Annotated in this window: 117 protein-coding genes, 2 tRNA genes and 1 pseudogene (2 of these 120 cut by a window edge); 55 read left to right on the top strand and 65 right to left on the bottom strand. The window is 65.0% G+C overall.

The features are described from left to right. The 11 genes from J0X25_RS27020 to J0X25_RS26970 form a co-directional block, all read left to right on the top strand. Nucleotides 1–221, top strand: the end of a protein-coding gene (locus tag J0X25_RS27020) for an argininosuccinate synthase (RefSeq protein WP_207290633.1). The gene continues 1069 nt to the left of window position 1, outside the view; the window shows 221 of its 1290 coding nt (coding positions 1070–1290); its start codon lies beyond the left edge, outside the window; its stop codon occupies nt 219–221. Nucleotides 222–223: 2 nt separating this feature from the next. Then, on the top strand, nt 224–1786 hold the full coding sequence (argH, locus tag J0X25_RS27015; protein WP_207290632.1) for an argininosuccinate lyase: 1563 nt from the start codon (nt 224–226) through the stop codon (nt 1784–1786). 249 nt (nt 1787–2035) lie between these two features. Then, on the top strand, nt 2036–2200 hold the full coding sequence (gene lysW / locus J0X25_RS27010; RefSeq protein WP_005554620.1) for a lysine biosynthesis protein LysW: 165 nt from the start codon (nt 2036–2038) through the stop codon (nt 2198–2200). Next, nucleotides 2197–3081, top strand: coding sequence for a lysine biosynthesis protein LysX (gene lysX / locus J0X25_RS27005; RefSeq protein ID WP_207290631.1), 885 nt, complete (start codon nt 2197–2199; stop codon nt 3079–3081). Before lysW ends, lysX begins: the two co-directional genes overlap by 4 nt. Further along, the gene (gene argC, locus J0X25_RS27000; RefSeq protein ID WP_207290630.1) at nt 3081–4157 is read left to right on the top strand and encodes an N-acetyl-gamma-glutamyl-phosphate reductase; all 1077 of its coding nucleotides are present in this window, start codon (nt 3081–3083) and stop codon (nt 4155–4157) included. Before lysX ends, argC begins: the two co-directional genes overlap by 1 nt. Before the next feature lie 57 nt (nt 4158–4214). Further along, nucleotides 4215–5087: an acetylglutamate/acetylaminoadipate kinase gene (locus J0X25_RS26995; RefSeq protein ID WP_207290629.1), complete on the top strand. Its 873-nt coding sequence runs from the start codon at nt 4215–4217 to the stop codon at nt 5085–5087. Beyond that, nucleotides 5084–6238, top strand: coding sequence for an aspartate aminotransferase family protein (locus J0X25_RS26990; RefSeq protein WP_207290628.1), 1155 nt, complete (start codon nt 5084–5086; stop codon nt 6236–6238). Before J0X25_RS26995 ends, J0X25_RS26990 begins: the two co-directional genes overlap by 4 nt. Beyond that, nucleotides 6235–7347: a [LysW]-lysine hydrolase gene (locus tag J0X25_RS26985; RefSeq protein ID WP_207290627.1), complete on the top strand. Its 1113-nt coding sequence runs from the start codon at nt 6235–6237 to the stop codon at nt 7345–7347. Before J0X25_RS26990 ends, J0X25_RS26985 begins: the two co-directional genes overlap by 4 nt. Then, a complete protein-coding gene (gene argF, locus J0X25_RS26980) occupies nt 7344–8258 on the top strand; it encodes an ornithine carbamoyltransferase (RefSeq protein WP_207290626.1) in 915 nt (304 codons plus the stop codon). Before J0X25_RS26985 ends, argF begins: the two co-directional genes overlap by 4 nt. 599 nt (nt 8259–8857) lie before the next feature. Next, entirely contained in the window at nt 8858–10117 is a 1260-nt protein-coding gene (thrC, locus tag J0X25_RS26975; RefSeq protein ID WP_207290625.1) for a threonine synthase, read from the top strand. 216 nt (nt 10118–10333) lie between these two features. Then, complete coding sequence (locus J0X25_RS26970; protein WP_207290624.1) at nt 10334–11230, top strand: transcription initiation factor IIB; 897 nt, start codon at nt 10334–10336, stop codon at nt 11228–11230. A 68-nt stretch (nt 11231–11298) separates the two neighbouring features. Here the strand turns inward: J0X25_RS26970 and J0X25_RS26965 are convergent, their stop codons facing one another. Both J0X25_RS26965 and J0X25_RS26960 read right to left on the bottom strand, forming a co-directional pair. Beyond that, nucleotides 11299–13401: a minichromosome maintenance protein MCM gene (locus J0X25_RS26965; RefSeq protein WP_207290623.1), complete on the bottom strand. Its 2103-nt coding sequence runs from the start codon at nt 13399–13401 to the stop codon at nt 11299–11301. A gap of 354 nt (nt 13402–13755) precedes the next feature. Further along, a complete protein-coding gene (locus J0X25_RS26960; protein ID WP_207290622.1) occupies nt 13756–14406 on the bottom strand; it encodes a DUF502 domain-containing protein in 651 nt (216 codons plus the stop codon). Nucleotides 14407–14708: 302 nt separating this feature from the next. Between J0X25_RS26960 and J0X25_RS26955 the strand changes: the two genes are divergently transcribed. Together J0X25_RS26955 and J0X25_RS26950 are read left to right on the top strand one after the other, a co-directional pair. After that, a complete protein-coding gene (locus J0X25_RS26955; protein ID WP_207290621.1) occupies nt 14709–15155 on the top strand; it encodes a hypothetical protein in 447 nt (148 codons plus the stop codon). A gap of 108 nt (nt 15156–15263) precedes the next feature. Continuing rightward, a complete protein-coding gene (locus J0X25_RS26950; RefSeq protein WP_207290620.1) occupies nt 15264–15470 on the top strand; it encodes a hypothetical protein in 207 nt (68 codons plus the stop codon). Between the two features lie 308 nt (nt 15471–15778). On the opposite strand, the gene J0X25_RS26945 is transcribed toward J0X25_RS26950, so the two are convergent. Then, entirely contained in the window at nt 15779–16801 is a 1023-nt protein-coding gene (locus J0X25_RS26945) for a tyrosine-type recombinase/integrase (RefSeq protein WP_225896749.1), read from the bottom strand. A 43-nt stretch (nt 16802–16844) separates the two neighbouring features. Then, the gene (locus J0X25_RS26940) at nt 16845–17003 is read right to left on the bottom strand and encodes a hypothetical protein (RefSeq protein ID WP_207290619.1); all 159 of its coding nucleotides are present in this window, start codon (nt 17001–17003) and stop codon (nt 16845–16847) included. Between the two features lie 629 nt (nt 17004–17632). Here J0X25_RS26940 and J0X25_RS26935 point away from each other — a divergent pair. Together J0X25_RS26935 and J0X25_RS26930 are read left to right on the top strand one after the other, a co-directional pair. Then, nucleotides 17633–17872, top strand: a complete 240-nt coding sequence (locus J0X25_RS26935) for a MarR family transcriptional regulator (protein ID WP_207290618.1) — start codon at nt 17633–17635, stop codon at nt 17870–17872. 107 nt (nt 17873–17979) lie between these two features. Next, nucleotides 17980–18846, top strand: coding sequence for a hypothetical protein (locus tag J0X25_RS26930; RefSeq protein WP_207290617.1), 867 nt, complete (start codon nt 17980–17982; stop codon nt 18844–18846). Between the two features lie 25 nt (nt 18847–18871). Here the strand turns inward: J0X25_RS26930 and J0X25_RS26925 are convergent, their stop codons facing one another. After that, on the bottom strand, nt 18872–19132 hold the full coding sequence (locus J0X25_RS26925) for a DUF7386 family protein (RefSeq protein WP_207290616.1): 261 nt from the start codon (nt 19130–19132) through the stop codon (nt 18872–18874). Nucleotides 19133–19376: 244 nt separating this feature from the next. Continuing rightward, nucleotides 19377–19562 carry a DUF8053 family protein gene (locus J0X25_RS26920; protein WP_207290615.1) on the bottom strand — a complete coding sequence of 62 codons (186 nt, stop codon included), beginning with the start codon at nt 19560–19562 and terminating at the stop codon, nt 19377–19379. Between the two features lie 110 nt (nt 19563–19672). On the opposite strand from J0X25_RS26920, the gene J0X25_RS26915 reads away from it, so the two are divergent. The 9 genes from J0X25_RS26915 to J0X25_RS26875 all read left to right on the top strand — a co-directional run bounded on the left by J0X25_RS26915 (nt 19673) and on the right by J0X25_RS26875 (nt 26954). Then, nucleotides 19673–20104, top strand: coding sequence for a DUF8023 family protein (locus tag J0X25_RS26915; protein WP_207290614.1), 432 nt, complete (start codon nt 19673–19675; stop codon nt 20102–20104). Nucleotides 20105–20122: 18 nt separating this feature from the next. Next, nucleotides 20123–20644, top strand: coding sequence for a PGF-CTERM sorting domain-containing protein (locus J0X25_RS26910; protein WP_207290613.1), 522 nt, complete (start codon nt 20123–20125; stop codon nt 20642–20644). Then, nucleotides 20644–22476 (top strand): Env/VP5 family phage fusion protein, encoded by a 1833-nt coding sequence (locus J0X25_RS26905; RefSeq protein ID WP_226777000.1) that lies wholly within the window; start codon nt 20644–20646, stop codon nt 22474–22476. The genes J0X25_RS26910 and J0X25_RS26905 overlap by 1 nt, the downstream gene beginning before the upstream one ends. 2 nt (nt 22477–22478) lie before the next feature. Continuing rightward, on the top strand, nt 22479–23069 hold the full coding sequence (locus J0X25_RS26900; protein WP_207290611.1) for a DUF8063 family protein: 591 nt from the start codon (nt 22479–22481) through the stop codon (nt 23067–23069). Continuing rightward, nucleotides 23066–23881: a hypothetical protein gene (locus J0X25_RS26895; RefSeq protein ID WP_207290610.1), complete on the top strand. Its 816-nt coding sequence runs from the start codon at nt 23066–23068 to the stop codon at nt 23879–23881. The genes J0X25_RS26900 and J0X25_RS26895 overlap by 4 nt, the downstream gene beginning before the upstream one ends. Nucleotides 23882–24005: 124 nt before the next feature. Next, nucleotides 24006–24386 (top strand): hypothetical protein, encoded by a 381-nt coding sequence (locus tag J0X25_RS26890; protein ID WP_207290609.1) that lies wholly within the window; start codon nt 24006–24008, stop codon nt 24384–24386. After that, a complete protein-coding gene (locus J0X25_RS26885; protein WP_207290608.1) occupies nt 24383–25558 on the top strand; it encodes a hypothetical protein in 1176 nt (391 codons plus the stop codon). The genes J0X25_RS26890 and J0X25_RS26885 overlap by 4 nt, the downstream gene beginning before the upstream one ends. Nucleotides 25559–25793: 235 nt before the next feature. Then, nucleotides 25794–26177 (top strand): PD-(D/E)XK family putative nuclease, encoded by a 384-nt coding sequence (locus tag J0X25_RS26880; RefSeq protein ID WP_207290607.1) that lies wholly within the window; start codon nt 25794–25796, stop codon nt 26175–26177. Between the two features lie 87 nt (nt 26178–26264). Next, nucleotides 26265–26954, top strand: coding sequence for a hypothetical protein (locus J0X25_RS26875; RefSeq protein ID WP_207290606.1), 690 nt, complete (start codon nt 26265–26267; stop codon nt 26952–26954). A gap of 625 nt (nt 26955–27579) precedes the next feature. On the opposite strand, the gene J0X25_RS26870 is transcribed toward J0X25_RS26875, so the two are convergent. From J0X25_RS26870 to J0X25_RS26825, 10 genes are all read right to left on the bottom strand, one after another. Further along, nucleotides 27580–27834 carry a DUF8156 family protein gene (locus tag J0X25_RS26870; RefSeq protein WP_207290605.1) on the bottom strand — a complete coding sequence of 85 codons (255 nt, stop codon included), beginning with the start codon at nt 27832–27834 and terminating at the stop codon, nt 27580–27582. 372 nt (nt 27835–28206) lie between these two features. Continuing rightward, nucleotides 28207–29601 carry a hypothetical protein gene (locus tag J0X25_RS26865; protein WP_207290604.1) on the bottom strand — a complete coding sequence of 465 codons (1395 nt, stop codon included), beginning with the start codon at nt 29599–29601 and terminating at the stop codon, nt 28207–28209. A gap of 5 nt (nt 29602–29606) precedes the next feature. Continuing rightward, the gene (locus tag J0X25_RS26860) at nt 29607–30902 is read right to left on the bottom strand and encodes a hypothetical protein (protein WP_207290603.1); all 1296 of its coding nucleotides are present in this window, start codon (nt 30900–30902) and stop codon (nt 29607–29609) included. A 301-nt stretch (nt 30903–31203) separates the two neighbouring features. Continuing rightward, on the bottom strand, nt 31204–32823 hold the full coding sequence (locus J0X25_RS26855; RefSeq protein WP_207290602.1) for a DUF7845 domain-containing protein: 1620 nt from the start codon (nt 32821–32823) through the stop codon (nt 31204–31206). Further along, complete coding sequence (locus J0X25_RS26850; RefSeq protein ID WP_207290601.1) at nt 32820–33347, bottom strand: DUF488 family protein, N3 subclade; 528 nt, start codon at nt 33345–33347, stop codon at nt 32820–32822. The genes J0X25_RS26855 and J0X25_RS26850 overlap by 4 nt, the downstream gene beginning before the upstream one ends. Next, nucleotides 33344–33796 (bottom strand): PD-(D/E)XK family putative nuclease, encoded by a 453-nt coding sequence (locus J0X25_RS26845; RefSeq protein ID WP_207290600.1) that lies wholly within the window; start codon nt 33794–33796, stop codon nt 33344–33346. Before J0X25_RS26845 ends, J0X25_RS26850 begins: the two co-directional genes overlap by 4 nt. After that, the gene (locus J0X25_RS26840) at nt 33793–34125 is read right to left on the bottom strand and encodes a hypothetical protein (RefSeq protein WP_226776999.1); all 333 of its coding nucleotides are present in this window, start codon (nt 34123–34125) and stop codon (nt 33793–33795) included. Before J0X25_RS26840 ends, J0X25_RS26845 begins: the two co-directional genes overlap by 4 nt. After that, a complete protein-coding gene (locus J0X25_RS26835; protein ID WP_207290599.1) occupies nt 34118–34705 on the bottom strand; it encodes a J domain-containing protein in 588 nt (195 codons plus the stop codon). The genes J0X25_RS26840 and J0X25_RS26835 overlap by 8 nt, the downstream gene beginning before the upstream one ends. Next, nucleotides 34698–34940, bottom strand: a complete 243-nt coding sequence (locus tag J0X25_RS26830; RefSeq protein ID WP_225896747.1) for a DUF7563 family protein — start codon at nt 34938–34940, stop codon at nt 34698–34700. Before J0X25_RS26830 ends, J0X25_RS26835 begins: the two co-directional genes overlap by 8 nt. A 79-nt stretch (nt 34941–35019) precedes the next feature. Continuing rightward, a tRNA-Pro gene (locus J0X25_RS26825) sits at nt 35020–35092 on the bottom strand. Between the two features lie 84 nt (nt 35093–35176). Between J0X25_RS26825 and J0X25_RS26820 the strand changes: the two genes are divergently transcribed. Continuing rightward, nucleotides 35177–35431 carry a hypothetical protein gene (locus J0X25_RS26820; protein ID WP_207290598.1) on the top strand — a complete coding sequence of 85 codons (255 nt, stop codon included), beginning with the start codon at nt 35177–35179 and terminating at the stop codon, nt 35429–35431. A 41-nt stretch (nt 35432–35472) separates the two neighbouring features. On the opposite strand, the gene J0X25_RS26815 is transcribed toward J0X25_RS26820, so the two are convergent. From J0X25_RS26815 to J0X25_RS26780, 8 genes are all read right to left on the bottom strand, one after another. Next, complete coding sequence (locus J0X25_RS26815; RefSeq protein ID WP_207290597.1) at nt 35473–36168, bottom strand: DUF7504 family protein; 696 nt, start codon at nt 36166–36168, stop codon at nt 35473–35475. Between the two features lie 155 nt (nt 36169–36323). Then, nucleotides 36324–38393 (bottom strand): DEAD/DEAH box helicase, encoded by a 2070-nt coding sequence (locus tag J0X25_RS26810; RefSeq protein WP_207290596.1) that lies wholly within the window; start codon nt 38391–38393, stop codon nt 36324–36326. A gap of 152 nt (nt 38394–38545) precedes the next feature. Further along, nucleotides 38546–39643 carry an ABC transporter substrate-binding protein gene (locus J0X25_RS26805; RefSeq protein ID WP_207290595.1) on the bottom strand — a complete coding sequence of 366 codons (1098 nt, stop codon included), beginning with the start codon at nt 39641–39643 and terminating at the stop codon, nt 38546–38548. A gap of 188 nt (nt 39644–39831) precedes the next feature. After that, complete coding sequence (locus J0X25_RS26800; protein ID WP_207290594.1) at nt 39832–40680, bottom strand: ABC transporter ATP-binding protein; 849 nt, start codon at nt 40678–40680, stop codon at nt 39832–39834. Continuing rightward, the gene (locus J0X25_RS26795) at nt 40680–41789 is read right to left on the bottom strand and encodes a FecCD family ABC transporter permease (protein ID WP_207290593.1); all 1110 of its coding nucleotides are present in this window, start codon (nt 41787–41789) and stop codon (nt 40680–40682) included. The genes J0X25_RS26800 and J0X25_RS26795 overlap by 1 nt, the downstream gene beginning before the upstream one ends. Nucleotides 41790–41981: 192 nt before the next feature. Continuing rightward, nucleotides 41982–42347, bottom strand: a complete 366-nt coding sequence (locus J0X25_RS26790; RefSeq protein WP_207290592.1) for a cupin domain-containing protein — start codon at nt 42345–42347, stop codon at nt 41982–41984. A gap of 353 nt (nt 42348–42700) precedes the next feature. Then, nucleotides 42701–42895 (bottom strand): cold-shock protein, encoded by a 195-nt coding sequence (locus J0X25_RS26785; protein WP_007259363.1) that lies wholly within the window; start codon nt 42893–42895, stop codon nt 42701–42703. A gap of 112 nt (nt 42896–43007) precedes the next feature. Next, a complete protein-coding gene (locus tag J0X25_RS26780) occupies nt 43008–43226 on the bottom strand; it encodes a hypothetical protein (protein WP_207290591.1) in 219 nt (72 codons plus the stop codon). Between the two features lie 209 nt (nt 43227–43435). On the opposite strand from J0X25_RS26780, the gene J0X25_RS26775 reads away from it, so the two are divergent. The 4 genes and pseudogenes from J0X25_RS26775 (at nt 43436) to J0X25_RS26760 (ending at nt 48906) form a co-directional block, all read left to right on the top strand. Beyond that, nucleotides 43436–43900 carry an Lrp/AsnC family transcriptional regulator gene (locus J0X25_RS26775; protein ID WP_207290590.1) on the top strand — a complete coding sequence of 155 codons (465 nt, stop codon included), beginning with the start codon at nt 43436–43438 and terminating at the stop codon, nt 43898–43900. A gap of 349 nt (nt 43901–44249) precedes the next feature. Continuing rightward, nucleotides 44250–45743, top strand: a complete 1494-nt coding sequence (locus tag J0X25_RS26770; protein ID WP_207290589.1) for a proton-conducting transporter transmembrane domain-containing protein — start codon at nt 44250–44252, stop codon at nt 45741–45743. Then, nucleotides 45733–48254: pseudogene (locus J0X25_RS26765) on the top strand (DUF2309 domain-containing protein). The gene J0X25_RS26770 and the pseudogene J0X25_RS26765 overlap by 11 nt, the downstream one beginning before the upstream one ends. A 178-nt stretch (nt 48255–48432) precedes the next feature. Further along, on the top strand, nt 48433–48906 hold the full coding sequence (locus J0X25_RS26760; RefSeq protein ID WP_207290588.1) for a response regulator: 474 nt from the start codon (nt 48433–48435) through the stop codon (nt 48904–48906). Between the two features lie 75 nt (nt 48907–48981). Here the strand turns inward: J0X25_RS26760 and J0X25_RS26755 are convergent, their stop codons facing one another. Next, nucleotides 48982–49683, bottom strand: a complete 702-nt coding sequence (locus J0X25_RS26755; RefSeq protein ID WP_207290587.1) for a carbonic anhydrase — start codon at nt 49681–49683, stop codon at nt 48982–48984. Nucleotides 49684–49894: 211 nt separating this feature from the next. Here J0X25_RS26755 and hemH point away from each other — a divergent pair, with 211 nt between their 5' ends. Further along, nucleotides 49895–50941, top strand: coding sequence for a ferrochelatase (hemH, locus tag J0X25_RS26750; RefSeq protein ID WP_207290586.1), 1047 nt, complete (start codon nt 49895–49897; stop codon nt 50939–50941). Then, a complete protein-coding gene (gene hemG / locus J0X25_RS26745; RefSeq protein WP_207290585.1) occupies nt 50938–52209 on the top strand; it encodes a protoporphyrinogen oxidase in 1272 nt (423 codons plus the stop codon). The genes hemH and hemG overlap by 4 nt, the downstream gene beginning before the upstream one ends. Nucleotides 52210–52218: 9 nt before the next feature. Here the strand turns inward: hemG and hemE are convergent, their stop codons facing one another. Then, nucleotides 52219–53232 (bottom strand): uroporphyrinogen decarboxylase, encoded by a 1014-nt coding sequence (hemE, locus tag J0X25_RS26740; RefSeq protein ID WP_207290584.1) that lies wholly within the window; start codon nt 53230–53232, stop codon nt 52219–52221. 171 nt (nt 53233–53403) lie between these two features. On the opposite strand from hemE, the gene J0X25_RS26735 reads away from it, so the two are divergent. Beyond that, nucleotides 53404–54420 (top strand): NADP-dependent oxidoreductase, encoded by a 1017-nt coding sequence (locus tag J0X25_RS26735; protein WP_207290583.1) that lies wholly within the window; start codon nt 53404–53406, stop codon nt 54418–54420. A 39-nt stretch (nt 54421–54459) separates the two neighbouring features. Here the strand turns inward: J0X25_RS26735 and J0X25_RS26730 are convergent, their stop codons facing one another. The 4 genes from J0X25_RS26730 to J0X25_RS26715 form a co-directional block, all read right to left on the bottom strand. Then, complete coding sequence (locus J0X25_RS26730; RefSeq protein WP_207290582.1) at nt 54460–54957, bottom strand: zinc ribbon domain-containing protein; 498 nt, start codon at nt 54955–54957, stop codon at nt 54460–54462. A 59-nt stretch (nt 54958–55016) separates the two neighbouring features. Further along, on the bottom strand, nt 55017–55820 hold the full coding sequence (locus J0X25_RS26725) for an ABC transporter permease (protein WP_207290581.1): 804 nt from the start codon (nt 55818–55820) through the stop codon (nt 55017–55019). Then, nucleotides 55820–56878: an ABC transporter ATP-binding protein gene (locus J0X25_RS26720; protein WP_207290580.1), complete on the bottom strand. Its 1059-nt coding sequence runs from the start codon at nt 56876–56878 to the stop codon at nt 55820–55822. The genes J0X25_RS26725 and J0X25_RS26720 overlap by 1 nt, the downstream gene beginning before the upstream one ends. Nucleotides 56879–56992: 114 nt before the next feature. Continuing rightward, nucleotides 56993–58192, bottom strand: a complete 1200-nt coding sequence (locus tag J0X25_RS26715) for a CBS domain-containing protein (RefSeq protein WP_207290579.1) — start codon at nt 58190–58192, stop codon at nt 56993–56995. Between the two features lie 550 nt (nt 58193–58742). Here J0X25_RS26715 and J0X25_RS26710 point away from each other — a divergent pair. From J0X25_RS26710 to J0X25_RS26700, 3 genes are all read left to right on the top strand, one after another. Continuing rightward, nucleotides 58743–58973 (top strand): MarR family transcriptional regulator, encoded by a 231-nt coding sequence (locus J0X25_RS26710; RefSeq protein ID WP_207290578.1) that lies wholly within the window; start codon nt 58743–58745, stop codon nt 58971–58973. 212 nt (nt 58974–59185) lie between these two features. Next, nucleotides 59186–59716 carry a 50S ribosomal protein L16 gene (locus J0X25_RS26705; RefSeq protein WP_207290577.1) on the top strand — a complete coding sequence of 177 codons (531 nt, stop codon included), beginning with the start codon at nt 59186–59188 and terminating at the stop codon, nt 59714–59716. A gap of 274 nt (nt 59717–59990) precedes the next feature. After that, a complete protein-coding gene (locus tag J0X25_RS26700) occupies nt 59991–60866 on the top strand; it encodes an ATP-grasp domain-containing protein (protein ID WP_207290576.1) in 876 nt (291 codons plus the stop codon). A gap of 27 nt (nt 60867–60893) precedes the next feature. On the opposite strand, the gene J0X25_RS26695 is transcribed toward J0X25_RS26700, so the two are convergent. From J0X25_RS26695 to J0X25_RS26685, 3 genes are all read right to left on the bottom strand, one after another. After that, on the bottom strand, nt 60894–61295 hold the full coding sequence (locus tag J0X25_RS26695) for an Hsp20/alpha crystallin family protein (RefSeq protein ID WP_207290575.1): 402 nt from the start codon (nt 61293–61295) through the stop codon (nt 60894–60896). Nucleotides 61296–61405: 110 nt separating this feature from the next. After that, the gene (locus J0X25_RS26690; protein WP_207290574.1) at nt 61406–62419 is read right to left on the bottom strand and encodes a type II glyceraldehyde-3-phosphate dehydrogenase; all 1014 of its coding nucleotides are present in this window, start codon (nt 62417–62419) and stop codon (nt 61406–61408) included. Between the two features lie 89 nt (nt 62420–62508). Continuing rightward, nucleotides 62509–63816 (bottom strand): DUF7125 family protein, encoded by a 1308-nt coding sequence (locus tag J0X25_RS26685; RefSeq protein WP_207290573.1) that lies wholly within the window; start codon nt 63814–63816, stop codon nt 62509–62511. Between the two features lie 456 nt (nt 63817–64272). On the opposite strand from J0X25_RS26685, the gene J0X25_RS39795 reads away from it, so the two are divergent. Beyond that, the gene (locus J0X25_RS39795) at nt 64273–64398 is read left to right on the top strand and encodes a DUF7859 family protein (protein ID WP_284145198.1); all 126 of its coding nucleotides are present in this window, start codon (nt 64273–64275) and stop codon (nt 64396–64398) included. Nucleotides 64399–64417: 19 nt separating this feature from the next. Here J0X25_RS39795 and J0X25_RS26680 read toward each other — a convergent pair whose 3' ends face one another. Both J0X25_RS26680 and J0X25_RS26675 read right to left on the bottom strand, forming a co-directional pair. Further along, the gene (locus tag J0X25_RS26680; protein WP_207290572.1) at nt 64418–65440 is read right to left on the bottom strand and encodes a threonine aldolase family protein; all 1023 of its coding nucleotides are present in this window, start codon (nt 65438–65440) and stop codon (nt 64418–64420) included. 72 nt (nt 65441–65512) lie between these two features. Further along, complete coding sequence (locus J0X25_RS26675; protein ID WP_207290571.1) at nt 65513–65662, bottom strand: hypothetical protein; 150 nt, start codon at nt 65660–65662, stop codon at nt 65513–65515. Here J0X25_RS26675 and J0X25_RS26670 point away from each other — a divergent pair. Then, nucleotides 65661–66755 (top strand): aminopeptidase, encoded by a 1095-nt coding sequence (locus J0X25_RS26670; RefSeq protein ID WP_207290570.1) that lies wholly within the window; start codon nt 65661–65663, stop codon nt 66753–66755. The two genes, J0X25_RS26675 and J0X25_RS26670, sit on opposite strands and share 2 nt — an antisense overlap. Nucleotides 66756–66807: 52 nt before the next feature. Beyond that, on the top strand, nt 66808–67224 hold the full coding sequence (locus tag J0X25_RS26665; protein WP_207290569.1) for a universal stress protein: 417 nt from the start codon (nt 66808–66810) through the stop codon (nt 67222–67224). 81 nt (nt 67225–67305) lie between these two features. Here J0X25_RS26665 and J0X25_RS26660 read toward each other — a convergent pair whose 3' ends face one another. From J0X25_RS26660 to J0X25_RS26645, 4 genes are all read right to left on the bottom strand, one after another. Next, on the bottom strand, nt 67306–67830 hold the full coding sequence (locus J0X25_RS26660; RefSeq protein WP_207290568.1) for a twin-arginine translocation signal domain-containing protein: 525 nt from the start codon (nt 67828–67830) through the stop codon (nt 67306–67308). A 65-nt stretch (nt 67831–67895) separates the two neighbouring features. Next, a complete protein-coding gene (locus J0X25_RS26655; protein WP_207290567.1) occupies nt 67896–68564 on the bottom strand; it encodes an alpha/beta hydrolase in 669 nt (222 codons plus the stop codon). Continuing rightward, nucleotides 68564–69181 carry a VOC family protein gene (locus J0X25_RS26650; protein WP_207290566.1) on the bottom strand — a complete coding sequence of 206 codons (618 nt, stop codon included), beginning with the start codon at nt 69179–69181 and terminating at the stop codon, nt 68564–68566. The genes J0X25_RS26655 and J0X25_RS26650 overlap by 1 nt, the downstream gene beginning before the upstream one ends. A gap of 6 nt (nt 69182–69187) precedes the next feature. Then, complete coding sequence (locus J0X25_RS26645; RefSeq protein WP_207290565.1) at nt 69188–69907, bottom strand: FAD-dependent oxidoreductase; 720 nt, start codon at nt 69905–69907, stop codon at nt 69188–69190. A gap of 372 nt (nt 69908–70279) precedes the next feature. On the opposite strand from J0X25_RS26645, the gene J0X25_RS26640 reads away from it, so the two are divergent. Next, entirely contained in the window at nt 70280–71365 is a 1086-nt protein-coding gene (locus J0X25_RS26640; protein WP_207290564.1) for a glutamate-cysteine ligase family protein, read from the top strand. 315 nt (nt 71366–71680) lie between these two features. Here the strand turns inward: J0X25_RS26640 and J0X25_RS26635 are convergent, their stop codons facing one another. Further along, the gene (locus tag J0X25_RS26635) at nt 71681–72910 is read right to left on the bottom strand and encodes a C45 family autoproteolytic acyltransferase/hydrolase (protein WP_207290563.1); all 1230 of its coding nucleotides are present in this window, start codon (nt 72908–72910) and stop codon (nt 71681–71683) included. A 514-nt stretch (nt 72911–73424) separates the two neighbouring features. Further along, nucleotides 73425–73499, bottom strand: a tRNA-Arg gene (locus J0X25_RS26630). A gap of 133 nt (nt 73500–73632) precedes the next feature. On the opposite strand from J0X25_RS26630, the gene J0X25_RS26625 reads away from it, so the two are divergent. From J0X25_RS26625 to J0X25_RS26615, 3 genes are all read left to right on the top strand, one after another. Next, entirely contained in the window at nt 73633–74259 is a 627-nt protein-coding gene (locus J0X25_RS26625; protein ID WP_207290562.1) for an AAA family ATPase, read from the top strand. Continuing rightward, nucleotides 74256–74669, top strand: coding sequence for an RNA-binding domain-containing protein (locus J0X25_RS26620; RefSeq protein WP_207290561.1), 414 nt, complete (start codon nt 74256–74258; stop codon nt 74667–74669). Before J0X25_RS26625 ends, J0X25_RS26620 begins: the two co-directional genes overlap by 4 nt. A 643-nt stretch (nt 74670–75312) precedes the next feature. Further along, complete coding sequence (locus J0X25_RS26615) at nt 75313–76263, top strand: CBS domain-containing protein (protein ID WP_207290560.1); 951 nt, start codon at nt 75313–75315, stop codon at nt 76261–76263. A gap of 54 nt (nt 76264–76317) precedes the next feature. Here J0X25_RS26615 and J0X25_RS26610 read toward each other — a convergent pair whose 3' ends face one another. Together J0X25_RS26610 and J0X25_RS26605 are read right to left on the bottom strand one after the other, a co-directional pair. Continuing rightward, nucleotides 76318–77277: a hypothetical protein gene (locus tag J0X25_RS26610; protein ID WP_207290559.1), complete on the bottom strand. Its 960-nt coding sequence runs from the start codon at nt 77275–77277 to the stop codon at nt 76318–76320. 149 nt (nt 77278–77426) lie between these two features. Then, entirely contained in the window at nt 77427–78821 is a 1395-nt protein-coding gene (locus J0X25_RS26605; protein WP_207290558.1) for a signal recognition particle protein Srp54, read from the bottom strand. 290 nt (nt 78822–79111) lie between these two features. Here J0X25_RS26605 and J0X25_RS26600 point away from each other — a divergent pair, with 290 nt between their 5' ends. From J0X25_RS26600 to J0X25_RS26585, 4 genes are all read left to right on the top strand, one after another. Then, complete coding sequence (locus J0X25_RS26600; RefSeq protein WP_207290557.1) at nt 79112–79339, top strand: type II toxin-antitoxin system HicB family antitoxin; 228 nt, start codon at nt 79112–79114, stop codon at nt 79337–79339. Between the two features lie 87 nt (nt 79340–79426). Further along, nucleotides 79427–80548 carry a YihY/virulence factor BrkB family protein gene (locus J0X25_RS26595; protein WP_207290556.1) on the top strand — a complete coding sequence of 374 codons (1122 nt, stop codon included), beginning with the start codon at nt 79427–79429 and terminating at the stop codon, nt 80546–80548. Between the two features lie 95 nt (nt 80549–80643). Then, nucleotides 80644–82074, top strand: a complete 1431-nt coding sequence (locus J0X25_RS26590) for a dihydrolipoyl dehydrogenase (RefSeq protein ID WP_207290555.1) — start codon at nt 80644–80646, stop codon at nt 82072–82074. A 32-nt stretch (nt 82075–82106) separates the two neighbouring features. Beyond that, the gene (locus J0X25_RS26585) at nt 82107–83672 is read left to right on the top strand and encodes a sensor histidine kinase (RefSeq protein WP_207290554.1); all 1566 of its coding nucleotides are present in this window, start codon (nt 82107–82109) and stop codon (nt 83670–83672) included. Between the two features lie 67 nt (nt 83673–83739). On the opposite strand, the gene asnB is transcribed toward J0X25_RS26585, so the two are convergent. Together asnB and J0X25_RS26575 are read right to left on the bottom strand one after the other, a co-directional pair. Further along, nucleotides 83740–85608 carry an asparagine synthase (glutamine-hydrolyzing) gene (gene asnB / locus J0X25_RS26580; RefSeq protein ID WP_207290553.1) on the bottom strand — a complete coding sequence of 623 codons (1869 nt, stop codon included), beginning with the start codon at nt 85606–85608 and terminating at the stop codon, nt 83740–83742. A 333-nt stretch (nt 85609–85941) separates the two neighbouring features. Further along, nucleotides 85942–86748, bottom strand: a complete 807-nt coding sequence (locus J0X25_RS26575) for a sulfurtransferase (protein ID WP_207290552.1) — start codon at nt 86746–86748, stop codon at nt 85942–85944. Nucleotides 86749–87029: 281 nt separating this feature from the next. Here J0X25_RS26575 and J0X25_RS26570 point away from each other — a divergent pair, with 281 nt between their 5' ends. Continuing rightward, a complete protein-coding gene (locus J0X25_RS26570) occupies nt 87030–87893 on the top strand; it encodes a sulfurtransferase (RefSeq protein WP_207290551.1) in 864 nt (287 codons plus the stop codon). A gap of 175 nt (nt 87894–88068) precedes the next feature. Here J0X25_RS26570 and J0X25_RS26565 read toward each other — a convergent pair whose 3' ends face one another. Further along, entirely contained in the window at nt 88069–88512 is a 444-nt protein-coding gene (locus J0X25_RS26565; protein ID WP_207290550.1) for a DUF2391 domain-containing protein, read from the bottom strand. A 277-nt stretch (nt 88513–88789) separates the two neighbouring features. Beyond that, nucleotides 88790–89983, bottom strand: a complete 1194-nt coding sequence (locus tag J0X25_RS26560) for a polysaccharide deacetylase family protein (RefSeq protein WP_207290549.1) — start codon at nt 89981–89983, stop codon at nt 88790–88792. A gap of 167 nt (nt 89984–90150) precedes the next feature. Between J0X25_RS26560 and J0X25_RS26555 the strand changes: the two genes are divergently transcribed. Continuing rightward, nucleotides 90151–90786 carry a rubrerythrin family protein gene (locus tag J0X25_RS26555; protein ID WP_207290548.1) on the top strand — a complete coding sequence of 212 codons (636 nt, stop codon included), beginning with the start codon at nt 90151–90153 and terminating at the stop codon, nt 90784–90786. A gap of 26 nt (nt 90787–90812) precedes the next feature. Here J0X25_RS26555 and J0X25_RS26550 read toward each other — a convergent pair whose 3' ends face one another. From J0X25_RS26550 to thiE, 3 genes are all read right to left on the bottom strand, one after another. Then, on the bottom strand, nt 90813–91085 hold the full coding sequence (locus J0X25_RS26550) for a DUF7553 family protein (protein WP_207290547.1): 273 nt from the start codon (nt 91083–91085) through the stop codon (nt 90813–90815). 118 nt (nt 91086–91203) lie between these two features. Continuing rightward, nucleotides 91204–92034, bottom strand: a complete 831-nt coding sequence (thiM, locus tag J0X25_RS26545; protein ID WP_207290546.1) for a hydroxyethylthiazole kinase — start codon at nt 92032–92034, stop codon at nt 91204–91206. Continuing rightward, on the bottom strand, nt 92031–92696 hold the full coding sequence (gene thiE, locus J0X25_RS26540; RefSeq protein WP_207290545.1) for a thiamine phosphate synthase: 666 nt from the start codon (nt 92694–92696) through the stop codon (nt 92031–92033). The genes thiM and thiE overlap by 4 nt, the downstream gene beginning before the upstream one ends. Nucleotides 92697–92840: 144 nt before the next feature. Between thiE and J0X25_RS26535 the strand changes: the two genes are divergently transcribed. Next, nucleotides 92841–93530 carry a haloacid dehalogenase type II gene (locus tag J0X25_RS26535; RefSeq protein WP_207290544.1) on the top strand — a complete coding sequence of 230 codons (690 nt, stop codon included), beginning with the start codon at nt 92841–92843 and terminating at the stop codon, nt 93528–93530. Nucleotides 93531–93571: 41 nt separating this feature from the next. On the opposite strand, the gene J0X25_RS26530 is transcribed toward J0X25_RS26535, so the two are convergent. Continuing rightward, complete coding sequence (locus J0X25_RS26530; protein WP_207290543.1) at nt 93572–94186, bottom strand: GNAT family N-acetyltransferase; 615 nt, start codon at nt 94184–94186, stop codon at nt 93572–93574. Nucleotides 94187–94596: 410 nt separating this feature from the next. On the opposite strand from J0X25_RS26530, the gene J0X25_RS26525 reads away from it, so the two are divergent. After that, nucleotides 94597–95556 carry an AEC family transporter gene (locus J0X25_RS26525; protein WP_207290542.1) on the top strand — a complete coding sequence of 320 codons (960 nt, stop codon included), beginning with the start codon at nt 94597–94599 and terminating at the stop codon, nt 95554–95556. 41 nt (nt 95557–95597) lie between these two features. On the opposite strand, the gene J0X25_RS26520 is transcribed toward J0X25_RS26525, so the two are convergent. After that, nucleotides 95598–96311, bottom strand: a complete 714-nt coding sequence (locus J0X25_RS26520; RefSeq protein WP_207290541.1) for a phosphatase PAP2 family protein — start codon at nt 96309–96311, stop codon at nt 95598–95600. 162 nt (nt 96312–96473) lie between these two features. On the opposite strand from J0X25_RS26520, the gene J0X25_RS26515 reads away from it, so the two are divergent. Continuing rightward, the gene (locus J0X25_RS26515) at nt 96474–96911 is read left to right on the top strand and encodes a hypothetical protein (RefSeq protein WP_207290540.1); all 438 of its coding nucleotides are present in this window, start codon (nt 96474–96476) and stop codon (nt 96909–96911) included. A gap of 89 nt (nt 96912–97000) precedes the next feature. On the opposite strand, the gene J0X25_RS26510 is transcribed toward J0X25_RS26515, so the two are convergent. From J0X25_RS26510 to rpl18a, 6 genes are all read right to left on the bottom strand, one after another. After that, nucleotides 97001–98620 (bottom strand): Coenzyme F420 hydrogenase/dehydrogenase, beta subunit C-terminal domain, encoded by a 1620-nt coding sequence (locus J0X25_RS26510; RefSeq protein WP_207290539.1) that lies wholly within the window; start codon nt 98618–98620, stop codon nt 97001–97003. After that, nucleotides 98610–100310, bottom strand: coding sequence for a nitrite/sulfite reductase (locus J0X25_RS26505; RefSeq protein WP_207290538.1), 1701 nt, complete (start codon nt 100308–100310; stop codon nt 98610–98612). The genes J0X25_RS26510 and J0X25_RS26505 overlap by 11 nt, the downstream gene beginning before the upstream one ends. Before the next feature lie 343 nt (nt 100311–100653). Beyond that, nucleotides 100654–101232 (bottom strand): hypothetical protein, encoded by a 579-nt coding sequence (locus J0X25_RS26500; protein WP_207290537.1) that lies wholly within the window; start codon nt 101230–101232, stop codon nt 100654–100656. A 117-nt stretch (nt 101233–101349) separates the two neighbouring features. Next, nucleotides 101350–102894, bottom strand: coding sequence for a signal recognition particle-docking protein FtsY (gene ftsY, locus J0X25_RS26495; protein WP_207290536.1), 1545 nt, complete (start codon nt 102892–102894; stop codon nt 101350–101352). 21 nt (nt 102895–102915) lie between these two features. Then, complete coding sequence (gene pfdA, locus J0X25_RS26490; RefSeq protein WP_207290535.1) at nt 102916–103368, bottom strand: prefoldin subunit alpha; 453 nt, start codon at nt 103366–103368, stop codon at nt 102916–102918. After that, complete coding sequence (gene rpl18a / locus J0X25_RS26485; RefSeq protein ID WP_207290534.1) at nt 103365–103541, bottom strand: 50S ribosomal protein L18Ae; 177 nt, start codon at nt 103539–103541, stop codon at nt 103365–103367. Before rpl18a ends, pfdA begins: the two co-directional genes overlap by 4 nt. A 205-nt stretch (nt 103542–103746) precedes the next feature. On the opposite strand from rpl18a, the gene J0X25_RS26480 reads away from it, so the two are divergent. Continuing rightward, nucleotides 103747–104058, top strand: a complete 312-nt coding sequence (locus J0X25_RS26480) for an ASCH domain-containing protein (protein WP_207290533.1) — start codon at nt 103747–103749, stop codon at nt 104056–104058. 59 nt (nt 104059–104117) lie between these two features. Beyond that, nucleotides 104118–105134, top strand: coding sequence for an alcohol dehydrogenase catalytic domain-containing protein (locus J0X25_RS26475; RefSeq protein WP_207290532.1), 1017 nt, complete (start codon nt 104118–104120; stop codon nt 105132–105134). Between the two features lie 93 nt (nt 105135–105227). On the opposite strand, the gene J0X25_RS26470 is transcribed toward J0X25_RS26475, so the two are convergent. The 6 genes from J0X25_RS26470 to J0X25_RS26445 all read right to left on the bottom strand — a co-directional run bounded on the left by J0X25_RS26470 (nt 105228) and on the right by J0X25_RS26445 (nt 108957). Further along, on the bottom strand, nt 105228–105893 hold the full coding sequence (locus J0X25_RS26470) for a translation initiation factor IF-6 (RefSeq protein ID WP_207290531.1): 666 nt from the start codon (nt 105891–105893) through the stop codon (nt 105228–105230). 2 nt (nt 105894–105895) lie between these two features. Further along, complete coding sequence (locus J0X25_RS26465) at nt 105896–106174, bottom strand: 50S ribosomal protein L31e (protein WP_207290530.1); 279 nt, start codon at nt 106172–106174, stop codon at nt 105896–105898. Nucleotides 106175–106176: 2 nt separating this feature from the next. Beyond that, nucleotides 106177–106329, bottom strand: a complete 153-nt coding sequence (locus J0X25_RS26460) for a 50S ribosomal protein L39e (RefSeq protein ID WP_207290529.1) — start codon at nt 106327–106329, stop codon at nt 106177–106179. 136 nt (nt 106330–106465) lie between these two features. Then, entirely contained in the window at nt 106466–107410 is a 945-nt protein-coding gene (locus J0X25_RS26455; protein ID WP_226777003.1) for a hypothetical protein, read from the bottom strand. Between the two features lie 190 nt (nt 107411–107600). Next, nucleotides 107601–108158 (bottom strand): RNA 2',3'-cyclic phosphodiesterase, encoded by a 558-nt coding sequence (gene thpR, locus J0X25_RS26450; protein ID WP_207290527.1) that lies wholly within the window; start codon nt 108156–108158, stop codon nt 107601–107603. Nucleotides 108159–108297: 139 nt separating this feature from the next. After that, on the bottom strand, nt 108298–108957 hold the full coding sequence (locus J0X25_RS26445; protein WP_207290526.1) for a prolipoprotein diacylglyceryl transferase: 660 nt from the start codon (nt 108955–108957) through the stop codon (nt 108298–108300). 255 nt (nt 108958–109212) lie between these two features. On the opposite strand from J0X25_RS26445, the gene J0X25_RS26440 reads away from it, so the two are divergent. After that, a complete protein-coding gene (locus J0X25_RS26440; protein ID WP_207290525.1) occupies nt 109213–110088 on the top strand; it encodes a tetratricopeptide repeat protein in 876 nt (291 codons plus the stop codon). Between the two features lie 3 nt (nt 110089–110091). Beyond that, the gene (locus tag J0X25_RS26435; protein WP_207290524.1) at nt 110092–110391 is read left to right on the top strand and encodes a DUF424 domain-containing protein; all 300 of its coding nucleotides are present in this window, start codon (nt 110092–110094) and stop codon (nt 110389–110391) included. On the opposite strand, the gene J0X25_RS26430 is transcribed toward J0X25_RS26435, so the two are convergent. Further along, nucleotides 110392–110648, bottom strand: partial view of an ABC transporter permease gene (locus J0X25_RS26430; protein WP_207290523.1) — the 3' portion only. It continues 619 nt past the right edge of the window; 257 of the gene's 876 nt are visible here — the last part of the coding sequence; its start codon lies off the right edge, out of view; it ends in the stop codon at nt 110392–110394.

The raw sequence follows: 110648 nt of genomic DNA, 5'->3' as shown, positions 1-110648 counted from the left end.
CCTCCTTCGACACGGAGACGGTCGGCAAGATCAAACAGGAAGACGCCACCGGCGTCGCGAAGTACCACGGCTTCCAGCGCCGCCTCGCCAACGAGGCGATCGCGGCCAACGCCGACGACGAGGAAGTCGAACTCGCGACCGACGGCAGCGGCGGTGACGCGAGCGAAGCGAGCGGACCCTCGTCGGAGCATAGCTCCGACGTAGAGGAAGACGAGGAATAACGATGACCGAGGAGAGCGCTCACGACGGGCCCGCGTTCGAGTCGGAGGCCGCCACCGACGGCGGAACCGACCCTGACGGAGAGGGTGTCGTCCGCCGAGACCGGTTCAGCGGCGGCCCCGCCCGGAGCTTCCTCTCCTCGCTCGCAGCGGACGAACGCATCTTCGAGGCCGACCTCGAGGTCGACCGGGCGCATACGGTGATGCTCGCCGAGCAGGGGATCATCGAGGACGACGTGGCCGGGCAGATTCTCACGGCGCTGGACGCTATCGAGGTCGACGGCCACGGCTCCCTGCCCGACGGCGAGGACGTCCACGAGGCGATCGAAACGGCCGTCATCGAGCGCATCGGCGAGGAGGGCGGCAAGATGCACACCGCGCGCTCGCGCAACGACGAGGTCGCGGCCTGCATCCGGTATCGCCTTCGCGAGGACGTCCTCGAGGCGATCGAGACGACGCTGGCGCTGCGCGAGTCGCTGGTCGACGTGGCCGAGGCTCACGCGGAGACGATCATGCCCGGCTACACGCACCTCCAGCCCGCCCAGCCGACCACCGTCGCCCACTGGGCGCTCTCCTACGAGGGCGCGGTGCGCCGCGATACGAAACGCCTGCTCGAGGCCTACGGTCGTATCAACGAGTCACCGCTCGGCGGGGCCGCCTTCGCGGGGACGACGTTCGACATCGATCGCGAACGGACGGCGGAACTGCTCGGTTTCGAGGGAGTTCCCGCGAGCAGCGCGAGGGGGAGCTCGGCGGAGCAGCGCTCCGCCGTTGTCGTCGAGAACTCCATGGACGCCTCCTCGAGCCGGGACTTCCTGCTCGAGACGACCCAGGCGCTGTCAACGCACGCGACGACGCTGTCGGGGCTCGCGGAGGATCTGATCATCTTCGCGAACCGGGGCTTCGTCGAAATCTCGGACGACTACTCCTCGACGTCGTCGATCATGCCCCAGAAGAAGAACCCCGACACGCTCGAGTTGGTTCGCGCGGTCGCGGGCGACGCGGCGGGTGCGGTCCAGGGCTTGACGACGACGCTCAAGGGCTTGCCACGTGCCTATAACATCGACCTCCAGCGGGCGACGACCCACGCTTGGGAGACCGTCGACGCCGTGACGGACGCCAGCGAGGTCGCCGCCGGTGCGGTGGCGACGGCCGACTGGAACGAGGAGATCCTCGCCGCGGAAGCCGGCGAGGGGTTCTCGACGGCGACCGGCGTCGCCGACCTGCTGGCCGCGAACGGACTGCCGTTCCGCACGGCTCACGAACTGGTCGCAATCGCCGCGGAAAACGGAGCGGATTACGACGCGATCGATGCTGCTGCCAGGGAGGTACTGGGCGAACCCCTCGAGTCGGTCGTCGACCCCGGAGCCGTCGAAGACGCGCTCGATCCCGTCGAGAGCGTCGCGAGCCGCGACTCGCAGGGCGGACCCGCCCCCGACGCGGTTGCCAGCCAACTCGAGGCTGCTCGCGACGCACTCGAGACCGACGAGACCACGCTCGAAGCGACGAACGACGCGCTCGAGACGGCACACGAGGCGCTCCGGGAGGAGGTGAACGGCTATGTCTGAGACCGGCTTCCCACTCGCGCTACCGCGACCGCTGGCGCCGTCCGTAGGTGAGGAACGAACCTACGGGCGGGCGAGACCGACGGTCTCGCCACCGTCCCCGCGAGGGGACAATACACCGACTACATGATATGTCAGTCAAAATTTGCCGCGTATTCGCCTTTTCATCCTCTTAGCGGGCAGTCTGAGTAGTGTAAACGTGCTGTTAAGTTCGAAGCCTTTAAGGGTAATCGGCCCTCAGTAGCAGGTACAATGACCGAATGCGTCGAGTGTGGGGCTGAGGTGTCCCTGCACGACGATCTGGAAGTTGGAGAGATCGTTGACTGTACGACCTGTGGAGCAGAGCTTGAAGTCGTCGACACCGAGCCGCCAGTCCTCGAGCGAGCCCCGGAGCTCGAAGAGGACTGGGGTGAGTGACCTTGCAAGTAGGAATACTCTACTCCCGGATTCGTAAGGACGAGAAGCTCCTGCTCAACGAGCTACGCGAGCGCGATCACGAGATCGAGAAGATCGACGTCCGCAAGCAGACGTTCGACATCAGCGAGGCGCCCGAGGAGTTTCGGGACCTCGATATCGTCGTCGACCGCTGTCTCGCCACGAGTCGGAGCCTGTACGCCACGCAGTTCTTCGAGGCGTACGGCATCCCCGTGGTCAACAGCCACGAGACCGCGGACATCTGCGCCGATAAGGTGAAGAACAGCCTCGCGCTCGAGAAGGCGGGCGTACCCACGCCCGCGACGAAGGTCGCGTTCACCAAGGAGTCCGCGATGGAGGCCATCGAGGCCTTCGGCTACCCGTGCGTCCTCAAACCCGTCGTCGGGTCGTGGGGCCGCCTGATGGCCAAAATCGACTCGAGGGACGCCGCGGAGGCCATCCTCGAGCACAAGGCGACGCTCGGCCACTACGAGCACAAGGTGTTCTACGTCCAGGAGTTCGTCGAGAAGCCCGGCCGCGACATCCGCGTGCTCGCGACCGACGGCGAGCCCATCGCCGGCATGGTCCGCTCGTCGGACCACTGGATCACCAACGCCGCGAAGGGCGCCGAGACGGACGTCTTCGAGCCCGACGAGGAAGCGAAAGAGCTGGTGCAGAAAGCCAGCGACGCCGTCGGCGGCGGCCTGCTCGGGATCGACCTGATGGAAACTGAAGACGGGTACACCGTCCACGAGGTCAACCACACGGTCGAGTTCAAAGCCCTCGACGGCGCCGTCGACACCGACGTCGCCGGCACCGTCGTCGACTGGCTCGAGTCGAAAGCCGAGGCCGCGACCGAAGCGGAACTCGAGGTGAGCGCCTGATGGCGGTCGGCACCGAGACCGGCGCCGACGCGAACGCCGAGACCGTCACCGCGACCGTCATCGGCGGCTCCGGCTTCACAGGTGGCGAACTGCTGCGCCTGCTCGCGGGCCACCCGAACTTCGAGCTCACGGAAGTCACCAGCCGCTCGAAGGCGGGCAAGAGCGTCGGCTCCGTCCACCCGCCGCTTCGCGGGTCGGACCTGCGCTTTACCGAGCCCGAGGACCTCGAGTCGGTCGACGTCCTGTTCGCGGCGACGCCCCACGGCGTCTCCATGGGCCGGATCGACGACTTTTTCGAGATCGCGGATACGGTCGTCGATCTCTCGGCGGACTTCCGCCTCGAGAGCGAACAACAGTACGACGAGTGGTACGACGGCCACGACGCGCCCGAGTACCTCGAGCAGGCCGAGTACGCGCTGCCCGAGATCAACCGCGAGAACCTCAAAGGCGCGGGCCTGATCGCCGGCGGCGGCTGTAACGCCACCGCGACCATTCTCGGTCTATACCCGCTGTTCGAGCACGACATCCTGGAGGGCGGCGAGCAGGTGGTCGTCGACGTGAAAGTGGGGTCGTCGGAGGGCGGCGCCGGCGGCGGCGAGGCCTCGAGCCACCCCGAGCGCTCGGGCGTCGTGCGCCCGTACGCGCCGACGGGCCACCGCCACGAGGCCGAGATCGAGCAGTTCCTCGACACCTCGGTCGCCTTCACCTGCCACGCCGTGGACATGATCCGCGGTGCCAGCGCGACGAACCACGTCTTCCCGTCGGGCCCCGTCTCGAAGGGCGACCTCTGGCAGGCCTACCGCGACTGTTACGAGGACGAGCCGTTCGTCCGCATGGCCGCCGGCGGCTCCGGCGTCTACCGCTACCCCGAACCGAAGGCCGTCGCCGGGACGAACCTCGCCGAGGTCGGCTTCGAACTCGACCCCTCGAACAAGCGCGTCGTCGTCTTCTCGGCGATCGACAACATGATGAAGGGGTCCGCGGGGCAGGCCGTCCACGCCGCGAACATCGCGCTCGGTCTCGAGGAGACGGCCGGACTCGAATTTACGGGGCTGCACCCCGTGGGGGCGCCCTGAGATGACGGTGTTCACGGGAGCCCCTGCGACCGTGAGCAGGGAACGGAGGTGTCCGGAGTGACCGTGGTCGTCAAGATCGGCGGCGCACGCGCTGTCGACCCCGAGGGCGCGCTCGCCGACGTCGCCTCGCTCGTCGAGGACGGCGAGGATGTCGTGCTCACGCACGGCGGCTCGACGGCTGTCGACGAGACCCTCGAGGAGCTCGGCCAGGAACCCACCTACGTCGAAACGCCCGGCGGCGTCGTCGGGCGGTTCACCGACGAGGAGACGATGGACGTCTTCAAGATGGTGATGCCCGGCAAGCTCAACACCGATCTGGTGGAGAGCCTGCACAACGAGGGCGTGAACGCGGTGGGTCTCTCGGGCACGGACGGCAAACTGCTCGAGGGCAAGCGCAAATCGGCCGTCCGCGTCAAGGAGGACGGCAAGAAGAAGATCAAGCGCGGCGACCACTCGGGCAAGATCGAGTCCGTGAACGCGGATTTGCTCGAGACGACCCTCGCGGGCGGCTACACGCCCGTCGTCTCCGTCCCCATGCTGGGCAAGGAGAAGTCGGGCGGGTACACCGCGGTCAACGCCGACGCCGACCGCGCCGCGGCCGCGATCGCCGGCGTTCTCGAGGCCGACCTCGTCGTCCTCACTGACGTCTCGGGGATCTACGAGGACCCCGACGACGAGTCCACCAAGATCGACTCGGCGTCGACGCCCGCGGAGTTCGAGAACGTCAAGGACGCCGCGGAAGGGTTCATGACGAAGAAGGTCATGGCCGCCGAAGAAGCGCTCGAGGGCGGCGCCGCGTCGGTTACCGTCGCGACCGCCAACGCCGACGAGCCGATCACGAGCGCGCTCGCGGGCGAGGGCACGACGCTCGAGCCCGGCGTGCTCGCGGACGAAACGGACGAAGAAACCGCACAGGAGGCCGCAGAATGAGCGATCTCGATTTCGTCTCCGGCAGCAAGCCCATCGGCATCGAGCGCGGCGAGGGACCCCACCTCTACACCGCCGACGGCACGGAGTACATAGATGCCGGCGCGAGTTTTGCGTGCACGCCGCTGGGTCACTCGCATCCCGCAGTCGTCGAGGCCGTGCAGGAACAGGTCGGCGACCTGACGTTCGTCGACTCGTCCTACCCCGTCCAGTCGCGCGAGGACGCCTACGCCGCGTTCGTCGCGGCGGCGCCCGACGGCCTCGAGTCCGCTTGGTTCTGTAACTCCGGAACCGAGGCCAACGAGGCCGCCTTGAAGTTCGCCCGGTCGGCGACCGGCGAATCGAAGATCGTCGCCGCGACCCGCTCGTTCCACGGCCGGACGATGGGGGCGCTCGCGGCGACCTGGAAGGACAAGTACAAGGAGCCCTACGAGCCGCTGGCCGGCGACGTCGAGTTCGTCCCCTACGGCGACGGCGAGGAACTGGCCGACGCCGTCGACGACGAGACGGCGGCCGTGATCCTCGAGCCGATTCAGGGCGAAGGCGGGATCAACGTCCCGCCCGCGGGCTACCTCGAGACCGCCCGCGAGCTCACCGACGAGGCCGGCGCGGCGCTCGTCCTCGACGAGGTCCAGACCGGCATGGGCCGGACGGGTTCGATGTGGGCCTGCCAGAACGCGGGCGTCACGCCCGATATCCTCACGACGGCGAAGGGACTGGGCAACGGCCTGCCCGTCGGCGCGGTCGCGGTGCGAGACTGGATCGCCGACGGCGCGGCCTCGCACAACGCTACGTTCAGCGGCGGCCCCGTGGTCGCCGCGGCGGTCCACGCGACCGTCTCGACGCTGGTCGAAGAAGAGTGGCCCGCACACGCCGCCGAGATGGGCGACTACCTCACGTCGGAACTCGAGTCCGCGCTGGGCGACGAGATCCGCGAGGTCCGCGGCGAGGGGCTGCTCGTCGGCCTCGAGTTGAAACGCGGCGCGAACCGCGTCGCCCGCGATCTGGCGATGAACCACCAGGTGCTGGCGCTGCCCGCGGGCCGGACCGTCCTGCGCCTGCTGCCGCCGCTCGTGATCGAGGAGGCGGACGCGGATCGGCTCGTGGACGCGCTGACCGCGGTCATCGCACCCGAAGCCGAGGCCGAATCATGAGCGCGAGCATGTCCGAACCGGCCGACGTCTCGCTCGACGAAGCGCGACAGTTGTTGATCGACCTCGTCTCGATCCCGTCGCCGACCGGTGAGGAGCGGAAGGCCGCCGAGCGGCTCGTGGCCTTCTTCGAACTCCACGACCGCGAGGCGTGGATCGACGAGGTCGGCAACGTCCGCGCGCCCGCGGACGACTCGGTGCTGCTGACCTCGCACATCGACACCGTCCCCGGCGAGATTCCGGTCGAAGTGCAGTCGGCCGACGAGGACGACGTCGAGGCCGACGTCGCCGAGGAGATCGGCGAGGACGTGCTCCGGGGTCGCGGCAGCGTCGACGCCACCGGTCCGCTGGCCGCGATGGCCGTCGCCGCCGTCCGCACCGGCGTCTCCTTCGTCGGCGTCGTCGGCGAGGAGACCAGCTCTCGCGGCGCGCGACACCTCGTCGCCGAGCGCGAGGAGCCCGACGCGGTCGTCAACGGCGAACCGAGCGGTGCGACGGGGATCACGCTCGGCTACCGCGGCTTTCTGGCTGGAACGTACGTCGCGACGAGCGAATCCGGCCACACCTCGCGCCCGGAACCCAACGCGATCCAACACGCCACCGGCTGGTGGACCGGCGTCGAGGACGCCTTCGAGAACGACGAGTACCAGGCCGTCTTCGAGCGCGTGACCGCCAAGCCCGTCGATATGGACGGCGGAATCAGCGAGGACGGCCTCTCCGTCGAGGCGACGCTGGACGTCCAGTTGCGGATTCCCCCGTCGTTGGACGCCGAGTCGGTCCGCGAGACCGCGGAAGCCGAACTCGAGATCGGCACCGTCTCCTGGGACGAGCCGATTCCGCCGGTGATGGAGAGCCCCCGAACCGAGGTCGCTCGTGCGTTTCGCGTAGCGATCCGAAAGGAAGGGGGCGATCCGCGACTGCTCCGGAAGACCGGAACCAGCGACATGAACCTGTACGCCGGCGCCTGGGACTGTCAGATGGTTACCTACGGTCCCGGCAACTCGGAACTCGACCACGCGCCCGACGAGCGCCTCTCGCTGTCCGAGTACGACCGGTCCGTCGAGGTCTTAGAGCGCGTCGCGACGACGCTCTCCGGAGGTGAGGAGGCGTGACCGACGAACTCCGCCACTTCCTCGACATCGACGACGTCACCCCGGCCGAACTGGACGCCATCCTCGAGCGCGCGGACGCGTACAAACGCGCCCAGCACGCCGGCGAAGACCACGAGGACCTCGAGGGGCAGACGCTGGGGATGATCTTCCAGAAGCCCAGCACTCGCACGCGGGTCTCCTTCGAGACGGGGATGACCGAGCTGGGCGGCCACGCCGTCTTCCTCGGCGAGGACGACATCCAGCTGGGTCGCGGGGAGCCGCTGAAGGACACCTCGCGGACCCTCTCGCGGTACGTCGACGCGGTGATGGCCCGCGTCTTCAAACACGAGAACATCGAGGTGTTCGCCGAGTACTCCTCGGTGCCGGTGGTCAACGGACTCACCGACGACGCCCACCCCTGCCAGACGCTGGCGGATCTGCTGACGATCCGCGAGCAGGAGGGCGGCTTCGAGGACGTCTCCGTCGCCTGGATCGGCGACGGCAACAACGTCGCCCAGTCGTTCGCGCTCGGCTGTGCGCTGACCGACATCGATCTCACCGTGGCGACGCCCGACGGGTACGGGCTCAACGACGAGGTCCTCGAGCGCGCCCGCGACCTCGGCGGCGATCCGACGACCACGCACGACCCCGTCGAGGCCGCCGCGGACGCCGACGTCATCTACACGGACGTCTGGATCAGCATGGGCCAGGAGGACGAGCGCGACGTCCGGATGGACGACTTCGAGGGCTTTCAGATCGGTTCGGAACTCCTCGAGCACGCCCCCGAGGCGTCGGTCATGCACTGTCTGCCCGCCCACCGCGGCGAGGAGATCACCGACGACGTCGTCGAGAGCGAGCGCTCGGTCGTCTTCGATCAGGCGGAGAATCGGCTCCACGCCCAGAAGGCGCTGTTGAGCTGGCTGCTCGAGTGAGCGACCGAACGCGAACACCGTGAGCGTTCGGGGTTTTTTGGTCCAGATTTTTTGCGTGAGCGGTGAGTGAGCGGTACGCGGCGCGTAGCGCCGTGGAGCGAACGAACCCGAACGGAAAAAGGTGGCTGTAGAACCGGCTCCACGCCCAGAAGGCGCTACTGAGCTGGCTGCTCGAGTGAGCGATCGTAGCCGGAGATCAACGACCATCCCGTCCGTTCCGACCCGTAATCCTACATTATCGAAGTAAATACTGTATTGATAACCTATATATACTCCGCGAATGTAAACGAACTGTCGAAATTATATGTGGAGGCCGAATAGCCGGTCTCGGCAAAATGTCGTTCAGACTGCTGCTCGCCGCGTTGCTCATGCTGTTGGGGCCGGCGGTCCTCATCGCAGTACACCTGACGTGAGCGAGTACGGGGGTGGGGGTATCGGCACCGAACGCGCGGATTCGGCGACCACGCGGGTCCGCGTGGGATTTTTCCGTGCGAGGCGGAGCGAATCGGAACGTGAGTAGCCGTCGCTTCGCCGCTGACCGCGATCGACGGGCGTCGAACCCACGTCCTTTTTCTCCTCCGCTCCCCTCTCGACCGACAATGAGTCTCAGCCTCTCCGCCGATCAGCCGGCAACGCCCGACGACGCCGACGACGGCGTCTGGCTCGAGTGTATCGAGTGCGGCGAGACGTTCGCCCCCTTCGACGACGTCCGCTACACCTGTGACGACTGCGACGGCCTGCTCGAGGCCCGCTACGCCGAGTTGCCGACGTTCGACGACTTCGAGGGGGAGGGCGTCTGGCGCTACGCCGACGCCCTGCCCTTCGAGTCGGGCGTCTCGATTCAGGAGGGCGCGACGCCGCTGTACGAGGTCCCCCGCCTCGAGGAGTCGGTCGGCGTCGAGACGCTCCGAATCAAACACGAGGGGATGAACCCGACGGGATCGTTCAAGGATCGCGGGATGACCGTCGGCGTCAGGGTCGCCGAAGAACTCGGCGTCGGCCGCCTGGCCTGCGCCTCGACGGGCAATACGAGCGCCGCCCTGGCCGCCTACGGCTCCCGCGGCGGGATGGAGGCGCTCGTGCTCCTCCCCGCGGGCAAGGTTGCCGCCGGCAAGATCGCGCAGGCCAGCCTCCACGGCGCGCGCATTCTCGAGGTCGACGGCAACTTCGACGCCTGTCTGGACATCGTCCAAGAACTCGCGGGACAGGGCGAAGCCTACCTACTGAACTCGCTGAACCCCTTCCGACTGGAGGGTCAGAAGACGATCGGCCTCGAGATCCTCGAGGGGTTCCTCGCGGACTACGACACCGTTCCGGACCGGATCGTCCTCCCGGTCGGCAACGCCGGTAACACGTCGGCGCTCTACAAGGCGTTCCGCGAACTGGTGCAGGCTGGCGAACTCGCGGAAGACGACGTGCCGAAACTGACCGGCGTCCAGGCCGAGGGCGCGGCGCCGATGGTCGAGGCCATCGAGAACGGTGCCGACGAGGTCCGGCGGTGGGAGGACGTCGAAACGCGTGCCACGGCGATCCGGATCGGGAACCCCGTCAACGCGCCGAAGGCCCTGCCCGGTATCCGCGAGACCGGCGGCACCGCCGTCGCCGTCTCCGACGAGGAGATCACCGAGGCCCAGCGCGATCTGGCGGGCGAGGGGATCGGCGTCGAACCCGCCTCCGCCGCCTCCGTCGCCGGCCTCCGAAAGCTCCGCGCGGAGGGGATCGTCGACAGCGACGAGCGCGTCGCCTGCCTGACGACGGGTCACCTGCTCAAAGATCCCGACGCCGCCGCCGCTGCCGGGAGCGAGCCCGAGCCCGTCCCGGCCGATACGCAGGGCGTGCTCGAGCACCTGCAGAGCTGAGTTCGCGAACGGGCCGCACTCGACCGACGCCGCGGCAGCGGCTCGGCAGATCGACTGTTCTTCCGGGAGGTCGGTTCGACGCACTATCGAGGTCGTCTCATCGTCCACGCGACCGTTCGGACGAGCGGTCCGGAAGTCGTTTAAATTCTAATCTATAATACTATATTTTAAATACTATCACGATAATCAATACGTATAGAGCAAAGGCGATTACTAATGGAGAAAATCGACACAGCAGCGGCCTGCCCCGAATGCGACGGCAGATTACGGACGAACGGTACCGAGACGATCTGTGAGGAGTGCGGACTCGTTTCCGGCGAGGACGCCATCGATCGCGGCCCGGAGTGGCGCTCGTTCGACGACGATGACACCGATCGTCGCCGCACAGGGGCGCCGTTAACCCGATCACGCCACGACCGCGGACTCTCGACGGAAATCGGCTACGGCTCCGGATCGAACAGCTACGGTTCCCGACTAACCGGACGGAAGCGGCGTCAGATCGCGCGCCTGCGCCGCGAGCACAATCGCTCGCGGATCTCGTCGAAAGCCGAACGCAATCAGGTCTACGGCTTCGCCGAGATTCGACGCGTCAACGCCCTGCTCTCGCTGCCCGAATCGGTCAGGGAACAGGCGTGCGCCCTCTTCGAGTCGGCCCAGTCCGAAGACCTGCTCCAGGGGCGCTCGCTCGAGGGCTTCGCCGCCGCCGCGATCTACGCCACCTGTCGAACCCGCTCGATCGCTCGGACGATCGACGAAATCACCAGCGTCGCCCGCGCGGACGACGACGAACTCACCGCCGCCTACGACGCGATCAACCGCGAACTCGGCCTCCCGACGGGCCCGATCGATCCGACGCAGTACCTCCCGCGATACGCCTCGAAACTCGGCCTCGAGACCGCCGTCGAGAAACGGGCGCGCGAATACGTCGCGACCCTGCTGGAAGCGGGACTGATCGGCGGTCGCAACCCCAGCGGGGTCGCTGCGGCGTGTCTCTACGCGGCCGCCGGCGAACGCGAGGAGTGGCCGACGATCACGCAGGCCGACGCGGCCGAGGTCGCCGACGTCGCGCCCGTAACGATTCGATCGACCGTGATGAACATCCGAGAGCTCTGAGCCCTGCTGCGCGGCAGTGAGATCGCTACGAGTGCTATCGGCGTTCGAATCCGACCGGACGCGACTGCTCAGGTCGTCCGGAGCGTATCCGTACTCGGTTCGTAGACCTCGCCCTTCTGCTTGAGCTTCTCGATCTCGTGTTCGGCTTTGGACTGATCCATACCGATCTCGTCGGCCCGTTCCATGACGATGTCGACCGGCGCCCCGTCGTCGTACTCCTCCTCGATGTCGCTGATCAGCTGTTTCAGGTTCTTGATCCGGTCGCGCTGGGATTTGGACGTACCGGCTTCGACGATGTCCGCGTCGAACTCACCCGTCTCCGGATCGACCCCGATGTCCTGCAGACACGACCGGACGATTTCGATGACTCGATTCGCGTCCGCTTCCTCGACCGTATCCGACAGCCGCACGCGGGCACTGGCCTCCGAAAGTCGAACCAGTGCCTCGAGCTTTCGGGCCGTCACGGGCACGGGAGCGTCCTCGTCGGTCCCCTTCGCGCGCAGGTCGACGTAGAAGTCCCGGATCGCCTCGCGGGCCGCCTCGGTCATCCGGGGGTGGCAGTTCTGTTTGGCGTACGCGATGTACTTGCGCAGCAGTTCGGCGTCGATCTCCGGGTCGACCTGCTCGGTCATCTCGTCGATCTCCTCGCTCGAGACGCCGGGCGAGGTCATCTGCTCGCGCTGGGTCGTCAACTCGCCGGCGTAGTTCGTGGTGATGATGTGCTCCGCGAGGTTGCGGTCTTTCTCCTCGTCGGGCTGGTCGGTGACCGTGAAGATCAGATCGAATCGCGAGATGAGCGCGGGCTCGAGGTCGATCTGCTCGCCGATCGGTTCGTACTGGTCGAAGCGACCGTACTTGGGGTTCGCCGCCCCGAGCAGGGAGCAACGAGATTTAAGAGTTGCATTAATACCAGCCTTGCTCACCGATATTTTTTGTTGTTCCAGCGCTTCGTGCATGGCCGAGCGGTCTTCCGACCGCATTTTATCCAGTTCGTCAATGGCTGCAATCCCCTGGTCGGCGAGGACGAGCGCGCCGGCCTCGAGGGTCCACTGCTGTCCGTCGCCGAAGTCGTCGCGGACGGCGGCGGCAGTGAGACCCGCCGATGACGACCCTTTCCCGGAGGTGTAGACGGCCCGTGGTGCAATATTTTGGATATAACTCAGCATCTGGGACTTGCCAGTACCAGGGTCCCCGATCAGGAGCATATGCAGGTCCCCGCGAATCCGCGAGCCGTCGGGTAACTGCTTCGTGACGCCCGAGAACAACTGGAGGATCATCGCGAGTTTCTCCTGATCGTAGCCGTAGATGGAGGGGGCGATGGAGGCGACCATTTGCTCGTAGATGTCCTGCGAACTCGAGAGTCGGACGATCTCCTCCTTGTCCTCGTCCGTGATGTCCATGTCCTCGAACTGCTCTTCGTCGATCTCGACGGACACCCCCTCCATGTAGAAGTCGAAGACGGGCGACTTCTCCTGTTGGTCGCCCTGTTGCTCGAGGCGGAGGACGCCGGTCGCCGAGACGTGGTCGCCGGGGGTAACCTCGCCGGTGATGTCGTCCTCGACGTGGATGTCCAGCGACTGGGGCGTCTCGCCGCCGCGCAGGCCCTCGGGACTCTCCTGGATGCGGAGCTTCTGGGAGTCGACGAACTCGGACTGGTCGAAGTTCACGCGGAAGGGGCCCTGTCGCTCGCAGCCCTGACACTCGTGGGGCTCCTGGAAGTCCCCGCTGGACTGGGGGACGCGGGTGAGAGTGCCACAGAGCTGGCACTCGAAGGCGGCCTCCTCGATCTTCGGGCGGACGTCGGTGGCTTTCCGGACGATGCCCCGAGCCTGCACGAGGGAGTTCATGTCTCGGGCGCGGATCTCCCGAATCTCGGGGGACTCCGTCTCTGGGAGGTTTCGAATCCGAACGTGGGCCTGCCCGAGGCTAACGTCGATAGGGAGGTCGTACAGTCGCAGCGCCTCCTCGGCGTAGCGCTGGAGTTGCTCGGGTTGGTTCAGGAAGTCGTCCGCGAGGTCGGGGTCGAACCGATAGAGATCCTGCCAGTCGATGTGAAGCGAGCGCTGCTCGTTGGGATATCGCTGCGCAAGCTGCTTGATCTCGTTGTCGTAGTAGTTCCGGAAGAACTGCTCGAACGAGTCGACGAGTTCAGAATTGCCCGCTTGCGCCATTGCACTCTCTTAGGGGCGCCATCCGGTATAAATGGTGGCAAAGCACGGCGGAACTGAACGGGTGGTCGAACCCGGGAGCCGCGGCTGGCAGTGACCGCCAATCGGGACGGTACCGCCGCTCGAGTCTCGGTTCCAGTGTCACAGCCGCCAGAAGCAACGGATCGATTCGGGATCATCGCGAACCGTCCGTTCACGATCGTCCCCGGCAGCGCCGGGAACGCACACGCCGTGTCCTGATTCCCAGCCAGGCCACGTGGCCACGTTCGATTCCACGTCCTCCTCGAGTATGTATGTATTGCCAATCTGTTTTGGTTCTGCTAGAGAATATAACGGGATAGACACAGTCGCTGCCAGTTAGGTATCGTTCCCGAGATCGTCGGAGGCGACACCCATCGTCGCGATCGCGCGGAAGGCCTCCTCGACGGTGATGTCGACGTCGTGGACGCGCTCCGCGGGCATGTGCATGATGAACCCGTTGGTCGTCGGATTCGGCCCCAGCGGGACCATGATCGTCACCATCGGACCGTTGCCGATCCGCTTCTCGATCACGGGGGGCGTCTGGGCGGTCAGAAAGCCCAGCATGTAGGCGTCCCGGTGGGGGAACTCGACGAGTTTGACGTCCTGGAACTGGTCCGTATCGTCGTCGACCAGCAGCTTGCTGGCCCGGCGGACGCTCTCGTAGATCGTGCTCACGCCGGGAATGGTCTCCATGATCGCGTGAACGCGCCTCGAGATGACCTTGCCCGGCGTGTACTCGGCGACGATGCCGACTAGCAGGAAGAAGACGAGCAGCGAGAGAAACATCACCACCTGAACGACCGCTTCCGGCGGCTCGTTGGGCCAGACGAACATTATCCCCCGGACGATCGGCGAGACAACGTCCAAGATGAAATCGACGACGACGATCAGTATCAGTATCGTTATCACCAGCGGAATCGCCAGCGCGATCCCGTTGATGAGCCAGCGTTTGAACTGTCCTCGGACCCCATCTCGAGACGTCGCCATGAGTTTCGTGTGATGAGGCGACCGGGGGAAGTCGTTCGGCTTGCATGGACAGTCGCGGCAGATGAGTGGTTGGTTGGCTGGAAAGTAACCGACTCTCGAACCGACGAGAGGCGTCCCAACTGCTGGAGACGGAGATGCCGAGCAGTCCCGGATTCGTCCACTGATACGCCTGTGAGCCTCGATCGGGCGCTCCTGCAGGTCTCGAGCAGCGACGGCGAAACGCATCATGAATCCATCGCAGAGAGTCAGTCACTGGTTCCCCACGAAGCAGGTATGTGTTGAGCTAACGTGTATCGATCAATATGCCCGGAGTCAGTAGATCGACGCGGCGGCGGGTCCTCACGGCGATCGGGGCCGGTATCACTACGACCGGAGCGAGTATCGGAGGAGGGAATTCCCGGGAAACCGACGATGGGGACGACGAAGATTCGAACCGGGTCTCCATTCGCATCCACGACTGCCAGACGGCCGCTGTCTGGACGCGTAATCCGGACGCCGAACTGGTGACTGCCGGGCTGTACTTCCGCGAGACCGACCGCTACGAGTTCCATCAGTCACAGGTCGAGTTCCCCTACACGCTTTCACTCCCGCAGTTCGACTGGGCGCGCGAACGAGACGCGGTCCTCACGGACGTCAGCGTCCAGGATATCGACTACGACACGCTCGCCGCGGAGTCCGTCCCCGACGACTGGAACTGCGAAGAGAACGATTTCAGCCCCGGTTGTGGCCGTTTCGACGAGTCGCCATAGCTCGAGGGGACAATCTGCCGTGGTCACTCTATCGGCGTCTCCGATCCGGAACGGTGCGCGACGAAGACCGGGCACAGGTAATTGTGTCCCGAGACCGTACTCACAGGCATGAACGGCGATCAGCGGCCCGAACCGACGCGGTTGGCGCCACCGGGGTCGCCGGGCGGTGCCGCGGCCGTCTCCTCCATCCTGTGGGCACTCGTTGCGTATCTCGCGACGGGATCGATTCCGATCGGTGTCCTCGTCTTCTTCGCAGTCCTCACGTCGTTAGAAGCGATCGCCGGATTCACCAGCGAGTATCTCGACGACCGGTAGCCGACGGCAGCCGGTCTTCACGAGCGCTGGCGTCCGCGGTTCGAACCGGCGGTCAGAGTAGCGTTGCCGCTTCCGGGTTCGTTTGCGACAGAACGAGTGGATCACCTGGGATTTGAACCACCGGAAGACGGTCGCTCTCGCTGCACTCGAGCGCTGCGACTTCCGAGGTTCAAATCCGGGCGCTTTCAGATTCCTGCTGCTCGCGAGTTTGCTCGCAGCAGGAAGTATGGGATCGCCCGGATAGGAACTAGGGCGATTTTCGCCGTACGGTGCGTCGGTCGAACTGCTGAATTTTGCGTACATGTCTCTCATTCGATTTCGAGTTTCTCGAGGTGCGGACGGCGCCGAAGCTCCATCCGCTCGCGCTTGGTCGCCTTGTCGTAGTACCGATCGATGACGTCCTGAGAGGCGTTCACCCGCTCCGCCGTCACCTCTCGAGGAACGCCGCGGTCCTGGTGCCACGTTATCGATCCAGTTCGGACGTGGTGGGGAGATCGCGCCGACGGACACTTGCTCGCGTGCGTGTGGCTTCGGAACTCGCAGGTCTCGGGATCGTGCCCGTGAGGACAGGAACCGCGGACGCACGGAAAGGTCGCCGCGTACATCCATGCGCGCATCGTGTTCGTCGACGGACGGCCCTGGAGCGACGCGAACAGCGGCTGGCGGCCGTGCTCGTCGTGCTTATCCCACCGGTCGGACTGGATGTACTGCCGTAGCGTCTTCGCGACGCCGTCCCGCAGCGCGACGATCCGCTCGCCGTGGCGTTTGTTCTTCAACGGCGTGTCCGTCTCGGGCCGATGGACGAACTCGAGCGTCTGCTCGCTGGCGTCGAAGTCCCGAAGATCCAGCGCTCGCATCCCGCCCAACCGGGCGCCCGTGTGCCACGCGACTTCGAGCAGCGCGTGGTTTCGCGAGCCCGCCCGCTCGTTCGAGCGGTAGTGTCGGATCAGCGGGAGCGCGCGGTCGGCGGCCAGCTTGGTCTCGCGGGACTTCTCGTCGTCCGGGACGTCCGGGATGTTCACTCGATCGGCGAGCCCATCGTCGACGGCTTCGATCCGCTCGAGGTACTCGACGAACGACTGGAGCGTCTCCATCTCGTTGTGCAGCGTCGTCGCAGCGACGCCTTCCCCAGAACGGGCGCTCTCGTACTGATCGAGAACCCATCCGGTGAGCTCCGAAACGGTTTCGATCTCGTTCCGCTCGCACCACTCGACGAACAGCTTCAGCCGGTAGTGGTACGTCGCCGCGGACTCGTCGGTGATCTCCGTGCGCCGACCGTCCAGATACCGCTGCCACGCCTCTCTAGGCGACATCTCCTCCGGCGTGATCATTCCTCGTCTCGCCCCTGCCAGTTCTCGGCGCGGCCGAGCGAACTCATCGGCTCACCTCGTCGCGCTCGCGGGCCTGCTCGTACTCGGCGGCGATCTCCGCGGCGCACCCCTCGCAGACGTACCCCACCGGGGTGATCGTCTCCGCGGCGCCGTCGCACAACGGCGTATCGCACTCGCCGACGCGGGCGGGCTCAAGGCTCATCGGATCACCTCGGGCCTATCGCTGTGATTACAGTATCCGGTACCCTTACGGCCGCTGCGTGCTATCTCGCTCATGGTCTCACGGTTGTGGGACCGCGGACTGACCGCGCGCGCCTCGTGTTGGACCAGGGGGCGCATGCGGTCGCCGTCCGTCGGTCGGTTATGACGACTGTACCTCTCCCTCTTAGTTATCGGAGCGTCGTTTCCGAGATTCCGAAACGCAACGAGTCGATGAATTACGTCGGCTTGTGGACGTAGTCTGCCGAATTGATCGGTTCCGAAAACGAGTCCTTCGAGTCGCGGCCCATCGCCCATGCTCGACTGCTGCGATTGACCGAGGGGTTTTTGCCCCGTCTGGTTGCGTGAATACATGTTTCCGTACCTTAGCTACGGAAACCAGGCGGGCCGGTGCCCCAAACACCGGGTCCGCGTTTCTGACGAGGACCCGACCGGGTACCGGCGGGTCCGTCTGGCTTCCGTTACCCGCGACCGAAACACCCCACTCACTTATATTTAACCGACCGTTCGTTAATCTGCAGAATAACGTATGGTACTTTCACGAGATCCAACCAGTATCGCTAAACCGCAGGTACAGCACGTAGGAGTATGCGAAGACCGCGGGTGTCGTGGATGACGCAAGCCGACGATCGGGTTCTCGAAACCCTCGCGGACAGCGACCTAATCCTCTCCCCGCGGATCCTCTCGGCGAACACAGACTACTCGCGGCACTACCTGAGTACGCGACTCGGGAAACTTCGCGATGCCGGGCTCGTCGATCGCGTCGACGACGGACTCTATCGGATCACTGACCGCGGCCTCGCGTACCTCGGGGGCGAACTCGATGCTAAAGATCTTGAAGATAATTCATAAGTGTCACTCCCGGACACTTCATTTAGTATAGATAGTCGTTACCACCTTACTTTATTTACATATTATTTTAAACTATTTTTTTGCAGCTTCTTAGCAATAGCTGTAGCATGCGTAGAAGGGGCTATTTGATGGAAGCGGCCGCCGGAACGATAGCATCGGCAAAAGCGATCTTGGCTGGTTGTGCAGATATTCAGGATGTCCCTGAGACTAACCAGCAGGAGGAGAATGAGACCACCATAGATGATGGGAACCAAACAGATAACGGTGGACCAAATGACACTGACGATACTACAATTGCCGATAGAGACCAAGAAAACTCCCAACCCGGTGAGAGCGATCAAGGCGATAACAATGAGACGGAAACGAACGATGACGACTTTAGAGGTACAGCTGTAACAATAGAATCGGCTGATACAGTTGTGAACGCCGGGGAAGCAGCAGAATTCACTGTACGAGTACGTGACACATCATTGCGTGCCTCCGGTGAAGTTGAGTTAATTATTGGCCGAGACCAAGAAGTAGTGGATACTGCACAGTGGGAAAAACCAGGTCCGGGGGATGGAAGGGATATGGTTACTCTTCAGTATGAAACAGAAGAGGCTTCGAATACAGAGGAAATTCCAGTTGAAGTACAAGATGTTTCTACAGGTGAAAGTGACAACGTAGAGTTGACCATTCTCGGCTCAGGGGAGAACAATTGGACTGATGCACAGCGGGAGTTGGCCGCTGAAATGCTTTCGCAGTATTATCAAGGATACCTGAGCGGGATCAGTATGGCGACTGATTCCGGATGGGCGAATCATCGAGCTCAGATAATCGGCGAGGGAGGGCTTGGTGAGGTGGACCCGTGGCCTCTCGAGGAGTGGAATAGCGTTGATGATGCATTTGAAGAGGGCATGCATCTTGGAAGTGGAGATGGCGCTACTCCGTTAGGGGAGGCGTATCGGGAGAAAAATCCAAACCGAGAAGATTGAATCCCGAGAATCGATAGTAGCGGAGTTACCGCCATCGACTTTCGATACTGGTCCTATACCGAAGACCAATCACCGACGTGTTCGCGATCGCCTGGATCGTCTCGGGATCGAACTCGCCGCGGGCGTCGTCGATATTCTCCTTCGACTCGAGCAGGTGCTGAAGCGCCGCGTCGATCACGACGGACATCGGCGGGTCATCGTGCTGGTCGGCGGCGATCAGTTCGCTGGCGCGCTCGAGTTGGCGTTCACGTTCGTCGGTGAGTTTCAGGCTGGTTCGTCGGGTCATGGTTTAAACGGGTGTATGCACGGGGGATCGGTTCGCGTCGCTCGCGGGTGAGCGACCGGTCTGTTCTTTAAGTATACGACGGTACCGTCGCGCCGATCGGCACGGGGGCCGGCTGGATCGGGTTCGATTTGATGCACCTCTCGAGCCCATCGCCCACGGTAGGGTGCATAGATCGATGTCTGCCGATACATCCTGACGGAACCCCACGGGATCGGGTTCGAAGACCCGGTTCCACGTATCTGGCTCACGGCTCGAGTCCCTCGACTAACTCGACGGTCCATTCGCCGTCGTCAATGTGACGGATGTGGACGTGGTGGTCACCTCGCAGCTGGCCGTTCTCGTCGAGGAGTCCCTCAACGCGCATGTCGTCTTTCGGGAGCGTGATCCCGACCGAGTCGCGGTCTAACTGGCGGAGTTTGTTCAGCGCCATATCCGGCGGGCAACCCCCCTTCTCATAAAACTTGGTGAACCTCTGGACTCCGGAGGTGTTCCGGCGGTATTCCGGACGCTTTCGTGGGGGCGGAGTAACCGGACCTGCGTATGGCACTTAGCCTACCGCAGAACATGGTTCCCGACACGGTACGTCGGGAAGATGGAATCGATCTCACAGATAGCATCCTCGCGCCGTTGTTTGTCCTAGCATCGATCTCGGTCGGCGCCGTCGGGACGCTGCAGTTCTCGGCGCCGCTAAACTTCTCGCTGGCCGATGCGATCTACGCGGCCCACGGGACCGAGGTGACGTACGCGTTCATCCTCTCGATGGGGATTCTCGTCGTCGCCTGGCTCACCAACGAGAGCACGCCAGAGGACTGGACCGACGTCGAGACGGTCGTCGTCTTGCTTGCGGTCATCCTGAACGTGCTCAGTAGCCTCGTGCCGGCCGTCGCGGTCGCCCTGGAGAGCATGTGGTACGTCGGCTGGTTCACGGTTATCCTGAATGCCGCCGCGTTCTACGTCATCGCCTACAAGTAACCCGGGGAGGACTCAACAATGACAATTTCTGATTTCACCAAGGCGGTACTCGGACTGGCACTGCTCACGACCCTGCTCGTCGGCTTCGCTGCGATCGGGACGGCTGCAACGACCGAACAGTACAACGATACGGTCACCTTCGAGAACGACTCGAACGTGACTGTCGACGTCACCTGGAACGACTCGATCTCGGACGTCGAGAACGCGAGCGCGTCCGTGACCTTCTACAACGCGAGCGAGTGGAACGACGACCCGGCCAACGCGACGGTCGTACTCGAGGACTCGATCGCGGCGGAGGAAGGAAACACGACATCCACCGAGTACACCGACGCGGACGGCCTCGAGGACGGGACGGACTACCGGCTGGTCATCGAAGCCGACGACACGGAGGCCGAAGACATCTCGGTTGACGACGGAAGCGGGTGGTACGGCCTCATCCCCGGCGGGTCAGACGGCTCGCCCGGCTTCGGTGCGGGTATCGCGGTCGTCGCGATCGCGTTGATCGCGGTTGTCGCGGTGGTGGCTCGGAGGGGATCGTGATGTCGGCAGTGGACGACGGCGGCCCACAGCCCACGACTGACGGATCTGCGACGAGTCGGCGTGGCTTCCTCGAGCGGCTCGGCGTCACAGCCGGAACGCTCGTCACGCTCGGCGCCGGTGGGTCGAAGGTCGCGCCTCGGTTCTCTCCGGTCGGCCGCGCACAGGCGATTCACCCGGCGGTTGCAGTCGGAGCGGCCTACGTCACGTACAGGGCCACAAAGTGGGTCGTAGACGAGATTACCGCAGATGAAGCGTCGAGCGCGCCGGAAGGCTATACGGCGTCTGCGCTTCACGATGAGGTCTACAACACGATGCAGTCCCGTGAGTCGTACAACGCCTCGACCTTCGTCGATAACCGGAACCTCATGGACCAGATGGACCATGCGGCCTACGGTGACGGGAAGATCGCCGGGATCGAGGCACTAAATGACCAACTGACTTCCTCTGAAGTCCAGAACGCAGCTACTGACGCGGGCGCTGAGTACGTCTCCACGATCATGAAGAACTTCCTGAAGTCGTGGAATGAGGCTGCGAGGGAAGTCAATTCGCGTGTTCTCTCCGTCGCTGAACACGCTGATCTGGCGATGGACGACGTGTTCGGTCACCTGTCCGCCAACTACGCAGACAACAGCGACCCACCTGAAACGTGGTTCCAACTGATCACGGAACCGTACGAACTACCGAACGGCGAGTCATTCGACATCAAGTCGATCCGACTGGACGACATGAACGCGAACGGGAGTTCGTACCGCGAAATCTCGAGGTACGATCCCACGGAGACGTACGAAAATGGCGATAACCCGAACCATGTGAGAGTGTATAACCCCGATGGGAGTGGCGACTACTTCACGCTGCTCGGTAAGGGCCGTTGGCAGGGTATCTTCACCGACATGGAAACGATCTGGATGAACGTCTCGGACGGCCTCGTGACGTGGACGGACAAGGTGTACAACGAGGTACAGTCGGGCGAGATCGAAACCAGTGAACTGCTCACGCCACGAGAACTCGCGGAGATGACGGCCGACGAGGAGAACGTTAATCAGGCACTTGCGGACCTGATGGCGCTCAACATCCCCGTCGACCTCGAGCGCGAGGCGACGATCACGCTTGAGCAGGACAACGGGACGATCACGCTGAAAGGCGTGCTCGCGCCGACCTCGCCGCCCGATGGCGGCCTACCTGCTGGCCAGTCCTACGACCCGTCAACAATGGACTCCGACATCTACTTCAACTACGATATCACGCAGGGGTCCGGCGAGTGGCTCGCCTACGAGGAAGGTGTTGACGGCGGCGTCGTAACGTTCACGTCTGAGCCGCATGCAGAAACCAACTTCACGATCACGACGACTGCGGGCGAGCAGGTCACGGTGGCCGGTTCGGAGTTTACGGTCGACGACTCGGGAAGTTCGTCCGTCTGGACGGTCGATCTCTCCGACAAACTCGACAATGCGATCACGTCGATCGAATCGGTAGAGATGGCGGCCAACGCCTCCGAACCGCAGTTCGAACTCGTCCAGTTGACGGATCCGTTCACGATCGAGACGTACACCGACTCTGACGGGAACGAGTACGACAATGCGTCGTTCAGCCAGTCTGAGCCACAGAACGACACGAATTATATCACCCAAGAGGAGTGGCAGGACTTGGTCGCCCGACAAGAGACATTGATCGAGAAGTACGAAGAATCAAAGGAAGAAGACGATAGTTGGACTTGGCCGAACCCCTTCGGCGGGAGCAGCGGTGGCGGTCTCCTCGGTATGGGGATTATCGCTGTCGTGATCCTCGGTGTCGTTGGGGCCGTGACCGACCTGCTCCCCGGAACGGGTAACTAACCATGCGCCGGATTTTTGTTTTCGCTACGGTAGTAGTCGTGGCGCTGGCGATGGGCATGGGCGGCCCGATCGGGACGGTCACCGCGCAGGACACACAGGAGAACGCGACGAACGTGACCAACGCGACTGACGACGAGCTCGAGGAGAGTGAGCCAGCGGTCACCCCCGAGGACGACTACCTTCGAGAGATCGACAACACGACGCGGGTCACGGACTGGGAGTACCGGCCCGGCATGTTCACGATCACCTTCGAGGCCGACGAGCCGACCACAGTCTCGATGACCGAGGCCGGCGACTTCGAGGAAGGGATGGGGACGTTCAACTACAAGGAGGCGGAGCTATCCGAGGGAACGAACCACATCACGATGCCGGTCACCGATCGGATGGGCGCCGGCGTCGCGATCGCGACCCGTGCCTCGCTTGAGCAGGGCGGCGGCGCGTACGTCTCGATCGGCCAGCGCGAGCAAAACCCGTTTCGTCACTTCGGCGGTGAGAGCGGGCTGTTCTCTGGCGTCGGGATGACGGTCGGATGCGCCGCGCTCGGCGCGTGGTATGTCGTCCGTTCGGAGGAGACGGGAGTGATCAAGGCATGAGCGGCGACACGAGCGGCACGTTCGGTAGCTGGTCTGACCGAGTGACGTATATCCTCGGGGAGTGGCAGTTGGTCGTGCTCGGCGTGATGGTCGCGCTCGGCGCCGCGCTGATCTGGATTCGGCCGTCACTGCCGGGCATCCCGCCCATCGTCTTCGGCTGGTTCGCCGCGCTGCTCCTGCTAGGCCCGCCGCTGCTCGGACTGTTCGTCACGGGCGCGCGAAAGCTCCGACAACGCCACATGGTGCCCGTTCACCACATCAACGGGGTAAGCGACGTTCGAGAGAAATACTACGTCGAGCCGGGCGTCTGGAGCGAGAAGACCGTCGAAGGCCCAAGCCCATACTCGGTGAACGACGGCGAAGCGTTCGAGGTGCGCGAGTTCGACTGGCACCCTGATCAGGGCGAGAACGGGACGCTCATCGTTCGAGGCTGTTACTTCAGCCAGATGGCCGACTCGAAACTCGTCACGACGAAAGCCATGCTCGAGGACATCCACAACGATCTTGTCGAAGCGTTCCTCGAGTACAACCGGCTCCGCGGCAGGATCTCGAAGATGGGTCTCCAGATCCAGAAGGACGTCATCAACGAGGAGGCCGAGGCCGACGAGCGCGGGTTGATGAACCCGCGAACGACGGTGAAGGAACGCTTCGATTCGGCGAAGACAGACGCCGAGGAGAGCGATATAGACGAAATCAAGGACATCACCGAGTACGTCGAAGACTACGCGGGAGAGCACGACATCGAGACGACTAGCGGCCCGCCCGCGACGACCGAGCAGGCCGCTTCAACTGACGGAGGGACCGAGCGATGAGAGATCCTAAATGTACGCTCTGCGCGGAACGTGAGCGAAAGGACGGGTCGGCGTACTGTGAGCAGTGCGGAGGGATCAAGCGACAGAACAGGGAGTTCTCCCAGTTAGTACGGAGGCTGTTTCGATGATCCGACTCACTGACCGAGAGAAGGCGATCGCCGCGTGCTCGCTCGCGGGCGGTCTCGTCGTGGGCTTATGGGCAGGCCTCTGGATGTTCCCCGCCGAGGCGCTGGCCGTCCCGATGGACGTCACCGAGCGGTACGGCGAGACGGTCGAGAGCCCGGCGTTCTACCCGGTCCCGAGCACCTACTTCGCCGTCACGATCGGCGCGCCGCTCGCCGCGATCTGGTTTAGCTACGTGCGGACTCGAGGCGATCGCGACGACGACCTCGAGGCCGACCAGGAGGAACGCGACGGGCCGGCGCCAGCAACCGACGGCGGCCAGCTGCTCGAGGCAACTGACGAGGACGTTCGAGAAGCGATCAATAGAGGGACTGACCGATGAGCGACGAGCAAGACAACTACACAGTCGGCGGTTTTCGGGAGTATCAGGACGGGAAGCTTGCTCGCGACCCCGACGAGGTACTCCGGCACTCGGGGTTCGTTCGAGACGAGGAGGTCGATCGACAGCTGGCAATGCGGGCGATCCACCACGACCCCGAACGGTGGGACTCGAAGCCCGCAGCGACCTACATGGACGTCGGGAAGAACCGCGACATCCTCCGTGCCGAGGGGAGCGAGACGGCCCGCAACGCCCTCGAGAACGGCGACACGCTGACGCTGAAGCACTACATCGGCGACCCGTCGCAGGAGGCCGACCTATCCGGCATCAAGGCGATCACGCGCCTCCAAGAGATCGTCGCCGGGCCGGCGCCGGTGATCGTCATCCTCGGTGAAATGGGAGCTGGCAAAACGAACCTCGCGTGCCTGCTGCTCCAGTTACGCGATCGGTGGGTCGACGGCGATCTCCTCGTCGGGTCGAATATCCGCACGCTCCCGCGAAACGACAACTGGGTGCGCGACAACGGTGACATCGAAGACGGCTGGATTCCCCACTACCCGCTCCTCGAGGAGTGGGTTGAGCAGGACGGCGATCCGGTCGAGAACGCGCAACAACCGAAAGCGTTCGTCGGTGATGAGTTCTCGACGAACGCCTCGGGGACCGGCGAAGACGGCCAGAAGGTGCGGAAACTGATGGGGCCGCTGGTGTTCAAAATCCGCAAGTACAACGGCTGTCTCATCTATATCGGCCACGACGAGAGTTCGATCCATCCGATGCTCTGGCGTGTCGGCACGATCATCAAGAAGCCCGATCGCAACGACAAGGGGAAGGCGATCAAGGCGGAGCGCATCTCCGGCGGAAAGCTTCGCGATGTCGATCCGCGGCCGTTCACCGGCATCCCGCCGGCAGACTACGAACCGCACACCCACGACGAGGCCGACTGGTCTTGGTCGGCGCCCTCGAGCGAGGACGACGGCCCGGCGATCGGCCAAGACGAGATAAAGCGAGTCGCTGCATGGACGATGGAAACGTGCCGAGAGCAGGGAATGTCCGCACGCGAAACCGCCGAATTCGTCCCGTATAGCCACGCTACCGTCTCAAACTGGTGGAAGGACATCGATGAAGGCGGCGAGAAGCGCAAGTGGGTTAACACCGTCGAGCAGGTGATCGCATGATGGCAACGGGGTGTAAAGCTGTAAACCGAAACCGACCCCCCTTTAGAGAAGCCCACAGCCCACCGCGCTCGCTCCCTGTCGGGAGCGAAGCGAACGCGATGGGCAAGCGGGTTCTGAGAGCAGCGGAGGAGTATATATATCGGCGCGCGGGGCGCGTACGATTGGTGATTAAACTGACATTTTTTAGTAGTCGATTTCGAAATAATCGCGGCGCGCGTGAAAGGGGTCGATCGGCGTGAATCGCTCGAAGCGAGCGAATCATTTCGGAACGGCCTGTGAGAAACGGATGGCGAAAAAACGGCGATTCGGACTCGAGCGGGCCAGCTGGCACGACGCCAAGTTTCAGAACGGAACGCCGGTCGAGATTAAGAGCACGATGCTCGAGCATAGCGACGGCCAGCCAGGGAACTTCAAGGTCTACCGTGAGTACCACGAGAAACTACGACGAGCAGACGGTTGGTACTGTTTCGTCGTCTACCGGCCCCATGGACGCTCTGGCTGCACGATTGTCAAGGACAAGATGTGCAAAGCGTCGAATCTCCCGCTGCTGCGCTGGCATGGTGGCGGCAATCATCGCGGAACCGAACAGTCAAAAATCAGCATCAATAGCATATTTTGATCCTCTTTCTTCGTGTTTTATCCCTACAGAGACTAGATGTATAGGGGATAATAACCAATAGCTTCCAGCCAGAATTCAGTATATCACATGGGATTAAGAAGCATAGGAGATTCAGATAGAGAAAGTACTCTCCAGAGGCCAACATTAAAAATAACATATGTATTTGTTGTTGTAATAATATTAGTGGAATTGGTATGGCCTGATCGAATCAGGGTATCTTGGCCATTAGTTGCTCTAATTGGGATTCTAGTTGTGATTCCTTACCTCCCACTTGTGAAACGAATATCATATGGGGATTTGGAAGCCGAATTAGAGAGTACACTTAGGAATGTAGAAGAGAGTGTTAATGAACAAAACTTTTCGACAGAAAACTCTGATATAAGGAGAAGAAGTAGGAATATGAGGGAATATTTGTATGGAAAAGCGGATAATGATTTGGAATTTGCTTTATCTAGACTGCGTAGTGAGTTAACAAGGGTTGTTAAAACACTAGCTGATGAACGTGATTTTGATAGAGCGGATCATCCTTCCTCGTTTGAAGATTCATTGGAGTTTCTGCGTGATCATGAAGACAACATCGTGGATCAGGGCTTATACTTAGATATATTGGATGTTTATCATATAACCACTGAAACTGCATTTGGTCATGACATAAGCAAAGAAAATGCACAGCGGATTATCCGGGTCGGAATTCGCGTATTAGAGCACCTGTACGATGCCTCAAATAAGTCAATTAACCCAGACCCAGATATGCCTCCGTTTTACGAAGAGGAATAAATCGATAGGGACTCTTGATAGCATTGATATTGCTTATCACTTCAGTTGCTCCTCAAAATCAGTCACTCAAGTTGGCGGATCGCCTCGGAAACTGAGAGTCCATGTTGATATGCTATCTCAGCTGCAAGACTTAGTGCCTCATCTTCCCTCAGAGTTCCTTTATGCTCTTCAGCGAGCAAAGCAAGGGCGTATACGATTAACAGGTCTTCTTGTGAGTGTCGCATGACGCTCCCGTCTGGCCTTGTCTTTACTGATAAACTCTCGTAAACGAATCTGCCAAGCACTGTTATCGAGGTTTCACTATGCCAAACCAGTGGAATTAGGCACTGTAGCGTCCTATATCAGAGGGGCTCGATAGTGCCTTTTTAACAAATCGGCGCTGAGTCACTGCTGTTTGAGTGGTTCTCGCTCAGAAGACGTCGGTGGTGAACCGACGTCGAAGCTCCTCATCCGATAGTGGTGTGTCAATCGGATCGGCCGATCGGAGATCAATCGTTGGCTATCGACGTTGGAACGATTTCGATCGGGAGCGGGGCGTTTTCGAATGTCTCAGTTCGAACGGAACCCGTTGGCAGCGACGTTCCTCTCCCCGCCGAGTAGACCATTCGAGTACCGGCGATTAAGGCTACTGGCCGTCAGATTCCAGCCGTTCTTCAAGTTCGGCGATTCGACACTCCTGTGCGAGTAAGATCGAAACAAGGTGAGTCATCATCGGATCGCGATGGTTCTGGATTCCGCCAGCATCGGCGAAGTTCCGCGCCTGGTCGAACAGTCGGTCGAAGTGACCCTGGTACTCGAGGCGGAGCGCTCTGCGATACGGCGCCCAGTCGTTTTCGAACTTGCTCAGGGTGTCTCGGTAGGTAGGATTCGTCTTGCCCATGCTCTATGGAGGGAGAGGCTACCAAATAAGCGTCTGAGGGCGGTTTCCGGAATTCCGATACTGATTCGAGATGCCTATAGTTTGGTTTGCATGCTCGTACACACAACCCCCGAATCCTCTTTTTTCGCCTTACTCGAGCGGCCCATATGCCCATGGTCAGAGGTATTCCTACACCCAATCTGAATGGCCAGCGGGTTCGTCGAGGCGATCGTCGCTTGATAGGCACATCAGGTTTCGCGGCTCGTGTGCATATTCGGGAAACCAGATCTATCGACCTGCTACCGGAGGGGGAGATGGGACAACTTATATTGCCTCTTTTCATGGCGATAATTTATCTGAGAAAGTCAATTCGGAGTTTTAGGAATTGAGCAATTAGCCAGCGATCCTTTCACAGAACGATTCATAACCAACGGAGTGGTCGAAGCCTTCTCTCAGAGTTCTTTCCCTATTGATCTCTTTTTTACCAGCCTTAGTCATCTTATCTAGAATCATCGACTCGAATGCTTCATTATCTACTCCATGCTGTCTTGAAAATTGACTCAAGCCATCAAGCAGATCCCGGTAGAAGCTAGAGTTCTTATAGATTCGAAAATTAGATGACGGTTCTAGTCTATACAACTCTCTTAGTTGTTCAACCGCTTGCCCCATCATTTGATCATTTATACAGATCACATCCAAATTTCTCTCTTCTATATTTCTTGATACCATTTCCCCGATATCTTTCCTTGTTCTATCTTGATTGAATCTGGTTGCAATGAATATACACCCGACCAAATTGTAGTCTGTTTCAGGCTCGATATCCGATACAAATCGTTCTATGTATCTTTTGTTCTTGTCTATTTCTGAGAATATCTTGAAGTCCCTTGAATAGCACTTTGATTCTACTAAATATGTCTGTTTGCTGTTCCGTTTGTTCACATGCAGATATCCATCTGGTTCAGGTTTTCCTTGTTTCCCCCCTTCCAACTGGATCGCATGGGGAAACATCGTGTGAAGGAACTCCATCCCAAGATGTTCAAATAGATCATAATACTCCATTTTAAATGTTTCACGAGACCGTCGGTTAGCTATCTCTGGACTTGTATCTCGTTGCATAGTAAACCAAGGTCTATCTGAAAGATTCCGAAAATCGGTTGCAGATACCCCTGAATCAAAGATAACTCCCCCATCTCCGATCAATTGGTCATCATTTCCCTCTTCGCTCTCCAAGTAGTCAGATAAAATTTCAATAGTCTCTCCTGGCTTTACTATGAGTTCCCGAACCTTTGACCAGCTCAGGAATATGTCTGAGTAGCCGGGGAATGGAACCATGCCAACTTCAGAGTGAAAGTAGGGTGAAATATGAATGAAATTCTTATTACTTGTATCTGTAGGATGGAGATCTGCTGCAGGGATATCCTCGATGCGGTCATCCCGATATACAATCTCAAACTCGCCTATCTCATCGCCAATGCGATTCTTAATAAAAGAAGGATAGATGTCATGGTAATATTGTACTGTATGTGGAGTGAACTCGGCTTTGTTACCTACAGGATAGCCACAATCGCAGACATCCCTAGAGTAGTCAAAGGAATACGTTCTTTCACAATTTGGGCAATCAAATAACTCGTCCTTTTTTATTATTTCCTCATCTACACCTTCCTCATATATCTCTGTCAGGTTGGTAGGCAGTTCATCTTGTATCTCAACACCGCCTCTCGCTGTTTCTCTAACTATCCGCCTTAATGCCTCGTAATAATCCTCATCTTCCAGCCATTTATTGTCCATGGCGATCACTCCAGTTGATCCATAACGTGATCAAATACCTTTGCCCGTGTACTGGGTTGACAGCTTTCTTTGTCAATTTGTATAGTGTCATTTTTAGCATGTATTGAAATGGTAAACGGTGTTAGTTCGTTGTAACCCTCCTTGTCAGTGAGTTCTTGTATTACCTGTTCAATATTATCATCGTCGTCGAAATCGTGCTCTTCGAATATATACTCGGGTTCAATAAACTCACACTTATCTGCAGGGTCTTCGATCAGTATCTGCACATTTGCTCTTCGAAGTTTTGTGTCCCGTTTTATGTCATCCCGGCTGGGTCCTTTCTTCACATCACGTTTATTGACTGACGAGTAGCTGATCGTAGCGTTCTTTGCTTCAAATGATTCTAATGTGCTAAACACGCCAATATTCTGAATGACGTTCCAGATGTCTTCTGAAGTGATATCTTCATCTGTGAGGGTTGCAAATCGTCCTTGAGAGCCACCATCTGTCCGCAACTCCCCATCAAAAGAGAATATTGATTCGATATGACTCATGTCTGTTTCTTCATGAGCTTTCGTGTCTCGCGTACTAGTGTACTCAATCAATCCACGGTCAATATGGATCCTTATTTGAGATTTTGCTCTTGATTGGAACGAAAGTGTTTCACCCTGTTCGGGGTGGTACACGTTCTTTTCTTTCCCAAATGACCAGAGTTCAACGTACAGATGTCGGGGGTCCTCGAACCGAACTATCCGAGGTCGTGGATTGTTTTCCAAACCGCCAACAAGTGGTAGAGGTATCTCGCGAGCTGCCTTTCTATAATCTCTTGGATAATCATGCTCTTGAATCAGTTCTCTAAACATAGACTGGGCCTCTTCTTTATCAGAGGCCTCTTTACTGACCGTTTTTAGAATTGGATCCATCTCTATAACAGAGAATATGGACATACTACCATTAGAGAATTTAAAATACGAATCATAGTAAGTCGCTTCGGACAGTGAGATATCGTCTCTTACTTTGTGGGCTTCTTTATAATCGGTTGACTCAAAATGCGGGATTTTGTATTTACGCTTCTCTAAGATTTCTTCCTTCTGACCTTTTTTTAATACATCTGCAATTAACTGGGATTCCTCAGACTCAAGAGAGGCGAACCATTCATTGAACGCTTCACGGGAGCTCGGACTTCCTATTTCTGAAATTGCCTGTTGGACTGTTCGATTGCGGGCATCCTCTTCCCCATTGAGTATTGCTTGAAACTTTCTCCGTACGACATACAAATCAACTACATCAGTGATTTCCTCGGGTGATGTGTCAGAGTTCATGAGATACACTATGAGTGAAGAGGTAAATATCTATCCTCTGTTTCATGTGCTTCAACTGGAGATCCGTGTGCGGAGGCGGAGAGGGGGTTTTGTAATTTTTTGGCGCTGTCCCCTTGGGGACACCCGCCAAGGGGGCTTTTGCGCGAAGCGCGAAACGACCCCGCTGGCATTGCGGTGCGATCGCGGTGCCGACCCAGCCTCGAGGCGCAGACTACAACCAGATTTGTCTAAGAACTCGTGTTATTCAATCAAACTTGTAGAAAACAGCGATACCAAGAGTGTTGCCACTACTCAGGCCGGTTCAGCGATCGGCGACGGCGCCGACGAATCCGGTCTCTGTTCCGCCGCCGGGAGTCTTCCAGGTGAGCTCGGCGCCCCGGAGGATCGTCGGATCGTTCCCCGACTTCGACCACTTCTCGAGGGCCTCGCTGGCGATCGTCGCAACGTTCTCGAAGCTATCCGACTTCAGCCGCGAAAGGATCGTGTCGATTCGCATCCGCCGCGGTTCGCCCTGGCCGTCGAACTCGAGGTCGGCGCCGTTCTGTGCGAGCCACTTCTGGAACGGCGAGGACTTGGCGACGTGATCAGCCAGCCCCATGAGGTGCTGCATCCGGTCGGCGTAGCTCTCGATCGCGTACTCGGCGGACTCGACGAGCGCCCGCAACTCCTCGCGGTACTTCCGGGCGCGAAACGAGATGTCGCCCTGGTCGAGTTCGAGGACATCACCGAGATCTTCGATCGCCCGGTAGATCGTCGCGGGGTGCTTGCCCAGCTGGTCGGCGAGGCCGTCGACCGTCGCACCGCCGTCGGTCGCGACTCGCTCGGTGACGTCGCGAGCGGTCTCGCCCATGTCTCGCAGCGTCGTGATCAACAGGTGATCCGACTTCGCCTCGAGGCGGGGCGTCGGATCCTCGTAGAGTTCGACCGGCTTCTCTCGGGCAACAGCGTCGAAATGGTCGTCGGCGACGTACACACCGTTCCCGTCGGGACCGAGCGGGATGTCTTCCCAATGGAGCGCGTTCAACAGCGTCTCCTCGATCTGCTTGGTGACCGCGTGGCGATCGGCCCATGCCCATGCCTCACCGTCGTTCATCGACTTGTTCACCAGCACCTCCACCTTCGGGTGGTACGACGGGTGGTCTTTCGAAACCGCGTCCGGGTCCTTCAGCTGGTAGATCTCGAACTTCCGTCCGTAGGTATGGCCCGGCAGCAACTTCGCGGCCGATGCGGGGTTCAGAAACAGCCGGTTCTGGTGGTTGACTACCTCCTCGTTGTCGATATGGAGTTCCGCCTTAACTCCCTCGAGGTCTGAGAGGTAGTGAGCGATCTTCTGGAGCACACCGGCCGACGAGAGTTTTTCCGCCCACTCGCGTCGAATCCGCACGTATCGCTCGTACGCCCACATGCGGCTCGCTGAGTGGGGTTCGGTACGGAAGTACTCCGGATGAACGCGCTCGTTCGCCTCGTCGAATATCGCCGCGTAGAACTCCGGCAGGAGTTCGAGGCCGCGCTCGGGTTCGATGTTACTCGTGTGATACTCGACGTCGACCCCGTCGACGTCACCCACCTGATTCTCCCAGGGGAGCTGGAGGCGATCGCCAGTCTCCCAGTGGCGCATGTTCGGGAACCGCGGCGAGATATTGAACGATGCCTTTCGCTCACCGCGCCCACGACCCACGATGTCCCACTCGTAGAGCCGTTCGGCGTTGATTCCGTCCGAAAGTCGCGGCGCGAACCCGGATTTGCTGTAACTGACCTTCAGGTGCCACGGCTCGCCGTCGATCTCGACGTCCAACTCGAGGTACCCCTCGACAGGCGGCCCGAGCATCACCGACGAGAGTGCGTCGTACGGTCCACGGCCCCAGTCGGGCCACTTCCAGCGGCCCTCGATCTCGTGGGGCGTCGTCTCGACCTGACTCATCGCGCTCTCTCGCCCTCAGCGAAGTCCTCGAGCGTCGGTCCCGTCTCGGCGGCTTCGTCGCTGTCGTCACCGTCACCAACGGGAATCGTCGTCGGGTCCGGGTGGTGGACGATCTCGGTCTCGTCGAGCTGGGCGATGATCGCGTTCGCGAGCAGTCGTCGGTGACACCAGCGGGCGTCCTTCTCCCAACAGACGAGCCAGATGTCCCGCTCGCGAACGCGGTCGATCAGCTCCTCGAGGACAGTCTGCGGTCCCTTCGCCTCGAGGTGGGCGAGGTAGCGACGTTCGAAGTCGACGGAGTTCCACGCGATCGCGGCGGGGTTGAACTCGCCGTTGTCCTCGGCGGCTTCTTCGACGGTCTTGTAGGCGTTTAGCAGGTCCTCGGGCGGCGCGACGGCCGGGATGTTTCGGTCGGTGATGCGCGCGACGAAGTCCTGCGGGTACCGGACAACACCGAAGACGGACGCCTCCTCGGCGGGGTCATAACTCGAGAGGCCGCCGAAGTACGTCGTGTGGACCGTCATTGCGGCCTCCGCAGATCGTCGAAGGTGGCCGTCCACGCGATCTGGCGGAACTGCTCGGCACTGCGACCGCCGTTCCCGCAGTCCCACCAGTTCCCGCTGATAATCCGGTCGACAGTCTCCGCGCTCGTCAGCGCCATCCGAAGGACGTCGTCGCTCTCGCGCTCGAGTACGACGAGAACGTACCAGCCGCCCATCTCGAGGAGGCGTTCGTGGTTCTCGCGACGGATCCACCAACGACCTGCGCGGCCGTCGTAGGTTTCGTAACAGGACTTCGCTTCGACGATGTCGCCGGTCGTCGCGATCGTGCCGGCGCGGTCACCGGTGACGTCCGCGACGAACTCGAGGTCGTACCACTCGGCGCAGTCGTCGGCTACGCGCTCGAGGGGCCAACGGTTGCAGGCGGCAGTTTCGACGTCGTGGCCGCGTTCCCGGTTCTCGGCGACCGTCATCGGTCACCCCGCTCGCGTTCAGTAGCCGACTGTAGTGATCGCTCGATCTTGACGACGAGAGTTTCGCTTCCCTGATCTCCAGTAATCCCGGCGGCCGTTACTCGAAACGATTTTTCCTCATTTGGGGACACCCACCTCTCGGGAGCGATTTCCCAAAGTGGAATCTCGATCCGTTCAGTATCGCTCGAGGCGTTACCACCGTCGGCTCGAATCTCTCGGTCCTCGAGGGCGCGGCGAACGTCGGCGTCGGTCGCTTGATGAGCCGGATGGGCTATGGGCGACCGGTTCTCGACGTCGTACAGTTCGCTCGCCGGAACGAACTCACGCATCGAGCATCGCCCCCTCAGCCTCGACGACTCGCTGGAACTGCTCGCGATCGCCGCCCCGATCCGGATGATGTTCCTTCTTCTTCGCTCGAGCAGCAGCCTTCACGACGTCGGCGGCGGCGTCAGGCGCAACCTCGAGGATCTCGTGGGGCGGTTCTGAGGCGGCAACGGCGTCCTCGTCGCCGCTTGGAAGCGCCTGAGTCGAGAATTCCGACTCGACGGTCTGGACGCCGTAGCGCTCGAGTGCCCGCTTGGCGTTCAGATACTTCGCGATCGCCTGGGCGTTGTCCCGCAGGTTGTTCCACCGATCGCACGGAACCGCGAACTGCTGGCCGTCCCCCTCGAAGTAAATCACAACACCTGGATCGTCTGGATCACGGTCGGCGTACGGCCGATGCGGCGCTGCCTGCGTGTGCGGTGCAGCCGTCTTCACCTGCACGTTGCGGGCGTCCATCTTCCGCAGTTCCTCGAGGATGTTGTCGAAGGCAGTGCTGCGAGAAACGCGGAAGCCGTGCGGGTAGGATTCGCGATCGTCGGCCGGCGTCCGCTCGAAGCCCTCGGGCCACTCGAGGCGCTCAGACATCGGTCTCACCTCCGTGGCGGCCGGGCGACGTCTCCGGGTCGGGAATCGAAACGTCGATCCCCGCAGCGGACCCGCGGGTCAGCCGCCGGTAGGTGTCGCACTCGGAACAGCGATGCGCTCGGTCGCGGTTATCGCCGTATACCCGGCAGAACCGCTCCGAAACGTGTTCTCCACAGTGTTCGCACGTCGGCGAGTTGTCGACCGACGGCCACGGGGCGACCGTCACGCCGACCACCCCTCGAAGGCAGTCGCTGTTCGGTGTGAGAAACCGGAGAGTGAAGCGGCAATACCGGCCGCTTCACTTTTATACAGTATGGGATCGCCCGGATTTGAACCGGGGTCACGGGCACCCAAGGCCCGAAGTATACCAAGCTAACCCACGATCCCGTACACCCTCCTAAAAGTCCCACGTCATAAAGCGTTTCGTTACGGCCGAACGGTTTTATCAATCGACGTGATACCGCCGCTCGTATGACCGGTCTCGAGATCCTCGTCCTGATCGCAGTCCTCGTGGGCGTTCTGATCGCGGCAGTGCTCGTCCGCGCGCTCGCTCCCTTCATCGTCAACGCGGTCGTCGGCCTGCTGGTGTTGTTCCTTGGCCACACCGTCTTCGGCCTCGCGATCGCCGTCACTCCCGTCGTGCTCGTGATCGTCGCCCTCGGGGGGGTGCTCGGCGCGATCGCCGTCATCGCGTTCGCCCTACTGGGCGTCGCGTTCGTCCCCTGACCGAGGGCCACCCCATCCCAAAACCACCCGCAATCCCCGCCCTACTTCCCCAGAATCCGCGCGATGTCCTCGTCGGTTGCCTCGGTCGACGGCGCCGGGGCGAAGTCGAACTCGCCGTCGGAACCGTCGTTCCACGCCGCGAGTAACTCGGCGACCTCGTCGTCGGTCGCCTCCGGCAGCGATTCCTCGCTGCCATCCTCGGCGACGACCGCGTCGAAGATCTCGCCGAACGTCGAGACCACTCGATCGTCGTGTCGCGTCGGATCGAAGTGGAAGTGCGCGTACGCGTCGACGCTCGAGAGCCGATTGGTCAACACGTGCGCGAACTGGAACACCTTCTTCGGCGACGTGTGCCGAAGCAGGGCATCGAGCGAATCGAAACAGACCGTGAGTTGCTCGTCCGACCAGTGTTTGCAGAACCGGCTGACGGCGACGCCGATCTCGGAGAGATCCGTCGGGTCCCGGACCGAATCGACGACGACCGGTTCGTCGAAGTCGGCGGCCGACTCGGACGTGTCCGCGACCAGCACGTCGCCGATCGTCAGGAGGCCGACCCGTCCCTCGACGTCGCCGGGATCCGGCCGCTCGAGCTGGGTGTCCGCGAACGTGACCACGAGATCCGCCGTCGCGCCGGTGTCGTGACTGAGCGCGTCGCAGGCGTCGGACTCGCACTCGTTCGCGTGGACGAGCAACACGTTCGCCGGCGGCTCGATCGCGGCTGGAGTCGTTGTGTTCATTGATCTCTCCGGGCTGGTCCCCGGCGCTGCTACTGACATGGACGGTGCCGCTCTTTACCGTTCCGGCCGCTGATACGTTCCTGAAAAGGATTCCGGCCGGATTCGCGTGGGACCGCGACGCGTACCCGGTCAGTGTACAACAGTTCGAGACGCCGTCAGAGCTCTTCGTCCCGCAACTCGAGGTCGGCCACGAGTTCGTAGGGGTGGGCGTCCTTCCGGATGCCGTCGAGCAGGGTGAACGCCTCGCCGGGGTTCAGGAAGTGGCGGGTCACCACCCGTCCGAGCGGCGTCGGCTCGAGGCCGTCGATGAACTCGTACTGCAGGAGTTTGCCGATCGCGTGTTTCGTGGGCACCTCGCCGAGCATGCGGTCGTTGAGCGCCTTCGCGGCCGTGCCGCCGACGGTGACGTTCGCCAGCGTCTCCTCGACGGCGGCGTCCTCGTCGTAGTGGGTCATCACCGACTCCATGTCGCCCTTGAGCAGTTTGAAGGCGACCTCGTCCTCGGTCATCTCCATCGAGTTGTGGTAGCTGCAGTCGGGTTCGACCAGCACGTACACGGTCCCCTCGTCGTGGTAGTCGGGCCGACCCGCGCGGCCGAGCATCTGGTGGAACTCCTGGACGGAGAGCCACTCGATCCCCATCGCCAGCGAGTCGAAGATGACCTGCGAGGCGGGGAAGTCGACCCCCGCGGCCAGCGCGGCGGTCGTCACCACGGCGGAGAGCTCCTGCTCGCCGAACTGGCGTTCGACAGACTTCCGGCGCTTGTAGTCCAGTCCGGCGTGGTAGGGCGCGGCCGAGTACTCGAGTTTCCGGCTGATCTCGTGACAGCGTCGTCGGGAATTGGTGAAGATGATCGTCTGCCCCCGATACCCCTTGGAGGACTCGGTGTCGAACGCCCGCTTGACCAGTTTGTTCTCGATGCGGACCTTCTCCTGGCCGTCGGCGAAGGTGACGTGGCGTTCGATGGGGACCGGGCGCTCCTCGAACTCGATGAGCGTCGCCTCGAGCGCCTCCGTCAGCTGTTCGGGGTTGCCGACGGTGGCCGAGAGGTAGACCCACTGCGCGCCGTCGTAGTCGTCGCGGCGCTTCGCGCGTTGCTCGCAGGTGTACTTCAGCCGGGAAATGAGGCCGTCGAGGCGGTGGCCCCGCTCCTCCTCCTTGAGGGTGTGGACCTCGTCGATGACGACGGTCCCGATGTCGCCCATCTCCTTGCCGGTCCGCAGGGCGTGGTCGATTCCCTCGTAGGTGCCGACGATGACGTCGGCGTTCGGATCGAACTGGTTGCCGTTGTCCGAAATGCGGCTCGCACCGACGCGAATCGAGACGTCGACGAGGTGCCCGTACTCGTCCTGAAAGTCCTCGTACTTCTGGTTGGCCAGCGCCACGAGTGGGACGAGAAAGAGCATCTTCCCCTTTCCGTTGAGCACGCGGTTGATGCCGGCCATCTCACCCACGAGGGTCTTCCCGGTCGCCGTCGCCGAGACCACCAGCTGGTCGTCCCCCTCGAACAACCCGTTCTCGACCGCGAGGCTCTGGACCGGCAAGAGGGTCTCGAACCGGTCCTCGAGCAGGCCCTGTAGCCCCGGATGCAGGTTCAGCGAGTCCACCCGGACGGGGTCGACCTCGTCGGTGGTCGCCGAGATGGTATCGAACTTCGTGAGGTCCGGATCCAACTGGCCCTGCAGGAGGTTGACGATCCGCTCTAGGTCCTGGACCTCCATCATGAGGTCCTCGAGTCGCTCCTTCGCGGCGCCCGTCACCTGGCCGCTCCCGCCGGAGTAGGAGAGTTGCCGCTCGAGTTCCTGTCGCGCGCAATCCCGGCAGATCCAGTCGTCGTCGTCCTTGACCGCCGTCTCCGTGGTGATCGGCGAGTACCGACCCGCGGAGGCGCAGTACCGGCAGGTCCTGACGGCCTTCGCTTTGTCCTCGAGCTGGTAGCCTTCGAGCATCTCGATGAGTTCCTGGCGCTTCTCGGGCGAGGTCTGCTCGGAGATGCGGATCCGCCCGGCGCGGCGGGCGAGTTCGACGAACTCGTCGGGCTGGCGGGGCTCCTCGCTCGAGCCGTCCTTGAGCCGGAACTTCGCGGGGCGGGGACCCGCGGAGGTCTCCGAGAGCCCGAGCTTCGCCCGGAACAGCCGCTGTCCGTCACGCTCGACGACAACGAGGTAGTCATCGCCTGCCTCGTGACAGAATATCGTTTCGACCTCCTGGACCTGCTTCGACACGAGCGGCCATAGGGTGGGGCGGTATTTCAGCGGTTCGGACTGTGCCGCTCGAGTCGCGTCGTGGCGTCGAACCCGAGCGTGGACGCGGACCGAATCGACCTCGAATGCGAACGCGGGCGAGATTCGACCTCGAGCACGGTCGCCGCGGTCGCTCAGAAATCGCCGTTGACGATGTCGCTGACCGCTTGCGGATCGAACAGCTCCTCCTCGACGCCGTAGAGCCGCTGGGCCAGTCGCTGGGTGACGACGAGGTTGATGATCGGCCCCTGGTAGAGCGGGCCGGCCCGGTAGACGTCGTCGTTCTGGACGGCCGTCAGTTGCTGCCCGGCATCGTGGTTCTTCATCGGTTCGACGACCTCCTGCTGGAACGTCTCGCGGGACTGGTATTCCTCGCTGCGTAACAGGATATGCTCCGGATCGACCTCGAGGAGCATCTCGTAGTCGACTTCGCCGCGACCGCTGTGGAAGTTCTCGACGTCGCTGTTCGCGAGCGCGTCATCGACCTCGAGATCGCGCAGGTGTTTGAAACTCGTCCCCTCGTCGACGAGGTAGGGGAGGAAGACGCCGTCCTCCTGGGGCCACAGGATGGCGACTTCGGGCCGGTCGTCCGACGGAAGGCTCTCCGCGAGGCTCGACCGGAACTCGTCGTGCAGCGACTCGAACGCATCGTAGCGATCCCCTTCCTGAAAGACCTCGGCGAGTTTCTCGAAGGCCTCGTACAGCGAGAGGTAGTCGTAGTCGTGCCAGTCGTACCCCTGCGAGAAGATACTGTTCCCGAAGAACGGCGTTCCCGCCGATCGGATCCGCTCGACGTCGTCGGCGCCTAACCCGGATCGGCCCTCGATGAAGTTCGGGTCCATGACGAAGACGTCGACCTCGTCGCTCAAATTCAGGAACTCCTCGACGCCCAACTCGCCGTCGCCCCAGAGCGAATCGATACCCGACGGATCGACGCTCACGTCGGGGATGTCGTCGTAATACTGCGTGTGGTACCGTCTCGTCAGATAGAGGGCCTCGGGCGGCTCCTGACCCAGCGCGATCCCCATGTCGGCCCAGCTCCCGTTGTTGGCGGCCCACGTCTCGGGGACCGAGTCGAACCCGACCTCGCCGACCGGCGGCATCGAAACCGTGTATTCGGGCTCGTCGGACGACCCCAGGGAGTCGATGCAGCCCGCCATCGCGCTGATCCCGGCGATCGCTCCACTCGTTCGGAGAACGTTTCGTCTCGTCCACGTCCGTTCGTTGCTCATCAACTTTTAGGTTGGCCTAAAACATCAAAAGTGTTCCGAACTGGAACGGTGTTTCCCGCCGAAATCTCGAGCGTATCCGTTCGTCGACCCGATTCACCGTTCGTCGCGGTGAATGGGGCACGGGCCCGACGTTCGACGCGTAGTCGGACCGGATCGAACGCGACCGCTGCGTGTCGTGCAGTCGTTCGTTACCGATCCGGTAGCGCTCGTCGCGGCAGCACCTGCAGTTCCGGCTCGTGCTGGACGGTGGCCTCGACGCCGAAGACGTCGGCCAGCAGCTGTTCGGTCACCACCTCTTCGGGCGGCCCCCAGTCGTACAGTTCGCCGTCGCACATCGCGATCAGGTAGTCCGCGAAGCGGGCCGCCTGCGCGATGTCGTGGAGGATGACGGCCACCGTTACGCCCTTCTCCTCGTTGAGCTGCCGAATGGTCTCGAGCACCCGGAACTGGTGGTGAACGTCGAGGAACGTCGTCGGCTCGTCGAGCAGGAGGACGTCCGTGTCCTGTGCTAACACCATGGCGATCCACGCCAGTTGTTTCTGGCCGCCGCTCAGTTGGCCGAGTTCGGCGTCCCGGATCTGCTCGATGCCCGCCAGCTCGATCGCGCGCTCGACGGCCGAGTGGTCGTCCTCGCTGACGCCCTCGAAGAAGCCCCGGTGCGGGTAGCGGCCGTGATAGACCAGGTTCTCGACGCTGATCGAGCCCAGCGAGTCGTTCTCCTGGGAGAGGACGCCCAGTTCGCGGGCCAGCTCCTTCTGGTCGAACGAATCGAGATCTTCCCCGTGGATCGTGACCGTCCCTTCTGCCGGCTCGAGGTGGTTCGAGAGGGCCTTCAACAGCGTGCTCTTCCCGCTGCCGTTGGGGCCGACGAGCGCGGTCACCGATTCCGCGGGGATGTCCAGTCGCGCACAGTCGACGATCGTTTCGTCGACCGACGGATAGCTCAACGCGAGGTCCTCGCCGACCAGCGCGCTCTCGACCGCGACGCCGTCGCCGTCGGTGATCCGTTCCTGCGTCGTGTGTCGTGGTTCTGCCATCAGAGTTCACCCATGGACTGCTGTTTGCGCATCAGGTAGAGGAAGTAGGGACCGCCGACCAGGCCGGTGACGACGCCGACCGGCATCTGCGTCCCGCCCAGCGCGAGCCGCGCGCCGACGTCGGCGGCGACCAGCAGCGCCGGCCCGGCGAAGAGACAGCCGACCATCAGCCGTCGGTAGTCGCCGCCGACCGTGTTCCGGACGATGTGGGGGACGACCAGCCCGAAGAAGCTGATGACGCCCGCGACGGCGATGGCGACGCTCGCCGCCAGAATCGCGACCGCGGACAGGAAGAAGCGAACGCGTTCGACGCGCATGCCGAGGGATTTGGCGGTGCTCTCGCCGAGCAACAGGACGTTCAACTGCCGGGCGCCGGCCAGCGCGATACCGATCGAGACGATCGCCGGCAGGATCGCGATCCGGACCTCCGACCAGCCCGTTCCCGTGAACGAGCCCGTGAGCCAGGCGATCGCCGTCTGGGCGACCCCCAGATCGTCCACGAAGAAGAACAGCCCCTGCTGGAGCGACTGGAAGACCATGTTGACGATCACGCCCGCGAGCACGAGCCGGATCGGACTGGTCCCGCCCTTCCAGGCGATCCCGTAGACGATCACGAAGGCGACCGTGCCGCCGAGCGCCGCGATCAACGGGAGGAACGGCGTGAGTCCGGTGAAGACCACCAGCGTCGCCAGCACCGCGAAGCCGGCGCCGGAACTGACCCCGAGCACGAACGGACTGGCCAGTTCGTTGCGCGTCACCGCCTGAAAGATCGCCCCGGAGATCGCCAGCGTCGCGCCGGCGATGATCGCGACGAACACCCGCGGGAGCCGGACCGTCCAGACGACGACGCTGTCCGTGGTCATCTCGGGGAGGTCGGTCCCGAAGAGAAACGACGACCAGGCCTCGAGGTTGAAGATCACCGCGGGGTTGAACACCGCCGAAACGAGCTCGGAGAGTGTCATCGAGTACGGGCCGAAGAACACCTGTACGAGTCCGGCGACGACGGTGACGACCGCCGCCGCGAGACAAAAGACTACGAGCTTCCCGGTGACCCACCCGTCGCGGTCCCGAGCCGCGGCGTGCTCGCCGACCGACTGCGCACCTGCCATCGAGGTTTAGGTAGTCCTAAAAGACGTTTAGGCGTTGTGGTTTCGGACCACCGCGCACAGCGTTGTTTGCTGTCAGTATCGGCCTCGACGAAAACGGTGGCGTCGTTCCGGACGCCCGTATCAGCCGCGAAGCCGCGTTCACTCGAGGTGACTAACTCACCCGGAGATTCGGGCCTCCTCGAGGGGACCGACTCACTCGAGCAATTCAATCGCGTCGTCGCCGTTCGGGACGGCGCAGATGAACGCCCCTTGCTCGTCGCCCTCGTTTCGGTACCAGTGGACCGTCCCGGCCGGAATCAGCAGCGAGTCGCCGGCTTCGACCGCGTACTCTTCGTCTCCGATTCCCACCGTATACTCGCCCTCGAGGACGTACTGCTCGTGTTCGACCTCGTTGGTGTGTTCGGGCACCTCGGCGCCCGGTTCGAGGACGAACCGGCGGATCGCGAAGGTCGGCGCGCCGTGGTCCTCGCCGACGAGGACGCCCTTCTCGAGGCCGTCGGCCGCGTCGACGGTCTCGTACTCGATCTCGTCGCGACGGCGGATGAGCGGATCGGTCATGGTCTCGAGTCGGTGTCGGATCCACAAAACGGTCCGGGTCCAGAAGCCGGCGTGCGGCGGCGCGCGCTGGCGGCCGACCGAGCGTCAGTGAGGGCGGCCGCCGATCATGCGCGAGGGATGAGCGAGAGACTGAAAGGAACGAGCGAATCGGCTGGGGAGGACGTGGCGATTCCCCGTTGCCACGGTAGCAGGACACTCGGCTTCTCTGATCCCCTTCGGCTACACCGTACGGGACGCCCAGCTAGTGACCAAGCGTCGCCTCGATCGACACTCCAACCGACTATTGGCTATACCGACCGCTCGGGGGTGTCTAAAATACTGCAATCAAGTGCCGATACCGCTGCGAATCCGTCTTACAGGCGCTCGACGTTCGTCGCGCGCGGGCCCTTGGGGGCCTGCTCGATGTCGAACTCGAGCTCCTGTCCTTCTTCGAGGTCCGGGCCGCCGATGTCTTCCATGTGGAAGAAGACGTCCTCGTCCGCGTCCTCAGTTTCGATGAATCCGTAGCCGCCAGTGTCGTTGAAGAAATCAACGGTTCCTTTCGCCATTGCTTCTAAAGAGAACGGCCCGATACTGATAAACCCTGCGGCTCGTTTCGAACGGCAATATGTGGCGGTAGCGGTCCGCTCGCACCACATATCGCCGAGTACCGTCGCTCGATCACGGTTCCTCCCAGTCCTCGAGGCGATGGACCGTCACCGAGACGAAGTACACCAGCATGAACAGGGCGAAGCCGACGACGAGGCCGCCGAGTTCGGTCGCGCCGATGCCGCCGGGGTTGACGACCGCCAGCACGGCCAGCCCGCCCAGAAACACGACGGTCACGAAGAGACCGATGGCGTAGTAAAATCCCGTATCGGACTCGAGAAACGCGCGCATGTGGGACGGATGCGGGTGCGAATAGCAAAACGTTACCGACACGGACGTGGCGACACGAACGTGGGTGCGCCCGCGTCCGCAGTCGCGGGCAAGGTCGCGAGCGTGGGCGGGCTCGCGACCACGGGCGGAGTTCGACTCGAAGCCGATATCGGAATCGAGCGGATCTGTCGGCCGAAGTTCCTTATAGCCGTCGCGGAGAAAGGAACCGTATGACGGATTACGATCTCGACGCGGTCGATCGGGAGATCCTCTACGCGTTACAGGAGGAGGCCCGGAACCTCTCGTCCAGTGAGATCGCCGAGCGGACCGAAGCCTCCTCGAGTACGGTCCGGAAACGCATCCAGCGCCTGGAGTCGGAGGGCGTCATCAAGGGGTACAGCGCGAACATCGATTACACGAAATCGGGGTATCCGATCCGCATGCTCCTCTTCTGTACGGCGCCGATCCCGGACCGAGGAGAGTACATCGACGACATCCTCGAGATTTCCGGCGTCGTCTCGGTGCAGGAACTGGTCACGGGCGAGCAGAACCTGCTCGTGACGGTCGTCGGCGAAACGGATCACGATATCACGCCGATCGCACAGGAGATCGCTGATATGGGGCTGACGATCACCGACGAGGTACTGGTTCGCAGCCACCGGTCGACGTCCTTCGACGAGTTCTCGTTCCGGTGACGCGGCGGGATCGACGATCCGTCTCCCGACGAACTCCCGTTCTGCCGTTCCGTCGGCGTCCCTCGCCGTACGTTCCTGCGGGTGGTACTGACCGCTCGAGCAACCGAATTCGCCCTCGCTAGCGGCTCGTTCGCGTATTACTGGGTCGGCGGGCTCTCGTCTACGCCTCTCATCTCGGCAGTCGAGACGGCCTGTGAGAGGGGTTGCAGAACGAATTGTTCGAACCGAAGCCTATAATAACCAGTCTGTTCATATTCCGACCGAAGACGACCAGTAGTGCAAGTGTTGCCGCGAACGGAACACTGTGACGCGCCCGAACGTCAGGCTGGTCCGAACGTGCAAGCGAAGCATGACCGACGAAACAGTTCCACCCGACGACGTCGCACAGCGCCCCGAACCGACGCCACCGACCTCGATCGTCCCGCGGGCCTCGACCTGGACGGTCTGGACGCTCTTCCTGTTCAGCGTCGGCGTCCTCGTACTGGCGGCCTCCCGGGGAACCGAGTGGGAGTTCGCGGGCGCCCTGCGGGTCGACGGGCTGACCACGGTGCTGTGGGTCGTCGTTACCTTCTTCAGCGGGATCGTCCACAGTTACTCCCGGCGCTATATGGCGGGCGACCGTCACATCGACCGGTTCTACGCCCGCGTCCTCGGGTTCACGCTCGTCGTCATGACGCTGACTGCGGCGAACCACGTCGCGCTGTTCGCGGCCGCGTGGCTGGCGATGGGACTGCTCATGGCCGCGCTGATCGGCCACGTTCGCGAGTGGGAGCAGGCCCGCGCCGCGGCCGCCGTCGCCCGCCGCTACTTCGTCGCCAGCAGCGCCCTGCTCGCCGTCTCGCTGGCACTACTCGCGTGGTCGACGGGCGCGACCACCATCACCGGGATCTTCGCCGGCCTCGAGGGCGTCTCGCGGACGGTCGGACTCGCCGCGGCGGGAGGGATCTTTCTCGCGGCGATCATCCAGTCGGCGCTGTTCCCGTTCCACGGCTGGCTGCTGTCCTCGATGACGGCGCCGACCCCGGCGTCGGCCCTGATGCACGCCGGGTTCGTCAACGCGGGCGGGGTCCTGTTGACCCGGTTCGCCCCGGTGATCGCCGAGGAGATCGCCGTCATGTCGGTCCTCGTCGTCGTCGGCGCCGTCAGCGCCCTGCTCGGACAGGCGATGATCCTCGTCCAGACGGACGTCAAACGCAAGCTCGGGAGCTCGACGCTCGCCCAGATGGGCTTTATGATACTGCAGTGCGGCCTCGGCTTCTTCGCCGCGGCGATCGCCCACCTCATCCTGCACGGCTTCTACAAGGCGTACCTGTTCCTCTCGTCGGGCGCCGCCGTCGAGCAGGCGGTTCCCAAAGACGGGACGCGAACGCAGCTGGGCGGTTCCGGGATCGCCGTCAGTCTGGTGACGGCCGTCGGCGGCGGCGTCCTCTTCGGCGTCCTCACCGGGAAGGCGACGAGCCTCGAGTTGAACAGCGGGGCCGTCCTGACGCTGGTCGTGGTCCTGACGACGCTGACCGCGGCGCGGGACATCCTCCGGCGGTCGACGCTGCCGACGACGGTCAGGTTCGTCAGCGCCCCGCTGATCGTGCTGACCGCCATCGGCGGCTACGCCGTCGCGTTCAACGCCGTCTCGAGGATGCTCGCGGGCGTGCCGATGACCTACGTGTCGACCGAGATGACGGTCGCCCACTACCTCGTGGTCGCCCTGTTCGTCGGCGCCTACCTCGCGGCGGAACTCGGCTGGTACCGCTCGAGCGAGCGCCTCTACGTCTCCCTGCTGAACCTCTCCCAGCCCGATCCGACGACCGTGCTGACCGACAAGGAGGAGTACAATGACATCTGAGGGTACCGACGATCACCGTCGCATCGCGGAGAGCATCGACCGCGCGGCCGACCGCATCGGCTCGGTCTGGCCGCTGCACTCGTTCGTCACCGCCAACCCCCTCTCGGGGTTCGAGGACGAGCCGTTCCACCGGGCCGTCGCCGAGGGAGAGCGCCTCTTCGGCGGTCGCGGCTACCCGCAGCCGTCGGTCTTCCGCGGAGCGTGGGAGACCGGCCGGATCGATCCCGACGTGCTACGGGGCGAACTCGAGGCCCGCGGCGTCGACCGGGACCCCGAGACGCTCCTGGACGAGATGGCCGAAATCGCGGCGGCGCGCGGCAGCGAGACCGACGACGCGACCGCGGCCGTCGACCGCGTGCTGACGAAGTGGCTCGCCGCGTTCCTCGATCAGGGCCAGTCGAAGTGGCCGATGCCCAACCGCGAAGACGGGTTCTACGCCGCGTGGCGGGAGATGGCCCCCTACGACGGCGACGTGCCCGGCTGTGACGACCCCGACGACCTCCCCGAGACCGCGACCGAGGCGCTCGAGGCGGTGCTGGGCGACTACCCCGAGGGACGCTGGGTCGACGTCGCCGAGCACCACCTCGCCTCGCTCCCGGGCTGGAGCGGCTTCATCAAGCAGCGGGCCGACGACGGCGCCAACGCGTGGCAGGAGCGGTACCCGATCACGCTGATGTCGTATCTGGCGGTCAGACTGACGCTGGCCGACCTGCTCGACGCGCCGATCGAGCCCGCCGAAACCGACGACGACGCGACCGCCTCCGCCACGGCCGCGACCGTCGACGACGGCGACGCGACCGTCAAGGGCGGCGACGCGGACGGGGAGATTCTCCTGCCCGAGATCTGGCTGACCGCGTGGGAGCGCAGCTACCGCGAGCGCCTCCTCGAGGGGATCGACGATACCGTCACGGCCCCCTCGGGGGCCGACGACGGCGACCGGCCGGCCGCACAACTCGTGTTCTGTATCGACACCCGCTCGGAGGTGATCCGCCGTCACATCGAGGCCCAGGGCCCCTACGAGACCCACGGCTACGCGGGCTTCTTCGGGGTCCCGATGCGCCACCGGGAGTACGACTCGACGGCCGAGGTCGACGCCTGTCCGCCGATCGTCGACCCCGAACACCGCGTCGTCGACCGGCCCGACGAGGCGACCGACGCGGTGACGACCCGCGACCAGTGGAACGGACTCGTGGGCGCGGCACGGAAGCACTTCAAGACGCTCAAGAACAACGTGGTCGCCGCCTTCACGTTCGTCGAGGGCGCCGGTAGCGCCTACGGCTCGCGATGGCCGCGCGGACGCTGTCGCCCTCGACAATCGCCGACCTCAAGGACGCCGTCGAGGAGCGCGTGCCGAGCCGGTACGAGGCCACCTCGCCCGCCCTCGACGGCGCCGCCGACGACCACAGTCACGGCGACCACGACCTCCCGCAGGGCATACGCCTCGAGGAGAAAGTCGAGTACGCCGCGACCGCCTTCGAACTCATGGGCTGGACGGAGTTCGCCCGACTGGTCGTCTTCACGGGCCACGCCAGCGAGACGACGAACAACCCCTTCGACTCGAGTCTCGACTGCGGGGCTTGTGCCGGCAACCCGGGCGGCCCGAACGCCCGCGTGCTCGCAGAGATCTGCAACGACGCGGACGTGCAGGCGGAACTGCGCGAGCGCGGCTTCGACGTCCCCGAGGATACCGTCTTCCTCGCGGGCGAGCACAACACGACGACCGACGAGATCGCGCTGTTCGACGGCGACGTCCCCGAGAGCCACCGCGAGGACCTCGAATCCCTGCGCGAGGACCTCGAGCGCGCCCGCGCCGGCGCCGCGGCCGAGCGCACCGAGGCGACGACCGGCGGCGATCCCGAGGAGAGCGTCGCGGAGGTCGACCGCCGCGCGGCCGACTGGGCCGAGGCCCGCCCCGAGTGGGGGCTGGCCGGCAACGCTTCCTTCGTCATCGGCCCCCGCGAACTGACCGAAGACCGCAACCTCGACGGACGCGCGTTCCTCCACTCCTACGACTGGTCGACCGACCCCGAGGGCGAGGCGCTCGAGGCGATCTTCACGGGGCCGCTCGTGGTCACCCAGTGGATCAACAACCAGTACTACTTCGCGACCGTCGACAACGCCGTCTACGGCAGCGGCTCGAAGATCACCCAGAACCCGGTCGGCAACGTCGGCGTCCTACAGGGCAACGGCGGCGATCTGATGACCGGCCTCCCGCTGCAGTCGCTGAAGATCGACGACGAGCAGCCGTTCCACCAGCCGCTGCGGTTGACCGCGGTCGTCCACGCGCCGGTCGAGCGCGTGACCGAGATCCTCCGCGAGCACGAGGACGTTCGCACGCTGCTCGACAACGGCTGGATCGGGGACCTGACGGTCGTCGATCCCGAGCAGGACAACGCCGTCTTCCAGTACGCCGGCGACCTCGAGTGGGAGGCCGACGCCGAACTCGAGGCCGAGGCGACGGCGGCGGTCGAAACCGAGACGCCGCCCGCACAGCCGGCGGACGACGACTGACGCGGCCTCGAGGGGCGATCGTTTTTCCCGTCTCCACCGATCCGGTACCGTCGTCGCAGTCGATAGCAGTACGGTTTCCCTATCGAACTACGCTACGGAAGCCACGATACGTCCAGAAACTAGACTGATCAATTTACGCGACCGCGATCTTTTAAGTGGCCGTCTAAAACAGTTCACAATGTCTTCGAACGAGGGGGAGGAGGGTGAGCGGGTCAACATTTTATTGGTCGAACCAAATCCCGGGGACACACGTCTCTTCACGGAATCCTTCAAAGATGCCAAACTCAAGAATAGTCTCTACACCGTCTCCGATGCTGACGCTGCCCTCGATTTCATCAATCAACGCGGCGAGCACGCAGATGACCCACGCCCCGATCTGATCCTGCTCGAGCCGAAGTTACCCGGAAACAGAGGGATGGATGTACTGTCTGAACTGGATAACGAGCCAGCATTACGTGACATCCCTGTCGTCGTCCTCACGAGTTCGGAGGTAGGAGAGGGGATCGTCAAATCGAAGGGCGTTGATGCGGATCACTACGTCCAAAAGCCAGTTGAGCCGGACGATTTTATCGAGTTCGTCCAAGAAATCGAGGACTTGTGGATAGCACTCATCCAAGCGAAGCCAGCAGAGAGCCGAGTATCCGACCGGTGAGTTAGCACACGATCGAGTACGCCCATAGACGAATTCCGCGTTCAGTTCGCAGCCAGCGTTATCGAATCGAGGCTGCTAATAGAGCAGACTGCGAGCCGTCGCCTCGTACCCCTCGGGCACGAGGTCAGCGAGCGCGTCGGGATCGGTCTCGCCGTCGACCGAGACGAGGTACGTCCGCCCCGGTTCGTCGCCGTAAATGCCCTGAAAGTCGTAGACGAAGCCGTAGACCTCGACGCCGTCCGGGATCTCGTCGGATTCGGCGAGCGAGCGTACCTGATAGCCGACGTTGTACTCGACGAGCTGGTTGATCACCCGTTCGTCGTCCGCGTCGGTGTCGACGAGCCCGCTCTCGAGGCCCGCCTCGACGACGGGGACGAGCTGGTCGACCCACTTGTCGACGCCCTTCGGGCCCGGCGACTCCTCGCCGGTCGCGACGTGGTAGGCCGCGGTGACGGCCCCGCAACCCGTGTGGCCGACGACGGCGACGACGTCGGTGCCGGTGTGGTGGATCGGGTAGAGGACGCCGCCGTCGACGATCCGCTCGCCGCCGTCCTCGTCCCAGATCTGATTGCCGATGTTGCTCGGCGTGAAGACCGCGCCCGGGCGTTCGATGCCCCACATGCCCTCGTGGGAGACCCGAGAGTCAGAACAGCAGATCGCGACGACGGTCGGGTGCTGGCTCGTCTGGACGTCCGCGAAGTAATCCGCCGGCAGCGACTCGACGTGGCGATCGTTGCCCGCGAGCAGGCGCTCGAGAACGTCGCGATCGGTTCCCATACTCGACGTACGCGAACGAGTGTCAAAAATAGTTCCGTTCGCTCGGATTTCACGGGAACGAGCGGCGGGTCCGCTCGGGCGACAAGCACCGAATCGGTTCGGGCGAGGACCACCGAATACGTTCGGAAAACGCGCGACGAGGCCGTCGAGAGAAACCCAGCGCCTGACCGGAAACTCAACACTTTTGCGGGGGTCGTTCCTAGCCGTCGGTATGTCTACTGGGGTCGCACTCCTGAACTTCGGCGAACCGGAGCGACCGACGCGAGAGACCGTCGTCGACTATCTGGAACGCATCTTCTACGCCAACGCCGACATCGAGGGCGAGACGACCGAAGCCGAGGCGCGCGAGCGCTCGCGCCAACTCGCACAGCGACGCGCGCCCGCGCTGATCGAGGAGTACGAGGAGATCGGCGGCTCGCCGCTCCAGTCGCACGCCGACGCGCAGGCGACGCTCCTCGAGCGGGAACTCCGCGATCGGGGCTACGACGTGACGACCTACGTCGGGATGCAGTTCACCGAGCCGTTCATCGAGGACGCGGTCGAGCGGGCCCGCAGCGACGGGGTCGAGCAGCTCGTCGGGCTGCCGATCTATCCGCTCTGTGGTCCCTCGACGACCGTCGCGGCGCTCGAGGAGCTCACCGACGCCATCGAGGCGGCCGAGTGGGACGTCGACGTGAGCGAACTCACCGGCTGGCACCGCCACCCGGGCTACACGCGAGCGCGAGCGGACAACGTCAGATCGTTCGTCGAGACGCAGGGGCTCTCGCTCGAGGGGGACGCGCGACTCGTCTTCTCCGCCCACGGGACGCCCCAGTACTACCTCGACGAGGGCAGCCGGTACGTCGAGTACGTCGAGGAGTACTGCGAGGCGCTCGCGGCCCAACTCGGCGTCGACGAGTACGAACTCGGCTATCAGAACCACGAGAACCGCGACGTCGACTGGACCGAGCCGTCGATCGAGAGGGTGATCGAGACCGTCGACGCCGACCGGGTCGTCGTCGAACCGGTGAGTTTCGTCCACGAGCAGTCGGAGACGCTCTCGGAACTCGACGTCGAACTCCGCGAGGAGGCCCTCGAGGCGGGGCTGGACTTCTACCGGGTGCCGGTCCCCTACGACGACGAGCAGTTCATCGACGCCCTCGCGGACCTGATCGAGCCGTTCACCGGCGGGTTCGAGCCGGGCTACTACAACCTCCGGCAGTGCCAGTGTCGGGACGCGCCCGGCGCGTTCTGTCTCAACAGCCCGCGGACCCGATGAGGGTCGGCGTCATCGGCGCCGGCATCACCGGGCTGGCGCTCACCCACTACCTCGCCGAGCGGGACATCGACGTCGTGACCGTCGAGGCCGACTCTCGGCCGGGCGGCGCGATCCGATCCGAAACGGTCGAGGGGCGCCTCCTCGAGTACGGGCCACAGCGGATCCGGCTCACCCCCTCGATCGAAGCCCTCGTGGACGACCTGGGGCTGCGCGACGAGTTGCTTCGGGCGGACGACTCGCTCCCGCTGTACGTCTACGGCGACGGGCACCTCCGACTCGTCCCCCGGTCTCCGGGGGCGTTCCTCCGGACCGATCTGCTCTCGTGGCGCGGGAAGCTCCGGCTGCTGGCCGAACCGCTGACCGATCCCGCGAGGCCGGACGAGCGGGCGGCGACCCTCTTCAGGCGGAAGTTCGGCGAGGAGGCCTACCGGAACGTCGTCGAACCGTTGTTCGGCGGGATCTACGGCTCCGATCCTGCGACGATGCCCGTCGAACACTCGCTCGAGCGGCTGATCGCCCTCGAGGAGCGGCGGGGATCGCTCCTCCGGGCGGCGTTCGGTCGATTGCGGGGGGACGACGAGACGCCGCCGCCCGTCTCGTTCGCGAACGGCCTCCAGACGCTGCCGACCGCCCTCTACGAAGCCCACCGCCCGTACGTCCACCTGAACGCGTCGGTGGACGACATCCGCGACGGTGACGAGGAGGGGTACGTGCTCGACCTCGGCGGCCGAACGATCGACGTCGACGCGGTCGTCGTGACGACGCCGGCCCCGGCGGCCGCGTCGCTCCTTGGCGGGCTCTCCGGCGCGGTCGCCGAACCGCTCGAGGAGCTCACGTACAACTCGCTGGTCCTGGTCCACCTCGCCGCCGAGGCGGACGCCGAGGGCTTCGGCTACCAGGTTCGCCGCGACGAGCCCCTCGAGACCCTCGGCGTCACGTGGAACGACGGCCTCTTCGACCGCGACGGCGTCTACACCGTCTTCCTCGGCGGGATGCACGATCCGGACGCGATCGACCGCTCGGACGCGGAACTCGGTCGGGTCGCTCGCCGCGAGTTCCGGCAGGTGATGGGCGTCGATCCGGAACTGCTCTCGGTGACGAAGCTGCCGCGCGTGATGCCCGCCCACGACACCTCGTGGGCGGCCCTCGAGGACGTCGAACTCCCGGAGAACGTGGTTCTGGCGACGAACTACACCAGCCGGATCGGGGTCCCGAGCCGCATCCGCGAGGCGAAGACGGTCGCCGACCGGTTCGCGGCGGACGACTAGAACGGCCGACTACCGACTGCGATCGATCGACTTCGCCGTCTCGACGAACGTGCGGACGCGCTCGACGGGCGTGTCGCGGAGGACGCCGTGGCCGAGGTTGAGGATGTGTCCCTCCGGACCGGCCTTCTCGACGATCTCCCGCGTCCGTTTTTCGACGAACGCCTCGCTCCCGTACAGGTGGGTGGGGTCGAGGTTCCCCTGGACCGGCACGTCGCCCAGTCGTTCGCGGGCCGCGGCCATGTCGACGCTCCAGTCGAGGCCCACCACGTCGGCGCCGCTGGCCTCGAGGAGGTCGAGTTTGCCGGCCATGTTCTTGACGAAGACGATCGAGGGGACGTCGAGGTCGGCGAGAATCTCCCGGTGAAGCGGCAGGACGAACTCCTCGTAGTCCTCGGGTGTGAGCACGCTCGCGTAGGTGTCGAACAGCTGAACGACGTCGGCGCCCATCCGAATCTGATACTCGAGGCTCTCCCGGACGCCCGCGGCGAATCGCTCGAGGAGCGTCCGGAAGGCATCGGGGTGTTCCGCGCGGAACCGGCGGATCGGCGTCCGGCCGTCGCTCGCGCCGCCGGCGACGGCGTACGAGGCGAGGGTGAACGGGCCGCCCGCGAAGCCGATGATCGCCGTCCGATCGCCGACGCGGTCGACCAGCCGGTCGATCAACTCGCCGACGTAATCCAGCGCCTCGGCGACGTCCTCGGTCTCCCGCTCGACGTCCCCCGGCCCGTCGACGGGGTTTTCGATCACCGGCCCGACACCGGACTCGATTCGGTAGTCGAACCCGAGCGGCTCGAGGACGGTCAGGATGTCGGAGTAGATGACGAGGCCGTCGGGTTCGTACAGCTCCCACGGGAGCAGCGTGATCCGTTCGGCGACCGACGGGGTCTTGATGGCCTCCTTGAAGGTGTAGTCCTCCCGGATCGTCCGGTACTCCGGGATGTGGCGGCCGGCTTGCCGCATCAGCCAGACCGGAGGGCGCTCGGTCCGTTCCCCGCGAGCGGCGCGAGTGAGCAGGTGGTCCATTACTAGAGCGGTGCCCAGAAACCGGTTAAAGGGTTTGGAATTCGGCCCCTCGGCTCGCGGGCGGACGGCGCATTACACCACCCAGCGCAGGCGCGACGTGCTCGTAGATGATACGGAGGCGAGGGGTTCCGCGAGCCCAATCTTCACCTACCGGCACCGCCATATCAGGGTATGGCAGAAACCAGACAGTGGCGCCTCGCGAGTCGACCCGTCGGCGAACCGACCCACGACGACTTCGAACTCGTCACCGTCGACCGGCCCGAACCGGACACCGGCGAAGTCCTCGTGAAGACGCTGTATCAGTCCGTCGACCCCTACATGCGCGGTCGGATGCGCGACGCGGAGTCCTACGCCGAGCCGTGGGATGTCGGCGATCCGATGAAGGCCAACGTCGTCGGCGAAGTGCTCGAGTCCAACAGCGGCCGGTTCGCCGAGGGCGATATCGTCACCGGCGACCTGCTGTGGGCGGAACACGTCGCCGCGGACGCGAACGAACTCCAGCGAGTCAACCCCGACCACGGGCCGATTTCGACGGCGCTGGGCGTTCTCGGGATGCCCGGCGTGACGGCCTACTGGGGAACCACCGACGTGGCCGATCCCCACCCCGGCGACACCGTCGTCGTCTCCGCCGCGGCGGGCGCGGTCGGCTCCGTCGTCGGCCAACTCGCCCGGCTCGCGGGGGCTCGCGTCGTCGGCACCGCCGGAAGCGAAGCGAAGGTCGAGTGGCTCACCGAGGACCTCGGCTTCGACGCCGCGATCAACTACAAGGAGACCGACGACCTCTCGACCGCGGTCGACGACGCCTGTCCGGACGGCGTCGACGTCTACTTCGACAACGTCGGCGGCCCCATCACGGACGCCGTCTGGCCCCGGCTGAACGTCGACGCCCGCGTCGCTATCTGCGGCCAGATCGCGCTCTACAACGAAACCGAGGTCCCGACCGGGCCGCGAAAGCTCGCCAAACTCATCGAAAGTCGCGCGACGGTCGAGGGACTGCTCGTCAGCGACTACCAGCCCCGCTGGGGCGAGGCGCTCGAGCGACTCTCGACGTTCATCCGGAACGGCGACGTCCAGTACCGCGAGAACGTCGTCGACGGGTTCGAGAACGCACCGGACGCCTTCCTCGGGCTGTTCGAGGGCGAGAACATCGGGAAGCAGGTGGTGAAAGTCGCGGAGTACGAGGACTGAGTCGCGCGCGGAGCCACACGGACGGCTCCGCCTCGGTGCTCAGACGATATCGGGGGTCATCGGATACGACCACGCCTCGCCGTCGGCGGCCTTGACCGCGGCGACGACGCAGAACGCCAGATCGACCAGCGGCAGGACCAGTAGGGGAGCGATGCCGACGACGACGAAGACGAGGAGGAACGAAACGAGCGTGTAGATCGTGAACGCGATTTGCCAGTTCAGCGCGTTCCGCGCGTTCTCCTCGACGAACGGGTCGTCGGTGGCGACGAGGACGATCAGCGGACCGACGGCCCACGTGAATATCGCGAGCACGTGCGTGATCGCCGCGAGCGTCGTGTCGCCCTCGGATCGTCGGTCCGACCCGTATCCGTAGTCCGAACGCGAGTCCCGGGTCCACGAGTCGTCGGCGCCGTCCCACGCGCTCTCCGCGCTCGAGGACCCCCACGAGTCGTCGTTCACCGCCTCCCCGCACTCGCTGCAGTAGTTCGCCTCCGAGGAGAGCGAGGCACCGCAGTTCGGACAGTGCTCGGTTCTCATGTGACGATATCGACCAGTCGGGCAGATAAATGTACCAGAGACGACTCGACGAATCGCGGTCAGTCCGTCAACCCGTAGCCGATCTTGAACAGGTAGACGTCGATCGCCAGCACGAGGAGGGTGGCCGCCGTCAGCACGCCGAGCGCGAGCACCGGCGCGAAGTCGGCGTAGGGACCGGGGAGGATGCCGACCGCGATCAGATCCGAGTGGCCCAGCAGGCCGTACCGGACGCTGTCGACCATGTAGACCATCGGGTTCACCAGCGAAAGGCCGACCTGCCAGGCCTGATCGAACGTCTCGAGGGAGTAGAAGACGGCACCGAAGAACACCAGCGGGCGGAGAATGAACTGGTTCATCACGGTCAGATCGTCGAAGTCGCGGGCGACGAGCCCGCCGATGATGCCGAAGCCGGCGAACAGCGCCGTGATGACGACCATCGTGGCGATCAGAAACAGCCCGTGTTCGATGCTGATCGGCACGAAGACGCGGCCGACGGCGGCGATGATGACGCCGACGATGAGCCCTCGCACCGCGCTGGCGCCGACGTAGGCGACGACCATCTCGACGTACGACAGCGGCGAGGTCAGCGTTTCGTGGATGTACTCGTTCCATCTGCCGTGGAAGATCGAGAACGAGGCGTTCTCGAAGGCGTTCGAGATCGCGCCGAGGACGATCAGCCCTGGGACGATGAAGAGGATGTAGTCGAAGCCGGCGATCTGATCGATTCGGCCGCCGAGAATGACCCCGAAGACGGCGAAGTAGAGCACGTTCGTGATCGCCGGCGGCATGAACGTGTTCTTCGGGCGGCGGACGAACCGCAACACCTCGCGCCGAAAGAGCGCGCGAAAGCCGACCGACAGCATCAGGCGACCCCCTCCTGTTCGCGCTCGGATTCCGGTTCGCCGGCCGCGCGATCGGTGTCATCGCCCTCGCCGCTGTCGCCGTCACCGGCGCTCGAGGCCGACGACCGCGTCACCGTGCTGTCTTCGCTTCGCGTGAGGTCGACGAAAATCTCCTCGAGCGACGTCCGGGTGATCTCGAGGTCGGCGATCTCGTGGCCCATCGCCTCGAGGTCGTTCAACAGGCGCGGCGCGGTCGAACCGCCGTCGTCGACGCGGACCTCGAGGCTGTCGCCGGCCGCCGACGTCGTCACCTCGTGGGCGTACGCGCCGAGGTCGGACTCGAGGTCGCTCGCCGCGGTCGACGAGATCGGCGACTCGAGGCGGACGGAGATGGTGTCGGTCCCCCGTTCTTTCAGTTCGTCCGGCGTCGCGACGGTCACCTTCCGGCCCTCGTTCATGATCGCGACCCGGTCGCAGAGGCGTTCGGCCTCCTCGATGTAGTGCGTGGTGAGGAGGACCGTCGTCCCCTCCTCGTTGAGTTCCGTCACGAGTTCCCAGAGGTCGTGGCGCAACTGGACGTCGACGCCCGCCGTGGGTTCGTCGAGGATCAGCAGGTCGGGGTCGGTCACGAGCGCCCGCGCGAGCAAGAGGCGGCGCTTCATCCCGCCGGAGAGCCAGTCGAAGCGCTCGTCGCGCTTGTCGTAGATCCCGACGCGTTTCAGGACGTCGTCGGCGCGGTCCGCGGCCTCGTCCTCGGGAACGCCGTGGTATCCCGCCTTATTCTTCAGTACTTCGTGTATCGAGAAGAATCGATCGACGTTGAACTCCTGGGGAGCGAGGCCGATGGCGTCGCGGGCCTGTCGGTAATCGTCTTCGACGTCGTATCCGAAGACCCGCGCCTCGCCGCCGGTCTTGCGGACCAGTCCGACGAGGGTGTTGATGAACGTCGTCTTCCCCGCACCGTTGGGGCCGAGGAGACCGAAGAACTCGCCCTCCTCGACGGTCAGCGAGAGCCCCTGCAGCGCGCGCAGCTCGCCGTATTCCTTCACGAGATCGACGGTCTCGATGGCCGGTGGCATCGCCGGAGAGTCGGCCGCCGCCGCGGTTAAGAATGTTGATCTCGGCACTCGAGACGGGCGTTACGGACGCTTTTGCCGGTTCGTCCGGGTACCCGAGTCGAATCGCTGCGCCGGTCAGTCAGCGGTCCGCGGGCGCCGGTCGGGGTTGACCGCGCCGCTCTTCTGGACGATGTCGAAGGCGGTCATCACGTCCGTCCGCGAGATCAACCCGACGAGGTCGCCCCCTTCAGCGGAACGTCCTCCCGCGCTATCGACGACGAGCAGGCGGCCGATGTCGTGCTCGCGCATCTTCTCGATCGCCGTCATCGCGTCCGACTCCGCCGTGATCGTCTTCAGGTCGGTCGTCATCACGTCCTCGACCGTGTAGGCGTCTCGCTCGACGGGGTTGACCTCCCGGGCGTCGGTCAGCGTCACGAGGCCGACGAGGCGCTCGCCGTCGAAACCAGTGTCGACGACCGGATAGCCGGTGTGGCGTTCGGTGAACATCCGCTGGACCAGGTCCGCCACCGAGGTGTCGGGTTCGACCGTGTGGAGATCGCTGGCGTGCGTCATGATGTCGCCGACGGTGACGTCCTGAAACGCGGCCTTCATCGTCACCTGCTGGGCCTCGCTCGAGGCGGCGATGTAGACGAAGAAGGCGACGCCGATGAGGATGATGTTCCCCGCGAAGAGGCCGAACAGCGCCATGAGGACAGCGAACAGCTTGCCGATGCTGGCGGCCTGCTGGGTCGCTTTCGCGTACGGCTGGCTCCGGGCGAGAAACGCGCGGAGAACCCGGCCGCCGTCCATCGGGAACGCGGGGATCATGTTGAAGCCCGCGAGCGCGACGTTCAACACGGCGAGGTAGCCGAGGACGAACCGGGCGCCGTCGAGGGTATCGGGAACGACGAGAAAGAGCGCGTACGAACCGACGCCGACGAGCACCGAAACGATGGGACCGGCGATGGCGATGGTGAACTCCTGTCGCCAGTCCTCGGGCATCTCCGAGAGCGCGGCGATGCCGCCGAACAGCCAGAGCGTGATCGAGTCGATGGGAAATCCGTAGCGCTGGGCCGTCAGCGAGTGGCCCAGTTCGTGGAGGACGACGCCGACGAAGAGACCGATCGCCGCGGTCAGGCCGAGCACCCACGGCGTCGTCCCGCTGGTGACGGCGCCGACGTCGATGCCCGCCGCCAGCCCGTCGTTCAGCAAACCTGTAACGTCTCCGATTTGTGCGCCGATGAGATAGGCGAACAGCGGGAGCACGAGCAAGAACGTGAGATCCAGCTTGATCGGGATCCCGAACAGGGAGCCGATCCGGAAACTCCGAGGCATGACCCATGCTAGCCGCGGAACGGTATTAAAAACGCCGGCGGCCCCACCGGATCACCGTTTCTCCTGGGTCTCGGACGCCGCCGCGTTCGACCCGGAAGCGGAACGGCCCGCCCGAAGCGGTCGCCCGGTCTCCCGTTACGCCGTCACGCTCGAGCCGAGCGCCGTCTCACCGAATTCGCGCTCGAGAGCGGTCGAAGACCGACCTGTGGCTGCGTTGGGCGATCGACGAGTCGTTCGTCTTAATATTCATTATACGCGAAATAACTATCCAATCCATAACGATAAACAATCATACTAATACAGATTTCAACTGAGATCGAGAGTCGAACCGAACCGAATCCCGTCTCCGAGATCTGATTGCTGAAACGTCACCAGTAGAAGACGATACGGCTGCTAGAGTACCGTGTGCCGACCGGTATTACACTCGTTCGAATCGGGTATCGACCGTGATACTGAGCATCAATACATATAATGCCACTAGTACTCGCTAGTCAATATTGACTGACTGCACCATAACGTTATACTGCAGTTCGTCGATGATGTTAGTACGATGATGGAACAGACCCACGCCGACGCCGGAATCACCGAACTGCCGACCGAACTCAACTCCCCACAGGGGAAACTCGTCTACCTCTACCTCGAGGCGACCGACGGGGCGACGGTCGACGAACTGGGAGCCGTGCTGGCCATGAAGAAGATCTCGATCCTGAGCGTCCTGAACTCCCTCTCGAGTCAGGGGTTGATCGAGAAGCGCGACGGTGCGTACGTTCCCCTGAACTGATTTTCGTCGCCGACTGCGCCGTATTGTGCTGGTGCCGCTCGCATCCCCCTAGCCGGCGGTCCGTCGGGAGCCAAGACGCCGCCCCACCGGGGTCCCGCTGGACGGGACCGCTCGAGCCACGCCGGACTGGGAGACCGCGAACCCGCACCCAGCGCGCGCTTCGAAGGCTTTATCCGCACGGTAGGCCTGCGTTTTCGTAAGTAATCACAACCATGTCCGACAAACCCGCCTCAATGTACCGGGAGATCGACAAGCCGGCGTACACGCGACGCGAGTACATCACCGGCATCCCGGGCTCCAAGATCGCACAGCACAAGATGGGCGACATCAGCGCCGATGCCGATGACTACCCCGTCCAGATCAGCCTCATCACCGAAGAGGAGGTCCAGATCCGTCACGGCAGCCTCGAGGCCTCGCGCCTGTCGGCCAACCGCCACATGCTGAAAAGCGCCGGCGAGAACAACTACAAGATGATCCTCCGGAAGTTCCCCCACCACGTCATCCGGGAAAACAAGCAGGCGACGGGTGCGGGTGCGGACCGCGTCTCCGACGGGATGCGACAGGCCTTCGGGAAGATCGTCGGCACCGCCGCCCGCATCGACAAGGGCGAGCGCATCTTCACCATCTGGTGTGACGTCGACGACGCCGAGTTCGCCAAGGACGCGCTCCGGCGCGCCTACAACAAGATCTCGCCGCCGTGCCGCGTCGTCGTCGAGAAAGGCGAAGAACAGCTTATCGCCTAGAAACGAACTTTTGCTCTGCGGGCCAGCAAAGCTGGCCCTCGGCAAAACTTCGATGAAAAGCACTCCTCCTTCCGTTCCGAACGCATAGCGTTCTCCACATCAGTCGTCGGCCCGCTCGTTCGCTTCGCTCACTCGCGGTCGGTGACAGGGCAACAGCCTGCCCTCCCCCGAGTCGTGCGTCTCTCGCATCTGCTCGAGACGCACTCCCGGCCAACCGGTCCGATCGAATCGTTGTCTCGAGCACCTTTTTACCCCTTTGCGCCCGAATCCAGATATGATCGATCTCGCGGTGGCGAACGCCAAGCAGACGTTCCGCCGGATGCGCGAGCCGCTGGCCGAGCGGGGGATCCGGGTCCACCACGTGCCCGTGAGCGAGCGGGTGGTGCCGCTGGGCGAGGAGGCGCCGTGGGACCCAGACGAGTACGACGCCGGCTTCGTCTACCCCGGTCGACTGATGGAGGGCGGGGTCGCCGACGCGCTGCTCGAGATCCCGTGGCTCAACGACCACGAGACCGTCCTCATCTCACGGAACAAGGCCGAAGTGATCGCGCGACTCGAACGCGCCGACCTGCCGGTTCCCGAGTCCGTCTACGTCTCGAACGACGTCGACGAAGACGAACTGGTCGACGTCTTCGATCGGTTCGAGCCGCCGGTCGTGGTCAAACCGAACTCGACGACGCGGGGCGTCGGCGTCGCGAAGGCCCACGACCTCGATTCCTTCTTGGGGATCTGCGACTACCTCTCGCTGGTCCACGACTACAAGGCGACCGGCGACCGCTCGTTTCTCGTCCAGGAGTACCTCCCCGAAGCGACCGACTACCGCGTGATGGTCCTCGAGGGCGAGTACGTCGGCGCGGTCGAGCGGCGCCTGCCCGACGACGCCGTCGAGGAGGGCCAGTGGAAACACAACGTCCACCGCGGGGCGGAGGCCACGGGCGTCGACCTCCCCGAGGAGTGGCGCGACCTCGCCGAATCGGTCGCCGACGAACTCGAGATTCCGTTTCTCGGCGTCGACCTGCTCGAAACCGACGATCGGCTGGTAGTCAACGAGACGAACGCGCGGCCGACGATCGACGAGGCGACGAAGTACGAACCGGACTTCTACGACCGGCTGGCGGATGCGATTCGAACGACTGCGGACCGCAGGTGAAAAGAGCGCTCGACCGCGACGGCTCGGTTACTCGAGGCTGATGCCCGAGGACTGCTCCGCGAGGTCGAAGACGACCTCGAGGACGCCGTTGTTGTAGGTCGCGGAGGCGGTGTGTTCGTTGACGCGCTGGGGGAGGGAGACGCGTTCGTCGTACTGGCGGTGCTCGCTGGCGGCGGAGATGGTCAGGGTCTTCCCGTCGCACTCGAGTTCGATGTTGTCCTTCTCGACGCCCGGGAGGTCGGCGACGACCCGAATTTCGTCGTCGGTCTCGTGGATGTCGACGTGGGTGTCCATCCCGAAGCCGCTGTCGACGTCGCTCGAGGAGGCGAAGTCGACGTTCGCGTCCGCGCCGTTCATCATCTCGTTCATCATCCGCTCGATCTCGCGAAACAGGTCGTCGAAGGGTTCGTCGCGGTCGTCTCGGCGCATGCGAAGGGGTAGTAGACGGCGCGGCAAAAACTTTCTGTCGTCACTAGTTGTTTGCAGTGAACGAAACCGAAGACTGGAGAATCCCTCGAGGATGAAAAACGGAGCCGCGACTAGAGGCCGATGCCCATCGTCTCGTTAGTCGTCGCGATGCTCTCCTCGGCGTCCGCCTCGCCCAGCACCGCCCGAATCGCGTCGACGTTCTCGGGCACGACGTCGCTCTCCTGGTGGATCCCCTGGAAGAGGTAGAGGTCGTCGCCGACGGTCGAGATCGACTCCTCCCAGATGCAGTTCTCCCAGATGTCACCGCGCGGGCGCCCCGCGTCGAGCGCGTACTCCTTGAGTTTGCCGCTGCCGTCGATGTCCATCCGCTCGGGGATCAGGAAGAGTCGGGACTCCTCGGCGAACAGGTCGCGAACCTCGCTCGCGTCGACGTCCTCCTCGAGGGTGACGTTGAGGCTGTGCATGTGCATCAGCGTCGCGGGCACCTTCATCCCGAGCGTGTCGATGTCCAGATCGTCGAAGATGGTCTCGACGTCGGGGCCGTGGTGGGACGGAATCGTGACCGGGTTCGGCAGGATGTCGTTGATCGGGCCGCGGGAGGTCTGGCCGGGGTCGCCGCCGCGGCGGACGAGCGTCGCGCGGACCTTCTCGACGCCGTAGGCCTCGCGCAGCGGTGCGATCACGCGGGAGAGGCCGGTCGTGTTACAGGAGACGACGCGGACGTGGTCGGCGCCGGTCGCGTCCTCGAAGTTCGAACGGGCGTTGAAACTGGTGTCGACGAGGTCGGCGTCCTCGCCGCCCTGGTAGAGCGCGGGCGTGTCGTACGCCTCGTACATCTCCTTGTTCTTCGCGCCGATGCCCGACGGCGTGGCGTCGACGACGATATCGGCCTCGTCGACGAGGTCCTCGACGGGGCCGGCGATCTCGAGGCCGGCCTCGCCGAACTGATCGGCGCGCTCCTCGACGGCGGCGTAGAGGGGAAACCCCTTCCCGACGGCCGTCTCGGCCTCGAAGTTCGGGCGCGTCTTGGCGACGCCGAGGACCGCCATATCGGGTTGCTCGCGGACGGCGTCCGCGACGCGTTTACCGATCGTGCCGTAGCCGTTGATCGCGACCTGAATCATATATCCGCCAGTCCACTACCGAGCGGGATAACCGTTTCGAGGCTTCTCGACCGATTGTAACTCGGATCCGAGTTTCGCGCGGGACGCCGTCAGCCGGACCGAACCGACGGGCCCCGGTCGGCCGGGACCGTGATCGCGTTCGTCGTCCCGTCGAACGCGAGTTCGATCGTCTCCGAGAAGCCGCAGTCGGAGCGGTGTTTCAGCGCCGAGAGGGAGTGCTCGACGCCCCCATCTGGGCCGTGCGACGTCGTCTCGAGATCGAGGACGACGTCCGCGAAGTGAGTCGTGATCGAGCGATTCTCCGGCGCCGAATCGGGCGTCGTACAGTAGAGGAACGCGACGCCGCTCGTCTCGACCATCCGATCCTTGAGGGCGTTCATGAACGCGACGTAGTCGTCCCTGTCGCGGCGCTCCAGCGCGGTCGCCGTGTCGACGATCAGGTTCGCGCCGTCCGGGAGTTTTCCGAGAACCTCGTCCAACTGGTCGAACGCGCCCTCGCGGTCGATCCGTCGAACGGTCGGGGACCCGGTCTCGAGCGTCGACGTCTCGATCGCTCGATCGACGTTCCGTTCGGACCGCCAAGCCGTGACGTACAGCGTCCCGCGGGCCGCAGTCGTCTGATAGAGAAGCTGTTCGGCCTGGCTCGCCGGATCGGCCGTCAGGGCGACGACGGTCCCGGGCAGGAATCCGCCGCCGAGCCGACGGTCGAGGGCGTCGATGCCGGTCTCCAACAGTTCGTCGGCGTACTCCGGCGGGGTCCGGTCGGTCGCGTTCTTCGTCTGGAGCGTGTGAACGATCTCGTCGTAGGCGGTCCGGGCGTCCGCCGCCGAGAGCGGCGACTCGACGTCGGGGACTCGTCCCAGCACGGGGACGTCGACCCACGACCGGACCGCGTCGGAAACGTCGGCACACCGGTTCAGCACGACGCCCAGAATGGGCACGCCGAGCCGGTTCGCCATCTCGATGGTGGTCTCGGCGGCCTCGAGGCTCCGCTCGTCGTCGGTCGTCACCACGATCACCGCGTCGGCGACCGAGAGCGGATCGACGACGTCGGGGCCCGCACCCGACGGACAGTCGATCACCAATTGGATCGAGTCCGGGGCCAGCCCCTCGAGCGCGGTATCCACGTCGACCTGGTCGGACGGTTTCGGCGCCGGCAGCACGCCGACGTTCGACGAGCGGGGATCTCGCTGGGCGATCTGCAAGACGCCGTCCCCGCCGTCGACCGCCGCGAGCGTCGGCTCTCTATCGATTCCCGCTCTCACGTGAAGGTTCGGCAGCTGTCTGTCGGCGTCCACCGCGAGGGCGGGCGTTCCAGTGCGGCCGAACGCCTCCGCGAGGCCGAGGGTCGTCGTCGTCTTCCCACAGCCACCTTTCGCACCGGCGATTGCGATCATGCCCCGATTAGGATGCCCCTTCCCATTTGAACGTGGGCACGAACCGGCGGCGGCCGAGCGATAGCGACTGCTTCTACTCGTGGGCGGATGCGCCCGTCAGAAACAGCGGTACGGGCGTACGGTACGGGTGCGGATCAGCTTTCGTCGGAGGGCAGTCGCGTCAGCGGGGGGACCACCGAAATCGGGTTGGAGGGCGAGTGGAGGGTGATGGACCGAACCGGCGGTCGGGGACCGACGGGCGGGAGCCGTCGACCGACTGGTCCCGATCGCGCAGTGGCGGGTGACGATCGGGACCTACGATAGCAGAGGGGAGACGGACCGATATAGACGGCGCTAGGTGAAACTCGGATTTGAGTTTGTGATCGGTCGGCGTGGACGAACGGTCAGTCGACAGCCACTGGGACGAACTGACCGAGGTCGAAACGATTTTGCTCGCTGACAGGGAAGGGGTTGCGTATGCTGGACCTGCTCCCCGACGACCCCGTCATCATCGCGATCGTGGTGATCCTCCTCGCGCTGATCTTCTTCTCGTATCTGCTCATCCGCCGCACGATCCTCGAGTTCCGCGACGGGATGCGCTGAGCGCGGTAGCCCGGCCGGCTTACGTCGCGCCGAACGCCGCTTCGATGGCATCGATCGCAGCCTCGATATTCTCCCGCGAGACGTCCCGATGCGTACAGAACCGGAGCGTCGTCGGTCCGAACGCGCTCGCCAGCACGTCTCGATCCCGCAGACGCTCGAGGACCGTCTCCGTCTCGAGGCCCGTCCCCTCGATATCGGCGAGCACGATGTTCGTCTCGGGCGACTGCACGTCGAACCCGTCGACCGCGGCGAGTCCGTCTGCCAGTAACCGGGCGTTCTCGTGGTCGGTCGCGAGGTCGTCGACGTTCTCGAGTGCGTGGAGGCCGGGCGCCGCGACGATGCCAGCCTGTCGCAGTCCGCCGCCGAACAGTTTGCGGACGCGACGAGCCCGCTCGACGAACTCCTCGCTGCCGGCGAGCATGGATCCGACCGGCGCGCCGAGCCCCTTCGAGAGGCAGAACATGACCGAGTCGACGGGATCGGTGACGTCGGTGGCGGGCGCGTCGAGCGCCGTCGCGGCGTTGAACACGCGTGCGCCGTCGAGGTGAACCGGCACGTCGCGCTCGCGGGCCGCCTCGGCCGCCGCCGCGATCCGTTCGGGGGCGATCGCGAGACCGCCGCGGGCGTTGTGGGTGTTCTCGAGGCAGAGCAGGCCGGTTCCGGGCCGGTGGAGGTCCTCGGCGACGCGTGCGGTGGCGACCTGTTCGGGGGACGGCACCCCGCGGTCCGCATCGTACGTGCGGACCTGCAGGTCCGCGTGCTGAGCGAGACCGCCGAGTTCGTACTTCACGACGTGGCTCTCGCGATCAGCGAGGACCTCCTGCCCCCGTTCGGTGTGGACGCGGGCCGCGATCTGGTTGCCCATCGTCCCCGAGGGAACGTACAGCGCCGCCGCTTTGCCGACCGCGTCGGCGGCGCGGGCCTCGAGTTCGTTGACCGTCGGATCCTCGCCGTAGACGTCGTCGCCGACTTCGGCGGTGCGGGCGGCCTCGCGCATCTCGTCGTCGGGTTTCGTCACCGTGTCCGAGCGCAGATCGATCATGACTCGAGGTGTGAGCCGCGGCGAGAAATAGCCGGCGACCGCCGGCCGTCCGCACGCGATCCCCCACCTCGATCAGCTCGGGGACGAACCGCCGAGTGACTCGCAGATGGTCCACCGCTCGTCCTCGATTCCGGCGGCCGGGTGCTCGACGCCGGTAGTGAGGACAGCCTCGAGTCGCCGCTTCGAAAACGGTATCCCGGCGTCGGGCGACGTATCGGACATGGACCCACGCATCCGCGAACACGCCGAGATCATCGCGAACCACTCGGTCGATCTGCAGGAAGGCGACAACGTCGTCGTCGACGCACACCCCGTCGCCGAGGACCTGGTCGTCGCCCTCCACGAGGTCATCGGCGACCACGGCGCGAATCCGGTATCGGTCAGCCAGCGCACGGGCGAACGCCAGCGGCGGGCTTTTCTGCGGGCAGGTGATGATGACTATGACACGCCGGAGCACGAACTCGCCCTTATCCAGAACACCGACGTCTACATCGCCATTCGAGCGTCGGACAACGCCACCCAGACCAGCGACGTCGACCCCGAGACGCAGGCGGCCTACCAGCAGGCCCACCGCCCCATCCTCGAGGAACGCCTCTCGACGCGCTGGTGTCTCACGCAGTATCCCGCGCCGGCCAACGCCCAGCTCGCCGAGATGAGCACGGAGGGCTACGAGAACTTCGTCTGGGACGCCGTCAACAAGGACTGGGAGGAACAGCGCGACCATCAGGAAAACATGGTCGAGATCATGGACCCCGCCGAGGAGGTCCGCATCGTCAGCGGCGACACCACGGACGTGACGATGTCCGTCGCGGGCAACCCCACGCTCAACGACCACGGCGAGCACAATCTGCCCGGCGGCGAGGTCTTCACCGCTCCCCAGCCCGCCAGCGTCGAGGGTGAGGTCCTCTTCGATATGCCGCTCTATCACCAGGGCCGGGAGATCACGGACGTCTACCTCGAGTTCGAGGGCGGCGAGGTCGTCGACCACTCCGCGGCGAAGAACGAGGACGTACTGACGGAAGTGCTCAACACCGACGACGGCGCGCGCCGACTGGGCGAACTCGGCATCGGGATGAACCGCGACATCGACCGGTTCACCTACAACATGCTGTTCGACGAGAAGATGGGCGACACGGTCCACATGGCCGTCGGCCGCGCCTACGACGACACCGTCGGCGAGGGCAACGAGGCCAACGACTCCGCGGTGCACGTGGACATGATCGTCGACATGAGCGAGGACTCGTATATCGAGGTAGACGGCGAGGTCGTCCAGCGGGACGGAACCTTCCGGTTCGAGAACGGATTCGAAGACTGATCGCTGGGCGTCCGTCGTTCACATTTAAGCGTCCCGACTGGATACTGAACGTATGACCGTTCTCGTTGCGTACGACGGCTCGGCACCCGCACAGAAGGCGGTGAAATACGCGATCAACGAGCACGCGGACGAGGAGCTCGTCCTGCTGCGCGTCGTCGAGTTCTCGGACAGCTACACCGACGCGAGCATCAAGGCCATTCAGGACCTGCTCGGCGAGCGCCGGGAGGCGGCCGCCGAGAAACTGCGCGAGGACCTCATGGACTTCATCGACGAGAGCGACGTCGACTATCGGATGGAGGTCGCCACCGGCGACCCCGCTCGCGAGGTCGTCGAGTTCGCGGCGGAGAACGACGTCGACCACATCGTGATCGGCAGTCACGGCCGCTCGGGCGTCTCCCGCGTGTTGCTGGGCAGCGTCGCGGAGACGATCGCTCGGCGGGCGCCCGTCTCGGTCACGATCGTTCGGTGATCGGGCCGCCCGCGTCCGGCATTGAATGGCACCTCGAGCCAGCGGACGGCCGCAGGCGCCTCGAGCGCGGCGACGGCGAACCTACGCGGACTCCTCGCCGTCGGCGGGGTCCGGGATGAGCTCGACGTCGCCGAGCTGTCGCGCCGGCTGGTACTCGCAGCGGTAGGTAACCATCTCCGGAGTCGCTTCGAACACGAGGGTTTCTCGCTCGCCGGGGACGTCGGTCCCCTCGGTCGAGTAGTCCTCGACGACCTCCTCGTCTTCGTCCCAGAACGCGAAGTTGTGGTGGACGCCGTCCTGATTCTCCCAAGTGAGTTCGTACCGCCGCCCCTCGACGAGCACGAGCGTCGGGTTCTCGATGTGATCGATCGCCGTCGGTTCGAGGCCGAGCCATCCCCCGACGTAGCCGTCGAACCGGAGTTCCTCGATGTCGCGCCACGCCGCGGGATCGGTATCGCTCTCGAGCCCCTCCGCGACGTCGAGGACCGGTTCCGGGTCGTCGTCGCCGTCGTCGCTGCGCCCCAGACAGCCGGCGACGGCGACGGTCGCGAGCGTCCCGGCCGTCCCCGCCAGAAACGTCCGCCGGTCCGCGCCGTTCGAAGTCATTGGCGGAACTACGTGGTCGCGCAGTATAAATAGCAGTCTCTTCAGGCCGCCGTCGACTCGAGAGGTCAGTCGGCGACGAGGTCGGCGACCATCCCGGCGACGAACTCGAGTTCGTCCTCGTTGACGCCGTGGCCCATCCCCTCGTAGAGGCGCTTCGTGACGTCGGCGTTCATCGCCTCGAGCACGTCGGCCGTCTCGTGGACGCGCTCCTCGGGGATGTGGGGGTCGACGTCGCTGCAGCCGAGGAAGACGGGGGTGTCCTCGAGATCTGCGTCGCCCTCGAGGTAGTCGTCGGGATCGACGGCCTCGCCGATGAGGCCGCCGCTGAGGGCGGCGAGACCGCCGTACCGTCGCGGGTTGCGCGCGACGAACTCGCTGGCGAGACAGGCCCCCTGCGAGAAGCCCATCAGCATGATGCGCTCGGTCGGAACCCCGGCGTCGTTGGCCTCGCCGATCGCGTCGCCGATCGCCTGCAGGCCCGAGGTTCGGCCGGGCTCGTTGCGCTCGACGGGCTCGAGGAAGGAGTTCGGGTACCACGTCTTCCGGGCCGCCTGCGGCGCGAGGAAGGCGACGCCCTCCCGATGGATTTCGTTCGCCATCTGGACCATTCCCTGAGCGGTCGCGCCGCGGCCGTGGGTCAGCACGACCGCGGCGTCGGCGTCCGCGAGGTCGGTGCCGCCCGTCACGAGGGGTTGTCCCTGATGGGGGCCGTCCGCGTCGTCGCCGGCGCTCATCAGAGGCCACCCGTGCCCGCGCTGGCCTCCGGCAGGTCGTGCTCGACGACCTCGAGCCCCAGCGCCTCGATCGCCCCGCGGAGGTGTTCGTCCTTGGCGTAGTCGGCGCCGTCGTCTTCGCGGAGTTCCTGGGCCTTGGCGAGCACCTCGCCGCGGCGGTCGTCGGGAATCTCGTACTTGTCCGTCGAGAGTTCGATCACGAGACCGTTGTTGTCGCGGGTGTAGATCGAGTGGAAGATCCCCCGGTCGAAGACGTTGTAGCCGTGGCCGGCGTCCTCGAGCGCCTGCATCGTCTCCTCGTACTCGTCGGGATCGACGCTAAAGCAGAGGTGGTGGACGGCGCCGACGCCGGCGCGCTGGCCGCGGGCGGAAGGGCGGTCGTCGCTGACGAAGAAGGTGAGGATGCGACCGTCCCCGGTGTCGAAGAACAGGTGGGTCTGGGAGGGGTCGTCGAGGTTCGGCTGGCGGAGCACGAGCGGCATGCCGAGCACGTCCTGGTAGAACTCGACCGTGTCGGCCTCGTTGCTCCCCCAGATAGTGATGTGGTCGGTTCCCGTCGTGTGGACCGGGCTGTCGGGCAGTTCCGGCGTGACCGGGCGCTGTGAGTCGTCTGACATGGTGGGTTACTCCGCGACGTGTTCCCCGAAGACGCGCTCGGCGTCGGTCGGGACGTCGAAGTCGTGGAAGTGTTCACCCTTTACGCTCGAGAGGATGTTGAGTGCTGCGGCGGCGCCGTCGCCGACGGCGATCGCGGCCTGCCACTCCTCGGCGCGGACCATCGCGCCCGTCGCGTACGCGCCCTCGAGGCTGGTCTCCATCTCGACGCCGACGTCGACGGTGCCCTCGTCGGTGAACGCGACGCCGAGATCCTCGGCGAGGTCGCGGTTCGCGCCCGTCGCGAGGACGACGAAGTCGGCCTCGTAGCTCCCGTCCTCGTCGACGGCTTCTTCTCGCGGGCGTCGCCCGCTCGAACGGTCCGCGGAGCTTCGCTCCGCGCTATCGCCGTCTGCTCGTTGCGTCTCCGACGCAACGCTGGTCTCGACGACGAAGCCGTCGCCGGACTCGCCGACCGCGGTCACTTCCTCGCCCTGTCGGCGGTCGGCGCCGAAGTCGTCGACCTGCTGGCGGGCCGTCGCCATGAACTCGCTGCCGCCGACGGAGCCGATGCCGAGGTAGTTGAACAGGTGGGCCTTGTGCATCCACGTCTCGTCGGTGTCGAACACCGTCGTCTCGAGGCCGTTCTTCGCGGTAAACAGCGCGGCGCTCAGACCGGCGGCACCGCCGCCGACGACGATCACCGACGCAGTTTCTCCGTTGTCGTCCGCAGTCGTATCGTTGCTCACGTGTAGTTACACAATGTTACCGCAGCCGTATGAACCCAGCAGAGACACTGGATCAACCACGTAACATCCGTGTTACCGGCCCGGAACGGCCCGTGGCTTCCGACGCTCGCGGAAGCTATCGGTTCGGCGGAACTACCGGTCGAGCGTATAGTCGGATTCGAGCGAGTACACGGCCTGATACTGCCGATCTCTCGCCTGCGCATGCAGGCTCAACCGCTTCAGGGTAACTCCTCCTACGTTCGGATCCACAACACAGAAAACTGGACGACGGCACCGGAATCCGATCCGCTGCCGGACACAGTTCGACAAACGTGGCCCGGTGACGGCTTGCTCGAGGGCCAACACAGCACCCCATCCCCAACGGAGACATCCATGAAAACCAGCCTCGAGGTGGAGTACTGGGTCGTCGACGACGACGGCGACCTGGTCCCGCCCGGACCACTGCTCGATCTCTCGGACCAGATCGACCCCGAGTTCGTCGAGCCGATGCTCGAGATCAAGACGACGCCCTGTTCGTCGACGGCCGAACTCCGCGAGGAGTTCCGCGCTCTCGTCGGTCAGGTGGTCGACGCGGCCCGCGAGCGGGACAGGCGACTCGTCCCGCTGGCGACGCCGCTGCACGCCAGCCCCACGGAGATTCCCTACCGCGAGAAGGAGGGGACCGACCTCCAGCGCCGGACCGTCGGACCGGCGTTCCACGACGCGCGGGTCTGTGCGGGGACGCACCTGCACTTCGAGCAGTCGAACGTCGCCGACCAGTTGAGCGCGCTGACGGCCCTCGACCCCGCCTTCGCGCTCGTGAACAGTTCTTCGCACTACCGCGGGGAGCGCATTCTTGAGTGCGCTCGCCCGTTCCTCTACCGGCGCTCGTGTTACGAGACCTGTCCCGAACAGGGCCAGCTCTGGCCCTACGTCGACAGCGTCGACGAGTGGGAGCGACGGCTCGAGGACGCCTACGACGGGTTCCGCGAGCGCGCGCTCGAGCGCGGCGTCGACCCGGACGCGTTCGACGAGGAGTTCTCCCCCTACGACGCGGTCTGGACGCCGGTTCGACTGCGGCAGGCGATGCCGACGGTCGAGTGGCGCTCGCCCGACACGGCCCTGCCGAGTCAGGTACTGCGCCTCGCGGAGGACGTCAGATCGATCGTTACCCGGGCCGACGCCCGCGGGACCGCGATCGGCGACTCGCAATCGGCTGCCGGCGGCCCCGACGGTGCGATGACGCTGCCCGCGTTCGACACCGTCGAAGCGGCCACCGACGCCGCGATCCACGACGGGGTTGAGACCCCGCGCGTCCGGAACTACCTCCGAAATCTCGGGTTCACGCCGTCGGCGTACGACCCGCTCGCGAACCGCCTGCCCGACTCGCGGCTCTCGAAACGCCGCGCGAAGAAACTGCGTCTCGAGGCCGCCACGCGGCTCGAGGCCGACCTCGAGCAGCGCCGCGTTCGGGCCTGACGGCGCATCGACCTCGTATTGCTACTCGAGGCGGTATTTCTACCTGATGCGTTCAGATCGAGAGCGGAATCCGCCAGTCCGTCCATCCGGCAGGCGGTGGCGCACGCTGTGGCGCAGTGAACGATAGTGAACTGTGCCACGAATTCGTGCGAGGGATGAGCGAACGCAGTGAGCGAATCGGCTGGGGAGGGCGTGGCGATTCCCTGTTGCCACGATAGCAGAACACTACTCTTCACCTTCTGGCTAATCAAAGCCTCGTTCCATTCACACTGTAACTGATCGACCACCGACGGAAACCTACAACCACTTCACGAATCAGTGCAGTCGATCGAGCCACCGCTGACCGGTTCGAAGATTAGCCGGCACCTCGTCGCCGAACGCACAGCGGGTGCGCTCGGTCTCACAGGGGTTACCCATGCCGACCTCGATCGCCGGCGACCCGCCCTCGAAGATGGCCGTGCTCGCGGTCGTCAGCTGCCCGAACGCGTGGGGTTCGTCGGTTTCCGGTTCGGGGTGGCGACAGATCGAGTCGTCCCCCGGCCCGTTCGCGTGATCCTGTGCGATCGTCCAGAGGTCGTCGCGATCGAGCTGCGCGTCGCCCTCGAGCAACTCCAGGGCCCGCCGCCGGCGCTTCGTCGAACTCTCGGCCTCGGTCGACGCCGAGCAGACGAAGTGGTTCGTCCGCGTGACCACGGCGTCGTCCTGGACCGCGATCCGTTCGTTCGCGGGATCGACCTCGAGCAAGACGGCGTCGGTGTCGTCGGCCAGAAACAGCGTCTGGCCCATCAACTGGCGCGTCGGCCGGGACTCGAGCAGTGCCCGGGCCTCCTCGATCGTGGCGCACTCCTCCAGGATCATCCGGATGACGGTCCCGTTCCGGAGCTGGGTTTCGGGGGTGACGTCCTCGCCCTCGCCCTCGCAGTCGATGTAGGTGTTCGCGGCGACGAGCCCCTGATCGTTGACCCCCTTGAACATCGAAATCGTTCCGCAGGTGTCGATCGTCAGAATGCCGTGATAGCCGTCGATCGGCGGCTGCTCGACGACCGACTTCGGGCGCGTGCCCCGACCCGCGATGTCCCGGTTCTTGAGCACCAGCGGGCCGGCGGTGCCGGAATCGTCGGCTCCGGTGTCGATCCCGCCGTCGGACTCGACTCGGGGCGGCGCGACGAGCGCGTTCGTACATCCCCTGCCCGCTCCCATCGGGTTCTTCTCGGAGCGGCCCTCCCCCGGCGCCAGCGCCTCGCAGAGCTCCGCGTAGGCGAAGACGTACGCCTCGTAGACCTCGGGGTCGACGTCGAACACCCCCGCCATCGCCTCGTAGGCCCGCAAGTGGCGCTCGGGCAGGCTCTCTCGGCTCCGCCGCGCGTACTCGAGCAGCGGCTCGAGGTCGACGTCCCGCTCGTCGATCAGGGACTCGAGTTCGTCGACGGCCCACTCGACGGCCTCGCGCTCGGTCTCGGCGCGGCGCCGAGCGTGGTCGGCGAACGAGTCGACGCCGGCGACGACGTCGCTGTAGCGAGTGGTCTCGACGGCCGTATCGTCCATACCTGGAGGTAGCACTCGCCGGGGTTGTATCACGGGCCTGAATTGTCCTGTGCGCTGGCCTCGAGTGACCGAGTTCCGTCGTCCTGACCGACGAAGTCGGGGCACTCGACGCGGCGTGCAGTCCCTCAAAGGGTGTACGCGTGTCGGCAGCGGGGATGGTGATCGTCGCGCGTGGCGATGATCGTTGTGTTCCCCCCTATCCCCAATGTGATGCCGTTGCCGGCTCTGCCGACAGGATTGGTTGGGTGTCAACACGCATTAGTTTATCGGAGCAGGAAGTCAGATGTGAACTGTGCCACAGACAAATGATATTGGAATCGTGTCCACGAGTGGCCAGATGGGAGCAACGCTGGCGAGGTCCTCGAATTGACGGCGAGGATCTGGTTCTCGAGTACGAGCAGTTAGTGGGCGCGATGGGATTCGAACCACACCCGAGAACCTGCGCTCCGCGCAGAACCTCGGTCTATTTCGAATCCCACGTGCCGGTTCGCTCGTCACTTCGTTCCTCGCTGCACGGGCGCGATGGGATTCGAACCCACGACCGTCGGATTAGAAGTCCGACGCTCTATCCGGACTGAGCTACGCGCCCTCGAGTACGAATCCACGACCGACCGGCATAAGCGGTGTGGATTTCCGTTCTGCTCACCGGCCGACCGGCGGAACGGAACCGCGGTGAGCGCCGAACACAGCGCTTATGCACGTCTCGCCGATACGTTTCCCCGATGCACGTCATCGGAACGGTGGGACTGCCAGGCAGCGGCAAGGGCGAGGCGGCGACCGTCGCGCGCGAGCACGGCATCCCGGTGGTGACGATGGGCGACGTCGTCCGCCAGGAGACGGCCGACCGCGGCCTCGACCCGACGAAGGATCACGGCAAGGTCGCCCAGGCCCTGCGCGACGAGAACGGGCCGACGGCCATCGCCGAGCGCTCGCTGCCGATGATCGAGGACCGCCTCGAGGACCACGACACCGTCCTCGTGGACGGCCTCCGCTCGGGGACCGAGGTCGACGTCTTCGAGGAGCGCTTCGGCGCGGCGTTCACGCTGGTCAGCATCGAGGCTCCCTTCGAGATGCGGGCCGAGCGCATCGACGACCGCGGCCGGGACGCCGGCGAGGACGACGGCGGCGAGGGGCTTGCCGCCCGCGACGAGCGCGAGCGCGGGTTCGGGATGGACGACGCGATGGACCGCGCGGACGTCGTCGTCGAGAACACTGACTCGCTCGAGGCCTTTCACGATCGCATCGAGGCGATCATCCGCGAGGGCGGCGACGCGGCGACCCACCGCGACGGCGACTCGAAATCGGAACCGGAACCGACTCCAGACTCCGTCTCGAACACGGACCCATGACCGACATCTACCGCGTCGACGTCGAGATCACGGCGCCGGTCTACGACACCGAAGTCACGAGTCGGGTGGTCGACGCCGTCGCCAACATCTTCCCCAACGCCGACCTCGAGGAGGAGTTCGGCGAGGTCAGGGCCGAGGCCCACGCGATGGACCACTTCTCCGACCTGCTCCACCGACAGGAGATCCTCGACACCGCGCGCGGCGAGTTCTTCGCGAATCGCGAGGGCGACACCTTCTCCTTCGCGCTGAAGAAGCAGGCGGCCTTCGAGGATTACGTGAACTTTTCGGTGGGCAAACCCGACGAACTCGGCGAAATCGCCGTTCGGGTCCGGGTCGAGGAGCCCAGCCTCGAGGAGTACGTCGACCACATCGCGCCGCCGACGGAAGACGGCCGGCCGGTCGACGCCTGAGTCGGTTTTCCGCTCGCACTCGAGTTCGCCTTCGCTCGTCTGGACGCGCAGTACACAGTACGGGCCACGAAAGCGCACTCCGGACCGAGGATCCGGTGCGGTGGCGCGCGCTGTGTCGCGGTGAGTGGCGAACGAACCGCGACACGATATCGCGCGAGGTCGTCGCGAGCGTAGCGAGTGACGGCCTGGAAGACGCTTCGCGTCTTCCTTTGGATGAGCGAATAGTGCGGGACCGGTGGTCCCGCATACCATGCGAACGGGCGCTTCGCGCCCGTGAGCAGACGCAGTGAGCGAATCGGGTGGGGAGGGCGAGGCGATTCCCTGTTGCCAGGATAGCAGGACAGTTTTCTTCACATCTACTCAGATCCAGTTACGTAACGGTGAGCTCGAGCGAAAACGGGAAATAACCGATCTACTCGTTCTGGCAACGGGGATTCCCACACCCTCCCCAGCCGATTCGCTCGTTCGCAAGCTCACTCGCTCATCCCTCGCACGAATTCGTCAGTCTGCCTCGCTGGCGCTCGGCCGACCGCCTGCGCGCGCCACCGCACACCGGGTCCGGTCTGCACGATGACCGAGAGACGGATTCGAACCTCGAAACTGCCCGCCCCTATGATGGGTGTCGACCACATACACCCGACGAATGCACGACACGATCACCGCCGCCGAGATCATGGTCACCGACGTCGTCACCGCCCCGCCTGACGCCACCGCGACCCGCGCCGCGACGCTGCTGCGCGACGAAGGTGTCAGTTCGGTCGTCGTCGTCCGCGACGGCGCGCCGGTCGGCATCGTGACGGAGGGCGACTTCGCCACCGAACTCTGTCACCGCACCGACCTCGGTGCCGCCACGCTGAACGACGTGATGTCGTCCCCGCTCGAGACGATCACCCCCGAGACGTCGATCCTCGACGCCGTCTCCGTTCTCCGGAAGATGGGAATCGAGCACCTCCCGGTCGTGGAACGCGACGGCGACGCCGGCGACGACGACCCGGGCCGCCTCGTCGGCATCCTCACGACGACGGAACTCACCTACTACGTCCCGCACCTGGCCCACCGGACGGGCGGACTCGAGGCCGGGCACCCGAGACGGCAGGTCCGGACCGACACCCTCTACGAACGCGACGACTGGGAGTTCGAGTACCGCGGCGAGGACGAGACCACCGTCGACGTCGGCGACGTCGCTCGCTTCTCGAAGTCGATCTCCGAGGACGACGTCGAGGCGTTCGCCGAGGTCACCGGCGACACGAATCGCCTGCACCTCGACGCCGGCTACGCCGCCGAGACCCGCTTCGGCGAGCGGATCGTCCACGGCGTGCTCGCGAACGGCCTGATCAGCGCCGCGCTCGCCCGCTTGCCCGGGCTGACGATCTACATCTCTCAGGAGAGCAGCTTTCTCGCGCCGATCCCGCTCGAAGAGCGGGTGACCGCCGTCTGCGAGGTCGTCGACGACCTGGGCCGGTCGAAGTACCGGATCGAGACGACCGTCACCGACGGCGACGGGGCGACCGTCCTCGAGGGCGACGCGGTCGTCCTGATCGACGACCTGCCGTCGGAGGCGGCCCTCGAGGCGGACGCGGCGACCGTCGACTGACGGCCCGACGCGACCGTTGATCGATGTCTGATGCGCTATCGTGGTAGTAACCGACTACGCACAGCGGCCGGCCGCCTCGAGCGCGTCTTCGCCGTCGTTTCGCTTCTCTCGGGCGGTGATCCGGTCGCCGTCGGCCGCCGCGCTCGCGGCCGCGCGGAAGTCGCCCGCGGCCTCGCCCAGTCGGGTGGCCTGACAGTGCGCCGTCCCGACGCGGTCGGCGAAGCCGGCCGGCGGATTGTCAGCGTCGAACGCCGTCCTCGCCGACTCGAAGGCCGTTTCGGCGGCGGCGAACGCCTTCCGTGCGCGGTCGTACGCTCCGTTCTCGAAGTGGTCCCGCCCGCGTTCGAGGGAGCCGGTGCCGTCCAGCATCGACTCGAGCCCGTCGCCGATCGTCGCGAGCGACGCCACCGCGTCGCCGAGCGGGGCGACTCCCTCCTCCAGTTGTGCTGGCTCGAGGCTAGTCAACTCCTCGAACCGATCGCCGAACGACCGAACGTCCGCGAGCGCCTCGTCGTACGTCGTTCGGGCCGCGTCGATCTCCGTCGTCTGCTCGTCGAGCGTCGCGGCCGCCGCCTCGCGGTCACCCTCGCCGTCGATCGCCGCGACGACGTCGTCGACCGCGTCCGCGAGCGCCTCGTCGGTGACGACCGCGGTGACCGCGATCAGTTGCTCGAGGACGTCGGCGTACGTGTTCAGCGTCTCGACGTCGGCGTCGCGATCCGACGGCAGTTCGGTCGCCGCGGTCTCGAGGTGATCCCGGGCGTCGTCGATCAGTTCGGTGGGTTCCCCCGAATCGAACGCGTCGCGCTCGACGTCTTCGAGGGCGTCCTCGTCGACGGCGAGCGCGACCGCGGCGAGGTTCAGGGTGCCGACGGCGCGGTCGAGTGCGCGCTCGCCGGTTCGATCGGAAACGGGCTGACTCGAGGCGTCCTCGGAGCGGTCGAGACAACCGGCGAGCGCGGTCAGCGTGACGGCGCCCGCGCCGGTACGAACGAGATACTGCCGACGATTCATAGATACTCGAGGATACGCCTAGAGCATCATGAACGTAGTGGCAGATAACACGAGGGCGATCCAGTCAGAAGGAAAACGGGTATGCTGAGGACCGGGGAGGAAACGTGGCGAGACGGCGGTCAGTTCGAGTGAGTGACCGAACGGGACGATCAGCCGAACGGACCCATGCCGCCCATGCCGCCGCCACCGCCGCCGCCCTGCTGTTGCATCTGTTTCATCATGCGCTGCATCTCCTTGTCCGAGCCCATGCCCTGGAACTGCTTGATGGTGCGTTCCATCATCTTGAACTGCTGGAGCAGTTCCCGGACCTCGTCCTCGCTGGTGCCCGACCCGCGGGCGATGCGTTCGATCTGGCTGGCGCCGATGGCCTTCGGGTACTCCTTCTCGGCGTCGGTCATCGAGTCCATGATGACGCTGAAGGTGTGCATCCGCTCCTGGGTGACGTCCATCGCGTCGTCGGGCAACTGGTCCTTGATCCCGCCGCCGAAGCCGGGGATCATGTCCATCACCTGGTCGAGGGGCCCCATGTTGTTCATCGCCTCCATCTGCTTTTGCATGTCGTTGAGGGTGAACGACCCCTGCAGCATGTCCTCGGGGTCCCAGTCGTCTTCCTCCATCTCGGTCTGCTCCATGGCGCGCTCGACGCGCTCGGCGAGCTGGCCGAGGTCGCCCATGCCGAGCAGCCGCGAGATGAAGCCGTCGGGCTCGAAGCGCTCGATGTCCTGCACTTCCTCGCCGGTCCCGAGGAAGGCGATCGAGGAGTCGGTCTGGTCGACCGCCGTCAGCGCACCGCCACCCTTCGCGGTCCCGTCGAGTTTCGTGATGACGACGCCCTCGATCCCGATGGACTCGTCGAACTGCTGGGCCTGGTCCTTGGCGCCCTGGCCGATCGCCGCGTCCAGCACGAGCAGGGAGGTGTCGGGTTCGACGACGCCCTCGATCTGCTCGATCTCGTCGATCAGGTCGTCCTCGAGCGCGTGGCGACCCGCCGTGTCCACGATGTGGACGTCGGCCTCGCTGGTCTCCTCGAGGCCCTTCCGGGCGATCTCGACTGGATCCTCGGCGTCCGGATTCCCGTAGTAGTCGACCTCTGCGCGGCCGGCCATCTCCTGGGCCTGCTCGTAGGCACCGGGCCGGAACGTGTCAGTCTGGATCACGGCGGGTCGCAGCCCCTTCGTCGAGAACCACCAGGCCATCTTCGCGGCGGAGGTCGTCTTCCCCGAGCCCTGCAGCCCCGCCAGCAGGATGGTCTGCTCCTCGAGGGGCAACTCCGTCGAGTCGCCGATGAGATCGACCAGTTCTTCGTAGACGATGCGGAGGACGAAGTCCCGCGCCGGGGTGCCGGCCGGAGGCTCTTCCTCGAGGGCTCGCTCTTTGATGTTGTCCGACAGCTCCATCACGAGCGAGACGTCGACGTCGGCGGAGAGCAAGGAGCGCTGGATCTCCTTGACGATCTCCTCGATGTCCTCCTCGCTGAGTCGCGACTTCCCGCGGAGTTTGTCGAGGGTGCCCCGCAGAGAACTCCCGAGATCGTCGAGTACCATTTGCTCGGTCTACGGGGCGACGGCGTTAAAGGTTTTTTCTACGCCGACAGGATCGACCCGCGACCGGTCGCTATCGGGAGGACGCCGCGTCCCACCACCGTTCGATTCGTTCTTCGACGGCAGTCAGTACGGTCGTGAGCACGTCTATCGGATGAATATCTACGTACAACGAACCGTGATGCTGTGTGCGAGGACGAACCGCGATACTGTACCCCTTTTCGCGTAACAGCCGTCCGCGCTCGTCACCTGTCGTCGGTGAGTATTTCAGCCGACCCGAACTACTTCCGAGTATGAGTTCCGAGGACGACGCGAGCGCCGACCCCGGCGAGTACGAGGCGCTCGAGGACGCGGACGTCACCATGCGCGAAAACGACCACGGTCTCCACATCGCCGACGACGAGATTACGGGCGTCTCGAGCCAGGGGCAGACGCCCGCGGAGGCGCTGCGGAACCTCGCGGAGGCGGTCCGATCCTACCGGGAGGCGACGGACGACGATCCGGGCGACGACTGGCTGTAGTCAGCCCGCTCGCGACCCGCTACTCGGTCGCGAGGCCGACTGCGGTCTGACGCAGCGGTTATGTGAGCCGAAATCCTTCCGGCGAGCATGAACGCTCGGCGGGACCGCGTCGAAACCGTACTGCGAGCCATCGTCCACGAACTGCGGACCGAGCGCGTGACGTTCATGGCCGGTAGCATCGCGTACAACGCCTTCCTCTCCCTGCTCCCGCTCCTGTTACTCCTGCTCGCGATCATCGGCAGCGTCGGCAACGAAGGCCTCGAGGAGGGGCTGCTGTCGATCACCCGTGCGGCGCTGACGCCCGGGGCGGCGGACGTGCTCGTCGCGGAACTCCGGACGACGTCGGCCGGCGCCTCGCTCGTCGGTCTCGCCGCCCTCCTCTGGGGAGCACTGCGTATTTTCCGGAGCCTCGACATGGCGTTCTCCGACGTCTACGAGTCGCAGGCGGAGAACACGTTCGTCGATCAGCTCCGGGACGGAATCGTCGTGCTGGTCTCGATGGCGACGGTCGTCGGCGTCGTCGTCGCCGTCGAGTCGACCTCCAGCGGGATTGGCGCGGTCGGCGGCATCGCGGGCTGGCTCGCCCAGCGGCTTCTGCTCGTCCTCGCGACCGGCGTCGCGCTCGTCCCGCTGTATTACCGCTTCCCCGACGTGCCGGACATCACCGTCAGGGAGGTGCTGCCCGGCGTCGCCGTCACCGCCGTCGGTCTCGTGACCGCCGAATCGCTGTTTCGACTCTACGTGGAGTACGGCTCCACGAACGCCGAGAACGGCCTGCTATCGGGCGTTATCGTGTTGATGACCTGGCTCTACGTCAGCGGCCTCGTGGTCCTCGTCGGCGCGGCCGTCAACGCCGTGCTCTCGAATCGCAGCGAGGACGTCTCCATCGAACCCGTGATCGGCGGCGTCCCCGCGGACGGCGACACCGCCGACGCTCCCCGACCGAGCGGAGGCGGCAGCGCCGAATTCAGTGTCGACCCCGTCGACGCGATCGACGATCTCCAGGAGCGGCTTCCGACCGCGACCGACGTCCGAATCGTCGTCGACGGCGAGTCAGTGCGCCTCCCGCCGCCGGACCGAGTCGACGCCGACCGCGACGCGTCCGCGATCCCCTTCGTCGACGACACCGTCGGCATCGGGCTGCACTGGACCGTGCGTGACGGCGAGGCCGACGACGCCGTCCAGCGGCGAGACGAAGCCGACACGTAGCTCGAGAGTCGTCCCTCCCAAACGGGTTCGATCCACCCGAACGAATTCGACTCGCAGGCTCGAGTTTTACGCGCCTTCCCGTAGTCGCATCGGGCATGGACGAGTACGATCTGGTCGTGATCGGCGGCGGCTCCGGGAGTCAGGCCGCCACCGCGGCGGCCGACGACGGCCTCGAGGCGGCCGTGATCGAACGCGGCCCCCTCGGCGGCGCCTGCATCACGCGGGGCTGTATCCCCTCGAAGGCGCTCATCCACCGCGCCGACGTCGTCGAGACGGTTCGCCACGCCGAGGCGTTCGGCGTCGAGGCCGCGCTCGAGGGCGTCGACTACGGGGAGATCACGTCGGCGATCCACGAGACGGTCTACGGGAAGGCGGAGCGACAGGCGGCGAGCCTCGAGGAATCAGACGACGTCGCGCTCTACCGCGGCGAGGGCCGGTTCGTCGACGAGCGGACGCTCGAGGTCGACCTGAACGACGGCGGCACCGAGCGCCTGCGGGGCGACAGCGTCGTCCTCGCGGTCGGGGGTCGACCGATGGTCCCGCCGATCGACGGCCTCGAGGACGTCGACTTCCTCACCAGCGACGACGCGCTCTTTCTGGACGAGCGACCCGACTCCCTCGTGATTGTCGGCGGGGGCTACATCGGCGCCGAACTGGGCTACTTCTTCGCCGCGATGGGAACCGACGTCTCGATCGTCGGCCGCAGCGAGCAACTCGTGTCCCGGGAGGACGACGCGATCAGCGAGGTCGTGACGGAGTCGCTCGAGGAATACTTCGATGTTTACACTGGGTACGAGGCCGCTGCGGTCGAAGAGACGGGTTCGGCGGTAGTCGTCACCGCCGAGCCGAGCGACGACGATACCGACGCCGTCGACCTCGAGGCCGAGGAACTGCTGCTCGCGACGGGGCGGCGGCCGAACACGGATACGCTGAACCTCGAGGCGACCGGCGTCGAGACCGACGACGGCGAGCACGTCGTGGTCGACGACCGGCTCGAGACGACCTGCGACGGAATCTGGGCGCTCGGCGACGTCGTCGGCGAGCAGCCGTTCAAGCACGCGGCGGACTACGAGGCGGAAATCGTCTGCGCGAACGTCCTGGACGACGCCGGCCGGGAAGTCGATTACAGTGCGATGCCCCACGCCATCTTCACCGAGCCGCAAGCCGCCAGCGTCGGGCGGACGGAGGGCGAACTCGAGGACGCAGGGCGAGAGTACGAGTCGGCGACGGTCCCCTTCGACGTCGCGCCGCTGGGGATGATTATGGACGCCGGCGACGGACTCGTGAAGGTCCTCGCGGCGCCCGACGGCGAGATTCTGGGCTGTCACGTCGCCGGTCCGCAGGCCTCGACGCTGATTCAGGAGGTCGTCGTCGCGATGAAGAGCGGGGAGGGGACCGTCGAGGACGTCGCCGACCCCGTCCACGTCCACCCGGCGCTGTCGGAGGTGATCGACGCGGCGTTCGACGAGCTGTCCGCGAGCGAGTACTCGACGGCACCGGACTGGCGGGACGTGAGCGGCGGATAGCTTATACGGGACAGTCGCGTCACTAGGCGTAGATGGGAGACCGATCAGAACCGCCCGAACCGCACGACGACGACGCGTCCGTCGTCTACGAGCGGATCGCCGACGCCGTGTTCGCACTCGACGAGGAGTGGCGGTTCACCTTTCTGAACGACCGAGCCGAGCGACTGCTCGAGCGGTCCGAAAGCGAACTGCTCGGGACGGTCGTCTGGGACGACGACGCGTTCGAGTCGTGCCGGCGAGCGTTCGAGCGCGCGTTCGAGACCCGGAACCCGGTCTCGTTCGACGCGTTCTCCCAGCCCATCGGCGCGAGGCTCGAAGGGCGCGTGCACCCCTCGGAGACGGGGGTCACGGTCTGCGTGCGCGAGGTGAGCGACCGAAACGGCCGAGAGAACGGGACCCGGGAGCGCGAACGCGCGCTCCGGGACGCCTACGAGGTCATCGCGGACCCGGATCGACCGTTCGATGACCAGCTCGAGGCGTTGCTGGGCGTCGTTCGACGCACGATCGGCACGGAGTACGCGGCGCTGTCGTGCGTCCACGAGGACGCCAACGAATACATCTTCGAGGCCGTCGACGCACCGCCGAACGCCGATCTCGAGGCGGGGGACACCGCCCCGCTCGAGGCGACCAACTGCGAACGAGTCGTCAGTACCGAGCGAACGCTCGTCCTCGAGGACGTCGACGAAGACGCGCCGGACCTGGCCGATCGCGCGGGCAACGCCGAGTGGGGGATCTCCTGTTATCTCGGGACGCCGGTCACCGTCGACGACGAGGTCTACGGGACCTTCTGCTTCTACGATCTGGACGCCAGAACCGAGGAGTTCTCCGACTGGGAGGTCACCTTCGTCGAACTGCTCGGCAACTGGGTGAGCGCCGAACTCGAGCGCCGCCGGTACGAGCGAAAACTCGAGGAATCGAACGAGCGCCTCGAACAGTTCGCCTCCACCGCCAGCCACGACCTCCAGGAGCCGCTGCGGATGGTCACGAACTACCTGTCGCTGCTCGATCGACGATACGGTGACGAACTCGACGACGATGCCGAGGAGTTCATCGATTACGCCGTCGACGGCGCCGAACGCATGCACGACATGATCGACGGGCTGCTCGCGTACTCTCGCGTCGAAACGCGAGGGAATTCCTTCGAACCGGTCACCCTCGACGCCGTCCTCGAGGACGTGCACAGCGATCTGAAACTCAGGTTCGAGGAGACCGACGCGACCCTCTCGAGCGAGTCGCTACCCCGTGTCGAGGGAGATCCCGACCAGTTGCGGCAGGTGTTCCAGAACCTCGTCTCGAACGCCATCGAGTACAGCGACGGTTCGCCACGGATTCGCGTCAGTGCCGACCATCGCGGCGACGAGTGTGAGATTGCGGTCAGCGACGACGGCATCGGCATCGATCCCGACGATCAGGAGCGGATCTTCGAGGTGTTTCAGCGGTTGCACAGCCACGAAGAACACGACGGGACGGGGATCGGTCTGGCACTCTGTCGACGCATCGTCGAGCGCCACGGCGGCGAGATCCGGGTCGACTCGGATCCCGACGAGGGGGCGACGTTCCGGTTCACGCTACCGACGGCGACGGCTCGGGAATCGTGATCGCTCTCGACCGCCGATCGGGGACGCGGAGTCCGTCTATCGAGGGCGACGCAGTTCCGAATCGCAATCAGACGACGGCGTTCTCTTCGTCGACGAAGGAGTGGTACCACGCGACGTAGGTGAGGATCATCCAGAGGGTTCGGCCGACGGACTGCTCGCCGCGACGGTGGGCCTCCCGGAGTTCGGTGGCCCTGTCGGCGTCGACGTACGGCGTCCGCCGGAGTTTCTCCCGGGTGAACCAGGTCTCGATCGACGCGTGTTCCTCCTCGAACCAGTCCTCGACGGGCGGGCGCATCCCCATCTTCTTTCGCTCGAGGATCGGATCGGGGAGAAGGTCGCTGACGGCGGTCTTGAGCACCCGTTTGACGTCGTCGTCGTTGACCTTGAGTTCGGCCGGCAGCGAGTGGGCGAACTCGACCATCTCGGTCGAGAGGAACGGGACCCGGAGTTCCAGCGACTGGGCCATGCTCATGTGGTCGGCCTTGTAGAGGTGGTAGTCCGGCATGGTGTAGCGCGTCTCGTAGGTCGACATGTGCTGCTCGAGGGACGGGTCCTCGACGTTGTCGATGACCTCGCTGACGTCCGAGCGCAGGCCGGAGGTCGTGGCGGTCTCCCCGGTCCGGAGGAACTCGTCGGGTTCGGGTCGGAACGTGGTGAAGCCACAGACGTGGTTGAGCAGCATCTCCTCGTTGTTCTTCAGCCCCGAGTAGTACCGGAGGTGCTTGTTGCCGACCGGCGCCACCTGCGCGACGGCGCCGGCGACGTCGTGGGTGAACTCCGGCATGAAGTCGACCTTCCGCTTGTGCTGGGGAACGTGCTGGTACCACGGGTAGCCCGCGAACAGTTCGTCGGCGCCCTCGCCGGCCAGCGCGACCTTGACGTCCTGACTGGCCCGCTCGGAGAGGGCGTACATCGGGAGCATCTGGAGGTGGCCCGTCGGTTCGCCGAGGTGCTGGATCATCTCGCCGAACAGGTTCATCGACGAGAGGTCGATTGGGACCTCGGTGTGGTCGGTGCCGAAGTGGTCCGCGACGAGGCGGGCCTCCTCGCTCTCGTCGAGCATCTCGTTCTCGAAGGAGACGGAGTAGGTCTTGAGCGGGTCGTCCTTCAGTTGCGACGCGATGCCGACGACCGCGGAGGAGTCCAGTCCGCCGGAGAGGAACGCGCCGACCGGAACGTCCGCCATGAGGCGCTTCTCGACGGATCGCTCGAGGATGGTGCGCAGACGGTCGGCCGCACCGGCCATCGTCGCGGTCTGGCTCCCGGTATCGAGGTCCAGCAGGTTCCAGTACTGGTGTTTCTCGACGCCGTCGGCGTCGATCCGCACCGCCTGACCGGGCTCGACCTTCTGGACGGACTCCAGCAGGGTCTGGGGGGCCGGCGTGTACTCGAGCGAGAAGTGGTTGTAGACGGCCGCGGGATCGATCGTCCGGTCGACGCCGCCGATCAGCAGCGCGGGGAGTTCGCTCCCCCAGACGTACCCCTGGTCGGTCTCGCCGATGTACAGCGGTTTGATCCCGAACCGGTCGCGGGCGAGGAAGACGGCGTCGGCCTCGCGGTCCCAGATGGAGAAGGCGAACATGCCCTCGAGGTGGGAGACCATCGCCTCGCCGTACTCCTCCCAGAGGTGGACCAGCACTTCGGTGTCGCACTCGCTCTCGAACCGGTGTCCCTGCCGGGACAGCGACTCGCGAAGCTCCGCGTGGTTGTAGATCTCGCCGTTGAAGACCACGCCCACCGTCTCGTCCTCGTTCCACTTCGGCTGGGAGCCGCCCTCGAGGTCGACGATAGCCAGCCGCCGGGCGCCCATCATGAGCCCGGCGTCACGGTCGAGATACGATCCTTCTTCGTCCGGACCACGGTGTTCGATCCGATCGAGCATCGACGAGAGGGTCTCGTCGTTAGTCCAACCGTAGGCACCGACAATACCGCACATAGGCTACCGGGCGGTAACTGTCACCCTTGTAATGCAGTGATTTCTGCCCGGTAACTGGGTCGTACCTATTCAAGCCGAAACAGGAGTCGAACGGTAGAGCGGGTTCGTCGGTCCGCACGAACCGATCGCAACACTGTGAGTGGTAATAGCTAGCAAATGAGAGCGCAGACGGAGGATCGATACCGACGATTCGCGGGTATCCGTCACGTACTCATCGACACCCCTCGGACCATCGAAACGGTCATCGAAGGGGCTGGAACTACAGGCGTCTCGAGGAAGACCGCCGCGCGTCGGTCGTCGGTAGTCCGATCGAACACCGATCGGCGGCAGCGCTCAGTCGTCCTCGGTCGCCGGCCCGGTCTCGACCGTTCCGTCGTTGGCCAGCCACTCCGTCAGACTCCCCTCGTAGAAGGCGACGTCCTCGTAGCCCAGCGCCCGGAGCACGACGTAGGTGTGGCTGATCCGCCGCGCCGTGTTACAGTAGAGGACGATCTCGCGGTCCGGCGTGATTCCGTACGACTCGAGCAGGGCCTCGAGTTCGGCCGGCGGCTTCAACCGGCGCGTCTCGTCGTCGACGACCTCGCGCCAGTCGAACCGGACCGCGCCGGGGAGACGGGATTCCTCGAACTCGTGTTGTTCGCGCGTGTCGACGAACAGCGCGCCGCGCTCGAGGGCCTCGGCGACGGCGTCGTAGCCGACCAGCGGGCTCTCTTCGCGCGAGAGCGGGTCGGGCTCGTAGTCGGTCGGTTCGACCTCGGGGGCGTCGCTCGTGGTCTCGTACTCGCGGTTCCAGGCGCTGTAGTCGCCGTCGAGCAGGCGCACGTCGGCGTGGCCGTACTCGAGGGCCGTGAGCACGAAGCGGGCGGCGAAGACGCCGTGGGTGTCGTCGTAGGCGACGATCGTATCGTCGGGCGAGATGCCGGCCTCGGAGCACAGGTCGGCGAAGGCGTCGGCGCCGGGGAGCGTCCCGCGGTCGACGTCGCTCTCGTCTCGGTAGCTGTCGAACGGAATGCTGACGGCGCCGGGAATGTGGCCGATGCCGTCGTACTCCCAGGCGTCCCTGACGTCGACGATGCGCACCTGTTCGTCCTCGCGGTGGGCCGCGAGCCAGTCGGGCGTGACGACGACCGAATCGTTCATTGGTCGGTCTATACGAGCGGAGCCCCGAGAACGCACCGGTTTGGACCCATCAGACCGAGTTCCGGGACAGTGGCAACTATTGCTGGTGTCAGTCGACGAAAGGTATCGTTGAGCTGGCTCATTCGTGGGAAATGCGGGAATTCTGCTTCTTTCACCGGCTGTCAGTGGAGACAAACCTCGCGGCGGCCCGAAGTAGTGGCAAGTATTTCCGACAGGATCGATCGGTGTCCGAATTGACCGGTTAAGTAGTCCCTTTGTGTGTCGCCGCCGAAGGGACAGCTATGGCAAGCGACTACGCCAACGACGTACTCGTCACGGCCGATTGGGTCGAGGAGCGCCTCGACGACTTCCAGAGCGACGACTCCGACCTCCGACTGGTCGAGGTCGACGTCGACACGGAAGCCTACGAGGAGGAACACGCACCCGGCGCGATCGGGTTCAACTGGGAAACCCAGCTTCAGGACCAGACCCAGCGAGACATCCTCGAGAAGGAGGACTTCGAGGACCTGCTGGGCAGTCACGGCATCAGCGAGGACGACACGGTCGTCCTCTACGGCGACAACTCCAACTGGTTCGCCGCCTACGCCTACTGGCAGTTCAAGTACTACGGCCACGACGACGCGAAGCTGCTCGACGGCGGCCGCGAGTACTGGCTCGAGAACGACTACCCGACCACGGACGAGGAGCCGAACTTCTCCGAGACCGAGTACGACGCGGCCGGCCCGCGCGAGAGCATCCGCGCCTACCGCGAGGACGTCGAGAACGCGATCGAGCGCGGCGTTCCGCTCGTCGACGTCCGCTCGCCCGAGGAGTACTCCGGCGAGGTCCTCGCGCCCCCGGGACTCCAGGAGACCGCCCAGCGGGGCGGCCACATCCCCGGCGCGAAGAACATCTCGTGGGCCGCCGTCACCAACGACGACGGCACCTTCAAGACCCGCGAGGAACTCGAGGAACTCTACGCCGACGAAGACATCGACGGCGACGAGACGACCGTCGCCTACTGCCGCATCGGCGAGCGCTCCTCCGTCGCCTGGTTCGCCCTGCACGAACTGCTCGGCTACGACGACACCGTCAACTACGACGGCTCGTGGACCGAGTGGGGCAACCTGGTCAACGCGCCCATCGAAAAGGGCGAGGGCGACTGAGCACGCGAAGGAGGTCTCGTAACGAAACGGGGAGCGCAAGCGACCCGTGGAGAGGGGCAACTGAGCGACGCGGCGGCGGTCGCGTCTCGAAACGAGGTTCGAACGAACTTTTTTCAGTCGCTGATCCGCGAGCGGTCGGTATCCGCCGACGCGAATCGATGCGGAGACGCGCCCGCTACTTCGAAAAGACGCTGTCGGCCGTCGCCGCGCCGACGATGCTGAACACCGAGCCGACGCTGACGGCCTTGAGCGTGATCTCGACCTTCCCGGCATCCGTTTCGCCCTCGAGGAACGTCGCCGGCGCGTCGAACAGGAGTGCGAGGATGAGTACCGAGCCGACGGAGACACAGAGCAGCGAGATAAAGCGGACCGGCACGCCGGCGACCTCCTGTTCGGCGTCCGGATCGCGGGTCGTGTCGGCCGTGTAGAGGGCGCCGTAGCCGATCGCGGAGACGACACCCATCGTCAACACTGCTTGGAGGAGACTCATGCTCTCCGCGAGGGTCCAGACCTCCTCCGTCACGACGAACGGGCCGGCGAGCAGGAAGCCGCCGACGATCTGCTGTGCGGAGTCGGCCAGCCGAAACTGGCGCGGCCGGCGCGGACGTGGTACTCTCATGGACGGCCGTTGCGAGCCAGCCGTGATATAGCGTCCGGTCGACCGCTCCTCGCTCGAGGTATCGGGCGAGTGTTCGCAGCCGCTCTCTGGGGACTCGCGTACGGTGCTCGTGCGTGCGGGCGACGAAATGAGAAACGGAGCCACGTCCGCCGAAACGGAGCCACAGCCGCCACCGGTGTCACGAGATCGGAGCCAGTGCTCGAGCCGCGAACCGGCGCCGTCGCTCGCGGACGGGAACGACCGAAAAAACGGCGGACAGTCCCAACGGGATAGGGCGTTACTCGTGGCGATAGTCGGACGCGACGTCGGCGGGCGTGACGAACTCGAGTTCGTCCGCGAAGTCGAGGACCTCCGGGAGCGCCTCCTCGAGCGACTCGAGGGTGCGGAAGGACAGGGTCGTGATCGTTCCCAGTTCGGCGGTCCACTCGATGAGTTTGTCGGCTTCATCCGCGCTCGGATTGGTGTTCCGGGGAACGATCTGCGGGTTGGTCACGTTCCCGTGGCCCGTGTAGCCGGCGACGAATCCGATATCGTGGTACTCCTCGACCAGGTCGATGCTCGTCTCGTCGTAGTTGTTGAGCGGATAGGAGAAGGCGCCGGCATCGAAGCCGTGCTCGGTCAGCCAGTCCACAGCGCCGCTGATCTCGGCTTCCTGCGCGTCGGCATCGAGCTGGGTGAGGTCGCGGCCGCGGGCGCCGCTGCTAGCGATCGTCCAGCCCTCGTCCTGGAGGGTCTCGAGCTCCTCGAGCGAGGGGCGTCCGGAAGAGCCGACGTAGTCGGTGCTGACGAACGTCGTCGCGGGGAGGTCGTGCTCCGCGAGGCGCTCCGCCGCGTCGAGAGCGATCGTCTCGTCCGGGAACTGGAGCATGACGGTGCCGGTGTCGGGTCGGCCGACGAACTGGAAGTCGTCGACCCACAGCGTCGGCTCGCTGTTGGGAGCCCAGACGGAAATCTTCGCGTGGACGATCGAACTCATGTCGGGCTCGCCGACGATGTCGATGAGTCCCAGATCGTAGGGAGCGAAGGGCTGGTCCGGTTCGATCCGACACTGGAGCATCACGTGGTCTTCGTTCTCGTCCCAGAGCTGGACGACCGGAGCGACGTCGGAGTCGCTCGTGAACGCGAAGGCGGGGAACTCGGTGGAGAGGTCCCGCGGCGAGTCGAACTCGCGCTTGATCATCGCGCGATCGTCGTCGGCGCCGACCTCCATGCGGCCGGACTGGGAGCCGACGTACGCGCGGTCTTCGTCGGGCGAGAGCGAACCCGCCATCACCGTCCAGTTCGAGAGATCCTCGAAGTCGTCGAACGAGCCGGGCTCCTCGTCGACCGGCTCCGACGACCCGTTGCCGCCGTTGCCGCTGTCGTCACCGTTTCCGTTACCGTCGTCTTCAGCGGTTTCCGAATCACTCAGGGCGGAACAGCCGGCGAACGTGACCGCGGCGGCTGTCGTGAGGTATGCTCGTCGTTTCATTCCAGTCGCAAAAATCCGCCAAGTAGTGATTGTTATAGACTCGTTAGAGTCCGGTTATGCGGACAATAATCGGTTCATGTCGACCGGAACGAACCGACGGTTGCACCAGAGCACAACGAGGGACCCATCGCGACAGATCTAACTCGAGGCCGGTTGAAGAAGCGGTTATGAACGATTCCGAAGCGTTCGTCGAGACCGTGCGCGAGGACAATCAGACGGCCCTCTCGCGACTCGGGTCGTCGAAATCGCTGTACGCCGACACCGGCGGCGACATCGACACCGAACCCGTCCTCGAGGCGACGGTGGACGCCGAACACGCGGCCTGGCAGACGTTCCGCGAGTGGATCGAGAGCGAGACCCACGACGAGGCCCGCGAGGCCTTCGAGACCACCGCGGCGGAGGAGGAGAGCCACTACGAGATCACGCTCGACCACCTCGGGAACGAGGAGTACGAGCCGGACCGGGTCCCTAAGCTCCACGACTACCTGCGGGACCGGGAATCGACCGTCGAGCGCGTCGGCGCCCTTATCGGTCGGATCCTCGCCAGCAAACGCTCGAAGGAACAGGTCGTCGGCTACTTCGTCGGCGACGCCGACCCCCAGACCGCCGGCGTCTTCCGCGAGTTCGGCGAAGACCTTGACGACCAGCTCGAGCGCGCGCAGGCGCTGCTCGAGGCGGTCTGTGAGAGCGACGACGATCTGGAGCGCGCCCGCGAGGCCGCCGACGGGGCGATCCAGGCCGCCTACGACGAGTACGTCGAGAATCTGGAGGCGATGGGCGCGAATCCAAAGCCGGTCTGCTGAACGGGATAAACGGTTTTTCGCGGTCGTTAAACGCCCTCTACCGTCTCCCGAAACGCCCGAATCGACGCGAGAGCGTCCTCGATGCGGTCGGCGACCTCGCCGCCCTCGTCGTCGGCGATATCGGTGAGGATGTGCTCGTGTCGGGCCAGTTTCCCGTGGTCGGGTCCGCGGTCGGCGTCGGCGTGGGTGGCGAATTCGTTCGCCTGATTCTCGAGTCGGTCGCGCGTCTCGTCGTCGGACGCCGCGTCGGCGGCCTCCCGGAGCGTCGCCGCCGCGTCGTCGAGGTTTTCTCGTGCCATACGGTATCGTTCATCCGGGGCCGTTAAAATGGTTTCAATCGCTCCGGAGGTGGAACGGCTCGAGCGCTGCAATCGGACGGGGACGAAGACGTGAACGCGGCCGCGAACGCGAATCGCCTCAGTCGACGCGTTCGATCCGTCCCGCGAGGTCCAGTTGGGCCGCCTCGTCGGGATCGAATCCGGCGACCGCGTCGTGGAAGTTGGTGCGGAAGCTGGCCGGCCCCTCGTGGGGCATCTCGGCCGCGCGTTCGCCCGCCAGCCCGAACGCGAGCGTCCCGTGGACGGCAGCCTCACGGGGGTCCTCGAGCGCGCCGGCGAAGGTACCGACGGTCGCGCCGAGCATGCAGCCGGTGCCGACGATCTCGCCGAGCATCTCGTGGCCGTCGGTGATTCGGACCGCGCCGTCGGCGTCGGCGACGACGTCCTCGACGCCCGAGGCGACGACGACTGCGCCGGTCGAGTCGGCGACGGAGCGGGCCGTCTCCTCGATCTCCTCGTAGTCGCCGATGGACTCGACGCCCTCGACGTTCGCTTCGACCCCGGCCAAGGCGCTTATCTCGCCGTAGTTGCCCTTGATCGCGGCGAAGTCGACCGCCTCGAGGAGGCTCTCGGTGACCGCCTCGCGCGAGGGGGTCGAGCCGAGGCCGACGGGGTCGAGGACGACCGGAACGTCGCGCTCGTTGGCCTTCCGGCCGGCCTCGTGCATGGCCTCGACGCGGTCGTCGGGCACCTGGCCGATGTTGATGACGAGTGCGCGCGCGGCCGCGGTCATTTCGCCGGCGTCGCCGAAGGAGTCGGCCATCACCGGGAGCCCGCCCCAGTGCAGCGTCAGGTTCGCGACGTCGTCGATCGTCACCGTGTTGGTCACGTGCTGGACGAGCGGCTCCGTCTCCCGGACGGTCCGAACGGAGTCGGCGAGGTCGGCGGCGGCGATGTCAGTGACGTTCATTCCTCTTCTCCTCCGCGACCGACGTCCTTTGGCGTTTCGACGGCGGCAGCGAGCGCTTCGGTCGCGGCCCGCGGATCGTCGGCCGCGGTGATCTCGCTAATGACGGCCACGCCGGCCGCGCCGGCCTCGACGACCGGTCCCGCGTTGTCGGCCGTGATCCCGCCGATGCCGACGACCGGGATCGAGACCGCGTCCGCGATGGCGGCGATCCGTTCGGGACCGATGCCGTCCTCCTCGGCGGCGACGTCCTTCGAAGACGTTCCGTAAACCGCGCCGACGCCGAGGTAGTCCGCACCTGCGGCCTCAGCTTCGAGCGCCTCTTCGACCGCCGACGTCGAACAGCCGACGACCGCGTCGGAACCGAGCAGGTCCCGCGCGACGCCGACCGGGAGGTCCGACTGACCCACGTGGACCCCGTCGGCGTCGATCGCCTCCGCGACGTCCGCGCGGTCGTTGACGATCAGGTCCACGCCCGCCTCGGCGGTCACCTCGCGCAGTTCGCGGCCGAGGTCGTACCGGAAGCGCGCTTCGGTCTCCTTCTCCCGCAGTTGCACGACGTCGACGCCGCCCTCGATCGCCGCGCGGACGATCTCGAGCGTCGACCGGTCCTCGGAGAGCGACTGCTGGGTGACGAGGTAGGTGCCGTAGTTCGAGGGATCCATGGGCGAACTGGCGGTTCTGAGCCACTAAGCGGCTTCGGTCGATCGACCGGCGGGGTGCCGGATCGCGCTAATACCTGGGAGTCGATCCCGCTGACGGCCCGTTCACGGCCCCGTTTCTTGGCCCTCGAGGCCGTAACCCCAGCTATGGCGTTCGATCCCGACCGCGTGACGACCGTCACGTTCGACTCCTACAGCACGCTCGTCGACGTCGACGCAGTCGAAACGGCGCTGGCGGACCACCCCGGCGTCGACGATCCGGAGCCGATCTCGCGGCTGTGGCGGAGCCGCTCGATGCAGTACACCCTCGTCGGGAACCAGACGGACGTCTACGAGCCGTTCTACGACGTCAACCGCGACGCCCTCGAGTACGCGCTCGCGGCCCACGATATCGACGCGACCGACGAGGAACGCGAGGACATCCTCTCGACGTACCACGACTTGCGGGTGTTCGACGACGTTCGGGAAAGCGTCGAACGCCTTCGCGAGGGCGGCTACGACTGTTACGTGCTCTCGAACGGAAACCCCGAGATGCTCGAGTCGATGGTCGAGGGCGCCGAGATCGGGGACCTGCTCGTCGACACGATCAGCGCGGACGAACTCGAGCGGTTCAAACCGGACCCCGACCTGTACCGCCACGCCGCGGGCCGGACGGGAACGCCGATCGAGGAGGTCGCCCACGTCTCCGCGCTGTGGTTTGACGTGCAGGGGGCGATCCACGCCGGGATGCAGGGCGTCTGGCTGGACCGCAAGGGGAACCCGCGGGAGCCGTTCGGCGCCGAACCGGACCTCGTCTGCGAGGGGCTGGCCGATCTGGCCGAGCGACTCGGGTGTTGAACGGCGCTCGGGTGTTGAACGGCGCTCGAGCGGTGAACGACTTACGGTCGCTCGAGGCGGTCCTCACCGGCCCGAACGAGCGCGTCCCAGTCGGCGTCGTCCAGCCGGTCCCGGAGTTCGGGCAGCGGCGTGATCGGATCGGGATCGGCCGTCTTCTCGCCGATCGATCGGCGCCACCACGCGACGTCGCGCCACTCGCCCTCGGTGTAGCCGATGGTCGGAAAGTCGACGCAGCGCTCGAAGTCCAGCCGCTCGTGAAACCGCTCGGTGTCGGGGTTCGGAACCGTCGTCACGGCGTAGGCGTCGCGAACGCCCTGGCGCTCGAGGACGGCGAACAGCGACGCGTAAAGCGCGCGCCCGACGCCCGACCGTCGGGCGTCGTCGGCCACGTAGACGGAGAGTTCGACCGTCCACTGGTAGGCCCGGCGCTTGCGCAGTCGGCTCGCGTAGGCGTAGCCGACGACCCGCCCGTCCCGTTCGCAGACGAGCCACGGATAGCGCTCGAGGGTCGACTCGATCCGGTCGGCCATCTCGGCTGCGGTCGGCGGCGTCTCCTCGAACGTGACCGCCGTCGACTCGCAGAAGGGGGCGTAGATGTCGCGGACGGCGCCGGCGTCGTCCGGCGTCGCGACTCGAATCCGCGCGTCGGCTGTCATACGGCTCCGCTTTCCGGTCTCGCGAGATAAGTCCGCTGAAACGAACGCGACGGACACGCGCCGCTAATCGATCGAGCACCGCGAGAAGGGGACGTTCTCCCGTCGTAGCTTCACCTTGTAACCAGAAGCACTTAAAGGAGGTACGGAATCCAGTCCTAATAGCCGAGAAAGACGGTGTTGCGACTATCCGATTAGCAGTCCGGAGAACGGCGTCGTCCCGTCATAGCTCTACCTTGTGACCAGAAGCACTTAAAGAACGAAGGCGACGCCCCGGGCGACCGACACGCGACGCACCGATCGTAACTCCCATATCGACGACGAAGCGTATCTGTGCCGTGATGCGAGCGATCGTTCCGAGTTCGGCGAGTCCCTCGAGTCGATCCTCCGACCGATCGGGGGAGCGGTGACCGATGGCCGATCTGGTCGGCATCTTCGCCTCGGCGATCGGCCCGATCGTCGCGATCGCGGGGGTCGGCTACGTGCTGGCGACCGTCAAGGAGATCGATCCGGAACCGCTGAACACGGCCGTCGTCTACGTGCTGGCGCCCGCGCTGGTGTTTCACAGCCTCGCGGTGACGCGACTCGCGGCGGCGACGCTCGCGCGGGTGGCTGTCGGCATCGTCGCCTTCACGGCCGCGATGTGGGCGGTCGCCGAACTCGTCGGGCGCGCCACCGGCGAGCGCGAGCCCGCACTGAGCGCGCTGGTGTTGGTCGCGATCTTCACCAACTCGGGGAACCTCGGGATCCCCGTCTCCGACTTCGCGTTCGGCGAGGTCGGCCGCCAGACGGCCGTCCTCTTCCTCTCGGTCCAGTCCGTGCTGATGTACACCCTCGGCGTCTACGTCGCCTCCCGGAGCAGCGGCTCCGCCGGCCTCGAGGGCGTCCGACGGGTGTTCTACATCCCGCTGGCCTACGCCGTCGTCGCCGCACTGGCCGCGCGGGCGCTAGATCTGGTCCCGTCCGCGGACACGGCGGCGATGGAGACGCTGCAACTCGTCGGCGACGCCTCGATCCCGCTGATGTTGCTCATCCTCGGAATTCAACTCGCGCGAACCGACACCGCGTCGGCGGTCTCCCGCGCCTGGCCCGCGACGGCGCTCAAGATGGGAGTCGCCCCCGTCGTCGGACTCGGAATCGCGCTCCTCGTGGGCTTCGAGAATCCGACCGTCGCGCGCGTGTTCGTCCTCGAGACCGCGATGCCCGCCGCGGTGACGCCGCTGATCCTCGTCATCGAGTTCGCCGGCAGCGCGCGCTCCGAGGGAGTGCTCGTCTCCGAGTACGTCTCGACGTGCGTCTTTCTCACGACGCTGCTTTCGATCCCGGTGCTCACCGTCCTGATCGCGATCCTGCAGTCGGGTGCGGTGCTCTGAGCGTCCCCGCTTGCGTCTCGAGAAATCGAAGACGGAACGCGCTAGACCGACGTCCGGTCGCGAACGCGCCGTCGGAGCTCGAGCCCCCCGAACGCGGCGAACGAGGCGGCGAGCAGCAACACGGCGTCTATCGTCCCGCCGCTGACGACGAGCGCGACGATCGCGAGGGTGATCGCCAGCGAGAACGCGACCGTGAGCCGGTCGGTAGGGTAGCGCGCCGTCAGCCGGTTCGCGACGAACAGGAACGCCAGTCCGACGGCGATTCCGGCCACGACGTCGACGAGGTAGTGAACGCCCAGTGCGACCCTCGAGGCGGCGACGAGCGCGACGACGGTCGCCGCGCCCAGCGCGCGCTGGCGGGCCGTCCCGACCGAAAGTCGCCCGGCGAGCGCGCCGTAGACGACCGTCGTCAGGACGGCGTGTCCGCTCGGGAAGCCGTAGCCGTCGGCCGTCCCCGTCGCCTCGTACAGCGACCGGGCCAGCGGTCCCAGCGTCTCGAGTTCCGCGAGCGGCTGGCCGGGACGAGGCAGGGCGAAGGCGTACTTCAGGGCGGTGATCAGCGAGAACCCGGCCAGCATCAGCCCGACGACGACGGCGGCGTCCTCGCGGTCGTCGGGCCGAACCCAGTAGACGACCGCGACGAGGAGGGTCAGGAACCAGACGTCTCCCAGCTGGGTCACGAGGGCGACCAGCAGCACCGCCCACTCGGGGACGAGCTCCTGAATCGCCGGCAACGCGCCGATGCCCCTGGACATGGTCGACGCTACGCCGACGGGTCACTAATCGGTGTCGGCTCGCCGCGGCTCGAGTCGCGGCGCGAAGAAAACGCGGGGGCGGGGCGAGCCACCGACGGAGAACCCGCCGTCGCGAACGTTACGAGACGATTTCTTTTCGTCCGGGCCGGTACCGCGACTGGTATGGACGAGCAGGCCCGGCAACCGACGGCGCTGGACGACGAAGAGGGAGCGCGGCTCGCGAAACTCGCACTCGAAACCGAGTACGTCGCCCGCCTCGAGGCGTATCTCGCCGACGAACACGACGAGACGGTGGCGACCGACGAGCCCCGTGCGTTCGAACTCGACGACGGCGTTCGAGCAGTCACCGTTTCGGACGGGACGGACGACGGCCCCAGACCGGACGTCGCGATAACGGTCCACGTCGACGACGGGGACGTCGTGCAGGCCACCGCGGAACGCCACGACGTCCCCGACGCAACCGTCGAACTCGCGTTCCCGACGGAACTCGCGCCCGGGCCGGAAGCCGCGGTCACGGACATCCTCCGACCGACGGGCCAGTCCGTCGCCGTCACCGTCGACGAGGGAGCGGACGTCACGACGTACACGATCGAGACCTGAGTCCGCTGCTGACGCGTACGCGGCGCTCGTGACGTAGATCCGGGGAACCGCTATCGAACGAATCGGAGAAGAAATCGCGGCGAACCGACCTAGTGGCCCTGGTCGTGGGGGTTCAGCGCCGTGCCGTAGTTCTCGGCGTGGTCGGTGTAGTCGATGAAGCGCGGCGCGTCGGGGTCGAAGGGACGCTCGAGGCTCTCGAAGGCCTTCTTCTTGTCCCAGCCCTGCAGTTTGCCGACCGCGGACTTGTCCTCCAAGTCGTGGTAGTCGAGGTTCGGCTCGGTGAGGTCCCACGCCTTCATCCCCTGCTCGGTCCGGATGATGACGCTCGAGTAGTCGTCGGCCGAGCCGACGGAGCCGACGGTGATGTCCGAACAGAAGCCGGTGAAGTCGGCACACTCGTCACAGCCCTTCAGCGCGGCGTCGTGGAAGTTCTCGACGTCCTCCTCGAGGATCATCTCGCCGTCGTGGCCGTAGACCATCATCTTGCCGTGGAGGACGTCCATCTTGCCGATCTCCTCGGGCGAGATGCCCCGCTTTTCCTCCAACTGCTCGCCCATGAGGCTGTAGTAGTTGAAGTTCTTCGTACACATCAGCGAGATGGTGTAGTCCACCGCGCGGATGCCCTCGTTCTGGGCCTGGTAGTCCCACTCGAAGTCCTGCAGGGCGCGGATGCCCTCGATCTCGCAGGGCGTGCCGACCAGCGCGAGCGAGAGGTCGTCCCAGTCCTTGTCGGGGAGCTTGTGCTCCCACTGTTTCAGGTCGAGGTTGCCCAGCGCGAGCGTCTGGTTGTAGACGGTGCCGGCGTTCGCGATGAGTTCCTCGGTCGTGGTCGCGAGGTAGCTCTCTGCCTTCCACTCCTCTTCCTCGCTCTCGGTGGCGACGAGCGCGCCGTCGATCTCGCCCTCCTCGAGCAGCGTCGCGAGGATACCGGTGACGACGCCGCCGTCCTGGGCGCCGTCGGTCCAGTCGTCCTCGACCTTCGCGGAGAACTCCGTGATCGGGTCGCCGGCGCCCTTGACGTTGTCCTCGCCGCCGGTGATCTTCCACTGGCGCTCGTAGCGCAGGCCGCCGCGGGGACAGAAGTCCCAACAGAGCGAACAGCCGGTACACATCTTGACCAGTTCCGGCAGGTCGTCGTCGCCGACGCCGATCGAGTCCGAGGGACAGGCGGCGACGCAGGTCCCACACTGGATACAGCGGCCCTCGTCGATGACCGCCTCGTCCAGTTCCATGAACCAGGTCTTCTCGTCGGGCGTCTCGATGTCGTTCATCCGCGACCGGATCGAGTACTCCGGCGTCTCGAGATTGACACCCTCCGGAACCCCGACGCGGGTGTCCGGCGCGTCGCCGTAGACGTCCTGGCTGACGTTCTCCGCGGGCTCGGTGAACTCGAGCTCGCCGAGTTCGCCCATCTCGTCGACGTTGGCGGCGCCCGCTCCGTCGGTGGCGACGCGCTTATCGCCGGCCGATTCGGCGGTCGGCTCGGCCGTCTTCTCGCCGCAGGTGCAGGTGTCGGGCGAGCAGCTGTCGTCGTTAGCGCCGCCGTCCGTCGCGATGGCGCCGTCTCGAGCGTGCTCCGTTCCCTCGCGCGAGCGCGGCGCGGCGTCGCCCGTTTCGGGGAACATGACCGCTTCGTCGTCGTCCGTGTTCGACTCGGGGACGGTCGGGAAGACGCGCTCATCGGGATCGTTGGAGCCGTTAGTCCCCATGAGCAACACCTCGCGCGACCGGCGCGTCGGCTCCTTGCATGATCTGTCGGAGTCGCTCGTTGTCGACGCGGCGACACCACTCGTAGAACTTCTCGCCGCCCTCGCGGCCCTCGCTGTAGGCCTCGAACAGCTGCTCGAGGGCGGGGATCACGGCGTGGGCGGGGACAGCGTTCTCGACCCAGTCGAGGAACTCGTTGTCCGCGCCGAGCGAGCCGCCGAGTCCGAAGTCCATGCCCTCGACGATGTTGTCGCCCTCCGCGTTGGTGCTGTTCTCGTCGTCGACCTTGACGGTCTCGCCGCGGAAGCCGATGTCCGCGATCTGGGGCTGGGCGCACGACGCGGAACAGCCGGACATGTGCATCCGGATGGCCTCGATGTCGTCGGGGACGTCGATGCGCTCGTCGAGTTCGCGAGCCCAGCGCTTGGTGCGCTTCTTCGTCTCGATGATCGCGTAGTTACAGAACTCGTTGCCCGTGCAGCCGACCGCGCCGCGGGAGAACGGCCCCGGATCGGGGCTGTACTCCTGTGCGAACGGCTCCGCGAGCAGGTCGTCGACGTTCTCGTCGGGAATGTGGGTGATGAGGAAGTTCTGATCGGTCGCGAGGCGCACGGAGGCGTCCTCGGTGCCGTACTTCTCGGCGGCGCGGGCGGCCGCGGCGAACTCGTCGCCGCCCGTGCGGCCGGCGATCACGTTGAAGCCGACGTAGTTGAGCCCGTCCTGTTTCTGCTCGTGAACGCCGACGTGGTCGCCCTGGTAGCCGACGGTCAGGTTCTCGCCGCCGGTCGGCAGGTCGACGGTACAGCGGTCGCGGATGGCCTCCTCGAACTTCTCGGGGCCCATCTGTTCGACGAGGTATCGCATGCGGCAGACGCCGCGGTTGTTGCGGTCGCCCAGTTCCTTGAACGTCTGGGCGACGGCGCGACAGAACTCGACGGCGTCCTCGGGCCTGATGAAGACGTCCAGTTCGGAGCCCATCCGCGGCCCGTCGGAGAGGCCGCCGCCGACGCGAGCGTGGAAGCCGTAGAGGTGCTCGCCGTTTATCTCCTTCTTCGCGGGAACCAGTCCGACGTCGTTGATCTGGGACTGCGCGCAGTCGTGAGCGCAGCCGGTGATCGTGATCTTGAACTTCCGCGGGAGGTTGGCGTACTCGCGGTTGTTCGTGAAGAACTCGGAGACGGCGTCGATGACCGGCTGGGCGTTGAAACACTCGTGGTCGTCGAGTCCGGCGGCGGGACAGCCCAGCACGTTCCGGGCCGAGTCACCGCAGCCCTGGACCGTCGTCAGGCCGACCTCGTCGTAGCGCTCCCACATCTCGGGAACGTCTTCGACGCGGATCCAGTGTTTCTGGATGTCCTGTCGGGTCGTGATGTCGAGGTAGGCGTCTCCCCAGAGTTCGTTCTGCTCCGCGCCGCCGTACTCGTCGGGCGCGACGGCGAGGTCGTCCGTGACCTCGCCGATGACCTCGGCCTGTTCGGGGGTGAGCTTCCCGCCCGGGACCTTGGTCCGGATCATGAAGTAGCCCTCCTGCTTCTGGGCGTACATCCCGGCCCACTTCAGGCGCTCCCACTCGCCGCCGCCGGCGCGCTCCTCGATCTCCTCGAAGGAGAGTTCGTCCTCGGCGTAGTCGTAGACGTCGTCGATCACGTCGAGCGGGTGCTTGTTCTGCTTGTACTGTTCCGTCGTGTTCATTCGGACCACCACTGGGAAGCGTCGCCAGTCGCCAGCAGAGCGATCACACTATCGTAAAGAGCCATCGTTTAGCGGGTAGTATCACCCGAAGCCTATACCACCCTGCAAAGGGGCGAATCATGACGAGGGTCGTTTGCACCAGTAAATATTGCCTCATCGTGGCTGCCCCAGCGGTCGGTCACGAGGAGATAATCCCTGTGAGGGTGGCAGACGGGCGGCGACAGACCACCGTCTCGAAACGCGTCACCGATAGCGGCCACATTATCCGAGATCCGAGCGACCGACGCGAACTGAGTCGCGTCGCGACGGGGACGGCCGGCCACGCGCTCCGAAACGATCGCGCTCAGTCGAAACACGCTACCGGTTCGCCCGCACTCCGCGGATCGGGTTCGAACTCGGGGCCGTTCGCGATCCCGTCGTAGCGCGCCCGGAGGACGATATTCTCGTCGACGTAGTACGTGACGCGGGTCGCCCACTCCGGTCGTTCGCCCCCCGTTGCCGTCTCGGTCTCGAGGTGGTAGACCATCGACACCAGCGCGGCGTCGCGGTCGGACTCCGACTCGACCTCGTCCGTCCGGCGCGTTCCGAACCGGAAGTCGAATGCTCGCGTCTCCGTCCCGAACGCCTCGATGAAGGCGTTTCGCCGGTACGTCGCTTCGAAGTCGCGGACGAACTGATCGACGTCGTCGAGCAACGGCTCCGACGGGTCGGGGTAGGATGCCGGTTCGAGTGCGTCGTCGACGGGCGGCGTAGCCGGTCGTGGACGCTCGGTGTCGGTACAGTCGTACGCGTCGACCGGCACGACGCCGGACTCGAGCGGTTCGTCCGACTCCGGCAGCTGACTGTCGGAACAGCCCGTCAATCCGGCGGTAACCGGCAGTAGCGAGGCGAGGAGGGCACGGCGAGAGCGGGGCCTGCGCATACCGTAATGTCAAAGAGACATTATATGTACTTTTCGTATTCTTCGGTAGAGGTTGTAGAATAACCGGATTCGCGTCGAACGGGGCCGACGAGTGGCGTCGAAGTGAGCGACCGGCGACTACTCCTCCTCGAGCAGTCGGTCGAGCATCTCGTCGGGATCGAACCGCTCGATGTCGTCGTACCCCTGCCCGACGCCGAGGAAGAGGATCGGCTTCCCGGTGACGTGAGCGACCGAGATCGCCGCACCGCCGTTGGAGTCGGCGTCGGCTTTCGTCAGGATCGCGCCGTCGATCTCGGCGGCCTCGTCGAACTCGCGGGCGCGGTTGACCGCGTCCTGGCCCGCGACCGCCTCGTCGACGAACAGCGTCATGTCGGGACCGACGACCCGGTCGATCTTCTCGAGTTGATCCATCAGTCCCTCGTTCGTGTGAAGGCGACCGGCGGTGTCGCCCAGCACGACGTCGATGTCGTTGGCCTCGGCGTACTCGACGGCGTCGTAGAGTACCGCCGCGGGGTCGCCACCCTGTTCGTGGCTGATGCACTTCGTTCCCAGGGCGTCGGCGTGCTCCTGGATCTGCTCGTTGGCGCCGGCGCGGTAGGTGTCGCCGTTGGCCATCACCGTCGAGTAGCCCTGCCGTTCGAAGTAACGGCTCAGTTTGGCGATCGAGGTGGTCTTCCCGACGCCGTTGACACCCGTGAAGACGATGGTGACCGGCTTGTCCGCGTCGGCGACGCGCTCGTCGAAGTCGAACTGGCCGACGCTGATCACGTCGTAGATGGCGTCGCGCAGGGCCTCCTCGACGACCTCGCCGGTCGACGTCGTGAAGGTCCGCGTCTCGCCGACCAGTTCGTCGCGGATGTTGTCGAGGATCTCCTCGGCGACCCCCATCTCCACGTCGCTCGAGAGCAACGCCATCTCGAGTTCGTGGAGCGGGCCCTCGAGGTCCTCCTCTTCGATGACGAACTTCCCCTTGACGAGCGAGCGCGCTTTGGCACCGAAGCCGGTCGAGCTCTCGTCGGCGTCGTCCTCGGCCGCCGCAGCGTCGGCCGTCTCGGCTGCCTCGGCGTCCGCCGGTTCGTCCGTCTCGACTGGACCGGCCGGCTCGTCCGTATCGGCCGTGTCCGTCGACTCGTCGGCTTCGCTGCCCCGTTCGATCATCCCCTTGAGGTCGAGTCCGGATTCCGCCTCGGACTCGGCTTCGGGGTCCGATTCGGGTTCGGTCGCCGGCTCCGCGGCCGACGGCTCGTCCGTCGACGACGTCTCGGCCTCGACTCCTGCAGGGGACGACGCGGGTTCCGTCCCGGCGTCGGCCTCCGCCTCGGCGCTGACCTCCGCCGTCTCGGTCGGCTCCGGCGTCTCGGTCGCCGCCGTCTCGGCCTCGCGGTCGCTCGCTGGCTCGTCGACGCCGTCGTCGACCGGTTCACCGGTAGTATCAGGAGCGTCGGGTTCGGCCGTCGCGTCGTCGGTCGTCACCTCGGCTTCGGCGTCGGTCGGCGCCGCCGCCTCGCTGGCGTCGGCCGCACCGTCGGCGTCGGCCGCCTCGGCGTCCTCGAGTTCCGCCGCCTCGAGGTCGTCCTCGTCGACGTCCTCGACGTTCTCTTCGGCGGCCTCTTCGGCGTCTTTCCGGAAGCTCCCGAGCTTGTCCTTCAGGTTGTCAAACATGGTGGGAAAGAAGGCCCCTCGTTACTCGTCGGGCTGTTGCTGACCCTGGCCCATCTGCTGCATCTGCTGTTGCATCGCCTGCTGTTGAAGCTGCTGGGCCTGCTGCTCGAGTTCCTCGCTCTCGGTCTCGAGTTCGGCGATCTCCGAGTTGACCTCGTCGATGCGGTCGTCGAGGTTCTCTTTCTTGCTCTCGAGGGCGTCGATAGCGCCGTCCTGTTCGAACTCCGCGGCGTAGTCGGCGCCGAGTTCGACGATCACTTCGTCGATGTCCTCGATGCTCGCACGGAGGTAGGCCCCGCCGCCGATCGGGACCTGTACCGTCGAGTCGGTCTCGAGCGTCTCGAGGGCCTCGATGGCCTCGTCGGTCTCGCTCTTCTGTTGCTGGATGGCCTCGACGTTCTCGTTGAGGGCCTCGATCTGTTCTTCGATCTCCTGAAGCTCCTGGGAAAGCTGCTGTAGTTGTTGCTGACTCATTGTGGGTCGACCTCCTCGAGTTCGATCTGCGTCCGCTTCAGTCCGTGCTGACTGCCGAGTCGAGAGAGAACGTACTCGCGGGCGACGTTCTCGTTTTCGGCGTCGACCGACGTTTCGAACGGCGCGTACCCGTCGCGATTCTCGAAACGACCGGTGACCGTAAACTGACTCATGGCACACACTCCGGCAGGCAGTCGGAAGAATGTTCCTTTCCGTCGGAGGCAGGCCAGGATCTCGATCGGGGCGAAATACCGTCGATACGCGCGATATCTGGCCGGGCCGCCGGTCCGACGATCCGTCCGTAGCGTACCGGGAGAGCGCGGTCGTCGACGATATCCGCACCATAACGATTTTGCGTGCGATCACGTACGACCTCCCATGAGCGAACTCGAGTCCGAGGAGTTACTGCCCAGCGAGCGAATGCGAAGCCAGGCTCTCGAGGGCGACGTCACCCAGATCCACCGCGGCCACCGGTACGCCGACGAGGGCGACACGTTCGCCATCGACGGAACCGCGTTCGAGGTGACCGACGTGACCGAGCGCCGGCTCGGCGACCTGACCGACGAGGACGCGCAGGCGGAGGGGATGGACGACCTCGAGGGATATCGGCGAATGCTCGAGCGCGCCCACGAGAACTTCGAGTGGGACGACGACAGCGAGGTCGTCCGCCACCGGTTCGAACCCCGGTAAGCGTCGGGCGGCCGGGACGGCGAATACACCTATCCGTTCGAGACTCGATAGCTCATCGCATGCGTGTCGCGGCGTTCACTGCCGGCGAGAGTATCGACGAAATCGAGGTGCAGCAGCGTCCCGATCCGACGCCCGAGCGCGGCGAGGCGGTCGTCCGCGTCGAGGCGGCGGCGCTCAACCACCGCGATCTCTGGAAGATCCACGACGACGGGCGGCTCGGCGACGAGGAGTTCCCGTTCGTTCCGGGCGGCGACCTCGCCGGCACCGTGGCGGAGACGGGCCCGAACGTCTCGAGGGTCGCGGAGGGCGATCGGGTCGTCCTCTGCCCCCTGAATACCTGCGGCGAGTGTCGGTTCTGTCGCGACGGCCCGGAGAACATGTGCGAGAACTACGGCAGCTACGACGGGGCGTTCGCCGAGCGAGCGCTCGTCGACGCCAGCCGCCTCGTCCCGCTTCCCGACGCGGTCGACGTCGTCGACGCGGCCGCGCTTCCGATCGCCTACGTGACCGCTTACCGGATGCTCGAGCGGGGCGATACCGGCGCGGGCGACCGCGTGTTCGTCCCCGGCGCGACCGGCGGCGTCGGAATCGCTGCGGTGCAACTCGCGTCGCTGATGGGCGCGGAGACGATCGGCACCTCGACGTCGGCGACGAAACTCGAGCGCGTCGAACGGGAGGGGCTGGAGCACGCGATTCACGCCGGCGATCCCGACGAGATCCGGGAGGCCGTCGAACGGGTCGGCGAGGTCGACGTGACGATCAACCACCTCGGCGGCCCCTACACCCGCGTCGGCGCCGAAGTCCTCCGGACGAACGGCGCGATGGTCATCTGCGGACGCACCGCTGGCCAGTACCCCGAGTTCGACGCTCGAGACCTCTATTACGGCCACAAACGCATCCTGGGGAGCACCCTCGGGACCCAGCCCGACCTCGAGCGGCTCGTCGGGTTCGTCGCCGACGGCCGCCTCGAACCGGTCGTCGCCGAGCAGTACCCGCTCGCGGAGACGGCGCGGGCGTTCCGCAATATGGACGACCGGGAGCAGGTCGGGAAACTGGTTATCAGGCCACAGCGATAGCGTGGCCTCGGACGATACGAACGGATCGCTCGAGAACCGGCGATCGAACGGTGAAAACGGGAGTCAGGGCGACTCGAGAGCGGGGGTCGACGGTCAGTCGAGATAGCCGAGGGCGTCCTCGATCCGGCCCAGTTCCGGCCCCGTCGTGTCCTCGCCGACGACGTAGCCGGCCTCGTTGGCGATCAGCCCCGAGCCGACCAGCGGCGCACCGTAGTTGATGGTGCCGACATCGGCCCGGACGTCCAGAACCTCCTCGAGGACGTCCAGTTCCTCGTCGGTCGCCTTCGGATGACAGAGCACCCCGGTGTTGGTCGCGACGGCGGCCGTTCCCACGGTGCGGACGCCGGCGAGGTCGCCGCGTTCGACGGGAACCTCGAGGGTGTCTTTCACGATCTCGACCGTCTCCCGTGGGAGGTCGGGGTGGACGTACGCGCCGTAGTCGTTCGCCAGCACGACGTTGCCCGCGGCGTTGATGTTCCCCGGCAGTTCCGCGACGGGGACGTCGACCGCCTCCTCGAGGCGGTCGCGTTCGTACTCGAGGACGCGGGAACTGACGAGCAGGCCGTTCTCGTTACCCGTCGCTAGCGCGCCGACCGTCGAGGAGCCGCCGACGGTCGTCTGGACCGCGGGCACCTCGAGTTCGTCGGTCAGGTCGGCGACGACGTCGTCGTCGACGTCCGGGCGAACGAGCACGCACGAGTCGGTCGCGCGGGCGAAGACGCCGACGTAGGCCGACCCGGCGAAGGCGAGACGCAGCAAATTTACTCGGCGACCTCGGCCTCGACGACGGCCTCACCCTCTTCGTCGAAGCGGGCCGCACGGACGCGCAGCTTTCGCGGCGGGTTGGCTCGGCCGTTCGACCAGACCTCTTCGTTGATCGAGGGGTCCAGTCGGATGGCGTCCTCGTCGACGGCGAAGTGTTTCGCGAGGTGTTCGCGGACGAGTCGCATCGCGTAGTCGGCGGCCTCGTGGTTGGCCCCCTTCTTGACGTCGCGCAGCGGAACGGTGACGACGCGTTCCTCGAAATCACTTGCGCTCATCGTTACTCGTCAGTGTCATTGCGCCGCCAGTTGCGGCGCTTGGGGTTTCGCTGGACGTCCATGTCGGTCTTCATCATGACCCAGGCCGGCACGCGGCTGTTCTGGTTCTCGAGTTTGGCAAGTCGCTTCTTCTTGCCCTTCGTTTTCTTACCCATAGTAGCCGCACGTAGCCTACGCTGGCATAAAATCTTGTCCATCTCGCCGACGAGGCCGGAGGGCGGCGGATTCGACCGCCGGGACTCACAGCGCGATCGATCGGCGACGGATCGGCCACGGTTACGAGCGTCCGTTCTACTCCGACGAGCGTCCGTCGTGTTCCGTCGAACCCCCGTCGTCATCCGACGAGAGCCCGTTGCGCTCGAGGTACCGGGTAACCGCCTCACAGGTCGCGTCGCTGAGCGTGGTCGTGTACTCCCAGTTTTCGACCCCCTCGGAGCCGTCGTGGCGGGCGAATCGGTCGTGGTCGGCACAGCCACTGCCGTGGAATCGGGTGCCGGCACCGAACTCGGCCCGCCCGGCGTAGGCGGACGCCATCGGGGAGATCCGCAGCGTCTCCTCGTCGGTCCGGACCGCGGTGCCGAGGTGGTGATTACAGCCCGATCCGACGACCGACTGGGCCACGTCGCTCGAGACGAACGTGTGCAGCGTCTCGTGGATCGCCATGTTCGCCGTCACCGCCCGCGAGTCCCAGAGCTCGGTCGCCCCGAGGTTCGCGACGGTCAGCGCGTCGCCGCTCGTGCCCCCGGCGTCGATCCCGACCCGCGCGTTCGGCGACAGCGTCCCGCCGTAGCCGACGCGGTAGTTCAGCGGCGCCCAGCACGCCAGCAGGTGGCAGGTCGACCCCGTCAGCGCGTCCCGCTCCCGGAGTCGCTCTCGAAAGCCGTCGAGGACGGTCTCGAGCGAGGGGACGACCACGCCGGACGGCCGCTGAACCGTAGACAGCGGAAGGCTGACCGGGGCCCCGCGCTCGACGCGGACCTCGGCGTCCTCGAGGCGCGAGCGCTCGCGTGCGTACTCGAGGACCTGCTCGAGCGCACCGTCGACGGCGTCCAGCGCCTCCCGGTGGGGCGTCGTCCAGTCGCCTCGCAGGCCGGCGACGCCCGCCTGCAGTCGGACGCGCAGCGGGATCGAGGTGGGGTAGACGCGCACGTGCAGCGCCGCGTCGCCGACTGGTCGTTCGGCGCCTCGGGCTCGGGAGACGGTGGCCACGCCGGCCGCGCCGCCGACGGCGGCCAGCACCTCTCTGCGAGAGACGGAGGCGGCGCTGGCGGTCGCTGCGGTCGATGGGGACGGGAGCGACGGTATCACGAGGGATCGACGGCGATGATCGCCGTGCTACTCGATCGCTACCACAAGTCCCGCAATCGGTTTCTGCCTTGCAAACGCCGGTCGGGTTTTGTACCGGTCGGTCCTCGAGGCCCAACGGTCACTCGAGCGGGAACGACTCGACCGTCGAGTACACCGGGCCCGAATCGGTCAGCGTGCTCTCGGTGAGTCGGATCTCCTCGACGCGGGCCTCGCCGACCGTCGGGTCCCGCTCGCGGACGAGCTCCTGCACCAGCTCCTTCCCGCCGGCGTGTTCCATCCGCGCGAGCGTGACGTGAGGCGTGAAGTCGTGGGACTCCGCCTCGAAGCCCATCGCCGTCGTTCGATCCTCGACGGTCTCGTGTAACCGGGTGAGCTCCTCGCCGCCCGTCTCGGTGCCGAACCAGACGACGCTGATGTACTCCAGGCTCGGGAAGACTCCCAGCCCGCCGTAGCGAACCGTGAAGGGGTCGACGCCGGCGTCGTCGACGGCGGCCGCGAGTTCGCGCTCGAGGTCGGGCAGGCGGTCCTCCGAGACATCGCCGAGGAACTTCAGCGTCACGTGGGCCTGCTCGGGATCCGTGACGTTCAGCCCGCTGGCCCCCTCGAACTCGGCCTGCAGGTCGGCGACCGGTTTCGCGAGGTCGTCGGGCAAGTCGACGCCGACGAACAGTCGCATGTACAGCTCTCGGACGGGAGGCTCCTTCAACGATGGGTCCGCCTACGGCGGGTGTCGGTTCAACCGAGTGACGCAATCTCGAGGCCCGAACGTGGTGGCTGGACCGCCGCGGCCGAATCGTCGCGGTCGAATCGGCGACTTACTGGGCGCTCTGGTTCGACTCGTCCTCGAGGTCGCTCAGATCCTCAATGACGTGGAACCCGATCAGTTCGTCCGGATCGTCCTGTGCGAGGCCGATCACGAGCCGCTCTTCCTCGGTATTCTCGATCGTGACGGTGTCGGTTGCCGACGTCCCCGACCCGGACGCGCCGGTGTCCGCGGAGTCCTGCTCGGCGGAGCCGTTCTCCTCGGCGGTACTGTTCGTGTCCGTACCGTTCTCGGCGTCCCCGTCGTCGCTCGAGGTGCTCTCGAGTCGTTCCTCGAGTTCGACGCTGACCTCGTAGTCGCCGGTCTCCGTCCAGACGTCGTCGTAGAGCGCGGCCGACTCGTCGTCGCTGGCCTCGGCGCCGTCGTCTCCCTTATTGGCCGCGAGGGCGAACGACTCCTCGAACACCACGTCCCCAGCGGGGTCGACGATCTCGACAGTTCCGTTGACCGGCCGACTGGCGCCGTTGAAGACGTTCACCTCCTTCAGCGCGAAGTCCGCGACGAAGTCCACGAGCGCCGAACAGCCGGCTAGGGAGGTGAGCGCCGCGGTCCCGCCGGCGGCGACGAACGTCCGTCGGGAGACGAGTCCGGAGTTTCGGTCGGGAGAGGCGGGCGTACCTGTCGAGTCAGGGCGGTCGATTGGCGTGGTCATGCTAGTCGCCGCTATCAGGAAGGGGGATAAAAACTTTTCTGTTGACACGTTTGTCGTGGTAATAGCGGGCCGCTCGTCACGGGTCCGTCGACATTTCGGGAAGACCCCGTCCGGGCGAGGAAGCGCTCGAGAATCGGATCCGGAGACTCGAGTTCGATCCGCCGTCGGGGACTCGGGTAGAGCCCGCCGTCGGGTGCGCGGCTGGCGATTCCCGAGGTCGCAGCCCTTAACAGTCGTCGCCGCTAGTTTCCGACAATGACCGACCGAGACGGCGATGACGACCGCGATCACCGGTTCTCCGAGGGCGAGGGGGTCGACCCCTCCTACGAGGAGTTCGATCTGGATCCGCCGGAACTGGGCGTCGATCCCTCGAAGGTCGACCCGGTCGACTCCCGCGTCGTCACCGACACGCTCGACAAGCACAACATCGACAGCGAGGACGTCGACGCCGAGGAGTTGCTCGACGTCGGGCTGAACTACATGCAGATCAACCGCTACGAGCAGGCCACCGAAGCCTTCGAGCGGGCCGCCCAGTTCGCCGAGGACGACCACACGGCCCAGGAGGCCTGGATCAACAAGGGCGTCGCCCACGCCGAACTCGAGGAGTACGACGAGGCGATCGGCGCCCACCGCGAGGCGCTGCGGCTCGACGACACGAGCGAACACGCCGCGACCGCCGAGACCAACCTCGCCTACGCGCTCTGGGAGTTCGGCGAGACCGCACAGGCCTTAGAGCACGCCGAGCGCGCCGTCGAGATCGACGAGCGCTTCGCCCAGGGCTGGTTCAACCGGGCCTTCTTCCTCTCCGAGCGGGGGCTGGCCGAGGAAGCGCTGCACTGCATCGACAACGCGATTCGGCTGGGCATGCGCAACGCGCGGGTCCTCGAGGAGAAGGCCGAGATCCTCGAGGAACTCGGCGAGTACGACGAGGCCGAAGAAATCGCCGACGAGGCGAACGAACTGCGCGAGAGCGCCGAACAGCGCCTCGTCGAGGAACGCCGGGAGATGCAGGGGCACACCCCCGAGTCGGCCGGCGGCGGCCAGCAGCGACGGGACCCACAGGGCGGGGCCGACGTTACGGATCCCGGCCGCACGTCCGACCGCGACGAAGAGGACTGGCGCCTCGAGTAACGAATGCTGGTCACAGAACGGGAGACGCCGGAAGGGTTGCTCGTCGCGGTCTGCGACGAGGACGTCCTCGGCGAGACCTTCGAGGGCGAGGGCGTCTCGCTGACCGTCACCGAGGAGTTCTACGGCGGCGACGCGGTCGACGAGAGCGCCACCGTCGAGAGCCTGGCCCGGGCCGACGTCGCCAACATCGTCGGTCGGCAGGCCGTCGAACTGGCCATCGAGGAGGGCTTCGTCGACGAGGCCAACGTCCTCGAGGTCGGCTCGACGCTGCACGCCCAGTTGCTGCGGATGGGACGGTCCTGACTACAGATCCGTCCGCTGGAACCGATAGTAGCCGATCGCGACGGGAACGGCCAGCCATACCAGCAGGACGACGACGCCGAACTCGTCCTGCAGGTAGAAGGGCGCGTCGCCGGGATACCGCTCGGCGGGCGTCATCCCGTAGGCCTCCATCGACTGGAGGCCGTACTGGAACTGGAAGGGGAACACCGACCCCTCGACGACGTTGCTGACCAGATTCGTGTAGGCGAAGATCGGATTGAACTGCTCGACGACGAGGT

Source organism: Haloterrigena alkaliphila, assembly GCF_017352155.2.
GTDB classification, from domain to species: Archaea; Halobacteriota; Halobacteria; order Halobacteriales; family Natrialbaceae; genus Haloterrigena; species Haloterrigena alkaliphila.
This window is presented reverse-complemented; position numbering and strand designations above follow the sequence as displayed.

Bases quoted from the DNA above. Each gene is read 5' to 3' on its own strand.
- argH (WP_207290632.1), top strand. From the start codon at position 224: ATGACCGAGGAGAGCGCTCACGACGGGCCCGCGTTCGAGTCGGAGGCC.
- lysW (WP_005554620.1), top strand. From the start codon at position 2,036: ATGACCGAATGCGTCGAGTGTGGGGCTGAGGTGTCCCTGCACGACGAT.
- argC (WP_207290630.1), top strand. From the start codon at position 3,081: ATGGCGGTCGGCACCGAGACCGGCGCCGACGCGAACGCCGAGACCGTC.
- J0X25_RS26990 (WP_207290628.1), top strand. From the start codon at position 5,084: ATGAGCGATCTCGATTTCGTCTCCGGCAGCAAGCCCATCGGCATCGAG.
- J0X25_RS26985 (WP_207290627.1), top strand. From the start codon at position 6,235: ATGAGCGCGAGCATGTCCGAACCGGCCGACGTCTCGCTCGACGAAGCG.
- thrC (WP_207290625.1), top strand. From the start codon at position 8,858: ATGAGTCTCAGCCTCTCCGCCGATCAGCCGGCAACGCCCGACGACGCC.
- J0X25_RS26970 (WP_207290624.1), top strand. From the start codon at position 10,334: ATGGAGAAAATCGACACAGCAGCGGCCTGCCCCGAATGCGACGGCAGA.
- J0X25_RS26965 (WP_207290623.1), bottom strand. From the start codon at position 13,401: ATGGCGCAAGCGGGCAATTCTGAACTCGTCGACTCGTTCGAGCAGTTC.
- J0X25_RS26960 (WP_207290622.1), bottom strand. From the start codon at position 14,406: ATGGCGACGTCTCGAGATGGGGTCCGAGGACAGTTCAAACGCTGGCTC.
- J0X25_RS26955 (WP_207290621.1), top strand. From the start codon at position 14,709: ATGCCCGGAGTCAGTAGATCGACGCGGCGGCGGGTCCTCACGGCGATC.
- J0X25_RS26950 (WP_207290620.1), top strand. From the start codon at position 15,264: ATGAACGGCGATCAGCGGCCCGAACCGACGCGGTTGGCGCCACCGGGG.
- J0X25_RS26945 (WP_225896749.1), bottom strand. From the start codon at position 16,801: ATGATCACGCCGGAGGAGATGTCGCCTAGAGAGGCGTGGCAGCGGTAT.
- J0X25_RS26940 (WP_207290619.1), bottom strand. From the start codon at position 17,003: ATGAGCCTTGAGCCCGCCCGCGTCGGCGAGTGCGATACGCCGTTGTGC.
- J0X25_RS26935 (WP_207290618.1), top strand. From the start codon at position 17,633: ATGACGCAAGCCGACGATCGGGTTCTCGAAACCCTCGCGGACAGCGAC.
- J0X25_RS26930 (WP_207290617.1), top strand. From the start codon at position 17,980: ATGCGTAGAAGGGGCTATTTGATGGAAGCGGCCGCCGGAACGATAGCA.
- J0X25_RS26925 (WP_207290616.1), bottom strand. From the start codon at position 19,132: ATGACCCGACGAACCAGCCTGAAACTCACCGACGAACGTGAACGCCAA.
- J0X25_RS26920 (WP_207290615.1), bottom strand. From the start codon at position 19,562: ATGGCGCTGAACAAACTCCGCCAGTTAGACCGCGACTCGGTCGGGATC.
- J0X25_RS26915 (WP_207290614.1), top strand. From the start codon at position 19,673: ATGGCACTTAGCCTACCGCAGAACATGGTTCCCGACACGGTACGTCGG.
- J0X25_RS26910 (WP_207290613.1), top strand. From the start codon at position 20,123: ATGACAATTTCTGATTTCACCAAGGCGGTACTCGGACTGGCACTGCTC.
- J0X25_RS26905 (WP_226777000.1), top strand. From the start codon at position 20,644: ATGTCGGCAGTGGACGACGGCGGCCCACAGCCCACGACTGACGGATCT.
- J0X25_RS26900 (WP_207290611.1), top strand. From the start codon at position 22,479: ATGCGCCGGATTTTTGTTTTCGCTACGGTAGTAGTCGTGGCGCTGGCG.
- J0X25_RS26895 (WP_207290610.1), top strand. From the start codon at position 23,066: ATGAGCGGCGACACGAGCGGCACGTTCGGTAGCTGGTCTGACCGAGTG.
- J0X25_RS26890 (WP_207290609.1), top strand. From the start codon at position 24,006: ATGATCCGACTCACTGACCGAGAGAAGGCGATCGCCGCGTGCTCGCTC.
- J0X25_RS26885 (WP_207290608.1), top strand. From the start codon at position 24,383: ATGAGCGACGAGCAAGACAACTACACAGTCGGCGGTTTTCGGGAGTAT.
- J0X25_RS26875 (WP_207290606.1), top strand. From the start codon at position 26,265: ATGGGATTAAGAAGCATAGGAGATTCAGATAGAGAAAGTACTCTCCAG.
- J0X25_RS26870 (WP_207290605.1), bottom strand. From the start codon at position 27,834: ATGGGCAAGACGAATCCTACCTACCGAGACACCCTGAGCAAGTTCGAA.
- J0X25_RS26865 (WP_207290604.1), bottom strand. From the start codon at position 29,601: ATGGACAATAAATGGCTGGAAGATGAGGATTATTACGAGGCATTAAGG.
- J0X25_RS26860 (WP_207290603.1), bottom strand. From the start codon at position 30,902: ATGAACTCTGACACATCACCCGAGGAAATCACTGATGTAGTTGATTTG.
- J0X25_RS26855 (WP_207290602.1), bottom strand. From the start codon at position 32,823: ATGAGTCAGGTCGAGACGACGCCCCACGAGATCGAGGGCCGCTGGAAG.
- J0X25_RS26850 (WP_207290601.1), bottom strand. From the start codon at position 33,347: ATGACGGTCCACACGACGTACTTCGGCGGCCTCTCGAGTTATGACCCC.
- J0X25_RS26845 (WP_207290600.1), bottom strand. From the start codon at position 33,796: ATGACGGTCGCCGAGAACCGGGAACGCGGCCACGACGTCGAAACTGCC.
- J0X25_RS26840 (WP_226776999.1), bottom strand. From the start codon at position 34,125: ATGCGTGAGTTCGTTCCGGCGAGCGAACTGTACGACGTCGAGAACCGG.
- J0X25_RS26835 (WP_207290599.1), bottom strand. From the start codon at position 34,705: ATGTCTGAGCGCCTCGAGTGGCCCGAGGGCTTCGAGCGGACGCCGGCC.
- J0X25_RS26820 (WP_207290598.1), top strand. From the start codon at position 35,177: ATGACCGGTCTCGAGATCCTCGTCCTGATCGCAGTCCTCGTGGGCGTT.
- J0X25_RS26815 (WP_207290597.1), bottom strand. From the start codon at position 36,168: ATGAACACAACGACTCCAGCCGCGATCGAGCCGCCGGCGAACGTGTTG.
- J0X25_RS26805 (WP_207290595.1), bottom strand. From the start codon at position 39,643: ATGAGCAACGAACGGACGTGGACGAGACGAAACGTTCTCCGAACGAGT.
- J0X25_RS26800 (WP_207290594.1), bottom strand. From the start codon at position 40,680: ATGGCAGAACCACGACACACGACGCAGGAACGGATCACCGACGGCGAC.
- J0X25_RS26795 (WP_207290593.1), bottom strand. From the start codon at position 41,789: ATGGCAGGTGCGCAGTCGGTCGGCGAGCACGCCGCGGCTCGGGACCGC.
- J0X25_RS26790 (WP_207290592.1), bottom strand. From the start codon at position 42,347: ATGACCGATCCGCTCATCCGCCGTCGCGACGAGATCGAGTACGAGACC.
- J0X25_RS26785 (WP_007259363.1), bottom strand. From the start codon at position 42,895: ATGGCGAAAGGAACCGTTGATTTCTTCAACGACACTGGCGGCTACGGA.
- J0X25_RS26780 (WP_207290591.1), bottom strand. From the start codon at position 43,226: ATGCGCGCGTTTCTCGAGTCCGATACGGGATTTTACTACGCCATCGGT.
- J0X25_RS26775 (WP_207290590.1), top strand. From the start codon at position 43,436: ATGACGGATTACGATCTCGACGCGGTCGATCGGGAGATCCTCTACGCG.
- J0X25_RS26770 (WP_207290589.1), top strand. From the start codon at position 44,250: ATGACCGACGAAACAGTTCCACCCGACGACGTCGCACAGCGCCCCGAA.
- J0X25_RS26760 (WP_207290588.1), top strand. From the start codon at position 48,433: ATGTCTTCGAACGAGGGGGAGGAGGGTGAGCGGGTCAACATTTTATTG.
- J0X25_RS26755 (WP_207290587.1), bottom strand. From the start codon at position 49,683: ATGGGAACCGATCGCGACGTTCTCGAGCGCCTGCTCGCGGGCAACGAT.
- hemH (WP_207290586.1), top strand. From the start codon at position 49,895: ATGTCTACTGGGGTCGCACTCCTGAACTTCGGCGAACCGGAGCGACCG.
- hemG (WP_207290585.1), top strand. From the start codon at position 50,938: ATGAGGGTCGGCGTCATCGGCGCCGGCATCACCGGGCTGGCGCTCACC.
- hemE (WP_207290584.1), bottom strand. From the start codon at position 53,232: ATGGACCACCTGCTCACTCGCGCCGCTCGCGGGGAACGGACCGAGCGC.
- J0X25_RS26735 (WP_207290583.1), top strand. From the start codon at position 53,404: ATGGCAGAAACCAGACAGTGGCGCCTCGCGAGTCGACCCGTCGGCGAA.
- J0X25_RS26730 (WP_207290582.1), bottom strand. From the start codon at position 54,957: ATGAGAACCGAGCACTGTCCGAACTGCGGTGCCTCGCTCTCCTCGGAG.
- J0X25_RS26725 (WP_207290581.1), bottom strand. From the start codon at position 55,820: ATGCTGTCGGTCGGCTTTCGCGCGCTCTTTCGGCGCGAGGTGTTGCGG.
- J0X25_RS26720 (WP_207290580.1), bottom strand. From the start codon at position 56,878: ATGCCACCGGCCATCGAGACCGTCGATCTCGTGAAGGAATACGGCGAG.
- J0X25_RS26715 (WP_207290579.1), bottom strand. From the start codon at position 58,192: ATGCCTCGGAGTTTCCGGATCGGCTCCCTGTTCGGGATCCCGATCAAG.
- J0X25_RS26710 (WP_207290578.1), top strand. From the start codon at position 58,743: ATGATGGAACAGACCCACGCCGACGCCGGAATCACCGAACTGCCGACC.
- J0X25_RS26705 (WP_207290577.1), top strand. From the start codon at position 59,186: ATGTCCGACAAACCCGCCTCAATGTACCGGGAGATCGACAAGCCGGCG.
- J0X25_RS26700 (WP_207290576.1), top strand. From the start codon at position 59,991: ATGATCGATCTCGCGGTGGCGAACGCCAAGCAGACGTTCCGCCGGATG.
- J0X25_RS26695 (WP_207290575.1), bottom strand. From the start codon at position 61,295: ATGCGCCGAGACGACCGCGACGAACCCTTCGACGACCTGTTTCGCGAG.
- J0X25_RS26690 (WP_207290574.1), bottom strand. From the start codon at position 62,419: ATGATTCAGGTCGCGATCAACGGCTACGGCACGATCGGTAAACGCGTC.
- J0X25_RS26685 (WP_207290573.1), bottom strand. From the start codon at position 63,816: ATGATCGCAATCGCCGGTGCGAAAGGTGGCTGTGGGAAGACGACGACG.
- J0X25_RS39795 (WP_284145198.1), top strand. From the start codon at position 64,273: ATGCTGGACCTGCTCCCCGACGACCCCGTCATCATCGCGATCGTGGTG.
- J0X25_RS26680 (WP_207290572.1), bottom strand. From the start codon at position 65,440: ATGATCGATCTGCGCTCGGACACGGTGACGAAACCCGACGACGAGATG.
- J0X25_RS26670 (WP_207290570.1), top strand. From the start codon at position 65,661: ATGGACCCACGCATCCGCGAACACGCCGAGATCATCGCGAACCACTCG.
- J0X25_RS26675 (WP_207290571.1), bottom strand. From the start codon at position 65,662: ATGTCCGATACGTCGCCCGACGCCGGGATACCGTTTTCGAAGCGGCGA.
- J0X25_RS26665 (WP_207290569.1), top strand. From the start codon at position 66,808: ATGACCGTTCTCGTTGCGTACGACGGCTCGGCACCCGCACAGAAGGCG.
- J0X25_RS26660 (WP_207290568.1), bottom strand. From the start codon at position 67,830: ATGACTTCGAACGGCGCGGACCGGCGGACGTTTCTGGCGGGGACGGCC.
- J0X25_RS26655 (WP_207290567.1), bottom strand. From the start codon at position 68,564: ATGAGCGCCGGCGACGACGCGGACGGCCCCCATCAGGGACAACCCCTC.
- J0X25_RS26650 (WP_207290566.1), bottom strand. From the start codon at position 69,181: ATGTCAGACGACTCACAGCGCCCGGTCACGCCGGAACTGCCCGACAGC.
- J0X25_RS26640 (WP_207290564.1), top strand. From the start codon at position 70,280: ATGAAAACCAGCCTCGAGGTGGAGTACTGGGTCGTCGACGACGACGGC.
- J0X25_RS26635 (WP_207290563.1), bottom strand. From the start codon at position 72,910: ATGGACGATACGGCCGTCGAGACCACTCGCTACAGCGACGTCGTCGCC.
- J0X25_RS26625 (WP_207290562.1), top strand. From the start codon at position 73,633: ATGCACGTCATCGGAACGGTGGGACTGCCAGGCAGCGGCAAGGGCGAG.
- J0X25_RS26620 (WP_207290561.1), top strand. From the start codon at position 74,256: ATGACCGACATCTACCGCGTCGACGTCGAGATCACGGCGCCGGTCTAC.
- J0X25_RS26615 (WP_207290560.1), top strand. From the start codon at position 75,313: ATGCACGACACGATCACCGCCGCCGAGATCATGGTCACCGACGTCGTC.
- J0X25_RS26610 (WP_207290559.1), bottom strand. From the start codon at position 77,277: ATGAATCGTCGGCAGTATCTCGTTCGTACCGGCGCGGGCGCCGTCACG.
- J0X25_RS26605 (WP_207290558.1), bottom strand. From the start codon at position 78,821: ATGGTACTCGACGATCTCGGGAGTTCTCTGCGGGGCACCCTCGACAAA.
- J0X25_RS26600 (WP_207290557.1), top strand. From the start codon at position 79,112: ATGAGTTCCGAGGACGACGCGAGCGCCGACCCCGGCGAGTACGAGGCG.
- J0X25_RS26595 (WP_207290556.1), top strand. From the start codon at position 79,427: ATGAACGCTCGGCGGGACCGCGTCGAAACCGTACTGCGAGCCATCGTC.
- J0X25_RS26590 (WP_207290555.1), top strand. From the start codon at position 80,644: ATGGACGAGTACGATCTGGTCGTGATCGGCGGCGGCTCCGGGAGTCAG.
- J0X25_RS26585 (WP_207290554.1), top strand. From the start codon at position 82,107: ATGGGAGACCGATCAGAACCGCCCGAACCGCACGACGACGACGCGTCC.
- asnB (WP_207290553.1), bottom strand. From the start codon at position 85,608: ATGTGCGGTATTGTCGGTGCCTACGGTTGGACTAACGACGAGACCCTC.
- J0X25_RS26575 (WP_207290552.1), bottom strand. From the start codon at position 86,748: ATGAACGATTCGGTCGTCGTCACGCCCGACTGGCTCGCGGCCCACCGC.
- J0X25_RS26570 (WP_207290551.1), top strand. From the start codon at position 87,030: ATGGCAAGCGACTACGCCAACGACGTACTCGTCACGGCCGATTGGGTC.
- J0X25_RS26565 (WP_207290550.1), bottom strand. From the start codon at position 88,512: ATGAGAGTACCACGTCCGCGCCGGCCGCGCCAGTTTCGGCTGGCCGAC.
- J0X25_RS26560 (WP_207290549.1), bottom strand. From the start codon at position 89,983: ATGAAACGACGAGCATACCTCACGACAGCCGCCGCGGTCACGTTCGCC.
- J0X25_RS26555 (WP_207290548.1), top strand. From the start codon at position 90,151: ATGAACGATTCCGAAGCGTTCGTCGAGACCGTGCGCGAGGACAATCAG.
- J0X25_RS26550 (WP_207290547.1), bottom strand. From the start codon at position 91,085: ATGGCACGAGAAAACCTCGACGACGCGGCGGCGACGCTCCGGGAGGCC.
- thiM (WP_207290546.1), bottom strand. From the start codon at position 92,034: ATGAACGTCACTGACATCGCCGCCGCCGACCTCGCCGACTCCGTTCGG.
- thiE (WP_207290545.1), bottom strand. From the start codon at position 92,696: ATGGATCCCTCGAACTACGGCACCTACCTCGTCACCCAGCAGTCGCTC.
- J0X25_RS26535 (WP_207290544.1), top strand. From the start codon at position 92,841: ATGGCGTTCGATCCCGACCGCGTGACGACCGTCACGTTCGACTCCTAC.
- J0X25_RS26530 (WP_207290543.1), bottom strand. From the start codon at position 94,186: ATGACAGCCGACGCGCGGATTCGAGTCGCGACGCCGGACGACGCCGGC.
- J0X25_RS26525 (WP_207290542.1), top strand. From the start codon at position 94,597: ATGGCCGATCTGGTCGGCATCTTCGCCTCGGCGATCGGCCCGATCGTC.
- J0X25_RS26520 (WP_207290541.1), bottom strand. From the start codon at position 96,311: ATGTCCAGGGGCATCGGCGCGTTGCCGGCGATTCAGGAGCTCGTCCCC.
- J0X25_RS26515 (WP_207290540.1), top strand. From the start codon at position 96,474: ATGGACGAGCAGGCCCGGCAACCGACGGCGCTGGACGACGAAGAGGGA.
- J0X25_RS26510 (WP_207290539.1), bottom strand. From the start codon at position 98,620: ATGGGGACTAACGGCTCCAACGATCCCGATGAGCGCGTCTTCCCGACC.
- J0X25_RS26505 (WP_207290538.1), bottom strand. From the start codon at position 100,310: ATGAACACGACGGAACAGTACAAGCAGAACAAGCACCCGCTCGACGTG.
- J0X25_RS26500 (WP_207290537.1), bottom strand. From the start codon at position 101,232: ATGCGCAGGCCCCGCTCTCGCCGTGCCCTCCTCGCCTCGCTACTGCCG.
- ftsY (WP_207290536.1), bottom strand. From the start codon at position 102,894: ATGTTTGACAACCTGAAGGACAAGCTCGGGAGCTTCCGGAAAGACGCC.
- pfdA (WP_207290535.1), bottom strand. From the start codon at position 103,368: ATGAGTCAGCAACAACTACAGCAGCTTTCCCAGGAGCTTCAGGAGATC.
- rpl18a (WP_207290534.1), bottom strand. From the start codon at position 103,541: ATGAGTCAGTTTACGGTCACCGGTCGTTTCGAGAATCGCGACGGGTAC.
- J0X25_RS26480 (WP_207290533.1), top strand. From the start codon at position 103,747: ATGAGCGAACTCGAGTCCGAGGAGTTACTGCCCAGCGAGCGAATGCGA.
- J0X25_RS26475 (WP_207290532.1), top strand. From the start codon at position 104,118: ATGCGTGTCGCGGCGTTCACTGCCGGCGAGAGTATCGACGAAATCGAG.
- J0X25_RS26465 (WP_207290530.1), bottom strand. From the start codon at position 106,174: ATGAGCGCAAGTGATTTCGAGGAACGCGTCGTCACCGTTCCGCTGCGC.
- J0X25_RS26460 (WP_207290529.1), bottom strand. From the start codon at position 106,329: ATGGGTAAGAAAACGAAGGGCAAGAAGAAGCGACTTGCCAAACTCGAG.
- thpR (WP_207290527.1), bottom strand. From the start codon at position 108,158: ATGCGACTGTTCGTCGGCGTCGACTTGCCCGACGACCTCGCGAAACCG.
- J0X25_RS26445 (WP_207290526.1), bottom strand. From the start codon at position 108,957: ATGACCACGCCAATCGACCGCCCTGACTCGACAGGTACGCCCGCCTCT.
- J0X25_RS26440 (WP_207290525.1), top strand. From the start codon at position 109,213: ATGACCGACCGAGACGGCGATGACGACCGCGATCACCGGTTCTCCGAG.
- J0X25_RS26435 (WP_207290524.1), top strand. From the start codon at position 110,092: ATGCTGGTCACAGAACGGGAGACGCCGGAAGGGTTGCTCGTCGCGGTC.